This window comes from Pectobacterium sp. S5, from assembly GCF_051707265.1.
GTDB classification, from domain to species: Bacteria; Pseudomonadota; Gammaproteobacteria; order Enterobacterales; family Enterobacteriaceae; genus Pectobacterium; species Pectobacterium polare.
Window position 1 is genome coordinate 402,850 of record NZ_JAULSZ010000002.1, and the last position, 115,343, is coordinate 518,192.

The window sequence follows — 115,343 nt, forward strand, 5'->3', positions numbered from 1 at the left end:
CGGTAAAGATAATATTCACCCAGCTCAGCCCAGAAGACGCTGTTGCCCGGCGTTTTACGAATGTTGTCCTGCAAGGTAGCAAGCTGTTTTTCCTGCTGTTGCGCGTCGCTAAAATCGTGTAGCGGATCGGCAAGCCGCTGGCGTTCCGCCTGAACCAGCGCAGCACGCGGACTCAGCATGTAAAACGTCGCACTACTTAGCAGGATCGCGATGATCGCGACTACAACCGCGATGGCGGGCAGCGGGCGCTGCGCAGAAGAAGGGGATGCGGCTAACGGCAGATCGTGGGACAGTTCTCGGCCCAGCATTTTTGCCTCATGCTCGGACAGATGCTTTCCTGCCTGTTCACACTGGAAATGCCAGATGCGCTCCGCCAAACGCGGTAGCTTGCCATCCCCCTCCGACTGACGCAGGGGCAATAGCGGCCATAACAGCCCGGCAGCCAGAACGACAACCGCGACCGCGACGAACACCATGCTTAATAAGTTCAGGTCTAGCAGGTTCACGCTTAACAGGCTCATGGGCGCGCCCCTTGGTTCTGCCGCCGCATCACTCGCCACGCGATAACCGCAATCGCTAACAGTAGAAGCAGTGGCGTGAGCCAGAGGATGCCGGTTTGCATTTTCATCGGCGGGTTGTACTGAACAAAGTCACCATAGCGCTGGTTCATAAACGCCATAATTTCTGGCTTATCTTTGCCCTGCTCCACCATAGAAAAGACCTCATGGCGCATGCTGACCGCCACGGGCGAATTCGATTCCAGCAGGCTCTGGTTCTGACATTGCGGGCAGCGCAGCTCGCCAGCAATCGCCATCGCAGTCTGACGCTGCATCTGACTGGAAAACGCCCAGGTATCGACCACCTGAGCCTGCACAGAAAAAGCCAGCAGCATGAAAAGGAGCGCAATGTATTTAGTCATAGGCCCTTCTCCCTCTGAACCACCCCAGCAGTGCGCCTGCGACCATCAGCAGGCCGCCGCCCCACACCCAGCGAACGCCGGTTTGCACATAGAAACGCATCGCATAACGGTTTTCGCCGGTTTTCTCTCCCATCACGGCATACCATTCTCTGATCGGCCCCCAGGCAATGCCCGGCTCAACCATCTGCTGTTTACGTGCGTTGTAATAACGGCGTTCCGGCATCACCTGAGCGATTTGTGAATCGCCACGATAAATCGCAATCACAGCCTGCTCTGCGGTGTAGTTCTGTGCCGCGACTAGCTCCAGCTGTAAAAATCGGAAATGGTAGTCGCCCAGCGTGACCTGTTCTCCCTGACCCACATTGGCGCTGATTTCCTGCTTGCTGCCCGCAGAGAACACAATCCCCAAGGCAAATAGCGCCACGCCCGTATGCGCCAGCAGTGCAGGAAGCTGCTGGCGTATCGCCGACAGCGGCTGTAACCACTGCGCAGCCATAGCCCAGCCGATCAAACCCGCAGCCAGTGCGACAGCGTACCCATGCGGCCATAAGATCAGCGCAGTGACGACGCCGACCACCAGCGTCATGCCTAAACGCCGGACAGGCCATCGCGTGCTGCGTTTCCAGTAGCCTCCCGCGGCTACCCCGATGAGCAGCAGCATCAGGCCACCGAAGGGCAAGAGCACGCGGTTAAAATAGGGTGCGCCGACGGAGATTTTCCCCCAGCCCGCCAGCCCGTAGATCATTGGGTAAAGCGTGCCGAGCAGTACCACCAGTGCGACAGCGCTGAATAACAGCAGCACCAGCAGTATCGCCATTTCCCGCGACCAACCGGAGAAACGGGCAGCAGAGCGGACAAGCTGAGCACGCCAGCCATAAACCGCCAGCGCCGCCATACTCAAGCAGGCAAACAGGATAAATAGAGGCACCGCACGGTCGTGTTCGAGCGCGAAGGCATGGACGGAAACCAGTATCCCGGAGCGCACAATCAGCGTGCCCAGCAGGCATAAAATGAACGTCAGCAGCGCCAATATCAGCGACCAATGGCGGAAGATGCCACGCATGCGGGTGACAGACAAACTGTGCAGTAATGCGCTGGCCGTGAGCCACGGGAGCAGTGAGGCGTTCTCTACCGGATCCCAGAACCACCATCCTCCCCAGCCCAGCTCGTTATAGGCCCACCACGACCCCAGAATGATCCCCAGCGTTAGCAGGCTCCAGGCGGGCAGCGTCCAACGCCAGCAAATCCAGGCGGCGGGCGCAGTAAACTCACCATGAATCAGGGCAGCTAGCGCCAGCGCCGCACTCACGGTTAATCCGCCATAGCCCAGATAGAGCAACGGTGGATGAAGGATAAGGCCAATGTGTTGCAGCATGGGGTTGAGATCCCTCCCCGCCACCGCGGGCGGGAAGAGACGCACAAAGGGATCGGAAAAGAACAGAATGAACACCAGCAGCGCGGTCGCGATCGCGGCCAGCATCGCCAGCGTCAGCGGAAACAGATCGCTTGTCGCCTTGCGATAGCGGCAGGCAAACGCGGCGCTCCAGCCGGTTAAACATAACAGCCACAGCAGCAGCGATCCTTCATGCCCGCCCCAGACCGCCGCAATTTTTAGCCCAAGCGGTAAATCACGATGGCTATGCTGGGCGACGTAGTTAACGGAGAAATCATCCTGCACCACGCTCAGCGTCAGCGCGATAAACGCAAACAGCACAAGGCCAAACAGTACCAACGTCCAGCACCGCGCCAGTCGGTAAGTGCCCGACCAGCGCAGGGAGTAGCCTGAAAATGTCAGCAACGCCATCGCCACACCGACGCAAACCGCCAGCGACAGCGCGACATACCCAAATTCTGGCAATAACAACATCAACAGGCCTCTTGCTGGGAATTAGACAACGGTTAACTGCCCCGCATAGAGGATAAAGAAGCGCAGTAACAAGACGCCCACCAGACTCAGGCCACACACCGCCAGCACGCCATAAGGTGAATGCTGTCGGCTGGCCCATGACTTGAGCAGCAAGGGAATGACTAATCCAATCCCTACCACGCCCAGCCAGAACCACACGGCCCAGAATCCTCCGCCCACAGCCGCCACCAGCGCCCGCTGCTTCCCATCGTCCCCTAAAGCAAGGCCGATAAAGAACGCGAACAGTAAGAAGATCTCTAACCACACGACTGGCGTTTCGACACGGTGTACAAAGTGCGCTTCTTCGCTATGCGGATTGCGGCGATAGCGGCAGGCCATGGCGATCAGCGCCACCGCCGCACCGGAGGACACCCCCGAAAACAGGAATAAAGCCGGTAAGATTGGGTTATTCAGCAGCGGATAGGTCTTCAGCGCGGAGAGTAAAAATCCGGTGTAAGCCCCTAGCATCACCGCCAGCAGTAACATCACGATATCTAGCGATTTCTGCATCGGTGCCAACCAGCCGAGCACCTTGGGAAGTATGACCAGCTTCGGCAACCAGCGCTGTTGCAGCACGATAACCTGCTCGCTGAAAATGTTGACCAACCAGATCGCCAGCGCCGCCATATAGACCTGAAACAGCATGACCCCAACCGACATCACCGAGGTAAAGCTGTAATGGAACATCAGCTTCCAGAACGTCCAAGGGCGCGTCAGGTGGAAAACCAGAATCAGCAATCCAAAGATGATGGTGCACGGTGCAAGAATCAGCGTGGTGCGCATGAGCGTACTGTCGGCGGTGGCCTGCTCGGGGTGGTAGCGCCGCAGTAAGGCCGACAGCGTCACCAGCCCCGCAGAAATGCCCACCAAAAACAGGTAAATCGCAATCGGCCAGTCCCAGACTAACGAATCAAAATGGAATGCGCTTGAAGACACGGGCGTCATTGATGAACCTCCCCGTATTTAAACGGTACGCGATAAACCTTAGGACGAGTGCCGAGCGCGATTTTGTAGCGATACGTCGGCTGTTGACGAAGCAGGCGGGAAATCTCGCTGTCAGGATCGTCAAGGTTGCCGAACGTCAGCGCGTTAGTCGGACAAGACAACACACAAGCGGGCAGTTTTCCGGCTTTCAGGTTGGTCTTGCGGCAAAAATCGCACTTATCCGCCGTTTTCGTCTTCGGATGAATAAAGCGCACTTGATAAGGACAGGCAGCAAGACAGTATTGGCACCCTACGCACAGATCGGGATTCACATCCACAATGCCGCTTGCCGCATCGCGATACGACGCTCCGGTAGGACACACGTCAACACAAGGTGCATGATCGCAGTGCTGGCAGGAGTGACGGAAAAAGCGATATTTCACGTCCGGGAAGGTCCCGATCGGCTCGCTGCGAATGATCGTCAGACGCGATACGCCTTCCGGCACCTGATTGACGTCCCGGCAAGCATCCATACACGCCGTACAGCCGATACAGAGCGATTCATCGTGGATCATGCCGTAGCGGACGCCGTTGATATTCAGCGTCTGTGCGACGACCTGCCCCGCCGTGCTGGTGATGGCAATCAGCCCCCCCATACGGGCAAGAAATTGACGACGAGAGCAACTCATGGCTGCCTCTTATTACCCAGATGAACTGAGGCTGGGTTGAAGTCTGGGTTATTACGTTGATCGCTATGGCAATCCACACACAGTTTGATGCGACCCTTGTCGTTCAGTGTCTGCATACTGTCCTGCGTGGGGTGCAGTTGGTGGCAGCTGGCACAGGCCACTTTCGCGACATGCACATCGTGTGGCCAAAACGACTTCTGCAACTGTTCCGGCGTATGGCATGACATACAGACGCTGTTTTGCTCTTCCACCTTATACATCGGGAAGTTAAAGCGCATGACATCTTTAACGCCTTCGCGGTGCAGCAGCGACGGCTTACCGTGACAGTTTGTGCAGGTCAACTGTTGCTGATTATGCGGGTTGACAGCAGAGGCATGCTTGCCCTGCATGCCATCCTCTTCCGGTTTATGGCACTGTAGACAAGCCTCATCGGGATTACGCTGCGGCATGACCTCCCAGCGCTCTCCTTTTTCCGCCTGAGGTGCGGGCTGCGTCAGCCCTGGCAATGCCCAAAGCAGGCCTGATACCAGCACCCCGGCAGTCAATAACGAACGTAATACGCTCATATCCACTCCACTTTATGATCGCCCGCGTCCACGGGCGATGAGGGGTTATTAGTTCAGTCGTCCCGCTTTACGCGCTTGCTCATCCCACTGCGGCACTACCGTATTCAGGAAATCCTGTTTCTCGGCTTTGATTTGCTGCATGTTGAGCCCTATCGCCTGCTGCGCTTTCTCTTTCGTCGAGATATCCGGCAGCTTGATTTCTCCTGTTATCCCTTTCTGGGCCAACAGGCGCACCAGCTTGGTTCTCGCCTCGGCGGATTTACTCAGTGAGGTGCCAAGCATGCGTAAGCCTTCATCCGGCGCATGCATGTGAATACCGTGAGAGGCAACCGCCAGATCCCAGCGCCATTGCGCATGGCGAATATCCATCAGAATCGGCTGCATTTCTGCTTCGGTTGCACCGGCATCCCAGGCCGCTTTCGCCTCAAAGTGCGCGTGAACCAGTTGCTCTTCGGCTTTCAGTTTTAAGTCCTGAATGGCCGTTTTGCGTTCAGCAACCACCGCCTGCATCGCCGCTTTATCCTGCGTGTGGCAATTGGTACAGGTTTCGCCGTAATTGTCGAAAGGGTTGCCAATCTTGTGATCGGTATACAGCTTGCCGTCCGCGTTTTTCACTTTCGGCATATGGCAGTCGATACAGGTCACGTTGTTTTTACCGTGAATACCAATGCTCCAGGTTTCATATTCTGGATGTTGGGCTTTCAGCATCGGTGCGCGGGAAAGGGTGTTGGTCCAGTCGGAGAAGGAAATGGCGTCATAGTATTTTTCCATGTCTTCGACTTTGGTGCCGTTATCCCATGGAAATTTCACCGCTTTGTCTTTACCGGAAAAATAATACTCAACGTGGCACTGCCCACAGACCATAGATTGCTGACCGAATCGACTGGTTTGATCAAACGGTTTGCCAATCGATTCCATTGCGCGCTCGGCGTAAGGACGGGACAGCGTCAGCGCCGGTTTGCCCTGAGCGAAATCTGGGGACGCGGTATCATGGCAGTCCGCACAGCCGAGATCGTTAGTAATCTCCGGCCCGCCTCGTGCCCATTTGCCTTTGAAGTAGCCGTCCTCGCCTTCCTGTTGAATCAAGCGGGCGACATCCGGGCTTTTACAACTCCAGCACGCCATCGGCAGAGGGCCATCTTCTGCCGTCTTGGGTGCACCGGTACGCAGCGTTTCACGCACGTCCGTGATGGCGTAGGCGTGGCCGCGCGGCTTGTTATAGTCTCTGGAGAAGGGATAACCCGCCCAGAGGACCACCATCATGGGGTCTTCTGCCAGCGCATCGTGACGCTCAGACTGTTCACTGGTCGCTTTCCACGAGTTGAACTGATCGGGGTGTTGATTGGTGAAGACGGAGTTTCTTGCTTCTATCGGGGCGGGAGGGGGTGACGCCGGAGCATCAGCGGAATAGGCTGGCATCATTAGAAAGAGACTGGCTACCATGCCCCACAGATAGGAGACTGACATGCTTATCCTGACCATGCGTTTGTGTCCAAATTAAGCCGCCTACTGGCGGTCGTTTTAGTTATCCATTTGACAGAAACCACAACAACTGTCGTGACATTACTCGCACTATGAATAACAAAAAGATGCATTCAAAATATTGTTTTTGATCAAAGGTAAAGAAAAGTAATGAATCGTATCGAAAGTTATATGAGGATTGTCTCAGTCACAGAGGGTGGACATCGCAGGATATGGCGAGGGGATTAAACGCTGAGAGCTTAAAAATTAAGCACTTAAAAAGCGGGCGCTTAAGCATCAAGGTAGGTGGCACAAGTACTGGGATGACGTGTCCATTTCGGCCGTTCATCCCAATGTATTTGCTGATAAAGCGCGGCGTTTTGCCTGATAGAAAGGTTCAAACGCTCAATAAGTGGGGCTTAAGTGAAAAATAGTGCCCCAGAGTATGCCCTTTGGGGATGTTTATTTCCCTTGACCATAGGCCAACGCCAGCTTGGCGTAGAAATCTTCCAGCGTGAAGCGGGCATCAACGGCGTTATACACCCGAATCTGGCGCAAATTTTTCTGAGGCGCATAGGTCAGATCGTCATTTAACTGTGGTGCATTAACCAACGTGTAGTGATATTCGTGGTCATCCAACAGCAGCGAAACCGCAGGGTTATCACCCAAGACCCAGACTTCACTTTTCGGCCACGGAACATCCTTGATGGTTTCGGAAATCGCACGATTAAACTCGATCAGCTGTTGCCACAGGTATTCCCCAACTTTCCCCTGCGGCTTAACGCGCACGGCAAGTTCAGACAGCGAGACGCGTACGGACATATAGACATTATGTGGCACCTGCCACAAAGGCACCTGAGACTTGAATACGCTGTTCGCCGCGACCGGATCGTTAAACATATTGTATTCCCAGCCGCCTTTTGGATAAGGCATGCCGCCAATCCACACTACCGTCATTTTGCTGGCGATCTTTGGTTCAGCCTGCAATGCGGCAGCGATATCCGTAATCGGCCCCATGACTAACACAAACAGCGGGTGCGAATCCTCTTTTAACGCTTCCTTGATCAGCATTTGCGCCCCTTCACTCAACGCAGGCGCGCCACCGTCGGCTTTCAGCGCGTGCGTCGCACCTCGATACACGGGAATGTCCGTTTTTCCCATCACGTTCATCAGGCGCTGGAGCTCATGGTAGCTTTCCATCATGCTGTTTTCGCCATCACGCTTCATCAATGGCGCGGTACGGGAGTAATGGGCAGCAATCAGCCCTTTCACCTGCATCGTCGGCGTCAGCACCGCATGGGCAACGGCAAAATCATCGTCAGCCTCGTTTTTCGCATCGGCGCTGATAATGACGCGAATCTGCTTATGATCGGCCACGTCAAAAGGGGAATTTTGCGCCTGCGCGCTGAACGCACTGAGGAAAGGCAATGCCACGATCAACATGGCAAAACGGGAAAAGTAGCTGCGAATAGACATGATTATCCTTAATGCTAACGGTGCCTGGCCGTCGTTGATATGGCAGCCCAGCGGTTCAGGCTGCCATCAGAGAAGCGGGCATGCGACGACGCTGCCCGCAGCATGAAGACGCTATTTAAAAAGCTTCTGAACAAACTCGCTGTAGGCCGGTCGCCAGACATCCATTTCATGACCAAGATCGGGATAATTGCGGTAATCAAACCGGATATCTTTCTGCTCCAGGATGGTTTTCAGGCCCGCAATATCCTTACCGGTGATGTTGTCAGTTTCACCAATCACCACCGTGAAGTTCTTCAGTTGCTGATTAATTTGCTCCGGCCGCTCAAGCTGTGCCGCAACGGCCGTGTTTGGCACCGTTTCAGTCGTCACACCGCTGAATGTCGCCAGCCAGCCGAAATGATCCAAGTGGCTCATGCCGGATACCAGAGCCTGATAGCCGCCCTGAGACAGTCCGGCCAGTGCCCTGCCGTTTGCATCCTGACGGACGTTAAAGCGTTTGCCGATCTCGGGGATGATGTCATGAATGAGTTCACTGTCCGCCGCTAACGCATTGCGCGGATAGAACACCTTGCGGCGCTCCTGCGGGGGATATTCTTCCGGGATAATGCCGGGAACGTCCGTTTCCGTATCAGGAATAACGACCAGCATCGGCTCAATCTTTTTCTCTGCCAGCAGGTTATCCATCATCTGCGGTATCCGCCCCTGCACCACGGCCGATGCGCCCGTGTCGCCAAAGCCATGATAGAAATAGAGTACCGGCAGCGGTTTTGACGATTCGCTATAGCCCGGCGGCGTCCAGACATAGACCTGGCGCTCTGATTTCAAGGCTTTCGAATGGTAGGTCAGCGTTCTCAGCTCACCGTGTGGCACCTGACGCACGTCCAGAATGCTCCCCAGCACCAGAATCAGACTGGTATTCACCTGACGCTGTGGCTTGGTAAACGCTGTGCCGGTATCGATGGTGCGAAAACCGTCCACGCTGAAAAAATATTCATACAGGTTCGGTGCCAGCGCTGACGTTTTGAACGACCATACGCCAGATTCATCTTTCGTCATCGCATGGGACACGATGCTATCGGGCGTCGAACCGGTAAAAACACTGACCTGCTTCGCCGTTGGCGCAAACAGGCGGAAAGTAATACTGCTATCGGCATTCACCGCCGTGACGTACTGGCTCACAGGGACTGTGGCCGCGGGCATTACCGGAAAATCGGCAGGTAATGCGAATGCATGCATGGAGGCACAGGCAAACAGACTGGTTGCCAGTATCGATACCGTTCGATGCTTTAAATTTATCAGCATATTGTTGCTCCATTTTGTAAGGATGGCAGGCGTTTCAGCCTGCCCTATTTGCGGCAATTCGTCGTTACCACCACACCTCAGCCTGAACACCGACAATGAACTGAGATTTATTCTTATCATCTGAGAATTTGTAACCCGAAATCTCATTATCCAGAATATTTAAGTACGTACCGTAGAGGCGAATTTCTGGTCTGGAATTCAGGATGCTGGTATCCACTTTCAGTGCATGATAAAGCGTGGTTTTATAACCAGACTCGCGGAAGTTTACACCAGCTTGATTGGTATTTTTCTGCGTAAACCAACCTAGCTCCACACCAGTTTGGTTATAGGTATCCCAAATATAGGCGGGACGAATAACGGTACGGATACTTTCGAAATCGCTGTGCGCCCCCGTTTCATAGCTATAAATATCTTTACCCCAGGAGTACACCAACGCATTAGCCATGATGATGTTGTCATGCAAATACATTTCACCTTGTGATATTACGCGAAACGCATTACCACCAGTGTGATCGCCATAATAATTTTCACCCTGTCCAATTGACGGATTACCGTCATTGTATCGGGCAAACCCACTGGCGATAGAATTATTCGCTGACTGCAACGTAAATTCGTTAAATCCACCACGCGCATCCAGTTTCTGCTTGACGATTGCCGTCGCCAGATAGCTGTCCTTCATTTTGAAGTATTCATTATTGCTTTCGTTATGTTTCTGGCTATCGTTCTTATTTGCCATCACATACTTACCAATCAGCGTTAGCGCACCGTCGTCCCACAATGGCAGATTTTTATACCGAATCTCCATCGTGTTGGTATTCATTTTGGTTTTATCCGCGTTTCTACCAATATTCGGGTTTTCGTATTCTCGGGCATAAACGTTAACGTCTTCACGCGTCAAGGCGAGATCTAATTTACCCGGCCCCGCGTTCATATTCTCTATACCGACCCCAGCACCGGCATAAACACGATCGCTTTTCCAGTCCAGCATTTGAATTTCATACACGGGGAGAACATGTTTACCGACCCAAAAATCTGCTTCTGGCGCAAAAGGCAGGAATCCGTTGGTTGTCAGGTACAAATCGGAGAACTGAAGGACGTTCTCATTGCCCGTATTATCACCAAACCAGCCCGCGCTGTATTGCTGTCCAACGTTTCCGTCGAGTTTAACCACGGCGTGTGCCGTCTTGCCATCTTTGTTATAAACGCGCTGGGTGAGAAGAAGATCGAACCAACCAGAATGTTCATTACCAAAACGACCTAAAGAACCAATGGCATAGGACTCCGGTGAACCATTCGTCCCAGTTGCCCAACCGGAACGTAAATAGCCGGTATAGGAGAAACCAATGTCATCTTTAACGTATTTGCTAATTTCATCCAACGTGAGCGGTTTTTGCTGTGTATTTGCAGCCGTGGCAACATCAACCGAGCTTGTCGCAGAGGCCGCTACCGTATGGTTAGCCGGAGAACTGTTAACGGATACAACAGCCCGTGTTTTATCTTTCGCCGTTGAATTTGCGGCGACTTGGGTTTTGTTCTCTGCGATCGTCTTATATTCGCGCAGCTCTTTTTTCGTTGACTGCAATTCGGCTTTATTTGCCGCCAGTTCTTTCTCCAATAGTTCCAGTCTTTCTTCTACGGTCAATTTCGCGGCCATAGCACCATTAGACAAAAACACTGACGACATCAGTAATACCATCATCTTTACAGGGAATTTTTTACGCATATTTATTATCCGAGTAGGGTATATTTTAAAATATTAAACATCGATTTTAAATTGAAACAGCCCCCTCACGACGCTAGCCGTAAGTCCGCCTGTTTGTACACGTTGTGTAAATCCTAAATAACCGTTTATATGATTTAATGGCTAGTCCATTCCCTCCCGCTTCATCTTATTTCCTCGCCATCTTTCCCATGGGTAGTAAAAAATAGAGTTCGCATTCATCCCAGAACTTATTTTTCTGAGAATGAATGCGTAAATGACTCATCGATGCGATGGTTTATTTCAACGTTTCACCATTAGAGGAAATGACCTCTTTATACCAGTAGAAACTTTTCTTACGCCGACGTTCTAATGTGCCGTTCCCTTCATCATCACGATCGACATAAATGAAGCCGTAGCGTTTCGACATTTCGGCTTTTGACGCGCTGACCAGATCGATAGGCCCCCAGCAGGTGTAACCCATCACCTCAACGCCATCTTCCAGCGCTTCGCCCACTTGATACAGGTGATCGTTCAGGTATTGGATGCGATAGTCATCGTTAATGCTGCCATCGCTTTCAAGTTTGTCTTTGGCACCTAAACCGTTTTCCACAATGAACAGCGGTTTCTGGTAACGGTCATACAGATAGTTCAGTAAATAACGCAGCCCTTCCGGGTCGATCTGCCAGCCCCACTCGGAGCTTTCCAGATGCGGATTCGGCACCATATTCAAAATATTGCCACGGGCTTTCAGGTTCACTTCTTCATCGGTGGTCACGCAGCCCGTCATGTAATAGCTGAAAGAAATGAAATCGATGGTTTCTTTCAGCGACTGGCGATCGTCTTCCGTTACCGTCAGCGTAATACCGTGCTGTGCAAAGAAACGCTTCATGTACGCCGGGTAGTATCCTCGGGCTTGGACATCACCGAAGAACAGCCAGTCGCGGTTCTGCTGCATCGTTTCCATGACATCCGCAGGCTTGCAGGTTAATGGATAGAACATGGAACCCAACATCATATTGCCGATTTTGGCATCAGGGATGATGTCATGACACGCCTTCACCGCTTTAGCACTAGCCACGAGCTGGTGATGAATTGCCTGATAAATATCCTGCTTACTACTCTCGGTAGGTAAACCAATTCCTGTAAACGGCGCGTGTAATGCGCAGTTAATTTCGTTGAACGTCAGCCAGTATTTCACTTTGTCTTTATAGCGCTGGAATACTGTGCGGGCGTAACGCTCGAAGAACGTAATCGTTTCACGGCTTCCCCAGCCACCGTAATTCTTCACCAGACCGTACGGCATTTCATAGTGGGACAGCGTTACCAGCGGCTGAATGCCATACTTTTCCATTTCATCAAACAGACGATCGTAAAATGCCAGCCCTGCCTCATTCGGCTGGGTTTCATCGCCCTGCGGGAAAATGCGCGTCCAGGCAATCGAGATTCTCAGGCATTTGAAGCCCATTTCGGCAAAGAGCGCGATATCTTCGGGATAGCGGTGATAAAAATCGATCGCGGTGTCTTTGATTCCGCTATCGCCCGGTGTACGCGTGACGATCTCGCCAAAAATACCCTGTGGCTGTAAATCGGACGTTGATAGCCCTTTACCGGCCGTTAAATACGCACCTTCAACCTGATTGGCTGCGATCGCGCCGCCCCACAAGAATGCTTTCGGAAACTGATGGCTCATCTTTTCTCCTCCCAATTGGGTCGTAAATTTCAATGTCAGCGGATTAACGTCAGCAAAGCGCCCTGTTCCTGCACGGCATTTCCGGCGGTAGGCAGAACATCAACGTAATCTTCGCTATTGGTGATAATGACGGGCGTTGTCGTGTCATAACCGGCTTTCTCAATCGCCTGATAATCAAACTCCACCAGAAGATCGCCCTGTTTCACGACATCGCCAGTCTTAATGTGTGCAGTGAAATACTGACCATCCAATTTCACCGTATCGATACCGACGTGAATGAGCACCTCGGCCCCTTCTTCCGATTCGAGCCCAATGGCATGGTTGGTCTTAAACAGCGAGGCAACCGTACCGTTCACCGGGGAAACTACGCGCCCGGCCAGCGGTTTAATCGCAATCCCTTTTCCCATCAAGCCACTGGCAAACGTTTCATCGCCGACTTGTTCAAGTGGCAGAACCGTACCTTCGATCGGGCTGTTGATCTCTTGCTTGCGCGTTGCATCACTCTGACGCTGTGTGGCTTGTGGTGCCGCCTCAGGCGCATTTGCTTCTGTTGCTTTTTCTTGCGCGGGAATCCCGAACGCCCAGGTCGTCACAGCCGCGAAGGTAAAGGCAATCGCCGTACCAATGATGGCAGCCCAGACTGTATTATCGACACCGGTCGGCGGGATAACCTGAGTAAAGGTGAAGATGCTCGGGAAGCCGAAGGAGTAAATAGTGGTGTTGAAATATCCCAGAACACCCGCGCCGATGGCACCGCCTAAACAGCCAAAGATGAAAGGACGCTTCAGCGGCAGCGTGACGCCATACACCGCAGGTTCGGTAATACCGAAGATTGCCGCCGAGAACGCCGAACCAGAAATTCCTTTCAGCTTCATATCACGAGTACGCAGCAACACACCCAGCACCGCCCCTGCCTGCCCTAACACCGCAGGCGTCAGCAGCGGCAGCAGTGTGTCGTGCCCTAACACGCTGAGGTTGTTGATCATCAGCGGCGTTAAACCCCAGTGCAGACCAAAAATCACGAACACCTGCCACAGCGCCCCCATCAGTGCGCCCGCAATTGTGGAGTTCAGCCCGTAGATCAGCTGGTAACCACCGGCCAGCATATGCCCAAGCCAGGTTGCCGCCGGCCCAATCAGCAGGAACGTAACGGGGACAGTGATACAGAGGCACAATAACGGCGTGAAGAAATTGCGGATGTTGATATGCAATAGTGCATTCAGTGGCTTTTCCAGACGTGAGGAGAGCCAGGCCGAGAAAATAATGGGAATAACGGAAGAGGCATAATTAATAAATGTAATCGGAATGCCAAGGAAATAAAGTTGCTGATAATTCGCATTCTGCATAGCGCCAAATTCAGCAATCATGGAAGGATGCACCAGCGTGGCACCAATCACCATGGTAACGAATGGATTTCCACCAAATTTTTTCCCTGCGGTATAACCTAACACCACGGGGAAGAAAAAGAATAATGCATCGCTTGCTGCAAACAGAACTTTATAGGTTCCGCTGGTTTCAACCATCCACCCACACACTAAACTCAGGGCTAAGAATCCCTTTAAAATACCGGAAGCAACCATAACACCGATTAGTGGTGTAAATATGCCAGAAATAATATCGATGAAGCGGGAAAGAAGATTCCCTTTTTTCTCATCGCCTTCCTCATTATTTGAGGAATCAGCCTGATCGGTCAATCCAGCAATATTCTGTAAACTACGATAGACGTCACTGACATGATTGCCGACGACGACCTGAAATTGTCCGCCACTTTCAACGACCATAATCACGCCTGAATTACTTTTCAGCGCAGCGGCATCCGCTTTTTTATCGTCTTTTAATTTAAAACGTAATCGAGTTGCGCAGTGCATCACGCTAATGATGTTGCCGCGTCCGCCGACACCATCGAGTATCTCTGTTGCTAATGCTTTGTATTCCATCGTCTATCCTTAATACTAAACAGACCTAAATATCAATGATTTAAGGTTGTCAGCTCTGTTTGAGACAAAAAAAAACCTAAATCGCTTTTCCCAATAAGCATTGAGAAAACGATTTAGGTTTTGCCTGCCCGCCTAGATTAGCCTGACAGTAACAATCCTGATTGTTTACCCGTCATACTTCAAGTTTCATGTGCGTTGGCTGCGTTCACTCACCCGAATCACTTACCTGTGTAAGCTCATCGGGATTCATTCCCTTGCCGCCTTCCTGAAACTCGAATTATTTAGGGTATGTGCCAGCGCGACTTATGCGCCAACAATAAAACCAACTTCATCTGATAATTTACTTTCCACATACTCTATGCTTTCACGTTCACCGTATGCAAGGACATTTATCTTGTCATATTTTTATTTTGTGACGAAAAGCAAATTAACAGAACTTATTCCCCATCGCCTGGTTCTATTTTATCCTGACCTTCTGTCCGCACACGTTCAATATGAATGGTTAAGAACATCAACTCTTCTTTCGTTAACGTGTACTGATACTTTTGAACAATATGAACCTGTATTTTTTCCGCACAGCGATAAGATAATTGATATCTTTCCTTTACGACATCATGTAATGATTCGTCATCACTAAATACCGTACTCTTTCCTATTAGCCGCTGCGCGAAAAATTTCAAATGCGTAACAAAACGATGATAGCTTAACGCCTGTTCGTTATAATCCAGACTCAGCTGATATTTTACAATATTCAGTATTTCCTGCATGATTTTGGTAATCTGCAAGACTTCCGGCATTTCGCTGTCAAGCTGCGCATTCACCAAATGCAGCGCAATAAATCCCGCCTCGTCTTCCGGTAACCGCACGGCAAGACGCTGCTCAATAATATCCAGCGCCTCCAGACCAACAGCGAATTCCTTTGGATACAGCCGTTTTATTTCCCATAACAGCACATTGCGGATGTCCACCCCTTGTTTGTGGCGCTCTATCGCAAAATGGCAGTGATCCGTTAAGGAGATATAGACGCTGTTTTGCAGTTTCCCGGGCAAACGGTCTTTTGCCAGCAGAATGATCTTGTCTGCCGTCGTGATGACATCCATCGGAATCTCTGACAACAACTCCTGTAGACGCGATGTCAGCTCGCCGGATTTCATCACAAACACACGTTCAATCAGCGTTTCGTCCAGCAGATCGCCAGAGTGCTTTTTGAAGCCCAGCCCGCGTCCCATCACAACCGACTCATTATTGTTTTCGTCGATCACGGTGACGACATTATTGTTGAGTATTTTGGCAATCTTCATTTTTCAAACCCTGGAAACAAAAAAACCAGACACCCGTAGCAAGAACGAGCATCTGGTTTTGCCTGCTTACGCAGTAACAATCCGCAATGGCAGGTAAACTACCATTTGCATTCATCTTCTCAAGAAGCATGACACAAAAACGTGATACGGATCGACAGAAAAACATGCCGCTTACACGTGTTTTCTTTATTTATTGTCGACTGTTACAAGAATCAACCACTTGCCGTCGTTCGCCGTAATACCGTATTTATACCGTGGGTTTCTTAGGCAGTTGCGCAACAAAGTTAGGTAAAAACACCAAATCGCTCAGTTTTTTGCGTAAACACGACAAAATATTCAATTTCACCCCTTTTACCACCTTGTTTCTCGTCGCTTAATAACTATAATACGAAACGTCGTTTCAATTGAATGGTTTCAGCTAAACAACGTGCCACTATCAATAACATTATTATCAACGGCATCGCCAACGCGAATCCCGCTCTCATGCGACGAGCGGCTGTGCACTTCATCACCCATTCACGACGACCATCTATACTTACCTCCTATACTGTTCCCTCACGCATTCTTTCCAGCGGCCTGTCTCGCCTCGCCACTGGTTCACTCGTTTTTTTATCCATCACAACTTGTAGAAACTATCTTATGAAAAAGACAAAAATTGTTTGTACCATCGGGCCGAAAACTGAGTCGGAAGAAATGCTTGGCAACCTGCTGTCTGCCGGCATGAATGTTATGCGCCTGAATTTCTCTCACGGGGATTACGCAGAACACGGTCAACGCATCAAGAACCTGCGTGCCGTCATGGAAAAAACCGGTAAACAAGCCGCTATCCTCCTTGACACCAAAGGCCCAGAAATTCGTACCATGAAACTGGAAAACGGCGCTGACGTCACGCTGACCGCAGGTCAAACGTTCACGTTCACCACAGATCAAAGCATCGTGGGTAACAAAGATCGCGTTGCAGTAACCTACGCTGGATTTACTGAAGACCTGAGCGTCGGTAACACCGTTCTGGTTGATGACGGCTTGATCGGTATGCAGGTTACCGCAGTCAACGGTAACGACGTCGTTTGTAAAGTGCTGAACAATGGCGATCTGGGCGAGAATAAAGGCGTTAACCTGCCTGGCGTTTCCATCCAACTGCCTGCGCTGGCCGAAAAAGACAAACGCGACCTGATTTTCGGTTGCGAACAAGGCGTCGATTTCGTTGCGGCATCCTTTATCCGTAAACGTTCTGACGTTGAAGAGATCCGCGCTCACCTGAAAGCACACGGTGGCGAGCACATTCAGATCATCTCCAAGATTGAAAACCAGGAAGGCCTGAACAATTTTGACGAAATCCTGGAAGCATCCGACGGCATCATGGTTGCTCGTGGCGATCTGGGCGTTGAAATCCCAGTTGAAGAAGTCATCTTCGCGCAGAAGATGATGATTGAAAAATGTAACCTGGCACGCAAAGTGGTGATCACCGCAACGCAAATGCTGGATTCCATGATCAAAAACCCACGCCCTACCCGTGCTGAAGCTGGCGACGTGGCGAACGCCATCATCGACGGCACCGATGCCGTTATGCTGTCTGGCGAAAGTGCGAAAGGTAAATACCCGCTGGAATCCGTTACCATCATGGCGACGATCTGTCAGCGTACCGATTCCGTGATGAAAAGCCGTCTGGATACCATCAAGACTCCGCCAGTTCTGCGTATCACCGAGGCTGTCTGCCGTGGTGCGGTAGAAACTGCAGAGAAACTGGATGCGCCACTGATTGTAGTTGCGACCAGCGGCGGTAAGTCTGCCAAATCTATCCGTAAATACTTCCCGAATGCCCGCATTCTGGCGCTGACGACTAACGAAGTCACTGCGCGTCAGCTTCTGCTGAGCAAAGGCATTGATACGCTGCTGGTGAAGGAAATTGCCTCTACTGATGATTTCTACCGCATCGGTAAAGAAGCCGCACTGAACACCGGTCATGCGCAAGCTGGCGATGTTGTGGTTATGGTGTCTGGTGCACTGGTTTCCAGCGGCACAACCAACACCGCTTCCGTACACCGTCTCTAATCCCAACGATCAGATCGGTAAAAAGCGCCTTAATGGCGCTTTTTTTATATTCTGAAACGACTTTCTACAGTGCGATAACCTAATTAATGCGTCTGTGTAACACGTCATTTAATAGCCGAAAGCCTCAGAGTTATCCGATAAAAATAGCACTGTTTTCCTTACTTTTTTAATGAATATGTAAAACTCGCTGTTTCTTTGAGCGAACGATCAAAATTAAGCATGTTCTCATCAAAAATTTATTCTCATTAGAAAAAAGTTTGTGTAATACTTGTAACGCTACATGGAGATTAACTCAATCTAGAGGGTATTAATAATGAATCGTACTAAACTGGTACTGGGCGCGGTAATCCTGGGTTCTACTCTGCTTGCTGGTTGTTCAAGCAACGCTAAAATTGATCAGCTGTCTTCTGACGTTCAGACTCTGAACGCTAAAGTTGACCAACTGAGCAACGACGTGAACGCAATCCGCTCTGACGTACAAGCTGCTAAAGATGACGCAGCTCGTGCTAACCAGCGTCTGGACAACCAAGTTCGTACTTACAAAAAGTAATCGAACTGGTTAAGTAGTGAAAATGGCGCACACTGTGCGCCATTTTTTTTGCCTGCGTTTTACCTTTTCAGCGTTCTCTTTCAATCCTTTTTTCGCTTTGTCAGGCATCTTCATCCTTCTGCCCTATCCCTGTGCCAGCACAGATGCGCCTAAACGCATCTGGCCGATTTATTTCATTATTACCGAGCGGTGGTACTGATCGCCGTGATCGGCGCAACCTGATGCGTTTCAGGCGCTTCTGGAGCCGATTCTACAGGTGGCTGGTAGGTATTGATGTCTTGTCCTACGCTCACCACGATTGGCATGCCTGAACGGCGCACAATGGCATCAGCAACGGCTTTACTGTCCGTCTCCGCATCCTTAACAAACTTCTGCGTCTTCGCTGTCAGCGCAATCGGCATAGTTTGTGGATCGTCCTTATCGGTTTTCGACAGAGGCTGATGCACTTCAACGTAGCGTTTGCCGTCGGGTTCAACAGACGTTTTAATCGCATCGTTAACAATCTGCACTCGCGTACCGACTGGCACGTTGTCGAATAACGCTTTGATGTCATCCGGGCGCAGACGGATACAGCCGGAACTTACGCGCATACCGATACCGAAGTCCGCGTTCGTACCGTGCAGCAGATAAACGCCACCGTGTGCTGACAGGCGCAGCGCATGTAACCCCATCGGGTTATCTGGGCCAGCCGGAACGACGGCAGGCAGTTTAATGCCCTGCTCTTCAAGGTAATGCTTACGGATGTTCGCCGTTGGCGTCCAGGTCGGATTTTCACGCTTCTCGCTTACGCTGGTCGTCATCAGTGGCGTATTACGCCCCAGCTGACCAATGCCGATCGGGTAAACGATGACGGTATTCTTCCCTTTCGGGTAGTAGTAAAGGCGCAGTTCCGCCAAATTGACCACAATGCCTTCGCGCGGGGTATCCGGCAGCAGCATTTGCGTCGGGATCGTGAGCGTGGAACCTGCTGTCGGCAAGTAAGGATCGACGCCTGAATTCGCTTCCATCATGCCCAACAGGCCAATTTTGAAATCCGCCGCGATAGCTTCCAGCGGACGACCATCATTGGGGACCGTATAAGCGATATTCTCACCGATAAGGCGGCTATTGGGTGGTGGTAGCGGGTATTCCGTCGCGGTAGCGGCGGTGCTGGTCAGGTATGCCGCGAAGGCCATACCAAGTAAAGTTAACGCGCGTTTCATATTAGGTTCCCTACATCACAACTAACATAAGTAATTTATCAACGACATCCGGTTCTGTACCCAGAATGCGGTATCCGGTTGGCTATACCCTGTTTACCCCGTCATACCTCAAGCTGCCTGTGCATTCGCGTTTTTGCAACCTGAATGGTTCGGGGATATCTGGTGTCATGCGGCTATTGTTGCCCCTATCCACCGAGCGTGGGTATATATTAGCATTGTTGTAACAAAAGAATATTTTATTTAAAAATCAAAGCATTGATATTCAATTCTTTACAAAGCAGAGTCAGCATAAAATTTAATGAGAAATAAATATACGGGACGAATTCTGAAATATCAGCGAGTTAATAAATCTACCAAAAAACAATAACGTGCCGTTGGTAAAAATCAGTAAATGAAAAAACAAAAAAGCGCTGGACGTTTTTTTCCGTCACAGCGCTTTTTTATACTTCAGGAAAGCAGAAAACAGGGAAGAAAATTAAAGCAGTGCGGCGGCGTGCGCACGAATCGCGCGCAGCATCGCCTCAAGCCCCTGAGAACGGGATGGCGTCAGGTGTTGATTCAACGCCAGCGATTCAAAGAATGGCCGCACGTCCAGCTCAACAATCTCCTGCGCTGTCAGCCCCTGATACAGGCTGAACACCACCGCAATCAGCCCCTTCACAATCGCGGCATCGCTGTCGCCGTGCAGGGTGATAACGCCCTGTTCATCGGGCTGTGTCACAATCCAAACTTGACTTTGGCACCCTGAAATCAGGTTGTCTGGATTACGCCACTCGTCGGGCAGAGGGTCAAGACGCTCCCCTAACTCGATGACATAAAGATATTTTTCTTCCCAGTCATTACAGCGCGCAAAGTTGCGCGCCAGTTTCTGCGGTTCTGGCAGACTCGCCATGTTTTTCTCCCCGAACAGATCCGCGCGCGGCGCTTAACTGCCCAGCAATCGATGGATACGTTGCAATCCGGCAACCAGCCGGTCAATTTCTTCGCGTGTAGTATAAACGGCCAGCGAGGCGCGGCACATACTAGGAACACCGTAGTGTTCCATTAGCGGCATCGCGCAATGGTGGCCGGTGCGAATCGCAATACCGTACCGATCGAGGAAACTTCCGACATCATAGGCGTGGTGCTGCCCAAGGTTAAATGCAATAACGCCGTGGCGTTCAGCAGGCCCGTACAATGTCAGATCGGGCACCTGCGTGAGCGCTTCCAGCGCATACTGCATCAGCGAGGATTCATAACGTTGAATCTCTTCACGCCCCAGCGCCGTCACATAATCCAGTGCGGCACCTAAGCCCATAATACCGCCCGTATTGGGCGAACCGGCTTCAAAGCGCCACGGCGAATCGGCATAGGTGGTGCCCGTACGCAGGCTAACCTGACGAATCATCGCCCCGCCGCCTTCCCACGGCGGCATGGCCTGAAGCAGGTCACGTTTGCCGTATAACACGCCAATACCCGAAGGGCCGTAGATTTTATGTCCTGAAAAGACAAAGAAATCACAGTCCAGATCCTGCACATCGACCGTCTGATGCATAATCGACTGCGCACCATCGACCAACGTAACCGCACCAGCGGCTTTTGCCTGCGCGATCATGGCCTTCACCGGGTTGAGCGCACCGAGCACGTTAGAGATCTGCGTCACCGCCAGCAGGCGAGTACGTTCGTCCAGCAATGCAGGAAGCTGTGCGACATCCAGAGAGCCATCTTCGGCCAGCGGCAATACGCGAACCTCAACGCCACGCGCTTCCGCCAGCATCTGCCAGGGAACGATATTCGCATGGTGTTCCATCTCGGTGATGATCAGGTTGTCGCCCGGCTGAATGAAAGCGCGACCATAACTGTTAGCCACCAGATTGATGGCCTCCGTCGTCCCGCGGACGAAAACAATCTCTTCCACTGAGGCCGCATTGATAAAGGCGGCGACCTTCTCGCGCACGGCTTCCATCGCGCTGGTCGCCTGTGCGCTCAGCGTGTGAATACCGCGATGCACAGCAGCATATTCATGGCGATAGAATTCGGCTTCGCGATCGATAACCGCGTGCGGTTTTTGCGCACTCGCGGCGCTATCAAGATAGGCTAACGGCTGGCCGTTAACCTCGCTTGCCAGCAACGGGAAATCGGCACGAACCCGTTCAATAGGATAACTCATCATACCGCCTTGCCGGCATTCGCCAGCGCGTTTGGCAAACGCTGCGCGATACGTTCCAGAACCACATCTCGCAGAGACTCGTTTTCAATCGCTTCTGTGACTTCCGCCGCAAAGGCGAAGATGATCATCTGTTGCGCATCCTGCTGCGTAATACCACGAGAACGCAGATAGAACAGCTGCTCTTCGTCCATACGGCCAATAGTGGCACCGTGACTGCATTTCACGTCGTCTGCGTAGATTTCTAACTGCGGCTTGGTATCAACCTCAGCCAGTCGCCCCAGCAGCAGGTTGTTGTTAGTCATCTGTCCGTCAGTTTTCAGCGCATGCGGCGCAACTTTGATCATGCCGTTAAACACCGCTCTGGCGCGATCGTTGACGATGACTTTATGCAACTGGCGGCTTTCGCCATAGCCCTGATTGTGTTCCAGATACGTTCGCGTATCACACACTTCGCTGCCAACCGGCAGGATCAGGCTGTTCATGGACAGATTGGTACCTTCGCCGTTCAACTGGGCGCTGGTGTGGTGACGCGTCAGCCCCGCCCCCAGCAGGAAACTGTGGCTACGAACCCGAGCATCACGCGCCAGCACCAGATCGTTATGCGCGAAGTGGTAGCCCGCCGCCGCTTCAAACGCCAGCTTATAGTGGCTAACCTGGCTATTTTCCGCCGCATTCACCGTCAGGCGTGCGCCAGTAAAGTGCGCATGCTCATCCAGACTGACGTAGTGCTCGATAATTTCCGCGCTCGCGCCACGTTCGACGTTCAAATGATGACGATGGTGAACCGTGTTCAACGCGGCTTCCTGGCTACTGCTGATGTGCAACAGGTAAAGCGGTTTTTCCGCCTGCTGGCCGGCAGCCAGACGAATCAGCGTACTGGTGCTAGCCAGACTTTCGGTCAGGTGCAGGAACACTTCAGACTGGATGGCCGCAGGCAGCACGCCATGCGCATGCGCCGCCTGTACGTCAACTTGATAAGGGCCCCAGGCGCTGTCGCTGAGTTCGGCGTTGAATACGCCATCGACAAACACCAGACGCCAGCTATCCACCGCTAAGGCCAAGGCGTCTACCGCCGCACGATCGAGAGACGGTGCCTGTGGTGCGACAAATTCGTTGCTCAGCAAGCCATCCAGCGGCGTGTATTTCCAGTGCTCATGCTTACGGTTCGGTAAGCCAAGGCGCACCACATCCTGCCAGTGCTGGTTCGCCCCTTCAGAACGGCGCGACACATCACGTTCAAACAGACCATGCCATTGCTGCAGCGCCTGCTCTTGTTTCTGTGCGATGCTGGTTTTACCCGTCGCGTTATCGCTCGTCTTATTGCTCGTCGGTAAGCCAGCCATAGCCTTGCTCCTCCAACTGTTTCACCAGCGAGAAATCACCAGATTTCACAATACGACCCTGATACAGAACGTGGACGTGATCCGGTTTGATGTAATCAAGAATACGCTGGTAGTGCGTGACGATGATGAACGAACGTTTGCCATCGCGCAGGGAGTTCACGCCGTTAGAGACGATTTTCAGTGCATCGATGTCCAGACCTGAGTCGGTTTCATCCAGAATGCACAGATCCGGCTCCAGCGCCGCCATCTGCAGAATGTCGTTACGCTTCTTCTCGCCGCCGGAGAAGCCTACGTTGACCGAACGGGTCAGCAAATCTTCTGGCATATTCAACAGCGCGATCTTTTCTTCGATAAAGTCGGCGAAGTCAAAGCGATCCAGCGGTTCCTGCTCGCGGTATTTGCGCACCGCGTTAACGGAGGTTTGCAGGAAGAACTGGTTGCTGACGCCGGGGATCTCGACAGGGTACTGAAACGCCATAAAGACGCCTTCGCCCGCACGATCTTCTGGGGACAATTCCAGCAGATCTTTCCCTTTGAAGCTGACCGAACCGTCGGTCACTTCATATTCTTCGCGTCCAGCCAGCGTCGCGGAGAGCGTACTTTTTCCTGAGCCATTCGGGCCCATAATTGCGTGAACTTCACCTGGCTTAATGGTGAGATTAAGCCCTTTGATGATCTCTTTGCCTTCTACGCTGACTTTTAAATTTTCGATGCTTAACATGCTTATTCCTTCCAACGCCCAATGTGGCGGGCGCTTAATGAATTCCGGGACCGATGATTCTCATTATTCTCTGTGAAAATCCCGGTAACCGCCGAATTAACCCACGCTGTGTTCCAGGCTAATCGCCAGTAACTTTTGTGCTTCTACCGCGAATTCCAGCGGCAATTCAGAGAAGACGTCCTTACAGAATCCGTTCACGATCATCGAGATGGCGTCATCTTCGCTGATACCGCGTTGCAGACAGTAGAACAGCTGGTCTTCACCGATTTTCGAGGTCGTCGCTTCGTGCTCCAACTGCGCAGTATTGTTGCGCACTTCCACATACGGGAAGGTGTGCGCGCCGCACTCGCTGCCGATCAGCATGGAGTCACACTGGGTGAAGTTACGGGCGTTGGTTGCGCTCGGCATGATCTTCACCAGACCACGGTAGGTGTTCTCACTGCGCCCGGCGGAAATCCCTTTAGAGATAATGGTCGAACGGGTGTTTTTACCGATGTGAATCATCTTGGTGCCGGTATCGGCCTGCTGACGACCGTTGGTCAACGCGACAGAGAAGAATTCGCCCACGGAGTAGTCACCGCGCAGAATAACGCTCGGGTATTTCCAGGTGATCGCTGAGCCAGTTTCTGACTGCGTCCATGACATTTTTGAATGCTCGCCTGCACACAGCGCTCGCTTGGTCACGAAGTTCAGAATCCCGCCTTCTGCGTCATCTTTACCGGAGAACCAGTTCTGCACCGTGGAGTATTTCACTTCGGCATTCTTGTTGATGATGACTTCCACCACGGCGGCGTGCAGCTGGTAGGTGTCACGAACCGGCGCGGAACAGCCTTCGATGTAGCTGACGTAGCTGTCGTCATCGGCGATCAGGATCGTACGCTCGAACTGACCGGTTTTCGCCGCGTTGATGCGGAAATACGTCGACAGTTCCATCGGGCAGCGCACGCCTTTCGGGATGTACACAAACGTGCCGTCGGAGGCAACCGCCGAGTTCAGCGCCGCAAAGAAGTTGTCGTTCGCTGGGACGACTGTACCGAGATACTGACGCACCAGATCGGGATGTTCCTGAATCGCTTCGCTGAATGAGCAGAAAATAATGCCTTTTTCAGCCAGCTCATGCCGATACGTGGTCGCAACAGAGACGGAGTCGAAAATCGCGTCGACCGCGACTTTCTTGCCTTCACGGACAGGAACACCCAGCTGATTAAACGCATTCTCTACTTCGCTGGTCAGGTAATTATTCACGTCCGTAATCCCGGATTGCTGCTTGGCACCGGGCTCAGAGCCGCAGCTGTCATCGCAGTTACCGCAGGAAGGCGCGGAATAATAGCTATAGTCCTGATAGTCCAGTTTCTCGTAATGGGCTTTCAGCCAATGCGGTTCTTCCATCTCCAGCCACGCTTTGAAGGCATTGAGACGGAATTCCAGCATCCACTCAGGTTCGTTACGCTTCGCCGAGATCGCCCGTACGACATCTTCGTTGATGCCGTGCGCCAGCTCATCGGTTTCCAACTGCGTGAAGAAACCTTCTTTATAGCGTCCATCACCCATCCAGATCTGGACATCATCAGGTACATCTACCGTGCTACGTGCCATAATTTTTCATCACTTAAATGCCAAAGCTTTCGCCACATCCACAAGCATGCTGCGCTCTGGGATTATTAAACTTGAATATCTGATTCAGCCCTTCACGGACGAAATCAAGTTCTGTGCCGTCAATGAAAGGCATCGCCTTCAATGGGACATACAGTTTTGCGCCATCACGTTCGAATACCAGATCGTCGGTCTCGAACTCCTGTACCAGATCCAGCACATAGCCAAATCCTGCACAGCCTGATTGTTTAACGCCGAGCCGTAGTCCTTGCACGGCGTCATCCTGCTTCATCAGATTCTTAATCTGCTTCACGGCGCTGTCGGTCAGCGTCAATCCTTGCCAGACATTTTCATCCAGTGAAAACGTCCCTACATTTTCCGCTTGCATATGGAATACCTCATTGCGTGTGGTACCAGTTTTAGGCTGGTTTCCCCTAATGTTAGTGATAATGAAACTAGCTTCAACCTCTTGTTTCGCAGGGCTATTCGTAACATTTCGGTTTTTAACGAGCCAATAGCGCTATTTTACACGTCTCTGACGCGTCAAACAATGCGGCAAAAAATCAACTAACCAATTGATAATAAATGAATTAAATTCATCACCCCTGTCCCTTTCGGGAAGGTAAAAATTATCATCTCGTTATCATTATTATAACATTTATCGACAATACCTATTTGTAAAAGAGGGAAGGTATATGAAGATTTATGTGATTTCCGATCGGACTTTTAACGCTAAAGCACATTTTACCCATTGATCATGGCCTTTTTTATTAATATGATAATGATTATCATTTAATATTCAGGGTCGATAACCATGCTTTCCATGAATGCCTGGCTGCACCACCAAATTGACGAATATAAATTTCAGATTCGCGATGCCACCGTTGATTTCTATATGGCGGAAGCTCGCCTGAACCGTCCGGGAAGCAATATTGACCATTTACGTCGCTATCATAACGCCTGCATGGACATGGTTGAACTCTGTTTGAGAAATGGCGATGACGACAGCTATCTGCATGCGCTGGTCAAACTGCATAATCGGTTGATTAAAGAGATTAATAATGAAGGGCGTTGCCACCTCTTTCGAGTGCAAAGTTACTACTTTGCCCGTAACACGCTGAAGTCGATTTGCCATCAGTTAAGCATGCAAGGCTCGTGGGATAAAGCAACCGCGTTTCAGACCGACTTCGTTAAGCGCGTGCCGTTTCTCCCCTGAAGAGCAATGTTTTCCCAGAACCACGAAACCAGACCGGCCAGCAATCTGGTTTCGTGCTTGATGTTTACGGCGTAATGACCGACGTCGTCAGACGCGAAATGCAGCACAGGCGATTCTGATTATCAAAAATCTCAATCTGCCACACCTGACTACGGCGGCCAACGTGAAGCGCACGACACACGCCACGCACTTCCCCTTCGCGCACGGCTCGCAGATGATTAGCATTAATTTCAAGCCCCACCACCTGCTGATCGCCTTCAGAACACAGATAGCCCGCGACGGAACCCAGCGATTCCGCCAGCACGACAGATGCACCGCCGTGCAATAAGCCAAATGGCTGACGCGTGCGAGAATCCACTGGCATCACCGCTTCCAGAGAATCCTCCGCGATATGGGTATAACGAATACCGACATGACCCACCATACACGTTTGGCTCGGTTCGTTAAGCTGCTCAAGCGTAACCTGTCGTTTCCATAGCATCAGATAATCTCCAGCAAGGCCTGTAGCGGATGGCGCAATGCGCTGCCTTCCATGCGTTTCACCTGACTGCGGCATGAATAGCCCGTAGTCAGGCAGCGTTTCTGCGGCAACTTCTGCAACACCTGCTGCCAGGACAGCGCATAGATTCCCTGCGAGTTAGCGAGGTTCTTGGTTTCATGCCCGTAGGTTCCCGCCATGCCGCAGCAGCCAACGCTGACATTCTCCAGTTTGGCACCAAAGCGCGAGAAGATATCGGACCACTGTTTCGTACTGATCGGCAGCGCCGTGGTTTCCGTACAGTGCCCCAGCAGATACCAGGATTCACCCGTGGCAGGCTGCGGCGTGCTGTCTGCCAATGCCGTCACTAGCCATTCATGCACCAGTTGCACCTGAAAATCGCCACGCTTCTCGCCCAAAATTTCGCGGTATTCGTCGCGATAGCACAGCACCAGCGCCGGATCGACGCCTACCATCGGCATTCCCAGTTTGGCGACGCGGTTCAGGAAATCTGCCGTCTTCGACGCCGTTTTGGCAAAACGTTGCAGGAAGCCTTTAATATGTTGCGCCTTCCCGTTCGGCGAGAACGGCAACAGGACGGGCTTCAGCTTCAGTTTTTCGATCAGATGGACGAAATCTGCCACCACTTGCGCATCGTAATAGCTGGTAAACGGATCCTGCACGATTAACACGTACTGCTGGCGTTCCGCTTCCGGCAACTGTTCCAACTGCTCAAGCGTGGTGTTGACGCCACTGTGTCCTGCAAATTGCTGGCGCAGCGATGGCGATGACAGCAGGGGCAGATCAACCATGCCGATCTGGCTGCGGCTCAGGTTATTCAGCAGCGGCATTTTCAGGAAGAAGTTAAACGTCTTCGGGCTGCGCGCCATCAGTGGAGCATAGCTTTCGACACCGGCAACCAGATAGTCACGCACCGGACGCAAATAGCGCGTGTGGTAAAGTTGCAGGAAGCGAGAACGGAAACCGGGCACGTCAATTTTGATAGGGCACTGCGTTGAGCAGGCTTTACACGCCAGACAGCCCGACATCGCGTCTTTGACTTCGTGCGAGAAATCGTAATCCCCTTGCTTCGCCTGCCAGGTATTGCGGGTCTTCTGGATAAAGGCGCGCAGGCTCAGTTTCTGCTGCGGCAACGCTTTTTCCAGCGCTACGGGATCGACGCCCTGCTCTGCCAGCAGGCGTAACCATTCACGCACCAGCGTCGCACGACCTTTCGGGGAATGAATCCGGTTACCGCTGATTTTCATCGACGGGCACATTGGGCTACGGGCATCAAAGTTAAAGCACAGACCATTGCCGTTACATTCCATCGCGCCACGGAACGCCGTGCGCACCGTCAGCGGGATCGTGCGATCGAACGTGCCGCGCTTGACTGCATCGACTTTCATCATCGGCGCATCCACGTCTAGCGGCGCACAAATCTTACCGGGATTAAGTCGGTTATCAGGGTCGAACGCGGCCTTGATACGGCGCAGTTCGGCATACAGTTCCGGCCCAAAGAATTCAGGGCTGTACTCGGCGCGGAAGCCTTTACCGTGCTCACCCCACAGCAGACCGCCATATTTGGCCGTCAACGCAACAATCTGGTCAGAAAGCTGTTTCATCAGCATTTCTTGTTGCGGGTCGCACATATCCAGCGCCGGACGAACGTGCAGCACCCCTGCATCCACATGACCGAACATGCCGTACGTCAGGTTATGGCTGTCCAACAGCGCGCGGAACTCTTCGATGTAATCCGCCAGATGCTGTGGCGGCACGCAAGTATCTTCCGCAAACGGAATCGGCTTCGCCAATCCTTTGCTGTTGCCCAGCAGCCCGACGGCTTTTTTCCGCATGGCATAAATACGCTCGATTCCGGCCAGATCGTTACAGGTTTGGTAACCAATCACCCCGCCTTCTCCGCTTGCCAGCAGCGTATCCAGCCGTTGACAGAGCGAGTCGACCTGCCCGTTAATCAGTGCTTCATCATCACCTGCGAATTCAACGATATTCAGGCCGAGCATTTCCTGATTAGGCACATCGGTAATCAGTTCGCTGACGGAATGCCAGACGATATCTTCGCGGGCAAGGTTTAAGACTTTGGAATCCACGGTTTCAACGGATAACGCCTTCGCTTCCACCATGAACGGCGCATTGCGCAACGCGGAGTTGAAGGAGTCGTATTTGATATTGACCAGACGACGGCTCTTCGGCAGCGGCGTGATATCGAGCTTCGCTTCGGTGATAAACGCCAGCGTGCCTTCCGCCCCGGTCAGAATACGCGTCAGGTCAAAGGTGCGGAGATCGTCGCTGAACACATGACGCAGGTCATAACCCGTCAGAAAACGATTCAGCTTAGGGAATTTGTCGATAATCAACGCACGCTGTTCGCGACAGCGGTGCAGCACCGTATGGTAAATACGGCCGATGGCGGAATCTTCTAACGCCAGCTTCTCTGCCAGTTCTATCGGCATCGCCTGCGTATCCAGCATTTCGCCGCCCAGTAGCACCGCACGCAGCCCCAGCACATGGTCTGAAGTTTTACCGTACACCAGCGAACCTTGCCCTGAGGCATCGGTATTGATCATGCCGCCCAGCGTCGCCCGGTTACTGGTCGACAGCTCGGGGGCGAAGAAATAACCATAAGGCTTCAGGTATTGATTAAGCTGATCTTTAATGACGCCCGCTTCGACGCGCACCCAGCCTTTCTCAGGATTGATCTCCAGAATGCGATTCATATAACGCGACATATCGACCACGATGCCGCGATTCAGCGCCTGCCCGTTCGTTCCTGTCCCGCCACCGCGTGGAGTAAAGGTCAGCCCTGAAAAACGCGTATCGCCCGCCAGCCGTGAGAGGATCGCGACATCAGCGGTTGAACGGGGGAAAACCACCGCATCCGGCAAAAGTTGATAGATGCTGTTATCCGTTGCCATCGTCAGACGATCGGCATAATTGGTCGCCGTATCGCCTGTGAATCCGTTTTTCTTCAATGCTTCCAGAAAATTAAGCACCGGCTGGACCAGCCCGGGAGATTGCGTGATCTGTGGGATCATTATTTTTTGACCCTGTCCGTACATGATGTGTTTGCCAATATGTCGTGATATGCCTGTGAAGAGCCCGATATAGCCGCTCTGTCATCGGGGACATCACGTTTTATCACATTTCGCAATCGTGTGCGCTCTCGGATCGGCAAAAACATACAGCGTGTTGGCTAATGGCCGTTTCACCAACAAAATGTTCAACACGCTGTCAAAACCCTCGGAAATATCTCATGATGGCTCGTGACTACATGGCTTCACCCAAGCAACCTCGCCTAAGCCCTTTCTTTTGCTATTGAGGAACGATTCATTGAGCAAATATTCCCAGCCACCACGATTTGATCTGGCCAGAATCCTGTTCAGTCTGGTGTTTATTACCATCATGATTATTGCCTGTTTTTGGGTGGTACAGCCTTTTATTCTGGGATTCGCCTGGGCGTGTATGGTGGTTATTGCCACCTGGCCGATGCTGATTAAATTTCAGGCACTATTATGGGGGAGACGTTCTCTCGCCGTGCTCGTTATGACGCTGCTGCTCATCCTGCTATTTATTGTCCCGATTGCCGTTCTTGTGAGTAGCGTGGTGGAGAACAGTTCGGCGCTAATGAGCTGGGGAGCCAGACAGGAAAACTTTTCGCCGCCAGCGCTGGAGTGGCTGACGTCCATTCCTTTAGTCGGTGAGAAATTATTCAACAGCTGGCAGACGCTGTTGCAAAGCGGCGGCAGCGGTCTTTTCGCCAAGGTGCAGCCCTATTTTGGTAAAACCGCAACCTGGTTGGTTGCACAGGCGGCGCATGTCGGGCGCTTTCTGATGCACTGTTCCCTGATGCTGATCTTCAGCGCTCTGCTGTATTACAAAGGTGAAGCCGTTGCGAAGGCCGTGCGACATTTCGCTATCCGGCTGGGACAGGAGCGCGGCGATGCCGCTGTGATTCTGGCAGCGCAATCAATTCGCGCCGTCGCACTGGGCGTGGTGGTAACGGCCATCGTGCAATCGGTGTTAGGCGGAATTGGTCTGGGGCTGTCTGGAATTCCTTACACCACGCTATTAACCGTGCTGATGTTTCTGTGTTGTCTGGCACAGTTAGGGCCGCTTCCGGTATTGATTCCTGCCATTATCTGGCTGTATTGGACGGGCGATAACACCTGGGGCACCATCCTGCTGGTCTGGAGCTGCGTCGTTGGCACCATCGATAACGTTATCCGCCCAGTATTAATCAAAATGGGCGCCGATCTTCCTATGTTGTTGATTCTTTCCGGCGTGATTGGCGGATTGCTGGCATTTGGCATGATAGGGATATTTATTGGCCCGGTCGTCCTTGCCGTTTCCTATCGTCTGCTGTTTGCCTGGATGCGTGAAATCCCCGAGCCACAAAACATCCTTTCCGTTAATACGTCTAACACGCCAGATAAAGAGTAAGACCGGTAATCACCGTTTTCTCTTCCCGTGGGCGGTACGCCGCCCACGCATTCCCTCTCTTCGCACCGCTTCTCCGCCATTATCTTTCGTGCACGGTTTTGACACTATTTTTCGGCGCTATCATTCCCTTACTTTTTCAATAGGTAAAAATAGCTAATGATTAACCCTCTATTCCTAGGGATTAGTCCTAAAAATTTTGATATCATTTCTCTAATGCATCAATATTATTGACAATGTAAAAACTCCGAGAAGCCAATTCTTAAAAGATAATTAACTATTAGGATGATTCTTAATGACTGAATAGGGCATAATCCATAGGATAAATACCGGAGCTAGTATTAACCTACTGTTTGTCAATGAGGTTTCCTCCTCGTCAGAGTTAGTAACGAATTGCTGTGTGTAGTCTTTGCCCATCCCCTGAGATGGGCCTTTTTTTTCCTTTCATTTGTCTTCCATTCAATTACGCTTCATCCCTTTTTTGTTACTCTCCTGTCTGCCTACCCTTAGTTCAGTTTTTCAGGAGTTTTTCATGATGCCTCTTGCCGCGAAGAGAGTGCTACTCTGTGGCTTATTCAGCCTTCTGACAGCCTGCGATAACCCAACGCCTACGACACAGCGGCCTTTGTTGACCATTGAAGGCAAAACCATGGGGACGTTTTACAGCGTAAAAATTAGCGGCGACGTCACCGAAGACAAAACGCAGCTGCAACGGGAAATCGATGTCCTGCTGGAGCAGGCCAATGACGATATTTCTACCTACCGTGACGATTCAGTCCTGTCGCGTTTTAACCAGTACCGAGGAACGGATCCCCAGCCCATCAGCAATGGCATGGCAGATATCATTCTGGCCGCGCTGCGTATCGGTAAAGCCACGCACGGTGCGATGGATATCACCGTCGGCCCGTTGGTTAATCTTTGGGGATTCGGCCCGCATAAGCAGCCGACACGGATCCCCAGCCAACAGCAGATCGATGTAGCGCGGCAAAATGTCGGGCTGCGTCACCTGAAACTGATCGGTGACGAAAAGGGAGAATGGATTCAGAAAGATCTCCCAGGTTTGTATGTCGATCTCTCCACACTGGGCGAAGGATACGGCGCCGACGTTCTCGCGCAGCTAATGACACGTAAAGGGATCACCAATTATCTGGTTTCCGTCGGTGGCGCGGTTTCCAGCCGTGGGGTGAACGCCGAGGGTACGCCGTGGCGTGTGGCGATTCAGAAACCCACGGATCAGGAAAATGCGGCACAGGCGGCGGTGAATTTGCAGGGTTATGCAATCAGCACATCCGGCAGCTATCGGAATTATTTTGAAGAGGACAGCAAGCGCTATTCGCACGTTATCGATCCCGAGACGGGTAGACCGATTACTCATCAGCTGGTTTCTGCAACCGTGATTGCACCAACCGCGCTGGAAGCGGATGGCTGGGATACCGGTTTGATGGTGTTGGGAACAGAGAAGGCGTTGAAACTGGCAGAACAGCAGGGGCTAGCGGTTTATCTGATTACCAAAACGGATAAGGGCTTTAGCGCGGTGATGACACCACAGTTTAAATCCTTCCTGATTGCGGCACCGTGATTTTCAGCACGGCTTGCGATCGGCGGCGGCCGAGCGGTGGTAATGGATAGATCGTAAAGACGCTGTGAATACGTCCCTGTACGCTCGGGTTGCGCCATCCATGGCGCAAACGCTTTACTCTTCTATTCCATTACCACCGTTCTCATTCCGTAAATACGGTTTCAACAGTCTGAATGCCTGATGGCTACACACATCAGGCATTCACAGTACTGATTACTTGTGCTCAGCCAGATTCAGCCAGGTTTGCACCACGGTGTCCGGGTTAAGCGACAGGCTATCGATGCCCTGCTCCATCAGCCAGATCGCGAAATCTTCGTGATCTGACGGACCTTGACCGCAGATACCGACGTATTTGCCCTGTTTCTTGGCGGCCTTGATCGCCATCGACAGCAGCGCCTTCACCGCATCGTTACGTTCATCAAACAGCGACGATACCACGCCGGAATCACGATCCAGACCTAGCGCAAGCTGTGTCATGTCGTTTGAGCCGATAGAGAAGCCATCAAAGTGTTGCAGGAATTCATCGGCCAACAGCGCGTTGGACGGAATTTCGCACATCATGATGATTTTCAGACCGTCTTCGCCACGGCGCAAACCTTGATTCGCCAGTTCAGCCACCACCGCTTCCGCTTGTGCCACGGTACGAACGAACGGGATCATGATCTCGACGTTCTTCAAGCCCATCACGTTACGCACGCGTTTGACGGCTTCGCATTCCAGCGCAAAACAGGCTTTGAAGTCCGGCGACACGTAGCGACCCGCACCGCGGAAGCCCAGCATCGGGTTCTCTTCTTCTGGCTCATAGCGCTCGCCACCGACCAGATTGGCGTACTCGTTGGATTTAAAATCGGACAGGCGGACGATGACACGCTTTGGTGAGAATGCGGCTGCCAGCGTCGCGATTCCTTCCGTCAGGCGACCGACGTAGAACTCCACCGGGTCGTCGAAGCCCTGCATCAGCGTTTTGATTTCACGTTGCACTTCAGGGGCTTGCTGATCGAATTCCAGCAGCGCACGCGGGTGCACGCCAATCATGCGGTTGATGATGAATTCCAGACGTGCCAGACCGACGCCATCGTTTGGCAGGCAGGCAAAATCAAATGCGCGGTCAGGGTTACCCACGTTCATCATGATTTTCAGCGGCAGTGCTGGCATTTCATCAATCTGTGAACTCTTCACGGAGAAGTCCAGCAGATCCTGATACACGTAGCCCGTGTCGCCTTCCGCACAGGAAACGGTCACTTTCTGCCCTTTGCGCAAACGCTCGGTTGCATCGCCGCAGCCCACGACGGCCGGAATGCCCAACTCGCGTGCGATAATCGCCGCGTGACAGGTACGTCCACCGCGATTGGTGACAATCGCCGCCGCTTTCTTCATGATCGGTTCCCAGTCTGGGTCGGTCATGTCGGTTACCAGCACATCGCCTGCGTTGATCAGGTGCATCTCGCTGATGTCCTGAATCACTTTCACTTCACCCGCACCGATGCGGTGGCCGATCGCACGGCCTTCCACCAGCACCGTGCCGCTAGCTGGCAGGTGGTAACGTTCCATCACCTGACCGTTAGAACGAACCGTTTCTGGGCGCGCCTGCACAATATAAAGCTTGCCGGTATGACCATCTTTCGCCCACTCGATGTCCATCGGACGGCCGTAGTGTTTTTCAATCAGCAGTGCCTGACGCGCCAGCGCCTGCACTTCATCATCCGTCAGGCTGAAACGCGTCGTTTGTTCTGTTGGCACATCTTCAATCCGTACCTGCTTGCCATGTTCCTGGCTCGCGGCATACACCATACGGACTTTTTTCGATCCCATATTACGGCGCACAATTGCAGGTTTGTTGTTCTGCAACGTCGGTTTGTGAACATAGAACTCGTCTGGGTTCACCGCGCCTTGCACCACCATTTCACCCAAGCCGTAAGCCGACGTAATGAACACTACCTGATCAAAACCGGATTCGGTATCAATGGTAAACATCACGCCCGCAGAGGCCAGATCGGACCGCACCATGCGCTGCACACCCGCCGACAGCGCCACGCCACGGTGGTCATACCCCTGATGTACACGATAGGAGATCGCACGATCGTTAAACAGCGATGCAAATACGTGCTTCACGGCCACCATCACCGCATCAATGCCCTGCACGTTCAGGAAGGTTTCCTGTTGACCGGCAAAGGACGCATCCGGCATATCTTCTGCCGTGGCGGAAGAACGCACGGCAAACGAGGCGTCTTTCTCACCGTCAGCCAGTTGCTGGTAGGCGTCACTGATTGCCTGCTCCAGCTCTGGCTGGAAAGGCGTATCAATAATCCACTGGCGGATCTGCGTACCAGCGCTCGACAGCTGGCTCAGATCGTCAATGTCGGTGCGATCGAGCAGCTCATAAATGCGCTGGTTAATCCCGCTTTGATTAAGAAAATCATTAAACGCCTGCGCCGTTGTCGCAAAGCCGTTGGGAACGGCTACGCCCAATCCTGAAAGGTTGGTGATCATTTCACCCAGAGAGGCATTTTTACCTCCCACCCTTTCAACGTCGTGCATACCGAGCTGGTTATACCAAAGGACATTACGCAAATCAGGGCCGTTATTGGACATCGAAAATAATCCTTTCTGCATACAATTAGGGTATGAAAGAGTTCGGTTGAGAATCGCCTCAACGCAATCAGGTTAGCATAGCGTTTTGATGAACATGGACAGGTGAATCGATCAACCTATGAAAAAAAACTGATTTCACGGCGAATGATTGCTTAACGCGGTAAAAATCCAATATCGTAGAAGATTAGCATTCTTTATCATGAAGATAATGAAATGGCGTTTTAATAAAAGTATTCTTGAAACGCAATTTTTGACGAGGTTAACGTGTTCGGGTTGTCTAAAATATCAACAGGGGGTTATGTGGAAAGAAGCGTATTTTATGTCTCGGACGGTACGGCCATTACGGCAGAAGTACTGGGCCATGCGGTGCTGTCCCAGTTCCCTGTGAACACGGTTAGCTATACCTTACCTTTCGTGGAAAGTGAAGCGCGCGCCAAAGCCGTGTGTGAGCAAATCAATACGCTGTATCAGCAAACCGGTGTGCGACCGCTGGTGTTTTATTCCATCGTCACGCCGACCGTGCGTAACATTATTACCAGCAGCGAAGGGTTTTGCCAGGATATCGTACAGGCGCTGGTTGCTCCCTTGCAGGAAGAATTGAACACGCCACCGACACCGATTGCCAACCGCACCCACGGTTTAACGGCCAATAACCTGAGCAAATACGACGCTCGTATTGCCGCCATCGACTATACGCTGGCGCACGATGACGGCATCTCGCTGCGCAATCTCGATCAGGCACAGGTTATTCTGCTGGGCGTGTCGCGCTGCGGCAAGACGCCGACCAGCCTGTATCTGGCGATGCAATTTGGCATTCGCGCCGCCAACTATCCTTTTGTTGCTGATGATATGGATAACCTGCGCCTGCCCGACGCGTTGAAACCTTTCCAGCACAAGCTATTCGGGCTCACCATTGATGCCGAACGGCTGGCGGCCATTCGGGAAGAGCGCCGGGGCAACAGTCGCTATGCTTCGTTGCGCCAGTGCCGCATGGAACTTAGTGAAGTTGAAGCGCTATTTCGCAAACACCAGATTAAATATCTCAATACCACCAATTATTCCGTTGAGGAAATTTCCGCCAAAATCATCGACATTCTCGGCATGAGTCGAAGAATGTACTAGTACATGAGATATTTTTTATCCTGATGCGGTTGTAATGTGCGCCAGTTCGTTTATTGTGTGCTCCATCACTTCCCGGCATTTCGCCGCTGCGAAGCAACCTTTTAGTCGGAAACATAGCCTGAAAACGCTGTCTGAAAACACCGTCATGTTCATTCATTGCGGTGGCGGCAGGTTTTCGGCTTGACCGCATTCAGAGATAAAACATGCTGCAAACAGATGAACTGCGGAGCGCGCGCATCGAGAGTCTGGTTACGCCTCAAACGTTACTCGCCAGACTCCCGATTACCCCTGCCGTTGCCGAAAATGTCACCTCGTCACGCAAAAACATTGAAGCCATTCTAACCGGTCAAGATCCCCGCCTGCTCGTCGTGATTGGCCCCTGTTCGATCCATGACACCGACAGCGCGTTAGATTATGCACGCCGTCTGGCCGCGCTGCGCACGCAGTATCAGGATCGACTAGAAATCGTCATGCGCACCTATTTTGAAAAACCGCGCACGGTGGTGGGCTGGAAGGGACTTATTTCCGATCCGGCACTCAATGGAACGTTTCAGGTGAATGAAGGGCTGGAAATTGCGCGCCGCCTGCTGCTGGACGTCAATCAGCTTGGATTGCCGACCGCGACGGAATTCCTCGATATGGTCACCGGCCAGTATATCGCCGACCTCATTAGCTGGGGTGCGATTGGCGCGAGAACCACCGAAAGCCAGATCCACCGCGAAATGGCTTCTGCGCTGTCCTGCCCTGTCGGCTTCAAGAACGGGACGGACGGTAATACACGTATCGCCGTTGATGCCATTCGTGCCGCTCGCGCCCAGCATATGTTTCTCTCGCCGGATAAGCAGGGCTTCATGTCGGTCTACAAAACGCAGGGCAATCCGTTCGGCCACATTATTATGCGTGGCGGGAAAAAGCCGAATTACCACGCGGAAGATATCGCCGCGGCCTGCGCTCACCTGCGTGAATTCTCGTTGCCCGAGCATCTGGTGATCGATTTCAGTCATGCCAACTGTCAGAAACAGCATCGCCGTCAGCTCGACGTAGCCGATGATATCTGCCAGCAAATTCGTGCCGGTTCACGCGCTATCGTGGGCATCATGGCGGAGAGTTTCTTAATTGAAGGCAATCAGCCAGCGATCAATCCTCTGGCATTGACGTATGGGCAATCCATTACCGATCCTTGCCTGAGCTGGCAGGACACCGAAACGCTGCTGGCACGTCTGGCGGACGCCGTCGACAGCCGTTTTTAATCCGATATACGCTGGCACACTCACCTTCCCCCGGTAGTGTGCCAGCTGTTTTCCTGCTTTCCCGCTGCTTATCCCGCTATCTCGTCGTATGTAACTGCAGTACGTAAATACCTCTTACGATTCCTCTTATTCCACTTATTAAGAAAACTTCACTTGAGGTTGCGTTTTTGTTACATGAAAATGATTCTCATTCATTGCTATAATTAATACGACAACGATTAAGGGAACGAACGAGATGCAGACGTCCATTTACCAACAATACCTCCAGGCGAAAGTTGAACATCCGCGTAAATACGCACGCGATTTGGCTGCGCAACTCGGCATCAGCGAAGCGGAACTGACCCACGCCCGTGTCGGACACGATGCGCAGCGCCTACAGGGTGATGCCAAAGTTTGGTTAAGCGCGCTGGAGCAGGTTGGTAATACCAAGTCGATCACACGTAACGAATACGCCGTGCATGAGCATACTGGTTACTATCAGAACCAGACGCTTGATGGGCATGCCGGCCTTATCCTCAACCCACGCGAGCTGGATCTGCGTTTGTTCCTTTCTCAATGGGCTTCCGCTTTTGCGATGCGTGAAAACACCGCACGCGGTGAGCGTCAGAGCATTCAATTTTTCGATCATCAGGGTGATGCCATCCTGAAGGTCTACACAACTGACACCACGGACATGGCCGCCTGGCAGTTATTTGTTGAGAAGTTTACCAGCAGCGAAAATCCAGCCTTGGCGCTTCGTCCAGCAAACAGCGCAGCAGCCGAGCAGGTTGTTGCCCATAATCCTCAGCTTGAAGCGGAATGGCGTGCGATGACGGACGTGCATGATTTCTTCATTCTGCTCAAGCGCCATAACCTGACGCGCCAGCAGGCGTTTAACTCGGTTGCTGACGATTTGGCCTACCGTGTAGATAACGATGCGCTGTCGCAGATTCTGTTTGCCGCGCGTGAAGATCAGAACGAGATCATGGTATTTGTCGGTAACCGTGGCTGTGTGCAAATCTTCACCGGTACGCTTGAGCGTGTAGAGCGTATGGAACAACATGCAGAGTGGATTAACATCTTTAATAAAGATTTCACCCTGCATCTGATCGAAGGCGCGATCGCAGAAAGCTGGATCACGCGTAAACCGACGGCCGACGGCATTGTGACCAGCCTCGAACTCTATGCCGCAGACGGCTCTCAAATTGCACAACTCTTTGGGCAACGTACTGAAGGCACGCCGGAACAACAGCAGTGGCGCGACCAGGTTGATGCTCTGAAACCATACAAGGATCTCGCCGCATGAAAAACTGGCTATTCCCCCTGCTATTGACACTCCCGCTGGGGGTGTCTGCTGCCGAGCGTATCGTTTCTATCGGCGGCGACGTCACGGAAATTATCTATGCGCTGGGCGCGGAGAAAGATCTGGTGGCACGCGACAGCACCAGCCTGCACCCGGAAGCCGTGAAGAAACTGCCTGACGTGGGCTACATGCGCCAACTCAATACCGAAGGCATTCTGGCGATGAAACCATCTCTGGTGGTCGCCAGCGATTTGTCCCAACCTTCGCTCATCTTGCAGCAGGTGGCGGACAGCGGTACCAAAGTGATTCACGTTCCTGCTCAGCCTTCGCTGGATGTGGTGCCGCAGAAAATCGGCGTCATTGCACAAGCGCTGGGTAAAGACACTGAAGGTAAAAAGCTGACAGAAACCTATCAGCAGCAGTTAGCAGCCGTCAAAACGTCACCGCTGCCGGTGAACGTGCTGTTCGTTCTCAGCCACGGCGGCATGACCGCAATGGCAGCAGGCAAAAACACCCCGGCGGACACCATTATCCGCCACGCCGGGTTGAAGAATGCCATGCAGAACGTTGAACGTTACCAGCCGTTGTCGCAGGAAGGCGTGATTGCCAGCTCACCGGACCTGATTCTGATCTCCAGCCAGGGGCTGAAAACGCTGGGCGGTGAAGCACAAGTCTGGAAATTACCCGGTCTGGAACTGACGCCTGCTGGCAAGAACAAGCGTCTGTTAGTGGTCGATGATATGGCGATGCTGGGTTTTACGCTCGACACCCCGACGCTTATGGCGACGCTGCGTCAGACAGCTGAAGCGATAAAATGACGTCACGGTTTCACCCACGCACGTGGTTGATCGCGCTGTTGTTATTGATGGTGGCACTGATGGTGGGTGCCGCCAACATGGGCGCACTGACCCTATCGCTCAAGATGTTATGGCAAACGCCGCTTGACGATCCGATCTGGCATATCTGGTTGAACATCCGCGTTCCTCGTGTGCTGCTGGCGATCCTCGTCGGCGGTGCGCTGGCCTGTTCCGGCGCGATTATGCAGGGATTATTTCGCAATCCGCTCGCCGATCCCGGTCTGCTTGGGATCAGCAGCGGTGCCGCACTCTGCGTCGCGATAACTATCGTGCTGCCACTCGGCCTTCCCCCTCTGCTAGCGCTTTATGGCCCGATGTTCGCCGCTTTCGCGGGGAGTCTGGCTATTACCGCGATCATTTTCATCCTCAGCCGTTCCGAACAAGGTGGGTTAACCCGGCTGCTGCTGGCAGGCATCGCGCTCAATGCGCTGTGTATCGCGCTAATCGGCGTCCTGACCTACATCAGCACCGACCAACAGCTGCGCCAGTTTTCGCTCTGGGGCATGGGCAGTCTCGGGCAGGCACAGTGGCCAATGCTGCTGGTTGCCAGCACGCTGACCATCCCTGCGATGATCGCGACGCTGTACTATGCACGTCGTCTGAACCTGTTGCAGTTAGGGGATGAAGAAGCGCATTACCTTGGCGTCAACGTGAAGCGCACCAAGCACATTCTGTTGTTGCTCAGTTCGCTGCTGGTAGGTGTCGCGGTGGCGGTGAGCGGCGTGATCGGGTTCGTCGGGCTTATTATCCCGCACCTGATACGCTTGCATCTAGGAGCTGACCATCGCTGGCTCATTCCCGGTTCTATCCTCGGCGGTGCCTGTCTGCTGTTGTTTGCCGACACGCTGGCACGCACGCTGCTTGCTCCGGCGGAAATGCCCGTGGGGCTGTTAAGTAGCCTGATTGGCGGGCCGTATTTCTTATGGCTGATCGTTCAGCATAAAGGACGGGGCAATGACTGACTCAGCGCTCGACCGGACGTTAGTCGCACGCCATCTACGCTTTCAGGCCAACGGCCGTTATCTGACGGATGACGTTTCTCTGGAATTGCACAGCGGGGAAATCGTCGCGATTATCGGCCCTAACGGCGCGGGGAAATCGACCCTGCTCCGTTTACTGACCGGTTATTTAACGCCAGATGAAGGCGAGTGCCTGTTGGCCGGACAGCCTTTCTCACACTGGCAGCCCGGCGCGCTGGCAAAAACACGTGCGGTGATGCGTCAACATAGCGGTATGGCGTTTGCGTTTAGCGTACGGGATGTCGTTGCGATGGGGCGTTCCCCTCATGGTCGCTACCCGAAAAATGATGATGTGATTCAGCAGGTCATGGCGCAAACGGGCTGTCTGGAACTGGCTACGCGCGACTATCGCCAGCTTTCCGGCGGGGAACAGCAGCGCGTGCAACTGGCTCGCGTGCTGGCGCAGCTGTGGCATCCAGAACCGACGCCGGGTTGGTTGTTCCTCGATGAACCGACCTCGGCGCTGGATCTGTACCATCAGCAGCACCTCTTGCGGCTGCTCAAGCAGCTTACGCGCGGACAGCCGTTATCTGTGTGCTGCGTCCTGCACGACCTGAATCTGGCGGCGCTGTATGCCGACCGTATTCTGCTGTTGCACGAAGGAAAGCTGGTCGCACAAGGCACACCCGCACAGGTATTACAGGCAGACACGCTGACTCACTGGTATCGCGCCGATCTCAGCGTCGGTTCACACCCTGACTACACCATTCCGCAGGTTTATCTGCGGCAATAGCCAAGTCCCCCCTGCTCCGGCTCAGCTGGAGCAGGAAATTTCCAGATGCTTGCCCCACTCTGGCGGTAACGCCGCTAAATCGTTCTTCTCCGGCTGTTCATCAAACGGTTGGCACAGCGTCTGATGCAAACGCGTCAGCACGCTAATGTCGTCGCTTTCCGCCCGTTCAATCGCCATTTGCGCCAGATAATTACGCAGAATATATTTCGGATTCGTTGCATTCATCAACTGGCGACGTTCTTCGTCGCTCTGATCTTCCTGCATCAGCCTCTGGCGGTAGGTCGCAAACCAGCTATCGAACGCGGTCCTGTCGATGAACTCATCACGGAGCGGCGAGTGCGATGCCTGCTTTTCGCTGTCTGCCAGCAGGCGGAACGTACGGGTGTAATCGCTGCCTTCCTGCTGCATCAGACGCAACAACCCAACCAGCACGTCATTATCTTCCGTACTCGCGGTAAAGAGACCCAGTTTGGCGCGCATCAGCGTGCCATAGTGCTGCATCAGCGCCGGTTCATAGCGGGCAAGCGCGCGCTCCAGCGTTTCCGTGTCCATCAGCCCCGACAGCGCCTGCGCCAGACGATGCAGATTCCACAGCCCCACGGCGGGCTGATTGTCAAACGCGTAGCGCCCGCGATGGTCGGAGTGATTGCAAATGAAATCGGGCTGATAGGCATCTAAAAAGCCATAAGGGCCATAGTCGATGGTTAGCCCCAGAATCGACATGTTGTCCGTATTCATTACGCCATGCGCAAACCCGACGGCCTGCCAGTGTGTAATCAGCCGGGCGGTACGTTCTACCACATCGCCGAACCACAGTTCATAGCGACGCTCGTCGTTTTCCCACTGTGGCCAGTGACGGGCAATCACATACTCCGCCAATTGACGTACTTTTTCCGGTTCACGGCGATAGTAGAAGTGCTCAAAATGACCAAAACGCACATGGCTTTCCGCCACGCGCAACAGCATCGCGCCCTTTTCTTCCTGCTCACGCTGGACCGGATGTGTACTGGTGACAATCGTCAGCGCCCGCGTGGTGGGAATGCCCAAATGGTGCATCGCTTCCGAAGCCAGAAATTCGCGTATCGCCGAGCGCAGTACCGCGCGACCGTCTCCCATGCGCGAATACGGCGTCAGCCCCGCACCTTTGAGATGCCAGTCCATACTGCGGCCATCCGCCAGCTGTTGTTCTCCCAGCAGGATGCCGCGTCCGTCACCCAGTTGACCAGCCCACATGCCAAACTGATGGCCGCTATAAACCTGCGCCAGCGGTTCCATTCCCGGCAGCAAACGCTCGCCACTCCAGACGGCATCCTGTTCTGGCGTAAACCAGTCGGAAGACAGCCCAAGCTCCGCGGCCAATCCCTCGCTGTGATAAAGCAGGCGAGCGCCATGTAGCGGCGTAGGCTGTAGCGCGGTATAAAACCCCGGCAACTGGTGAAAATAGTGATTATTGAATAACGGTGTTTGTTGCATCCTGTCTCCCTAATACCACTCTGTTCAAGTGAAGAGAGCCACGCGCTCACCACACAACGACTGATGGGTAAACAGAAAGTGTAGAGGGATGGCAATCGAATTAACACGGAGGAAACGCAGGGGTATTATTCACGCCCTGATTCAGGAAGCATCTTCACTCCCGAGTTAGGTACTAAATTATTGATTTCTCATTTAATCACCTTATTAGTTAGCTTTTTTATATATAATGCTGTCGATTTTAAACAACTTAAGGAATCAATGATGAAAGGATTTTTATTTATATGTTCGATGTTGCTCTCTATGTCATCTTATGCCCAATGCTGGATCGTAAATGGTGACTTTAAAGGTTACACCGCCTCGCATGGATCAAAATATCAATTTATAGAAAATAGCAGAGCCAGCAAAGGAAACGTTTACATTGATATAACTGGGGATAAGGTCAAGATTAAACAGGATAATTCATCCGCTTTTGATATGACTATAGCGTATGAAGTTATTGCTAAAAATGCATTTGTGGGAAACAGCACTGCATTAGGAATGACGACTTTGGAGCAATGGCTAATTACTAAGGATAATAAATTGCTACTCACAGAAACCCTTGAATATCATGACACCCCGGAAATGAATACCGTAACGGTTTGGGTTGCTGATGTCACAGGTAAATGTTAATTAGGAAATTAATATTCTGTAAATAATTCTGTGTCATTACCTCTCTATTAAACGTGACCGCTCTGGCGGTCACCGAACTCGATAATAAAACGAATCATTCTGATCGTTTTAACCTTCACCCTTCCAGATCGGTACTGGTGCGTAGCTTATATAGCTCAATGGCTTTATCGCGTGTCACACGTAACTTAGCATCTGACATGACAATCCCCCAAATTGTACCGTCTTGCTGCATATAGAAGCTCCGCATGGCTTCAAGGTATGAATCGCGGTACTTGATCCAGGCAACCTGTGACTTCTTCAAATTGGCTTTGAATTCTTCTGATTGGTCAGCTAAGAGTAACTTGTATTGCTTGTTTAACTCGGTATCCCATGCCTTCAGGCCGATGTTGAAGCAGTCATTTGTCGCTAACGTGTTTTCAGCCTTGTTAGTACAAGCCGTCAGTTGGTCATCTAAGCCCTTGATGAAACCATCATTGGCGTAGGTTGCCGTCGTGATTGTTAATAGCAGCGCGGTCAGTAGTGTCTTCTTCAACGCATATCCCCTGATTCTAATAGTTGTGCTATTTATTCCTAAAAATACCGTTCTGCCGTATTAGCGCAAACTCTGCTCCAGCCAATCGGCCAGTTCCTGCAATTCGTTTTGCTGTTCGGGGAAAGCGGTAATCAGTGTCTGACAAGCGGCCGCCATGTTTTCCGGGCGGTATGCCGTTCCCTGCAATGCGGAGGCGAGTGCTTCTAACGGTGCCGGATTCAGGCTATCGGTATAAATCTGCGCACGAACAATCACGCCGCGTTCCACATCGAAATGTAATTCAACGCCGCCCCAGGTAAAGCGATTATCGAGTAAATGCGAGAAGTCCGGTGCCTGACCGAAGTTCCACTCCCAGCTACTTTGACGCGCAAACTGTTCGCTGAATCCCGGTAAATCCGGGTAGGCAGAAGGCGAAATTATTTCCGGTTCGCACTGTTCGCCGAAATAGTCAAAGAAGGCCTGCGTCACCGCCTGACTAATAACCTGATGATCGACAGAAGGCAGCAATTCCATCAGATTGGCGACGCGGGAACGCACGGACGTAATTCCTTTTGCCTGTAGCTTCTTAACATCCGGGTTCAAATAATCGGCTAAGCGGCTGAGATCGGCGTTCAGCAGCAGCGTGCCGTGATGAAAACCGCGATCTTTAGTTTCACGGTAGGCAGAACCGGACACCTTGCGCACGCCGTCCGCGGTTTCCACCACCAGATCGTTACGCCCCGAGGCGCTAGCCTTTAACCCCAGCGAACTGAGTGCATCCAGAACAATCTGCGTTGAGACGCTTTTGTCGTATTCCGGCTTGCCCGCCATGAAGGTAAAGCAGGTATTGCCGAGATCGTGGAAGACCGCCCCACCACCGCTGCTGCGTCGTGCCAGCTTGATGCCATCCTCTTCCATCCGCCGCGTATTGCACTCTTTCCACGGGTTCTGGGCACGGCCAATGACTACAGTTTCCGCATTGCGCCATAAAAACAGTACCCGCTGCGTGGTAGGCATCTGGCGAAAGATGCACTCCTCAACGGCCAGATTAAACCAGGGATCGTAAGAGCCAGAGATCAATAAACGCAGAGAGGACATGAGCAGCTCCGTGCTGTAAGCATAATAAAAAGGGGGGGGGGATTAGATGCGGCGGGCCTGCCAGTACGCCCGTTTCCAGTACACGTTATCCAGCGATGAGCGGATTACGCCCTGACTGGTGGAGGCATGAATAAACTGGTCGTCTTTGTCATAAATGCCGACGTGCAGGCCACTGCTGCCGCTGCCCGTTTTGAAAAAGACTAAATCGCCCGGCAACAGGTTATCGCGGTCAACGCGCTCGCCCAGTTCGGTTTGTGCTTCCGTAGTACGCGGCAACTGCATGCCAAACCTATCGCGAAACGTCAGGTAGACGAAGCCGGAACAATCAACGCCGTTACGATCCAGCCCACCATAGCGATAAGGCGTTCTATACCATTGCCCCAGTTGGTCGTTTAGCTGCACCATGACCATAATCGAATCGCTCAGACGCGCGTTCGGCGGCGGATTATTATGCCGACTACTGCTACAGCCGACCAAAATCAGGCTGGCGAGGAGCAAACCATATCGTAGGGGCAAAGCTGATCGTAAACGTATCATGCGCGATTACCATAAAACCGCCGAGGCCATCGTCCTCTAGCGTTTGAAAATGCTAGGTATTGGATTAATTTAGCGTTTAATCGGGGTAACTGGCAAGTAAAGGCGATTTTTCCTATTTTCTAACGACGCCATTTTCTGGCGGCACTAGGCGCTGCGCGTGATGATCCAGTTTCTGCCATCGACCACGTGCCGCTGAAACGCGACACCAAATACAGGAGACAGTATCTCCGGCAGCATGACTTCCGCCGTCTCGCCCTGCGCCACCAACGCCCCAGCCGACAGCAGCCACACGCGATCCGCATGATGGGCGCTGTGGTTCAGATCGTGTGCGCAAACCACGACCACGATGCCCAAACCACAGAGCTCACTCAGTAACGAATCCAGTGCTACCTGCTGAGCCACATCCAGGCTATTGGTCGGTTCGTCCAGCAGCAACAAACGCGCGTGCGGATTGATCGTCGGCCAAATCTGCAACAGCGCCGCCACTAGCCGAACGCGCTGCCATTCGCCTCCCGACAGTTGCGTGAGCGGGCGCGCCAGCTTGTCGGTTAACATCAGACGTTCCGCCAGAAAATGCACCACCTTTTCAACCGCATCTTCCTGAGCCAGCGGCGGCTGATGCCGTTGCCAATACTGAAATACCGGCATCAGCGCCAGCGGTGGTTGCTGCTGTGCCAGATAGGCGCGCCGCACGGCCAGATCCGCTGCCGTATACTGCGACAGCGGCGTGCCGGCCAGACAGACTTCTCCTTCCCCCGCCAGCAAGCCAGCCGCTCTTGCCAGCAGAGTACTCTTGCCTGCGCCGTTCGGGCCGATGATGTGCAACAGTTCACCACGATAGCACTCCGCACTCGTCGGCGACAAACGCGGCAAGACGCTGGCCTGCAACAGCTGTAATATGGGGGAAGTCTGCTGCGTCACTTATTTTGCCAGCGCCTCTTCGATCGCTTTCACGATGGTGTCATGGTCAGGTGCCATATCCGGCGCAAAACGATCAATCACGCGCCCTTCGCGATCCACCAGGAATTTTTCGAAATTCCACAGAATGTCTTCCGGGTTCTTAGGCTTACGGCCTTTATTGACCAAACGGGCAAAAAAGTCACTTTTCCAGGTCCCGTTAGCTTCCGGCTGCTCGCGAATCAACACTTGGTACAGCGGGTGACGATTCTCGCCATTGACTTCAATCTTGCTGAACATCGGGAACTGAACGCCAAACGTCCCACGGCAGAATTCCTGAATCTCTTCTTCCGAGCCCGGTTCCTGTCCTGCAAATTCATTGGAGGGGAATCCCAGCACGACCAGACCTTTGTCGCGATAGGTTTCGTAGAGCTTTTCCAACGCGTCGTATTGTTTAGTCAGGCCGCATTGAGAGGCGACGTTAACGACTAAAGCCACCTGCCCTTTAAACGTTTCAAACGTTGTTGCTTTCCCATCAATGGTGGTCAGCGGAATAGCATAGATTTCAGTGCTCATCGTTTTGCTCCCTTCAGTGATAAAACAGAGTTGATAAACAAAAGTGGATAGAACAAGACATATCGCTACAGTCGATTGCGCAATAGTAGCCAGATAAACCATGGCGATCCCAGCGTAGCGGTAACCACGCCTATCGGCAACTCGGCTGAACTCAGCGCAATGCGCGCGACCGTATCCGCCAGCAGCAGAACGCCGCCGCCGGCCAGCGCACATCCAGTCAGTAAATAGCGTTGATCGGTCAGCCCGCACAGCCGCAACATGTGTGGGATCACCAAGCCAATAAACGCGATGATGCCGGCCAGCGCCACGCTCAGCCCGACCTGTACGCCCATAACCAGCACGAGAATCGTACGCCAGCGATAGACCGGAATGCCTAGTTGACGCGCCTGAATCTCGCCCAGCGTCAACCCGTTCAGTACCGCGCCCTGCCGGCTTAGCCACAGCAACAGCGGCAAGAGCGTCAACATCAACCAGCCGTGCCGCCAGTCAATGCCGCTAAAGCCGCCCATCATCCAGTACATCAGTTGGCGTAAATCGAGGCTGGTACTGAAATAGACGGCCCAGGTCATCACCGCGCTACAGATAATCCCGAGCGCAATGCCGATGAGCAATAAACGGGTATTGGAAATATGACGACGGGCAAAATGGAGTAACAGAAAGGTAATCAGCAGCGCGCCAGCAATGGCGCTCAGGCTTAACATCCAGACAGGCAGCAATCCCTGTCCCAGCAGTACCGTCAACACTAAGGCCACGCCTGCACCATTGGCGACGCCCAGCAGCCCGGGTTCCGCCAGCGGATTATCAAAAACGGCCTGCATCACGGTGCCTGACATCGCCAGACTCGCCCCCACCAGCATCACAGCCAGCGTTCTGGGCAAACGCAACTGCCAGACAAAGAGCTGCTGAGCGTCATCCAGCCAGGCCGTCGGCCAAATCCAACGTTCCCCCGCGCACAGGCTGACGATCAACGTAAGTGCGAGAAACGCCAACAGCAGTGCCAGACTCCGACGATCGCGTCTGCACTGCTGTTGCTTTAGCTGGCTGTAATGAGGTAACTGCGTCGCGTGCTTTAGCGGGATATCACCCGGCGATAATGGCTGCATTGTTCACCGTAACAAGGAATCCAGCGCAATAAAAAAGCGCAGTTAAGATAACGTATTGTCACGTATGTTAAACGATTTCGCCTGCCTTACACGCTTTTTCCTTGTTACCGCGACGCAATCAAAATGAATGCGGCCACTACTTGGTACTGCATACCGCAATATAGTTAAGCTGGTTTCGATTGCGGCGGAAGGTATGAAACATGTTGAAGAACATGTCGCGATTCTCTTTCTTCAGCGCGTTTTTTACGATGCGCGCCGCACCCGCTACGCCTTCATCATAAATCAGCCCTTGTGGCGTCAGCAGCGTCATGGCACCGTTATCGTAGCTGACTTTGCTAAAACCACACTCCTGAAACAGCGTCACCCAGCGCTCACGCAGCATTGGCTGAGCATGCACATTGATCGCTTTGTGCATCTGTTCCACCGCCTGCAAGGCCCCGGTATCCTTCTCGGAAAGCAGCATGATGTCGTGCGTAATCAAGCGACCACCCGGTTTCAGCACGCGATAATATTCGGCAATAATGCGGCTCTTGGCTTTGTCGGCATACATCGTCAACATGGCTTCATTAATCACCACGTCGAAGTGATTATCGGGAAACGGCAGCTCCAGCGCATTTGCCTGCATAATCGTGACCTGTGATGCCAAGCCGTTCGCCGCGACATTCTCCTGCGCTTTCTGTAGCGCCACTTTATCCATATCCGCGCCGATGACCTGACAGCCAAAACGGCGTGCAATCTCCATCGCCGTGGTGCCCATATTACAGGCGACTTCAAGCACAACGCTGTCCTGCTGGAACCCAGCCTGACTGAGCAGCCATTCAGTTGCCTTTCTGCCGCCGGGGCGCAGACGTTTTTTCCCCAATCGGGCTAAAAATTTATGTCCTGCTTCATGATCGCTCATACTGTCACTCCTTAATTCGGTGTTATCGCGGTAGCCGTTTAGCGTCTACTGTGGTGGCGCTTAGTTGGTTTTTAGCGTCTTCAACATCGTCAGCAACATACGTGACGACTGCTGCGCATCGACAGCATGCGGAACATTGGCTGGCATACGCACCAGCGTGCCGGGCTGCGCGACAACGGGCTCACCACCAATCGTCAGCAATAATTCACCTTCAAGTACCATAACCAGTGCATCATAAGGGGCACTATGTTCGCTCAGCCCCTGCCCCTGATCGAAGGCAAACAGCGTGACATTACCGCCGTCGGTACGGGCCAACACGCGACTGGCAATACCGTGTTCGGTTGGGGTAATCAATTCATGGAGAACCAGCGCCTGTGCCGCTGGAAGGGTATTTTCTTTCATGGAAACTCTCCGCTATTCTCGATTCAGCGCGCCGTGATTTTGCTTGCTGAATTCATGCAAGTGATTATTATTTTCATTTACTAGCTTGATGGTAATACCAGCCTCTGGGAGGGCAAATGACATTTGTCAAAAAAGCGCTATCGCCCGATGAATACGGCGAGGTGCTGTTTCAGCATGACTGGATGCGCGGTGAACCCAACGATGTGGTGTGTGAGCTATTGGCAAAAAGCGAGCGTCTGTTTTTCCGTCAGGATGATGTTCTGTTTCGCGAAGGCGACAAAATGCAGCACTGTTTGCTGGTTGAAGCAGGAAAATTACAGGCTTTTCGCCATACCTATGGCGGCGATGAGAAGATTTTCGGGCAGTTTGAGCGCGGTGAATTTGTTGCCATCGCTGCGGTGTTTATGGATCACGGCCGCTTCCCGATGAATATCCGCGCGCAGAGCGAGGGTCACACGCTGATGATCCCACGGCAGGATATCCATCAGTTTTGTTTGCAGCGCCCGGAGCTGGCGCTGCGTTTGCTTAATTATCTGGGCAAAAAGCTCTACTCGACGATCAACCAAATCGACTGGCTAACGTCCAGCTCAGCACCGCAGCGTCTGGCAGATTACCTGCTGCGCCAGCACCACATTCAGCAAACTCAGCAACTGACATTACCGGTGAGTCGGGGCCAGCTCGCGACGTCATTAGGGATGCGAAGTGAAACATTGAGTCGATTGATGTCCGACTGGAAGCGGCAAGGCCACATTACCTACCGGGGTCATCAGGTGGAATTGTGCGATTTGAATTATCTGAAAGCGCTGGCGGCAGAGGCCCGACGGACATTCTGATCGATCTAAGCCTTTGTTGATTCAAGCACAACGGGGGATAGAACAATTTTGGATATACTTTTTGACAATTGTCATTCCCGCATCATCACATTATCAACTAGGCTTAGCTTACATTGATGAGAATAGCTCTCATTAACATAATTATCTCATTCATATCGTGGTGAGATACTGTGAGGGTAACGCTATGCTAGGCTTTTTCCGACGAACCTTATCGCTTCATGGAACACGGTCACATCATGGAACATCGTCACGCCATGACAGCCAACAGCCGCCAGTGGACTCGCCGACAGAAACCGCTGCACATGCTCGCTGTAGCGAGAGTGAATATTGTTTCTTTAACCACGCTGCGATGTTGCCGTTCGATCAGCTTGATGAATGTTGCTGCGGCAACGATCGGCAAGAGAAAACGCCATCCTCATACGATTCATGACGCTTTCTCTTTTTGCGGGCGCTTAAAATTTAATGCTTTGACCGCGCGTCAACCAGGCAGCGACAAACTCGGGCACCACGGCGCTGGCGGGTCCGTACATTTTTTCATCAAACTGGCTTTCTACCTGACTCGGCTCCAGATTCAGTTCCAGCGTGTAGGCACCGTGCGAATGAGCCTCATGGACAAAACCGGCAGCAGGATAGACATGCCCAGACGTGCCAATCGCAATGAAGTAATCGGCCTGCGACAGCGCATGGTAAATCTTATCCATGTGCAGCGGCATTTCACCAAACCACACCACATGCGGGCGTAACGGTGCGGGAAATTGGCAGCAGTGGCAACGTTCGCCGGCGGCGAGATCGTCCGTCCATTCAAAGATCTGTCCACTTTGGCTACAACGTACTTTCAGTAGCTCACCGTGCATATGAATGATGCGCTTGCTGCCAGCACGTTCATGCAGGTTGTCGATGTTTTGCGTAATCAGCAGGAAGTTGTCTTCCAGCATCGCTTCCAGATTCGCTAATGCCAGATGCGCAGCATTGGGTACAATTTCCGGCTGCTGTAGCTGACGACGACGGGCGTTATAAAATTCCTGCACCAGCTCGGGGTTACGCTGAAAGCCTTCGGGCGTCGCAACATCCTCAACGCGGTGCTCTTCCCACAGGCCATCGGCCGCACGAAAGGTACGGATGCCCGACTCTGCTGAAATACCTGCGCCCGTCAGTATCACCACGCGCGGTTTTTTCACTTCGCTTGCTGCCAGATAATCACGATGGAAAATACGCGCACGAAGACGCTGTTGCCGCATACGCTTTCCCTTATGAAACCGCCCTAATCGTTGACGCGTATACATACTTTCTCCAGCTAGTTATCCATTAAGTGTAGCAACGCCGCACCACGTACGCCGCCCGCATCGCCATGACGCGCTTTCTCTATACGTGGCAGTTTCGCAATCGGTAAAAGTCGTGAAGGAAGGCGCGTCGGCAGAATTTGATAAATTTCATCAAAATTCGACAGTCCACCGCCCAACACCAGCAGGTGCGGATCGAACAGGGTCAGCAGATTACCCAGACAGGCCGCCAACAAATCCATAAAGCGATCGACAAACGCTTGCGCTTTTTCTTCTCCACCACGATAGTGCCGGATGATGGTCACAGCAGGCAGCGCTTCACCATACAGATGCTCGTACAGCCATTCAAAACCGCGCCCGGAAATATAATTCTCGATACAGCCTGATTGACCACAGCCGCACTTCACGCGGGGAATATCCACACCGATGATATCCAGCGCGTCGGACGGCAGGCGAAGATGACCGAACTCACCCGCGATGCCGTTGCGCCCGTCAACTGGACGCCCGTTAATCACCAGACCACCGCCTAACCCCGTGCCTAAAATCATGCCCAGCACGATAGGATAGGAACGAAATTCCGCATCCCAAGCTTCCGATAGCACAAAGCAATTAGCGTCGTTACTGATGCGGATATCTCGCTGCAAACGCTGCGACAAATCCGTACGCAGCGGTTTTCTCATCGTCGCAGGCAGGTTAGCGGTGAATAGTGCACCGTCGTTGCCTGTCTCCATGCCCGGTACGCCGAGACCGACCTTCCCCTGCATACCAACCTGAGCATCGGCTTCATGCACCAGATTGACCAGCGTCGAGAGTAGATCATCATAATTATTGCGCGGCGTCGGCACCCGCTTTTGCCACACCTTATTCAACTCTGCGTCGAACACGCCCAGCTCAATTTTCGTGCCGCCCATGTCAAAACCGTAGTACATGACTGCTCCTTAGGGTGTGATCGCTTTCCCACACGATAGGGAATATCCCCGTCATATCTCAAGCCGCATGTGCGTTGGCTTGGCTTACTGTCCGCTCAACACGCGAGCAGGATCAATCCGGCTGGCGCGCCGCGCCGGATACCAGCTGGCAATCAAACTCAGCACCAGCGATGTACCTAATACGATAAAGACGTCCATCAGATGCAATTCCGATGGCAGGAAATCGATAAAATAGATGTCGCCGGACAGCAGTTTATGGCCGATGAGTGCCTCAATACCGCGAATAATCGGCGTCAGTTGCAAGGTCACAATCACACCAATCACCGCGCCTATCACGCTACCCAGCAGCCCAGCCAATAGCCCGTACCAAATAAAGATAGCCCGAATCAGCCCGTCAGGGGCGCCCAGCGTACGCAAGACCGCAATGTCGCTACTTTTGTCTTTCACCGCCATCACCAGCGTTGAAACAATATTAAAACAGGCCACGCCAATCACCAGGATCATCGCCAGATACATGATGGTTCTCACCATCTGAATGTCCCGATACATATAACCATAGGTGCCAATCCAGCTGCGAATAGAAACATAGGCATTCGTGACTTCGCCCGCATCGCGCACCAGCTTATTGGCAGAGAACACGTCATTGGCTTTGATGGCGATCCCCGTTACGCTCTGCCCCATGTCCAGATATTGCTGGGCATCCGCCAACGGAATCAGCGCTAAGCCGTGATCGAGCTGGCCGCTCAGTTGTAAAATACCGCTGACGTGCAACCGGATGCGTTTCGGTTGCATCAGCTTCATTTCTGGGTCACTGTTCGGGATCATCACCGTGACCCAGTCGCCTTCCACCACATTCAGCGCCTTTGCCACGCCCTGACCAATAATGACCTGCTGTTCACCCGCGCGGAACCGCTGCCAGGCATCATTCAGCACATAGTTGGGCAGCGCGCTAAGACGTTTCTCCTGCTGTGGATCGACACCTTTTACCTGAACCGCCTGAAGTTTGGCACCGTTCTCCAGCAGCCCGGTGAAATTGATATAAGGTGCCGCGGCCGCAACGCCGGGCACCTGTTCTATTTTCGGAAGAATGTCCTGCCAGCCGTCGAAAGGCTGATTGACCGGTGCGATCTCACCATGCGGAACCACGGCGAGGATGCGGTTATTCAGTTCGCGCTCAAAGCCATTCATCGCGCTCAGGCCAAGAATCAACACCGCTACGCCGAGGGCAATCCCGAGCGTCGAAATGACCGAAATCAGCGAAACCATGCCGCCACGCCGACGGCCGCGGCTAAAGCGCAGGCCAATCAGCAACGAGAGCGGAGGAAATCTCATTGCCGCGCTCCCATCAGGGTCAGTTCCTGCTGCAACTGACCGTCGCGCATTTCCAGTTGGCGGTTCAGTCGGCTAGCCAGTTGCAGGTCATGCGTCACCACCAGAAAGGCAGTGCCCTGCCGGACGTTCAGCTCACCCAGCAGTTCAAAAATAGTGTCTGTCGTACGCTGATCGAGGTTACCGGTTGGCTCATCCGCCAGCACCAGCGACGGGCTATTCACCAACGCTCTGGCAATGGCGACACGCTGCCGTTCACCGCCGGACAGTTCTGATGAACGGTGGTGACTGCGTGCTTCCAGCCCGACAGCCGCCAGCATTTCGCGGGCTTTATCCTGCGCCTGCGACGTCGGTACTTTGCCAATCAGCAACGGCATTGCTACGTTTTCCAACGCGGTAAAATCCGGCAGCAGATGGTGGAACTGATAAATAAAGCCCAGCTCGCGGTTGCGTAAATCCGATTTTGCCGCCGCTGAGAGCGTATTCAGCGGCTGGCCTTTAAAGATAACCTCACCTGACGTCGGCGTATCTAACCCGCCCAGCACATGCAGCAACGTACTTTTCCCCGAGCCGGAGCTCCCGACGATTGCCATCATCTCGCCGCTGCTCATTTCGAATGAGACATCACGTAACACGTCGGTAGACAGCTTGCCGTCCTGATAGCGCTTCGACAGGTTAGTACACTGCAATAACGGTAAATCACTCATAACGTAAAGCCTCAGCGGGTTGAACGGCGGCAGCGCGCCATGACGGGTAAAGTGTCGATAAGAGGGCAATGACCATCGCAGAAATGGCGATGGTCACGACCTGCATGGGATCAATATCTACAGGCAACGCGGCACCATCCAGCAATACGCCCAATATCGGCATCAGCGTATTCAGTTGGCTGGCCAATAACGTCCCCAGCAATGCCCCTAACAACGCGCCAATCACGCCAGCGCTCCCCCCTTGCACCATAAACACCGCCATAATCTGACGTTGAGTCAGCCCCTGCGTTTGCAGAATGGCGACTTCTCCCTGTTTTTCCATCACCAGTAAACCCAGCGAGGTAATAATATTGAATGCGGCCACGGCGACGATCAGGCTGAGCAACAGCCCCATCATATTTTTCTCCATGCGTACGGCTTGGAACAGCTCACCTTTACGCTCACGCCAGTCTTTCCAGACCGTACCTTCCGGCAGCGTTTGCGTGCTCAGCGTATCGACCGACAGCGGCTTTTCCAGCCACAAACGCCAGCCGGTAATCTGGTTCGCGGGGTAGCGCATCAGCCGTGAAGCATCCTGCTGGTTCACTAAGAGTTGGTAGCTATCCACTTCGCTGTTCGCGGCAAAGGTGCCGGCAACGGTGAAAATACGCTGGCTGGGGATACGGCCCATCGGCGTCAGTTGGCTGGCGCTGGTTACCATCATGCGAATTTGATCTCCAGCTTTAACACCCAGCTGTGCGGCCAGTTTATCGCCCAAAATGGCCTGATACTGACCGGATTGCAGTTGCTGCTGTTTGACGTTAACCAGATAGCGTGACAGCGGTTCCTGTTCGTCAGGATCAATGCCTAACATCACGCCCACCGCAACGCTGCGGGCGCTTTGCAGCACCACATCGCCCGTTGTCAGCGGTGCAACGCGCGTTACGCCTTCCAGCGAGTCTAAGGAGGAAGCAGGAATCAACGCCGGGTTCAGCGAACCTTGCGGCGTAGAGATAACTGCCTGAGGCATCATGCCCAGAATATTGCCTTCCAGTTCGCGCTCGAAGCCATTCATCACGGAAAGCACGGTGACCAGCGCCATCACGCCCAGCGTGATGCCAATGGCGGATAACCAAGAGACAAACCGGCCGAAGCGGTCTGATGCACGCCCACGCATGTAACGCAGGCCAATAAATAAAGCGACAGGTTGATACATGAAATCCGTCTGGATAAGGTTGCCAAAGCAAAGTGATCAAGGATAATAAAGGGTAGTACTGCTTTATGGAACCCTAACACCCTCACTCTACGGCTTTTTCTTATTCCTGGCCGGATGCAGGGAGGCGAGACCCGATAATCAGATGATGCCTGAAAATTACCGTTATTCGCTGCCGCCCAAAGCGGGTGAGCAGCGCCTGCTGGGCCAGTTAACCGGCGCTGCCTGCGCCGTTGAATGTGCAGAAATCATTGAACGCCACGCCGGGCTAGTGGTGCTTATCGCGCCGGATATGCAAAACGCTCTGCGATTGCGTGATGAAATTCAGCAATTTACCGACCAGCACGTCACCACCCTGCCTGACTGGGAAACGCTGCCCTACGATAGTTTCTCTCCGCATCAGGAAATTATTTCGACCCGCCTTTCCACGCTCTATCAATTGCCCAATATGACGCGCGGCGTCCTGATTCTGCCAGTCAACACGCTGATGCAGCGCGTTTGTCCGCACAGTTTCCTGCACGGCCATGCGCTGGTGTTGAAAAAAGGCCAGCGCCTCTCGCGTGATAAACTGCGTTCGCAGTTAGAGCAGGCGGGCTACCGCAGCGTCGATCAGGTCATGGAACACGGTGAATATGCCACGCGCGGCGCGCTGCTGGACCTATTCCCCATGGGGAGCGAAGAGCCCTACCGTATCGATTTCTTTGACGACGAGATCGACAGCCTACGTCTGTTTGATGTGGATACGCAGCGCACGCTGAATGAAGTACCGCACATTAATCTGCTGCCCGCCCATGAGTTCCCGACCGATAAAACCGCCATCGAACTTTTCCGCAGCCAGTGGCGCGAGCAGTTTGAGGTGCGACGCGATGCCGAGCACATTTATCAGCAGGTCAGCAAAGGCGTCTGGCCCGCTGGGATCGAATACTGGCAGCCGTTATTCTTCAGTGAACCGCTGCCGTCGTTGTTCAGCTATTTCCCGAACAACACGCTGATCGTCAACACAGGCAATATCGAACAGAACGCCGAACGTTTCTGGCAGGATATTCAGCAGCGTTTTGAAAGCCGTCGTGTTGATCCTATGCGACCGCTGTTACCGTCAGATTCACTCTGGCTGCGTGTAGACGGTCTGTTCACGGAGCTGAAAGCGTGGCCGCGCGTGCAGTTGAGAACCGATACGCTGCCGGAAAAAGCCGCCAACGTGAATCTGGCCTATCTGCCGCTGCCAGAATTGGCGATTCAGCATCAGCAGAAATCCCCGCTGGATGCGCTGCGCCGTTTTATCGAACAGTTCGAAGGCCAGATTATTTTCTCCGTCGAGAGCGAAGGCCGACGCGAAACGCTGCAAGAGCTGCTGGCGCGTATCAAACTGAATCCGACACTCATCAACACGCTGGAGCAGGCTCAGGAGCGCGGCATTTACCTGATCATCGGTGCCAGCGAACACGGTTTTATCGACACGCTGCGTCAGCGTGCGTTGATCTGCGAAAGCGATCTGCTGGGTGAGCGCGTCAGTCGCCGCCGTCAGGATAGCCGCCGCACGATCAATACCGATACGCTGATCCGCAATCTGGCGGAACTGCGGCCGGGGCAGCCCGTCGTCCACCTCGAACACGGCGTTGGCCGTTATGCCGGGCTGACCACGCTAGAAGCAGGCGGCATCAAAGCCGAATACCTGATTTTGACCTATGCGGGTGAAGACAAGCTGTACGTTCCTGTTTCCTCGCTGCATTTGATCAGCCGCTATGCAGGCGGTGCCGATGAGAATGCGCCGCTGCATAAACTGGGTGGCGATGCCTGGTCACGCGCTCGGCAAAAAGCGGCAGAAAGAGTGCGTGATGTCGCCGCCGAGCTGCTGGATATTTATGCCCAGCGTGCGGCGAAAAGCGGCTTTGCGTTTAAGCATGATAAAACGCAGTATCAGCTTTTCTGCGAAAGTTTCCCTTTCGAGACCACGCCCGATCAAGCTCAGGCCATCAACGCGGTGCTGAGCGACATGTGCCAGCCGCTGGCGATGGATCGTCTGGTGTGTGGCGATGTCGGCTTTGGTAAAACCGAAGTGGCGATGCGCGCCGCATTTTTGGCGGTTGAAAACCATAAACAGGTTGCCGTTCTGGTGCCAACAACGCTGTTGGCGCAGCAGCACTTTGACAACTTCCGCGATCGCTTTGCCAACTGGCCGGTGAAGATTGAAATGATCTCCCGCTTCCGCAGCGCGCGTGAACAAACTCAGGTGCTGAAGGAAACGCAGGAAGGCAAAGTCGATATTCTGATTGGCACCCATAAACTGTTACAGAGCGACGTACACTGGCGTGATTTAGGGCTGCTAATTGTGGACGAAGAGCATCGCTTCGGCGTGCGCCATAAAGAGCGCATCAAAGCGATGCGGGCGGATGTCGATATCCTGACGCTGACCGCTACGCCGATTCCGCGTACGCTCAACATGGCCATGAGTGGAATGCGCGATCTGTCGATCATCGCCACGCCGCCCGCCCGTCGTTTAGCGGTGAAAACCTTCGTCCGCGAATATGACAATCTGGTGGTTCGTGAAGCGATTCTGCGTGAAACTCTGCGCGGTGGGCAGGTGTATTACCTCTATAACGACGTCGAAAATATCGAGAAAGCCACCCAGCGACTGGCAGAGTTGGTGCCGGAAGCACGCATCGCGATCGGCCACGGTCAGATGCGCGAACGTGAGCTGGAACGGGTCATGAACGACTTCCACCACCAGCGTTTTAACGTTCTGGTATGTACTACGATCATCGAAACGGGGATCGATATTCCGAGCGCTAACACTATTATCATCGAGCGTGCCGATCACTTCGGTTTGGCACAGCTGCACCAGCTGCGCGGTCGCGTCGGGCGTTCCCACCATCAGGCTTACGCCTACCTGCTGACACCGAATCCTAAAGCGATGAGCACCGATGCGCAGAAGCGTCTGGAAGCGATTGCCTCATTGGAAGACCTCGGCGCTGGTTTTGCGTTGGCAACGCACGATCTGGAAATCCGTGGCGCAGGCGAACTGCTCGGGGACGATCAGAGCGGACAAATGACCAGCGTCGGTTTCTCGCTTTATATGGAATTGCTGGAAAGCGCCGTCGAGGCTCTGAAAGCGGGCCGGGAGCCGTCGCTGGAAGATCTGATCAACAGCCAGACCGACGTCGAACTGCGCTTGCCTGCCCTGCTGCCCGATGATTTCATCCCCGACGTCAATACGCGCCTGTCGTTATACAAACGTATCGCCAGCGCGAAAACCACTGCCGAGCTGGATGAGTTGAAGGTCGAACTGATCGATCGCTTCGGTCTCCTTCCCGATGCAAGCCGCTATCTGTTGCAGATTGCCGCCTTGCGTCAGCAGGCACAGGCGCTGGGTATTCGCCGTATAGAAGGCAATGAGAAAGGTGGATTTATCGAATTCAGCGAGCAAAACCGCGTCGATCCGTCCCATCTTATCGGCCTGTTACAGCGCGATCCGGGCACCTACCGCCTTGATGGCCCAACCCGCCTGAAATTCATGAAGGATTTGAGCGACCGTCCGCAGCGCATCGAGTTTATCGGTTCACTGCTGGGGAACATGGCGCAGCATACGCTGGCGGCGTAACTCGCTTTCAACATAAACGGGAACCTGCGGGTTCCCGCAAAAATCCCTCCCCCGTTGCATCCACCGCCGTAACGCAGTAAAGTCGCCACCCTTTTTATGGTCCGCCATCCTTGGCGGTCTCCTTTCCGGGCCGTCGCGGGTGCGACGTTAAAAATGTCTCCCGGAAACTTTCTATGGCATGGGCCTCACTATGTTTATCGGTTTTGACTACGGTACAGCCAACTGTTCAGTGGCGGTTATGGATGCAGGTACGCCACGGCTCCTGTCGCTGGAAAATGGCTCGCCTTATCTTTCTTCCCTGCTGTGCGCGCCCGTGCGCGAAGCGGTTAGCGAGTGGTTATGGCGACACCATCAGGTCAATGCTGAGGGTGAGAACGCGTTACTGCTGAAGCGCGCCATCAGCTACAACCGCGAAGAGGATATTCGCGTGCAGCCTGATAGCGTGAAATTCGGGCGCGATGCGTTACGCCACTATATGGATGACCCGGAAGAGACGTGGTTCGTTAAATCACCGAAGTCCTTCCTCGGTGCCGTCGGGTTAAAAGCCCAGCAGATTGCGCTGTTTGAGGATCTGGTCTGCTCCATGATGCTGCACATCCGCACGCAGGCAGAAAGCCAGCTTGATCAGCCTATTCGTCAGGCCGTCATCGGTCGCCCGATTAACTTTCAAAGCATCGGCGGCGAAGAAGCCAACCAGCAGGCGCAAGGCATTTTAGATCGTGCGGCACACCGTGCCGGGTTTGAAGACGTCGTCTTCCAGTTTGAACCCGTGGCCGCTGGGCTGGATTTCGAATCCACGCTGACGAAAGAAACGCGCGTGCTGGTCGTGGATATCGGCGGCGGAACCACCGACTGCTCCATGCTGCTGATGGGCCCAGAGTGGCATAAGCAGCATGAACGCTCACAAAGCCTGTTAGGGCACAGCGGCTGCCGCGTTGGCGGTAACGATCTGGACATCATGCTCGCGTTCAAACAGCTGATGCCACTGCTTGGCATGAATAGTGAGTCGGAAAAAGGCATCGCTCTGCCACTCATGACCTGGTGGAATGCGGTTGCGATTAACGATATTCCGGCGCAAAAAGAGTTTCATAGCACCGCCAGCCGCGCCTTAATCAACGAAATGATCCGCGATGCCCGCCAGCCAGAACTGGTAAAAAGATTACTGACCGTTTGGCAACAGCGCCTAAGCTACCGTCTGATTCAACTGGCGGAAGAAAGCAAGATTGCGCTGTCCAATCAGTCGGAAACGGCAGCCGATTTGCACTTTATCGAATCGGGTCTGGCAACGCACATTCATGCTGATGAACTCAATGCCGCCATCGAGAATCCGCTCACGCGTATTCAGCAACAGGTGACGCTGGCGTTAGAAACCAGTCAAACCCGACCGGAAGTGATCTACCTGACCGGCGGTAGCGCCCGTTCTCCGCTGCTGCGTCAGGCTATTCAGCAGTTGCTTCCTGATATTCCTATCGCCAGCGGCAACGATTTTGGTTCCGTTACCGCCGGACTAGCGCGCTGGGCAGAGATTATTTTCCGTCGTTAAGCCAAAGACGGGACGCCAACCACGTGTCTCGTCAGGCTGTTCTTTTGATCGCTACCGTGGCTTGACTAATAACCCACGCAACAGCAATTCCAGCGCGGCTACACCTTGTGCCAGCCGTGCATTTCCATCCTCTCCGTCCGCTATCCAGAACGCCGCTTCGGCCAGACTGCCGTAGATTAACGATGCCAGCGCCTGGGGATCGGCATCAGCCACCACGCCCTGTCGGATAAGGTTGTCTATCAGCCGCTGCATCGACTCAACGCAATGGCGCTGTGAATCTGGTGACGCGCCCCCCAGCACCGCTCGGGCATCACGCAGCACAATGCGCTGAATCTCCGGCTCCAGCGCCATTTCCAGATAAGCGCGGCAGCGACGACGAAAGCCTTCCCAGCCATCCTCGGCGGTGTCGGAGATGACTTGCAGTCGTTCATCCATCTCAGCATCGATCTGTTCCACCACCGCCGCCAACAGTCCTTTTTTGTCACCGAAGTGGTGATAAAGCGCCCCACGGGTCAGGCTCGCCTGCGCGGTGAGATCGTCCATTGAGGTGTCAGCATAGCCGCGTTCGCTAAAGACCTTACGGGCGGTCGCCAGCAGCGTAGCGCGGGTTTCTTCCATTTCAGCACGGGTACGACGAACCATCGACACATCCTTACATACACACCGTATGATTATTTACATTCATCCCGTATGAATATATGCTTTTATTCATACGCTCTGTATGTATTGTCGCTGTGCCGCCACTTGGTGGCAAGTGGATTCACTTTGGAGAATGAGATGGTTAATCCTTATCGAGAACTTTTCGCTGCGCCCGGCACCAAGGGCTTTGCGCTGGCTGGCCTGTTGGCGCGGATTCCGCTGCCCATGACGGGCATTGGCATTATCACCATGCTATCGCAACTGCGCGGCAGCTATGCGCTAGCGGGTGCCGTCTCTGCCACCTTCGTACTGACCTACGCGCTGCTGTCACCGCAGATCTCTCGTCTGGTCGATCGCCACGGGCAAGGCCGCGTGCTGCCGATTTCAACCGCTATCAGCGTGATTGGCATGCTGCTTCTGCTCGCCAGCACCTGGTGGCAAGCGCCCGACTGGAGCTTATTCATCGGTGCCTTGCTGGCCGGTTTCATGCCCAGCATGTCCGCAATGGTAAGAGCGCGCTGGACGGCCATCTATCGCGGCCAGCCTCGCTTGCAGACGGCTTATTCGCTGGAGACGGTGCTCGATGAAGTCACCTTTATCGCCGGGCCACCGCTGGCTGTCGGGCTGTCCGTCGCGGTATTTCCTCAGGCTGGTCCGCTGGCAGCGGCGTTCTTGCTGATTGTCGGCGTGTTTGCTCTGGTGACACAGCACAGCACCGAGCCGCCAGTAGAAGCGCAGGATGTCCGCACGGATCGTTCGGGGTCGGTGATCAAACAGGCGAACGTGCGTTTACTGGCGCTGTTGATGGTCGCGATGGGCGTCATCGTCGGCACCGTGGATATCGTCAGCGTGGCCTTCGCCGAACAGTATGGTCAGCCGGCGGCGGCCAGTTTGGTGTTGTCAGCTTATGCGGTCGGTTCATGCTTGGCCGGGCTGGTGTTTGGTGCTCTCAAGCTGCGAACCGCATTGCATCAGTTGTTATTGCTGGGCGGCTTAGCAACGGCAGCAACCACGTTGCCTCTACTGCTGGTTGGCAACATTCCCGCACTGGCTATGGCCGTGCTGATCGCCGGGCTGTTCTTCGCCCCCACCATGATCGTGGCAATGTCGCTGGTCGAACGTCTGGTTCCCGAGCAGCGTCTTACCGAGGGCATGACCTGGCTGCTGGCGGGGCTGAATGTCGGCGTGGCGCTAGGCGCAGCGCTATCAGGCTACGTTGTTGACGACAGCGGTGCCCGAGCCGGATTCGCCGTTGCGCTATGCGCTGGCGCATTAGTGCTGCTAGTTGCGCTGTGGGGATACCAACGCCTGCGGACGATTCCTCCTCTTCCCCACGCCGTTTGACGGTATATCGCCGCTTCCCCTATTAAGGACTGAACCATGAACTCACCTTCTTCTATCCCTCTAGGTGCTGCTGCACAGCATTCCTGGCTGGCCGTCGTCGCTGTCGGCCTTGCGACCTTCTCTGTCGTCACGACGGAAATGCTTCCGGTCGGCTTGCTAACACCGATTGCCGATACGCTACAGACTTCTACCGGAACCGCAGGCCTGATGATTTCACTCCCCGCGCTGCTGGCTGCGCTATTCGCCCCGCTGGTGGTGATCGCATCCGGCGGCATGGATAGACGCAGGATCCTATGCGGACTGTTGACGCTGCTGGTTATCGCCAACATTGCTTCGGCACTGGCACCGGACATCGGCTGGATGCTGGCTGCGCGCGTGCTGGTCGGTTTCTGTATGGGCGGTATCTGGGCGATTGCTGGTGGTCTGGCAGCACGACTCGTTCCCGAGCACGCCATCGGTCTGGCGACATCCATCATCTTTGGCGGTGTCGCTGCGGCATCCGTGCTGGGAGTGCCGTTCGGCGCACTGATCGGCGATCTCGCCGGGTGGCGCTGGGCCTTTGGCTGCATGGCCATCTTTAGCGGGCTGGTGCTAGTGCTTCACCTCGCGGTTATTCCTGCCTTGCCCGTTGCCCATTCAGTCACACTACGCCAGTTCGGCGAGCAGTTGATCAATCGTAAGCTGCAAGTTGGGCTAACCCTGACGCTACTGCTGGTAGCCGGACACTTCATGGCCTTTACCTTCGTACGGCCGCTGCTGCTATCGGTGTCGGGATTCGATGCGCGATGGATCGGCGCACTGCTGTTCGCCTATGGCATGGCAGGCATCATCGGCAATTTTCTGGCAGGTATCATCGCGGCGCAGCGCACAGCGTTAACCTTGATGGCAATCGCGTTGGGGCTGTTGTTGACTCCGATTCTGTTCCTGATCATCGGGGGCTCGCATTTTGGCGGTGGTGTGACGCTGCTCGTCTGGGGATTGGCCTACGGCGGCGTGTCCGTCGGTTTGATGACATGGATGATGAAGGCGGCACCGCGCGCCGTGGAGATTGCCTCCGCACTGTATGTTGGTATTTTCAATGTTGGCATTGCGCTCGGATCGTGGGTCGGTGGTCAAGTCGTGGATAGCTCAGGCCCGATCGCGACACTTTGGCTGGCGGGGGGATTCGCGGCGGCCGCCTTGCTGCTATCCCTTAGCATGAAGCTAACCGAAAGCAGGAAGAGCCTATAAGCAGAAAGAACGTAGAACGAAAAAACCGCGAGCACCTTCTTCAGGTATCTCGCGGTTTTTAGAGATGGTGTCAGCGCAAACCGTAGACGTTGGGGTCAGTTAACTCTGTTGATTCAGAATTAATTGTCCGTTTCGATCTACTGGAATTTGTGTACCAGGATCGCGATCCATGCGGATTTTACCCTGCTGGTCGCCGATTTTATAGGTGACATCATAACCCAGAACTTTTTGTGATTTGTCGTACACCGTCTGACAGCGCTGTTGCTGCGTCGTGTACGTATCATTTTCCTGCATGCCGCTTTGTACACGGTTGCCCGCATAGCCGCCTGCCAGTGCACCCGCTACCGTTGCGACATCCTTACCGCGTCCGCCACCGAACTGATGCCCCAGAACCCCACCCGCTACGGCACCCAGTACCGAGCCAGCAATCTGGTTTTCATCCTGTACCGGACGACGGTGAGTCACATTGACATTACGGCACTCTTGACGAGGCGTTTTGACCGTTTCTTTAATCGGTGTTGCTGTTAGCACCTGTGCAAACTGAGGTTTAGAGGAAAAAACTTCCATACTCGCCACCGCTGCCACACCCAATGCCGCAGCCACACCAATACCTACACCCGCTAACATGGATTTGTTCACAGGATACCTCCCGAATCTATTCTCACGCATTCCCCACCTGCAATCCTGCCGTAAATCTTGTTTTACGCCAGCTCGCGTTTAACGCGATGAATCCGATGGTTCCTTCTGAATATCAACATTCAGAATTTTCGACGTGCGTGCTACGCCATCTGTAAACAGTGGAAAGTCTGCACAATGTTTCACACTCTCGCAATAAGACTAATTAACCAAAAGTGTCAGATTCGTAACATAAATCCGTCATTTGAGAATTATCTTAACTGGAATTGCTAATAGGACGATATTTTATACTGCCATATCAGCAAAGTAGCTAATAGCGCTACGACTCAGAAACAGGATCTTATGAGTGGATTGGCGAAAAGGGAGGGTTATTGAGTAAAAATAAGATGGCCGCTGGCACAAAAGAATACGGGCATGAAATTGCGTTCATGCCCGTATCAGAAGGATGTCAGCAGTGATGGATTAATGCAGCTTCAGACGCGGGCGAATCACCCGGTTGATCCCACCAACCAGCATCATCAGGCCTGTTTTGACATAGCCATGCAGAGCAACCTGGTGCATGCGATATAGAGAGATATACACGAAACGTGCAATCCGCCCTTCTACCATCACGGAGCCCCGCATCAGGTTCCCCATCAGGCTGCCAACCGTACTGAATTTAGACAGCGAAACCAGCGAACCGTGATCTTTATAGACGTAAGGTTTCAGCGTTTGTCCGTTCAGCAACGCGATGATATTGCTGTGGCAGCGTGATGCCATCTGGTGAGCTGCCTGCGCACGCGGTGGCACAAAACCGCCGCCTTCCTGCGGGCAGGAGGCACAGTCGCCAATGGCGAAAATGTTGGGATCGCGCGTCGTCTGCAACGTCGGCTCAACCACCAGTTGGTTAATCCGGTTCGTTTCCAGACCTGCAATCTCTTTCATCGCATCCGGTGCCTTAATGCCCGCCGCCCAAACCATCAGGTCGGCTTCGATAAATTCACCGTCCTTGGTATTCAGACCGCCGCTTTCTGCGCTGGTCACCATGGTTTTCGTCAGCACACGGACGCCAATGTTGTTCAACTCTTGATGCGCAGCCGCTGAAATGCGCGGCGGCAGCGCAGGCAGAATACGTTCGCCCGCTTCCACCAGCGTCACGTTCAGCGTTTGATTATCCAGCCCGTCAAAGCCGTAGCTGTGCAGCTGTTTCACCGCGTTATGTAACTCAGCAGACAGTTCGACCCCTGTCGCACCGCCGCCCACAATCGCGATATTCACGCGCTCTTTTTCATCCTGATTTGCTGTGAATTTCAGGAACAAATTCAGCATTTCATTATGGAAACGGCGGGCTTGTTTCGGATTATCCAGGAAAATACAGTGATCTTTCACGCCCGGTGTGCCGAAGTCATTGGAGGCACTGCCTAATGCCACCACCAAAATGTCATACGGGATACGGCGTGCCGCAACCAGTACGTCGCCTTGTTCATCACACACTTCGGCCAGTTGAATCTGCTGCTGTTCACGATCGATATCCGTCAGCATGCCCAGTTGAAACTGGAAATTGTGATTGCGAGCGTGCGCCAGGTAGCTCAGCGCATCCATATCGTCGTCCAGCGAGCCGGTCGCTACTTCGTGCAGCAGTGGTTTCCACAGGTGGCTATGGTTACGATCCACCAGCGTAATCTCCGCTTTTTTCTTGCGTCCTAACTTGTGGCCCAAACTCGTTGCGAGTTCAAGTCCGCCAGCTCCCCCGCCGACAATGACAATTTTTTTGGTTGGTGATGTCAAAATGACCCCCTAAAATGTGAACCAATCGTTAATAAAGAGTAAAAAATAATATCCTTATATAACATAGGGTTCGCGTAAGTTAAGCCTGATATCTGCTGCAAGAATAGCACGCTAGGTTATTTGGTCATACCAAAATTGATATATATCAATTTATTTTGCTGCGCAGGTTTTTAGCTCGAAAATTCCATCTTTATTTCAGTGAATTAGCGAAAATCGGTGGGAAGAGAAAATGCTGAATCGTGCGCAAATGCGCCGCTGGATGAACTAAGAAAAGTAAATAAATTGCGTCATGCCTCCTGATCCCCTATCAAACAAAGGTATCAGAAGGAACGACAGCATCCATTAACAGGTCATCGCTAACGCAGGGTTAACCGAGCGTTTTGAAGGCTTTTATCCGCTGCAAATGGGGAGAGATGCTTTTGAATTTATGCGTCTGAATATCGTCCCAGACGATCTCGTAATACGTTCCCAACGTCTGCGCACTACGCTGGCTGTCGAGCATTTCATCCTGACGAGAAAGCATCACCATGCAGCGATCACGGTTCTTTTCACGAAAGTTCGCCACGCACTTGGTGGCGATATCCAGATACTCTTCCGGGCGATCGATTTTCCCGCTCATGTTTTCCTGCGGGAAAAGGTTAGGATTAACGATGACTTGTCGTATATCACACAGGAAACCGACGCGTTCGGCCCAGAAGCCCCCCAATCCTACGCCACAGATCAGCGGACGATCGTCATCAGACTGCTGAATCGTCTTATCCACCTGCTTTAGCAGATGTTGCATATCATGACGCGGATGCAGCGTGCTGTAGCTAATCAGCCGTACATCTTCATCAATAAACTGAAGCTGTAGGACCTTTTCATGGTTGCCGGGGCTGGTCGAGTCAAAACCGTGTAAATAGATAATCATCTTTCATCCTCACCGCAGACTAAGTTGCCTATTTCTCGCCATTTTTATGCGCCTGCCAGCGCTCGCTGAGCAATGTGAGCGCCTGATTCGCCTGCTTCCAGCGTGGCGAATCCAGCAGTTCCCGACGAGAAAACGAACCCTGATGATATAAGCGCGTCAGTTGCTCCGCTTTGACCGGGGACAGGTTATCCAACACGCTGACCGCCCCTTCACGATGATTACAAACCAGAATCATGTCACATCCTGCCTGCAACGCCGCCTGCGCCCGCTCGGGATAACTGCCCATCACAGCAGCGCCTTCCATCGAGAGATCGTCGGAGAAAATGATGCCATCAAAACCCAGCTCTTCACGCAGCACCGTTTTGAGCCAATAGGGCGAACCACTGGCGGGGTGCGGATCGGCCTCCGTATAAATCACGTGGGCAGGCATGATCGCATCCAACTGCTGGCGCTGGATCAGTTCTTTAAAAATCGACATGTCGTGGGCACGAATTTCTGCAAGCGGACGCGGATCGCGCGGGGTTTCTTTATGTGAATCGGCGCTGACCGCACCGTGGCCGGGAAAGTGCTTACCCGTGACCTTCATGCCCGCGCTGTGCATGCCGCGAATAAAACTCTGCGCGACGGTCAGCGCCGTCTCTGGATTGGCATGGAATGAACGCTCGCCAATCGCCGCGCTCTGGTGGCCGATATCCAACACTGGCGCAAAGCTAATATCGATATCCATGGCGATCATTTCTGCCGCCATCAGCCAGCCGCCCTCTTCCGCCAAACGCAGGGCTTCTGATTCGCTGTTTAATGCCGCAAACGCCTGCGCAGCAGGCAGACGAGTAAATCCGTCACGGAAACGCTGAACGCGCCCGCCTTCCTGATCCACGGACACTACAAGCCGCTCGCGCGACGCCGCGCGGATTTGACGCACCAGTTCACGTAACTGCGCCGCATCATGAAAATTACGGGTAAACAGAATCACGCCGCCAACCAGCGGATGTTCCAGCACTTCACGATCTTCTGCATCCAGCTCATAGCTGGCGACGTCTAACATTACCGGACCCACAAAAACCTCATTCTTTAGAGTGTACTGCTTAGTGAAATGATCTTTACCACAAAAGCCACACCGTCAGCCTAGCGGTAGGTGATGGCCTGGCTTATAGCCAATGATATTGTTGTAACCGATGGTATAGCGCGGGAATTCCCGCTAGAAATTCGGGGTTCTTCGTTTGCTGCCAGCGAACCTCAAACCACATCAATACCAGATAATCGACCCAGGGGAACCACTGCATCATCTGTTGCTGGAGGCGGCTCACGGAAAACCCTCGCCGATGTCGCTGGTAGCTCTGTAGAAAATGCGTTTGCGCCAGGCTTTCCATCTGACTGGCTCGCACAATGAACGCCAGCTCAAAGGCAATATCGCCATCTGAGGCATATTCCCAGTCAATCAGCATCGTTCCTTGTGGAGTAATCAGCAGGTTTTCAGCATGCACATCGAGATGGAGAGGCACCAGCGCCAAAGGCGTGGGTAGCGCCGCGCCCTGAAAATAATGATGGGCACGCAACAACGCGGGCGAACGGCGGCGCGGATCCATCAACTGCCAGTGCTGCGCGAATAGCACTTTGAGATCGAGAGGATGGCCGCTACGCGGCTGGCGATGGAGCTGAGACAATATTCGTGCCACTTCACCATTAGCCAGCATCATCAGAAACTCATCCGATGTGGCAATGCGCCCCGGCACCCACTCGACAATTAACCAGCCATCACGCCACAGCAGCGGTCGTGGCGCGAGACCTATCGCCGACATTTGCCGCAGCAGAGCGAACTCGCGCTGGCGATCGACACCCATCTTCCGCTCGGTTGGCGACTGCCGACGCGCAAGCCATTCGATGTCCGGCCCACGGATACGCCAGCTTTTACTACTCAGCCCGCCAACCAGCTCTAAGCGAATATCCGCCATATCCACGGCCGGGAAATGTTTCTGGATCGTCGCAGTCAGCTGCTGCTGGATGCCTGCTGTCTTAATGCTGAACGGCGCCATTGCCTGACCACACAATTTCACCGGTCTGCACCAGCATCAGTTGCATGTCGAGCTGCGGCGATTTCACATCGCCACTGACGTCGCTGTACAGCACATACTGCGCGCTGACATAACGCGCCAGACCAATCGCCTTGCTGCGCGATCCTAAGCTGTCATCAACCGACAGACCCAGCGTTTGTTTCGCGGCAGCCAGTTGCTCGCGCGGCACCAGCGTAAACGCCTTGCCAGAAGATAATGCGCTGTACAATGCCCCTGTCGCTTTCGCTATCGGCAGTGAACCGTTGGTGTTGTTTTTCACGCTATCCACCAGCAGGATGCTGCCCGGCGTGACGCCATCGGCTTTCAGCATCTGTGCTACCAGCGGATTAATGCTGGCTTCCCAGTTCAATGTCTGGATTTTTGGTGGTTGCGGTACAGATTCACCCGGCGGCGGCGTTGGCGTAGTCGGCACTTGCGGCTCAACGGGCTCAATCGTCGCAGGCGGTTCGGTCGGTTCTGGCGGACGGCTGGGGCACCCTGTCAGTACCAATACCGCCACCATCACCCCTAGATACTTTTTCATATATTCTCTCTCTGCACACCATTACAAAAACAGATGAAGGCGGACCTGACGCGCATTGGGACTGCTGCGCGTGGAAAAAACCGTCATTTCCGTCTGTGGCGGGATTTCAATGGACTGCACCTCTTCAAAAGGCAGCACATCCAGCCCGTTTTCGTCATACCAATAGAAACGGTAATGCACGGTCACCGCCTGTGAGGCGTCGTTGCTGACAACGGAAGACGCACGTAGCCGGCCATTTTCTGAATCCAGCGACGGGTTCCCCGCGGTAATACCGGCCGACAGCACAGGTGCATCTAATACCAGCGTCTGCCGCTCATTGATGGTCAGCACCTTTGGCGTGCTACAACTCGCCAGTAGCCCAGCCATCAAACACGCGGACAGAAAAAGCATCGGGTTACGCATGATGTTCTCGCATGATGGTTTTCTCGCACGACAGTCTACCCATGACTATCGAACCTGGTTCATAAGATCTAGTTCTATAGGATCTAGTTCGCCAGCAAAGGTCCTAATGCCTGGCCACCCAGCAGATGCATGTGGATATGATAAACCTCCTGCCCGCCGTGTCGGTTGCAGTTAATGATCAGGCGATAGCCGTCTTCTGCAATCCCTTCCTGCTGCGCAATTTTACCCGCAACCGTCACCATACGTCCCAGCGCAGCTTCATGCTCGGGAGCCGTGTCGTTAACGGTAGGGATCAAAACATTCGGGATGATCAGAATATGGGTTGGCGTGCGGGGTGCGATGTCACGGAAGGCGGTGACCAGTTCATCCTGATACACGATATCGGCAGGAATTTCCCGGCGGATAATTTTACTAAAGATGGTTTCTTCAGCCATGATTGATTTCCTTGTTAAAGCTGGCGTTGAACGACGTCATGTAGGCAGTATGAGTGACATATTCCATTTCTTTCAACCTTCTTCGTCTATTTCTGGTGCGGGTGGTCAAAATACGACTCCCAGTAAAAACCAGAAATACGCCAGCTTTCTCCTGAAAACAGCGACGCTATCACCGCTGCGGTAAGGCTTTCGTACCGTCCATCGAAAATTTGTGTGTGCGCCTTCCCATCAGCTAAGAGACCGCTGCGTTCTTACTAACATCAGCAACAGGATGCAGACCAACAGGGCAGCGACCAGGTTGTAGAGCATTCCCGCCACAAAGGCTGAAACGTATTGGCCCGCTTGTGCAACCGCACCATCGCCTGTCGCCAGTGCAGTACCAAACAGGATGCCCACCACGGCCACACCTAGCGCCGCCCCAACCTGCTGAACCGTCGAGATCACGCCCGATGCCATCCCCGCCTGAACCTCATCGACAAAGCCCAGCACCAGATTCAACAGCGGCGTCATGATGAGGCCTTGACCTGCTCCGACCACCACCAACACAGGGATCAGCTGTACAGCCACCAGATCGGCTCCCGCTATCTGCACCTGCACAATCAACAGGCCGATCGAGACAGCGTAAACCAGCGCTCCCGCAACGATAGCAGCTGTGCCCCAGCGGGCAACCAATCGTGGTGCCGCCAGCGATGCCAGAACGAAACCCACGCTGCACGGCGCAAAAATGCTGCCCGCGAGAAACGGATCAAGCCCCAGCCCCGTTTGCACCAGTAAGGCAAAACACAGGAAAAATGAGCTGGATGTGGAATACACCAGCAGCACCAATAACACACCCAGCAGGAAACGGCGCTGTGCGAGCAGGCGCATATCCACCAGCGGAAGGTGTCCCGTCCGCTGTCGTCGTTCCTGCTGGCGATGAAAAACCGTCAACAAGAGAGTCGAGGTGGCCAACATCCACAGGCTCCATGCTGGCCAGCCTTGCCCCGGCCCTTCGATCAGCGGCACCAGCAGCAGCGTCAACCCAACGCTGACCAACGCCACGCCCGTCCAATCTAGCGAAGGGCGCTGCGGCGCTCGGGACTCAGGAATAAATCGTGCAGCCGCAATAGCCAGCAGGCCAATGGGTATATTGATAAGAAAGATACTGCGCCAGCCCAGCCCGAACAGATTGGCATGCACCAGCCATCCCCCCAGTATCTGACCCGCGATAGCAGCGAGCCCCAGCGTCATGCCCAACAGACCGAAGGCACGGCGGCTATCGTCACCGTCGAAATTGACGCGGATAGAGGCATAAACCTGTGGAAACAGCAAAGCGGCTGCAAGTCCCTGTAAGATGCGAGCACCAATCAGAAACCCCGCACTGGGCGCTAAACCACACAGCGCAGAGGCGAGCGTAAATCCGGCCATACCCACTACAAACAGGCGGCGTCGACCAAAGACATCCCCCAGCCGCCCGCCCGTAATCAGCAGTACGCCGAAAGCCAGTTCATAACCCGCTACGATGAAACCGATTTGCGCGAAGCTAGCGCCCAGATCGGCCTGCATACTGGGAATCGCGACATTGACCACGAACAGGTCGAAGATCGTGACAAAACCCGCCATCAGTAGCACTGACAGGCCAAGCCACGGCGGACTGTTGACGGCTGGCGTAGGCAATGCCGACGCGCGATAATTTGAGTTCATTTTGTCTATCCTTGCCTATCGAGAAGTTGCGTATCGAAAATGATGACGCCGCCATTTTCAAATCCTTTTTAAACAATTACAATTTAACCACTTATGCTATTACTAAAAACAATGCGGTAAACGATGCGAACATTGGAAAGAACTCGCCATGATCTGGCCGCTTTTTTGCGCGCGCGCCGTGAACGGGTATCACCCGCCGACGTAGGCTTGCCTAGCGGAGGAAGACGACGCACGCCGGGCCTGAGACGCGAAGAAGTGGCGGCATTGGCTGGCGTTGGCCTGACGTGGTACACCTGGCTCGAACAGGGACGTGATATCGGCGTGTCGGCGGCATTTCTGGACAGTCTGGCACGGGTGCTAAAACTCGATGCAGCCGAACGTCGTCATTTGTTCCTGTTGGCGCATGAGCGACCGCCTGCCGAGCCGGGTAAGACGTGGTGCGTCGTGCCGCCGCTGGTACGGCGTCTGATGCACGATCTGGCTCCGCATCCGGCCTATATCCTCAACCTGCGCTGGGACGTGCTAACCTTCAATGAACCGGCGAATCAGCTTTTCAACTTTGACGCCCATCCTTCCGAAAGGCGTAATCTGCTCTGGCTCTTGTTCACCGACCCGTTGCTGCATGAGCGATTCATCGACTGGGAGCAACAGGCTCCACAGATGCTGTCGAGTTTTCGCCGCGATTTCGCACGTGCGACGCAGGAAGCGGATATTCATGAACTGGTGGACGAACTGGAGCAGGTATCGCCAGATTTCAAAACGTGGTGGCGGCAGCATGAGGTACACGCCCCGTGCAGCGGCGTGCGGCAACTGATGATCGACGACAAGGCTGAAGCTTTCGAACATACCTCGCTGACCATCGATGAAGATCGCCATCTGCAGCTGGTGGTTTACGCGCGGCAGTCTCAGGAAGAGAAATAAGGCGGTTTTGACCATAAAAAAAGGGGCTTTCGCCCCTTTTTATCACTCCCCAACAACACATCAGTGGTTACGGATGTAGTCGTCCATATCGGTTTTCAGGTTATCGGATTTGGTACCGAAAATGGCCTGAACACCGGAACCTGCCACAACCACACCTGCTGCGCCCAGTTTTTTCAGGCCAGCCTGATCAACTTTAGCCACATCGCCTACGCTGACGCGCAGACGGGTGATGCACGCATCCAGGTTAGTGATGTTTTCTTTACCACCAAACGCGCTAACCAGTGCGGCAGCCATTTCAGTGCTGTCCTGTGAGGTTTGCTCAGATGCGCTATCTTCACGACCCGGCGTTTTCAGATTCAGTTTAGTGATCAGAACGCGGAAGATGGTGTAGTAAATCAGCGCATAGCACAGACCCACAATCGGGAACAGCCACAGGTTGCTACCGTTGCCGCTCAGTACCACGAAGTCGATCAGACCGTGAGAGAAGCTTGTACCATCACGCATACCCAACAGGATACAGATTGGGAACGCCAGACCTGCCAGAATCGCATGGATCACATACAGGATCGGCGCGACAAACATGAAGGAGAACTCAATTGGCTCAGTGATGCCCGTCAGGAACGAGGTCAGCGCCGCAGAGATCATGATGCCGCCCACTTTCGCGCGGTTTTCTGGCTTCGCTGAATGCCAGATAGCAATAGCTGCTGCTGGCAAGCCGTACATTTTAAACAGGAAACCACCGGACAGTTTACCCGCAGTCGGGTCACCTGCAATGTAACGAGGGATATCTCCGTGGAAAACCTGACCCGCCGCATTGGTGAACTCACCAACCTGCATTTGGAAAGGTACGTTCCAGATATGGTGCAGACCAAACGGTACCAGAGAACGTTCAACGACCCCATAGATACCGAATGCCAGCATTGGGTTCTCATTCGCTGCCCAGTGAGAGAATACCTGGATCGCACTACCAACCGGTGGCCAGATGAACGACAACAGCGTACCGACAATGATTGCCGTCAGGCCGGAAATAATCGGCACAAAGCGTTTACCGGCAAAGAAGCCCAGATACTCAGGCAGCTGAATGCGGTAGAAACGGTTAAACATATACGCGGCAATCGCACCGGCAATGATCCCGCCCAGAACACCGGTATCTGCCAGATGCTTCGCCGTGATCTCGGCAGCCGGTAGATTAAGAACCAGCGGCGCAATCGCAGCCATGGTTTTGACCATGATGCCATAAGCCACCACTGCCGCCAGTGCGGAAACACCGTCGTTATTAGTGAAGCCCAGGGCAACACCAATAGCAAAAATCAACGGCATGTTGGCAAACACCGAGTCACCGGCCTGTGCCATGACGCTGGAGACAATTTCAGGCAACCAGCTAAAATTGGCCGAACCGACACCCAGCAGGATACCTGCGATAGGGAGTACGGATACGGGCAGCATTAGCGACTTACCTACTTTTTGCAGGTTTGCGAATGCATTCTTGAACATAATTGAGTGTGCTCCTGAGTAATAGTGCTTTTACTTCTGATACTTCATCTAAGCAAAGACGGGGAGGATGGCCTTTGCGAGTTGGGGTGTCTTAGCCCCCTTTAATTTTTACGCAGAGTAAAATAAATAGCGTTCACAATGTTTGATTGCTATCACGTTTCCACAAGCCAACAGGCTGAGATCGAATAGATATTGCACTTTTATGTGATATATCGCTAAAAAACACGTCCCCCTGAAGAGGAAAAACCTAATCAAGGGGATTATGAAGCGCTATTAATTACACGGATAAAAAAAACTCGGCTATTCTCAGCCACTATTGCGCAGCGGTCAACCGAGCCGGATCGATGTGAAACAGGCGGGAGAAGTTTTCTGTCGTGGCGGCAGCGAGGGTTTCCAACGATGTGCCTTTCAGTACAGCGAGATATTCTGCTACATCGCGTACATACGCAGGCTGGTTTTCCTGACCCCGGAATGGAACCGGCGCGAGCCAAGGGGAATCCGTCTCAATCAGCATCCGATCCAGCGGCACGTAACGCGCGACGTCACGCAACTCTTCTGCATTACGGAACGTGACAATCCCAGAGAACGAGATATAGAACCCCATGTCCAGCAGCGCTTTTGCCGTGATCAAATCTTCCGTAAAGCAGTGCAGCACGCCGCTGCATTTCTCCGCCTGCTCGTCACGTAGAATGGCCAGCGTATCTTCACGGGCAGCACGCGTATGCACGATGACCGGCTTGTTCAGGTCATTGCCAATACGGATGTGTTCACGAAACGATTCTTGCTGCTGGGCTTTCGTCTCTTGCTGATAGAAATAGTCCAGGCCCGTTTCCCCCATCGCCACCACACGGCTGGCGCTGGCTAGCTCACGCAGCTCGGCATAATCATAAGAGGCTTCCTGATTGAGCGGATGAACGCCGCAGGAAAAGGCCACGTTATCGCGCTCGCCGATTAACTCCACCATCGCACGATAGCCGGGCAGCGTTGTCGCCACCGCCAGAAGGAAGCCGACATCGCGACTTTTCGCTTTATCCAGCACATCGGAGACATCTTTATGCAATGACTCATAATCCAAACCGTCAAGATGACAGTGGGAATCCACTAACAACATGATATTTACTCGATAGTAATTAAACAGAAAAAGGGTGGCTGTCGCGCTTAACCGATGAAGCAAACGTGCGCTCTCCATCAAGCAGGCGTTCCGTCAGCAGCAGTTCACGGTTAACACCCGTGACGGTCAGCAATTTTTGCCGACAAGCCAGCCACTGTTGCAGCTCATACTGCAAATGTGCGGAAGGTTCGTGCGCCAGACGCTCAACCAATTCAATCTGATCCTGATTCACCCAATGCTCGCTTGCCCCCTGCTGCCATTTCATGGCATCCAGCAGTAGCGCAGCCAACCAGTGAATACGAACATCAGCATCGTCATGATTCAGCTGTGATATCAATGAGAGCTGATCTCGCGAAGTCAGCGCGGCAGAGAACGCCTGACACAGCGCGCTACGCTGTTTCCAACGCTCTGGCTGCAATAACGCCTCGGCAGCTAGCGGCGCGCCCGATTGCAATCTCAATGCCGTGCGCAATGCCTTGCTGTCATGGCGATGGCGAGCATTCAGCCACAGCACGCTCTGCGTCTCACTCGGGACATCCAGATAGTGATACAGGCAACGGCTGCGCAACGTAGCCAATAGCCGGGCTGGTTCACGGCAGCCAAATAAAAAGAAGGTATTCTGCGGCGGCTCTTCCAGCGTTTTCAGCAGTGCATTGGCGGCAGCCTCTGTCAGCAGCTCAGCAGCAGACAGCCAGATCACTTTTGCTCCGCCTTGTCGGGAGTGTTGATACACTTTTTCCACGACGTCACGCACGGGATCGACGCCCAGGCTTTGCTTGCCTTTCTCCGGGCTCAGCACATGCCAGTCTGGATGCGTTCCTGCGGTCATCAGGTTACAAGAGTGGCACTGACCGCAGCTTTTTATTCCATCAGGCCGCTGGCAGATCAGCCAGCGGCTCAGCGCATAAATCAGCGATTCATCGCCCATTCCCGGCAATGCATGCAGCAACAGCGCATGATGCCCCCTGCCCGCCTGATATTGGCCGATAAGCTGCCGATAAGATGCATTCAGCCACGGATACCAATCCATCAGCCCTGCCTCTGTGCAACAGGCTGCAACCCTTGTTGCTGCAACCACTGCTGTAACGTCGCCTGAATATCCGCACTCACGGCATCAATAGACTGTGAGGCATCGATCGTCAGGATGCTGTCATCCTCCGCCGCCAGTTCCTGATAGCGGGAGCGGGTGCGATCAAAGAAAGCCAGCGACTCCTGCTCAATCCGATCCAGCTCGCCGCGCTGACGCGCGCGTTGCAAGCCGATGGCTGGAGGAAGATCAAGATAGAGCGTCAGGTCAGGGCGAAAATCACCTAGCACAGTATCGCGCAGTGAGCGCAACAGTTGTTGATCGATCCCACGTCCACCGCCCTGATAAGCCTGTGAAGAGAGATCGTGACGATCGCCGATGACCCAGTTTCCATTCTCCAACGCCGGTTTGATGACGTTATCCACCAGCTGAACTCTGGCCGCGTATAACATCAGGACTTCTGCTTTGTCGGTGACCTTCTCATCGGCTATGCCTTGCTTGATAAGCTCACGCAGCTTCTCCGCCAGCGGCGTACCACCTGGCTCTCGCGTGAACACCACGTCTTTCACGCCATGTGAGCGCAGCGTTTCCACCACGATATTGCGTGCAGTGGTCTTCCCTGCACCTTCCAATCCTTCAATGACGATAAATTTACTGTTCATCCCGTTCCTTTAACGCTGAGCGGTATACCCTCACAGCACGATTATGGTCTGCAAGGTTAGTGGTAAAACTGTGTCCGCCTTTTCCATCCGCCACAAAATACAGGTATGACGTTTTGGCTGGGTGCGCAGCCGCATCCAATGAGGCTTTCCCCGGCATCGCGATTGGCGTCGGCGGCAGGCCGGAAATGACATACGTATTGTAAGGCGTCGGCGTGTCTAATGCTTTACGGGTTATCACGCCTTTATAGTCATCACCCATGCCATAAATCACTGTAGGGTCAGTCTGCAAGCGCATACCAAGACGTAAGCGATTGACAAAAACGGAGGCGACCTGAGTGCGTTCTTCATTGATCGCTGTTTCTTTTTCAATGATTGACGCCATCGTCAGCAATTCGTCCGGTGTCTTATACGGTAATCCTTCTTCACGCCCTTTCCATACCTCATCCACCGTTTTTTTCATGCGCTGATGCGCACGCTGCAACAGGGCGCTATCGCTCGTACCGGCCGTGTATGAGTAGGTATCAGGATAAAACCAGCCTTCTGGGTTCGTCTTATCTTTGATTTCCAACTGGGTGGCGACGTCCTGTTCGGTTTTATCGGCCAGTGAATGCTTGATGTAAGGTGCTTGTTGCAGCGTGGCAAGCCACTCTTTCAAACGTGAGCCTTCGACAAAACGGATGGAGAATTGCGCTTCCTTTCCGCTGGACAGCAGCGCCAGCATCTCGCGCACGGTCATGCCCGCAGTAAAGCGATACGTACCCGCTTTGAATTTTGCCAATTCAGGTTCAAAACGGAGCAGCCACGGAAAAAATGTGTCATCAGTAATGATTTTCTGATCGAGAAGCAGCGTTTCCAGCCCTTCCCTTCCCGTACCGGCAGGAAGCGTAAAGATAGCTTCCTTTTCGGTAGCCAATGGAGAATCAGCAAAACGCTGCATTTTCTGCCACGCGACCAGTAATATCAGCACAACAGCAGCGATAATCAGCAAACCAATTTTCTTTTTCTTCATAAATCAACCATCTACTAGCAGTCAGGACTTAGGAATTGATAAAGCTCTCGGGAGTGATAACGCCAGATGTGCGCCTGATTTACAGGGACGATCGGCATTAATGCATTACAAACCAGCACTTCGTCCGCATCGGACAGTGCGGTCAGGGGTTCGCTGACGATCTGTAGCTCGAAATCAGAATCTGCCAGCAAGGCAATAATATGCTGTCGGGCAACGCCATCCACACCTGACTCGGATAAATTCGGCGTATAAACCCGATGTCCTTTACGCCAGAATAAATTCGCGGCACAGCATTCCACTAGCGCACCAGAGGTGTCAAGCACGAGGGTCTCATCGGCTGAGGTCTGGTCAAGATGCGCGCGAATCAGCACTTGTTCGAGCCGATTCAGATGCTTTATCCCCGCCAACAGCGGACTTTTAGCGAGCGCCACCGGGCTGAGATTCAGGCTAATACCCTGCTCACGCCAACTGGCATAGTGCGCAGGATAGCTTACCTGCATAACGACTCGGGTTGGCTGCGCACAGCCTTGAGCACTATAACCTCGCCCGCCGACACCCCGCGTTAGCATCACTTTCACTACGCCATCCGTCCGCCCCAGCGCTACCTGTTTCATTTCAGCGATTAGGCTTTCCCAATCAAGCGTCGGAAATAACAAGCGCGTAGCGGCCTGTTGCAGACGCGCGACGTGCCGATCAAGCCAGACAATCTCGCCATCGCATACTCTGGCTGTCGTAAAACAGCCGTCACCATACTGTGTACCCCGATCGAGTACCGAAAGTTGTTCCTGTAACTGACCATTAATCCACAGCATATAAGCTCCGCATCATTCATCGTCGTCAGCTTGCCAGCAAAGCGGCGTTGCAGACAAGCAGGTGTGTCTGATTTTATGCAGGCAAAAAAAAACCCGGAAACCGGGTTTTTTTAAAACGCTATCGCAATCAAACTTTACGGAAGATCAGAGAACCGTTGGTTCCACCGAAGCCGAAAGAGTTGCAGAGTACGTATTCCAGGTTGCTGATCTGACGCGCCTCATGAGGCACGAAATCCAGATCGCAGCCTTCATCTGGATTGTCCAGATTGAGCGTTGGCGGAACAGACTGATCGCGCAGAGCAAGAATACTGAAAATAGACTCTACCGCACCTGCCGCACCGAGCAAGTGACCCGTCATGGATTTTGTCGAGCTCACCAGCACACTGCTGGCGTCTGCGCCAAATACGGATTTCACTGCCTGCGTTTCAGCTTTATCACCCGCAGGCGTAGAGGTGCCATGCGCGTTGATATAACCGATCTGGCTCGTTGCCAGACCCGCGTCACGCAGCGCATTTTCCATCGCCAGCGCAGCACCAGAACCGTTCTCCGGTGGAGACGTCATATGATACGCGTCGCTGCTCATGCCAAATCCAACAATTTCTGCATAGATTTTCGCACCGCGTTTTTTCGCGTGTTCATACTCTTCCAGCACCATGAGGCCAGCACCGTCACCCAGTACAAAACCATCACGGTCTTTATCCCACGGACGGCTTGCCGCCTGAGGATTGTCATTGCGCGTAGACAACGCACGAGCGGCACCGAATCCACCGACGCCCAATGGGGTACTGGCTTTTTCTGCACCACCGGCCAACATCACATCCGCATCGTTGTAAGCAATAATGCGAGCGGCTTGACCAATATTGTGTACGCCAGACGTACAGGCCGTAGCGATAGAGATGCTCGGGCCACGCATTCCGTACATGATAGTAAGATGCCCAGCCACCATATTGACGATGGTTGATGGCACGAAGAACGGGCTGATTTTACGCGGGCCGCCATTCACCAGCGCAGTGTGGTTCTCTTCAATAAGACCCAGACCGCCGATGCCGGAACCAATCGCCGCACCGATACGCGGAGCGTTTTCTTCCGTGATTTCCAAACCGGAATCCTGCATAGCTTGAACGCCAGCAGCAACACCGTATTGAATAAAGGCATCCATTTTGCGTGCTTCTTTACGCGAAATGAATTCCTCAGAATTAAAATTCTTTACTAAGCCAGCAAAACGCGTTGCGTAGGCACTAGTATCGAAATGGTCGATCAGGCTGATACCACTCTGACCGGCAAGAAGAGCACTCCAGGTAGACTCAACTGTATTGCCGACAGGAGATAACATGCCCAGTCCGGTCACAACTACTCGACGCTTAGACACGCTTATCCTCCAGGGAGGGAAAAAAAGACACTGCGGGACAAAAAAACTTAGGCGGTCGAATGACCGCCTAGATATGTTCGCTTACTGCTGGTTAGCCTGAATGAAATCAATGGCTGCTTGAACAGTCGTGATTTTTTCAGCTTCTTCGTCTGGAATCTCAGTATCAAATTCTTCTTCCAGAGCCATTACCAGCTCAACAGTGTCAAGAGAATCAGCGCCGAGGTCGTCAACGAAAGAAGCATTGTTTACGACTTCTTCCTGCTTAACACCAAGCTGTTCAACGATGATTTTCTTAACGCGTTCTTCGATAGTGCTCATACTCTTAAATTTCCTATCAAAACTCGCTTTCGCGATGGTTTTCGTAGTGTATAAAATGTTTGAAAAGATGCAACAAAATCTCGGCTGGTTGAACCACGATTTTGTGCTATTTTGCGGTTATCACCGCAAATAATGCAAATAGTTTTCGAGCTTTTTAGATCATATACATGCCGCCATTGACATGCAATGTTTCGCCAGTAATGTAAGCAGCTTCATCAGAGGCTAAAAATACAACAGCACTGGCGATTTCTTTAGCATCACCGAGTCGGTTAGCTGGAACCGACGTCAAAATGCCTGCTCGCTGTTCTTCTGTCAATGCCTGAGTCATATCTGTTTCGATAAAACCAGGCGCGACTACGTTGACCGTAATACCACGAGAAGCCACTTCACGCGCGAGGGATTTACTGAAACCAATCAGTCCCGCCTTCGCTGCCGCGTAGTTAGCTTGTCCTGCATTGCCCATCGTTCCCACAACGGAACCGATGGTAATGATCCGGCCAAAACGTTTCTTCATCATGGCACGCATCACTGCTTTAGACATGCGGAATACCGACGTTAAATTGGTATCCAGAATATCGTGCCATTCATCATCTTTCATACGCATCAGCAGGTTATCACGGGTGATACCCGCGTTATTGATAAGAATATCAATTTCCCCGAATTCTGCGCGAATTTCTGCTAATACGCTTTCTACTGATGCTGCATCGGCAACATTCAGCATATAACCTTTACCGTTCTCACCCAGCCAGCCACTAATGGCTTCAGCACCTTTTTCGCTGGTTGCGGTACCAATGACTTTTGCCCCGCGGGCAACCAACGTCTCGGCGATGGCACGCCCAATACCACGGCTTGCACCGGTAACCAGTGCAATTTTCCCCTCAAAACTCATTGTCTTCTCCGTTCTTATTTCTCAATCGCCGCTGATAGAGAAGCAGGATCGTTCACCGCTGCTGCTGTCAGGGTATCGACGATTCGTTTGGTTAAGCCAGTCAATACTTTACCCGGCCCGACTTCTAGCAGCGACTCAATGCCCTGAGAAGCCATAAATTCAACACAGTCAGTCCAGCGCACTGGGCAATGAAGCTGGCGCACCAGCGCATCGCGAATGGCTTCCGGCGTGGTTTCGATGCGAGCATCAACATTGTTCACAACGGGGATGACCGGAGAATTAAACGTCACGGATTCCAGCGCGACAGCGAGTTTCTTCGCTGCTGGCTCCATCAGCGCACAGTGTGACGGTACGCTGACAGGCAGCGGCAGCGCACGCTTCGCACCCGCTGCTTTACACGCAGCACCAGCACGCTCAACGGCGTCTTTATTGCCCGCGATCACCACCTGACCCGGTGAGTTGAAGTTTACCGGAGACACCACCTGCCCCTGCGCGGATTCTTCACACGCTTTAGCAATGGCATCGTTATCAAGCCCGATAATGGCATACATTGCACCCGTGCCTTCCGGCACCGCTTCCTGCATCAGTTTGCCACGCAGTTCAACCAGGCGGACGGCCTGTTGGAAATCCAGAACACCCGCACAAACCAGTGCTGAATACTCACCAAGGCTATGACCAGACATCAGGGCAGGTGTTTTGCCGCCCTGCTGCTGCCAGGCACGCCAGATAGCGACAGAAGCGGTCAGTAATGCAGGCTGCGTCTGCCAGGTTTTATTCAACTCTTCAGCCGGCCCTTGCTGGGTCAACTGCCACAAATCATAACCTAACGCTTCAGAAGCCTGAGCAAACGTTTCAGTGACGATCGGGTATTCTGCAGCAAGTTCAGCCAACATCCCTACCGTCTGCGATCCCTGACCTGGGAACACCATTGCAAATTGCGTCATATCACAATCCTGTTTAATTAAAAACGAACCAGCGCGGAACCCCAGGTAAAACCACCACCGAAGGCTTCAAGCAGCACCAGTTGCCCTGGTTTAATACGCCCATCGCGCACCGCTTCATCAAGTGCTGAAGGCACAGAGGCTGCGGAGGTATTACCATGACGATCCAGCGTCACAACCACCTTGTCCATCCCCATACCCAGCTTTTTCGCCGTGGCGCTGATGATGCGCAGGTTAGCCTGATGAGGCACCAACCAGTCTAATTCACTTTTATCCAGTTGAGCCGCTTGCAGCGTTTCTTCAACGATATGTGCCAGTTCAGTCACTGCCACTTTAAAGACTTCATTACCCGCCATCGTCAGGTAAGCAGGCGTATCCGTATGATTACGATCCTGATGTGGCAACGTCAGTAGTTCGCCATAACGGCCATCGGCATGCAGATGGGTAGAAAGAATACCCGGTTGCTCTGACGTCGTTAACAGGACAGCACCCGCACCATCACCGAACAGAATCAGCGTGCCGCGATCTTCAGGATCCAATGTACGAGACAACGTATCAGAACCGATCACCAGTGCGTATTTCACCGCACCACTTTTAACGTATTGATCGGCAACGCTCAGCGCGTAGGTAAAACCTGCACACGCAGCGGCCAGATCGAAGGCGATCGTGTCTTTGATCCCTAGCAGTTGCTGAACCTGACAGGCTGAGCTAGGGAAAGCATGGCTTGATGATGTTGTCGCAACAATCAGAAGACCGACTTCAGAAGGATCGACATTCGCCATTTCCAGCGCTTTTTGCGCGGCACGGTATCCCATGGTCGCCACGTTTTCATCCGGCGCAGCAATACGGCGCTCACGGATTCCAGTACGTGTGACGATCCAGTCGTCCGTCGTTTCCACCATCTTTTCTAAATCAGCGTTCGTCCTGATTTCTTCAGGCAGGTAGCTGCCCGTTCCGATTATTTTTGTATACATGTACGCTTAATCACTCTTGGGTAATACCGCTTCTAGACGAGCGGCAATCCGCTCGGGAAGCTGCCGCCGTACCGTCTGCATTGCCTGCTCAATAGCAACCGCAAACGCTCTCTGGTTTGCTGCACCATGGCTTTTGATTACAGTTCCCCGTAACCCTAGCAGGCATGCGCCATTATATTGATCGGGATTCAAATGACCGAAACGCTTTGATAAGCGTTTTTGTAACAAACGCCCTAGCCATTTCAACCACCAGGATCGCTTTTGTTTTTGCCCAGGGCCTGAAGCTGGAGATTTCAGCAGTGACAGGAACATCCTTACCACGCCTTCCACCGTTTTCAGGGTGACATTGCCCACAAAGCCGTCACAGACCATCACATCCGTTTTCCCAGTCAGCAGATCGTTGCCTTCCAGATAACCGATATAATTTATTGATGGTGCCTCTTTTAGCTGTGCCGCTGCTTCACGGATAGTGCTCAGCCCTTTGCTTTCTTCTTCACCGATATTCAACAACGCGACCCGAGGATTCGTCAGTTCCAGCACTTCTTCAGCCATCACTGAGCCCATCACGGCAAACTGAACCAGCATCGTGCTGTCACAGTCAACATTTGCCCCCAAATCCAACACGACTGTTTTTCCGTGTTGCTGGTGAGGTAATACTGACACCAACGCGGGTCGCTCAATTCCGTCCAGTGGCTTAATCAGGAGCTTTGCCAGCCCCATAAGCGCACCGGTGTTGCCTGCACTTACACAGGCCTGTGCCCTGCCGTCTTTAATCAACTCAAGCGCTATGCGCATTGAGGTACCACGGCTCGCACGAATAGCCTGCGACGGCCTCGCATCACTAGCAATAACCGACTCCGCCGGTATAACTTCTAAGCGGGAAAGTAAATCAGAATCGACTTTGGCAAGTAATGGAGTAATCGCAGCAGGATCGCCGACTAATAACAAATTGAGAGCTGGATTAGAAGCCAGTGCCTGCAATGCAGCAGGCACTGTTACGCAGGGACCAAAGTCCCCGCCCATCGCATCTAACGCCAGAGTTAGGCGTGTCAAGGTATTGCCTTACAAATAATTCGCAAGAATTACTTAGCAATGACCTTGCGACCGCGGTAGTAACCATCCGCAGTGATGTGGTGACGCAGGTGAGTTTCGCCAGAAACTTTATCTACGGATACAGAAGCGGTAGTCAGCGCATCATGTGAACGACGCATACCACGTTTGGAACGGCTAGGTTTGTTTTGTTGTACGGCCATGGACCTTACTCCTTATTGCTTATGCTTTAAACTGGCTAATACGGCAAATGGATTTGGTTTTTCCGCCTCTGCAGGCAGTTGACCAAATACCATATCCGCTTCGGACACTTCACAGTGTTCAGAATCATGCACCGGGGCGATAGGCAACATCAGAATAATTTCATCTTCAATCATTGCCAGCAGATCAACTTCGCCAAAACCATCGACGCCGATCGGCTCATACGCTTCCGGTAACGCTTCGGCCTGCTCATCATTGACGACCGGGCTGAAACAGAATGTCGCATGGACTTGATGTTCAAACGGCTTTCCGCAACGCTGACACATCAGAGTGACAGTAACGTCAGCGTTACCGTCAATCACCGCCAGACGCTGATTATCGATATTGAAAGATAAAGAGGCCTGAACATCACTATCCACACTCACCACTGATTCGGCAACACGCTCTACTTGTTCAGCTGAATAGATACCAACGTAATCTAAACGCTTCTGAGCAGTGCGGACCGCATCAAGGGTTAAGGGTAATTTTACCTTTTGCATAGGGCGCGCATATTAACGTCGTAACGACATAGAGTCAAAGAAAAAGGCAGTGATGCACCACCTTTCACCAATATTCGCTTCCAGAGCGGCGCACAGTTTAAAATGCCTTTCATCATTACGCTACGGTTTATCAAAAAATTATGCAGCAGATTGTTCTCGCCTCAACGTCACCTTACCGCCGAGCCTTGTTGGAAAAGCTGGCGATCCCCTTTGTTTGCGCATCGCCAGACATTGATGAAACCCCTCACCCCGGAGAAAACGCCGTCGATCTCGTGATCCGCCTTGCTGAAAACAAAGCGCGAGTGCTGGCCACTCACTACCCCAATCACCTGATTATCGGTTCCGATCAGGTTTGCGTCCTTGGGAACGCGATAACAGGAAAACCACATAATAAGGGTAACGCAACACGCCAGTTACAGCAGGCCAGCGGAAAGTGTGTTTCCTTCTTTACGGGCTTAGCGCTCTTCAATAGCGCGACCCAAGAAATACAGAGCCTAGCAGAGCCATTTGACGTGCATTTTCGTACGCTAACGGAAGCGGAAATTGACGGTTATCTGGAGAAAGAGCAGCCGTGGAACTGCGCGGGCAGTTTTAAAAGCGAAGGATTGGGCATTACCCTCTTTGAGCGGTTATCCGGGCGCGATCCTAATACGCTCATTGGGTTGCCACTGATCGCGCTAACACAGATGCTACAAAAGGAAGGCGTGAATCCACTGACGATGTGAAATGAATCGGGATAGCACGATGAAGCGCTATCCCGACAAATTAAGGCATGTAGGTATGCGAGGTTATGCTTTTGTCTTGCGCAACGCTTGCAGACAGCGACGCAATCCACTATCCAATGGCGCTTCGACTCTCAGCGTCTCACCCGTGTTCGGGTGCTCAAAACGCAGCGCCTGTGCATGCAGGAATAGACGTTTTAGGCCTGTGCCTACCAGTTGCTGATCGAATTCACGATCGCCGTAGCGGTCATCGAATGCTATCGGATGCCCGGCATACTGCGCGTGTACACGAATTTGGTGCGTACGCCCAGTAACAGGGCTAGCCCGCACCAGCGTCGCGTGTTCAAAACGCTCTTCTATTTTAAAGCGTGTTTCTGACGGTTTACCGTCGCTGTTTACCCGTACGATGCGTTCACCGCTTTGCAGGATATTTTTTAACAGTGGAGCCTGAACGACCTTACAGTGAGACTGCCACTGGCCGCGAACCAGCGCCAGATAGTCTTTTTGCATGCCTTTCAGCCGCAGCTGTTCGTGCAGAGAACGTAAGGCCGAACGTTTTTTGGCGACCAGCAAAACGCCCGAGGTATCGCGATCGAGACGGTGAACTAACTCCAGAAAACGCGCTTCAGGGCGTAAAGCCCGTAACCCTTCAATCACGCCAAAACTTAAGCCACTGCCGCCATGCACGGCTGTACCCGAGGGCTTATTTAGCACCAGCAGGTAATCATCTTCATAAATAATGCACTCGGCCAACGCCGCCACTTTACCAAGACTGGCAGAAACAGGGGTTTCATCGCGTTCTGCCTGTCGAACAGGCGGAATACGGATGACATCACCATCGAGCAATTTATACTCAGGTTTGACCCGTTTCTTATTTATCCTTACCTCACCTTTTCGCAAGATACGGTAAACCATGCTTTTAGGCACACCCTTTAAGTGGGTATGTAAAAAATTATCGATGCGCTGCCCCGCTTCATCTGCGGAGATCGTCACAAATTGTACTGAAGGATTATCTGTTTTCATGATGCGCGATTCTAAATAGAGCAACCCGATAGCGCCACTTCTTTTTCTGTGCTTAACTGTGTGTCTGACTTATGAAGATATTGTTGCACTGTCGAGTAAGCGGGCGGGTGAGTTGGGCTATAGCATCAAACCCTGTCCGTTTTGGTGATAACAACAGAACTATCTTTATACAGACAGGCAAAGTCACCTTGCTATAACGGTATCAGCAGTGGAATAATGCTTTTGCGTTTCCCACGCGGATTTCCGATAGAACAAGGGGAAATTGCGAAATTATTAAGTTTGCCTGATGACACACACACGCAGCAATGGCGTAAGACGTAATGTGATATCAAGCAGTTAGCGGGCTGCGGATTGCAGCTTGGCCGGCAAATGGAATCAGATCTGGCGACATAATTCAGAAGCTGTTCCCTCAGTAAATGCGCTGTTTTCCATCAGGAAACACAGGCTACCGAAACATGCGTCTCTATGCAGGCGACAACCGGGAGGTTGACGTCCCTGCGATAAGCCACGAGACCATCGGTTCACTCCGGTCATGCGGTTCTTTTGTCCGCAGCTCTATCAATAATGCAAGTAAAAATAACGAGTAAGTTGAAGATGAAAAGAATGTTAATTAACGCAACTCAGCAGGAAGAGTTGCGTGTTGCCTTGGTTGATGGTCAACGGCTGTATGATTTGGATATCGAAAGTCCAGGCCATGAGCAGAAGAAAGCAAATATCTACAAAGGTAAAATCACTCGTATCGAACCTAGTCTTGAAGCCGCTTTTGTTGATTACGGCGCTGAAAGACACGGTTTCCTCCCTCTTAAAGAAATCGCCCGCGAATACTTCCCTAGCAACTATTCTTCCCATGGTCGTCCTAACATCAAAGACGTGTTACGTGAAGGTCAGGAAGTCATTGTTCAGGTAGATAAAGAAGAGCGTGGCAACAAAGGCGCGGCACTGACCACCTTTATCAGTCTGGCAGGCAGCTATCTGGTCTTAATGCCGAATAACCCTCGTGCAGGCGGTATCTCACGCCGTATCGAAGGTGACGATCGTACCGAGCTCAAAGAAGCGTTGGGATCGTTGCAACTGCCCGATGGCATGGGGCTTATTGTTCGTACCGCTGGCGTGGGCAAATCCGCTGAAGCGCTGCAGTGGGATCTGGCTTTCCGTCTGAAACACTGGGACGCGATCAAAAAAGCCGCCGAAGGCCGCTCTGCACCATTCCTGATCCATCAGGAAAGTAATGTAATCGTCCGTGCTTTCCGTGACTATCTGCGCCCGGACATTGGTGAAATCCTGATCGACAACCCAAAAATTCTCGATCTGGCGAAAGAACATATTTCTGCGCTGGGTCGTCCCGATTTCAGCAGCAAAATCAAATTGTACAGTGGCGAAATTCCGCTTTTCAGCCACTATCAAATCGAATCGCAGATCGAATCGGCTTTCCAGCGTGAAGTTCGCCTGCCGTCTGGTGGCTCTATCGTTATCGATACGACCGAAGCGCTGACAGCAATCGATATCAACTCCGCCCGTGCAACGCGCGGTGGTGATATTGAAGAAACTGCGTTCAATACCAACCTTGAAGCCGCAGACGAAATTGCCCGCCAGTTGCGCTTGCGTGACCTCGGTGGCCTGATCGTTATCGACTTCATCGATATGACACCAGTTCGTCACCAGCGTGAAGTTGAAAACCGCCTGCGCGACTCTGTACGTCAGGATCGTGCGCGTATTCAGATCGGCCGGATTTCCCGCTTTGGTTTGCTGGAAATGTCGCGTCAGCGCCTAAGCCCTTCGCTGGGTGAATCCAGCCACCACGTCTGCCCACGCTGTAGCGGCACAGGCACGATTCGTGACAATGAATCACTTTCACTGTCTATTCTTCGTCTGATCGAAGAAGAAGCGCTGAAAGAAAATACCAAAGAAGTCCACGCGATTGTTCCAGTTCAGATTGCGTCTTATCTGCTGAACGAGAAGCGTGATGCCGTTAACGCCATTGAGAAACGTCAAGGCGGCGTGCGCGCGATCATCGTGCCACATGATGGTATGCAGACTCCGCACTACTCCGTTGTTCGCGTCCGTAAAGGCGAAGAAAAACCGACGCTCAGCTATTTGCTGCCTCAGCGTTTGGAAACGGAAACGCAGCAGTTGCAAGACGAACAAACAATCGAGCGTAAACAGCCTGAGCAACCGGCTTTAGCAACGTTTAGCATGGCTGAAATGCCAGAAGAAACCACGCCTCCAGTTGCCAAAGAGGCTCCTGCTGTAGCGAAAGCCACAGAGGATGCTCAACCGGGCCTCATTAGCCGTTTCCTCAGTGCCTTGAAAGGCGTATTCACTTCTGAACCTGTTGAAAAAACAGTGGATGCTGCAGACGATAAGAAAGCAGAAGAAGAGAAATCTACTGAGGGTCAGCGTTCTGAACGTCGGAACTCACGCCGTCAGGGTAATAATCGCCGCGATCGTGGCTCACGTGACAATCGTGACAATCGTGACAATCGTGACAATCGTGACAATCGTGACAATCGTGACAATCGTGACAATCGTGAACAGCGTGATGATCAGCGCCGTAATAAGCGACAAAACGAGGAAGCCGTTACTGACACCCGCGCTGTGGAAAATGCGGAGAAATCCAGTTCGGAAGAACAGCCGCGTCGTGAACCACGTGCTGAGCGTCAGCGTCGTCGTCAGGATGAGCGCCGACAGGCTCCGGCTGAGGCAAAAGCACAGCCAGTCATTGATGATTCTGATGACAATGTGGCCGAGCAGGATACACCGACTCAGGTTATGCCACGCCGTCAACGCCGTCAGTTGACGCAGAAAGTACGTGTCCAGTCTGAAACTCAGCAGGATACCCTCTCTGATAACACTGCGCCTGTTGCTGATGTATCCCAGCAGACTCAAGCTTACGTCAAGCCAAACGATACTGCGGTAGACAATAACGAGGTCGATAACGAGCAGAACGATGCAAATCGTGCCAATGCCGAGAATGGCGGTATGCCGCGTCGTTCACGTCGTTCGCCGCGTCACCTGCGCGTCAGCGGCCAGCGCCGTCGCCGCTATCGTGATGAGCGTTACCCGTCTCAGTCGCCAATGCAGTTGGAATTTGCTGCCGCATCACCGGAAATGGCATCAGGAAAAGTGTGGGTTAGCTATCCTCTTACACAGCCGCAGCAGGCTGAAAGCCAGCATCAGCAGGACGAGAACGTTGCAGCAATTGAAACACCGCTGTTACCAGCCGTAGTCGAAACCGCCGTGACAGCACAAGCAGACACAGTGGAATCCAACGCAGTTGAAAACGTTGCGATTACTGAAGCAGTGGTTCAGGAAGACGTCGCGGTAACCGCAACAGCACAGTCTGCCGACGTTATCCAGGATAGTAATGTAGCGGATGTCGAGCTGAGTACCGCTGGCGAAGAAACCGCCATCGAGCCAGTTACCGAGAACACCGCTATCGATGATGCTATCGCTGCAGTTGCCGTGAATGCCGTTGAGGAAGCACCAGCTGCTGATACTGTCGCTACTCAGGTCGCTGAAGATGTACAAGCCGTTGACGCTAATGCAACCGAGAAAGCCGATCTGGCAGAGCCAGTTTCTACCCCTGCGGTTTCCGCAGTACAGGAAGTCAGCCCGCCGCAAAGCGTTCAGGATGAGCCTGTAACGACGACCAGCGAACAGCAGATTGTGGAAGAGCCGGTATTGAGCGAAACAAAAGCAGTTGCTGATGTTGATCAACCTCGCTATAAGCTCCATGCGACAGCGCCAATGACTAAAGCGCCAGCGCCGGCATACCATGCTGAGCCAGCTCGACACAGTGATTGGGTACGTCCAGACTATCCGTTCTCAGGAAAAGGTTCGGCAGGCGGTCATGCTGCAGTTAACCAATCAACTGCGCCAGCAACCAAGCCTACACCAGTCAGCGAGTAATCCTGGCTTCTATAGACAAAAGCCCGCCAATTGGCGGGCTTTTTTATAAATAAATTTTTAGCCTAGAAAATTCAATAGCTTGATATCTACACTGTCCGTTTTGCCGTCCAGCTCCGCCAGCAGATTTTTGAAGTGATCGCTCTGCTCATGTGATGCCAACGCATCGCGATCTTTCCAGCGTTCGAAAAACACAAACGAGCCGGATTTATCCACAACTTCGTGCAGATCATACTGCACATTACCCGCTTCCTGTCGGCTAGGTGCCACCACGCGTTTCAGCGTTGCGGTAACGTCTGCAATGAACTCTGCTTTTGCCTGAATAGTAGCGACAATACGAATTTCCATATACATCCCTTATTTATCAATGAAAAGATAATGCTATCAAATGCCAATCCACAGTTAATTTCAAGCATTCATCAACAAACGGATGCATTCAAATGGCTTTGCGCTTATCCTTATCCCCCGCCGTATCAGTCCCAAAACCAACCGAAAGATGCTGTTTTTCTACTGACCGCCGGAGCGCAATTCCATGACCGCACAGCCCACTATTCTTAAAATCCGTCGCCCTGACGATTGGCACATTCACCTGCGTGACGATCGGATGCTGGAAACCGTTCTCCCCTATACCAGTCGTTTCTTCGGCCGTGCAATTGTTATGCCTAACCTGACGCCGCCGATTACCAGCGTAGCCAGCGCTATCGCGTATCGTCAGCGTATTTTGGCCGCGGTCCCGCAGGGTGATGATTTTCATCCGCTGATGACGTGCTACCTGACCGATGCGCTTGATGCCAACGAAGTCGTGAGTGGTTTTGAACAAGGCGTCTTTACCGCCGCAAAACTCTATCCGGCCAATGCCACAACGAACTCCAGCCATGGGGTGACCAGCATCGCCAATATCTCCGGTATTCTGGAACAAATGCAGAGAATTGGCATGCCGTTACTCATCCACGGTGAAGTGACCGATTCCGCCGTGGATATTTTCGATCGGGAAGCGCGCTTCATCGAAACCGTGCTGGAACCATTACGCCAACAGTTCCCTGAACTGAAGGTCGTCCTTGAGCACATTACGACGAAAGAAGCCGCGCAGTATGTTGTTGGCGGTAATGGTTACCTCGCCGCAACCATTACGCCGCAGCACCTGATGTTTAATCGCAATCATATGCTGGTTGGTGGCGTTCGCCCTCACCTGTATTGCCTGCCTATCTTAAAACGCAATACACATCAGCAGGCGCTACGTGAAGCGGTCGCCAGCGGCTGTGACCGGCTTTTCCTTGGCACGGACTCCGCGCCGCATGCCAAACACAGAAAAGAGTCCAGCTGCGGCTGTGCCGGTGTGTTCAATGCTCAGGCGGCATTAAGTACATACGCCACCGTTTTTGAAGAAATGAACGCGTTGGATAAACTCGAAGCATTCTGCTCCCTAAACGGCCCGCGTTTTTATGGCCTGCCGGTGAACGACAGCTGGATTGAGCTTCACCGTGAAACCGTCACATTCCCAGAAGAAATCGCGCTCGGCGACGAGTCGCTAATCCCCTTCCTCGCTGGACAAAGCCTCAACTGGTCAGTCCGTTAATCGACAAGCCCATCCGCATTATGCCGATGGGCTAAATTTTATTGCGCGTCTTGTTCTCCACCTGCAATAACTGTATAAATAAACAGTTTAAAATTTGGAGGTCAGCATGCGCGTAGAAATCACTCTTGCAAAGACAACGCCTTTACCCGCCGGTGCCATCGAAGCACTCAGGCATGAGCTGGAAAAACGTATTCATAAAATTTATCCCGATACCCCCATTCAGGTTCGTTATACATCCGCAAACAGCCTGACGGTAATGGGAGCTGGCAAAGAGGACAAAGATCGTATCTCTGAAATCTTGCAGGAAACGTGGGAAAGTGCCGATGACTGGTTTACGGCAGAGTAATCTAAAGCTTGAAAGATAATGAAGATATAGGCTGTAATGGCAGTTTAAAGCGGCATTTCGCCATGTGCTATGACCGAGGGTATCTGTTATGACGGTAGAAAAACCAGAAGAGGCAATGACATTCGGGGAACTGCTGGAGCTGATTGGCGAGCAACAACGCAAGATCGATGCTCTGGAACTCGCCTTTTCGTCCCTGGCATTCTGCCTTGATGAGAAAGCAAACAAGCTGATGATTCACAATCTGACACTGGAATCTCAAAATGAAAATCGGGATCCCGCAATGAAGAAATACCTTGCCCGACTTGCTGCCGCATTAGAGAAAAATTCAGGGCCTGCTGTAGAATAATGTTCGCCTGCCCTGTAACAACACCTTCGGGATGAAAGCCTATTCGTCCCGATATTTTATCTGATGCATCGCTTATCCCTTCGTCATACCTGCCTGTCTAATGTTTTTTACGAAAAATTGAAAATATTTCCCATAAATTAAATAAGCCACAGTATACTGATAATGCTTGTTTAAAAATAATGATCCACCTGAAACCTCGTTAGTCACTCATGTTAGTAACTAGTCAATAAGGGGTATTTATGGATAGAAAAAATGAAGTTATTCAGACACATCCTCTTGTAGGTTGGGACATCAGCACCGTTGACAGTTATGACGCCATGATGATCCGTTTGCACTACTTATCCACCTCGGACCAAGCACCAGATGAAGCACAGGTAGACCGGACGCTTTGGCTAACGACAGATGTTGCAAGGCAGTTGATACACATACTCGAAGCCGGTATTGCAAAAATCGAATCAACAGACTGTGACGCCAGTGATTATCGAAAACATTAGTAATTGATAACGTTATTAATATTATATTCAATACCCAATGATTTACGTTAATGACAATTGCTTTAATAACAACACCGCCTTATTGGCGGTGTTGTTATTTTAGGCTTGTTCTCATTTCTTTTTATAGCATCAATAGACTATGTCACACTCGCCTGATTTTATACTCGTTGCTTTTATACCAATAATCACCCGCTACATAATTATTCAACTAATCGAGTGTCTTTCTGGCACAATTAATTTAATTAGCCGCCATCTTTATTCATCTTTCACCTGAAAACAGGTATCAGAAATATCTATTTCTAGTAGAGAGTTTCCATAACCAAACTGAATAAATTATGAATTTAAATTCAAAAAAATTGTTCATGTTTATGATAATGTTACAATTTGAAAGTTTATATTGATTTTATGTTTCTTCCTGTTAAATTTCGCCGAATTGACTGCGTTACCGATCTGATAAGGAGTTATCACCATGCTTTGGCGTAATACCTCTTCTCGTTATGGCCATATCAGCATTCTGTTGCACTGGATTGCAGCGTTAACCGTTTATGGCATGTTCGCTTTAGGGCTGTGGATGGTCACATTAGGGTACTACAATATTTGGTATCACCGTGCCCCAGAGATTCACAAAGCGATTGGCGTGCTGTTCTTTGCCATCTTAATCTTTCGCGTGGTGTGGCGTTTTATCTCCCCACCGCCTCCGCCGTTGAAAAGCTACTCCACATTAACCCGCGTCAGCGCGACGCTGGCTCATATTGCGCTTTATGTCATTCTTTTCGCCATTCTCATTAGTGGATATCTCATTTCCACTGCCGAAGGGCATTCCATCTCAGTTTTTGGCTGGTTTTCTATTCCGGCCATTGTCAGCGGCTTGACGGATCAGGCCGATATAGCAGGCGACGTGCATCTTTATCTTGCATGGGCGGTGGTTGCCTTATCAGTGCTGCACGGTTTAGCCGCATTAAAACACCACTTTATCGATGGTGATAACACGTTGAAACGGATGTTGGGTCGCAACGTTCCTTAACTTTCTGGATTTATGGAGAAATACCAATGCTGAAGAAAACACTACTGAGCCTGACTGCAGTATCCATGCTTGCCTCTGCCGGTTCTGCACTGGCGGCAGAGTACAAGTTCGATAAAGAAGGCCAGCACGCGTTTATCGAATTCCGCATTAAACACCTCGGTTACAGCTGGCTTTACGGTAGCTTTAACGATTTCGATGGCGCTTTTACCTTTGATGAGAAAAACCCATCAGCGGATAAAGTGAATGTCACTATCAACACCAACAGCGTTGACACTAACCACGCTGAACGTGACAAGCACCTTCGCAGTGCAGAATTTTTAAACGTTACCAAGCATCCACAGGCAACGTTTACGTCCACGGAAGTGAAGAAAGACGGTGAAGATTACGATATTACCGGCAACCTGACCTTAAATGGCGTCACCAAGCCCGTTAAGCTGGATGCCAAACTCATCGGTCAGGGTGATGATCCGTGGGGTAACTATCGTGCAGGATTCCAAGCCGAAGGTACTATCAAGCTGAAAGACTTCAACATTACGACCGATTTGGGTCCAGCTTCACAGGATGTAGAATTGATTATTGCCGTTGAAGGCGTTCGCCAGAAATAAGGCGGCACTACGCATCAACAGTACACAGCCCTTTCCGTTGGAAAGGGCTTTTATATTGCACGATAAGCCGTTGTCTATTTAGCCTTATCTTTCGCTGCAGGGGCAGGAATATGCAACGTTGACTGCAATAATCCTTTGGATTTATTGAAGATTTTCATCCCATTTTCACGCCCACTGCGTATCGCCCTTTGTTCTTCCAGCGGCAGCTTCATCTCTTCCTGACACGGCGTGCTACAGCAACCTTCGTATTTTTCAGCACAGCTCGGACATTGGATAAACAGCAGATGGCATCCTTCATTACGGCAGTTAGTGTGACTGTCACACGATACTCCGCACTGATGGCAATGCGCGATAATGTCATCAGAGATACGCTCTCCCATTCGCTCATCAAACACGAAATTCTTGCCGATAAACTTCAGCGGTAGCCCCTGAGCTTTAGCCTGGCGAGCATATTCAATGATACCGCCCTCTACGTGATACACGTTTTTAAAACCGTGATGCAGCATATAGGCGCTGGCTTTTTCGCAGCGGATACCGCCCGTGCAGTACATGACAATATTTTTATCACGCGCCTCATCCAGCATATCCACAGCCATCGGTAACTGCTCACGAAAAGTATCCGACGGCACTTCCAGCGCATTCTCGAAATGCCCGACTTCGTATTCATAGTGGTTACGCATATCGACGAATACGGTATCAGGATCGTCGGCCATCGCATTAACCTGATCGGCCTTCAGGTATTGCCCGACATTCGCCGGGTTAAAGGTAGGATCGTCAATGCCATCGGCGACAATCCGTTCACGTACTTTCATACGCAATACCCAGAACGATTTCCCGTCATCTTCCAAAGCGATATTTAAGCGAATCTGATCGAGTGCCGGATGTGCACTGAACAATGCGGCTTTAAAGGCATCGAACTGATTATTGGGCACGCTGATTTGGGCATTAATCCCTTCAGTGGCAATATAAATGCGCCCGAAGACCTTATATTGCTCAAGCTGAATATACAGACGATCGCGAAAGGCTTTTGGATCGTCAATCGCAAAATATTTATAGAAGGAAACTGTGGTACGCGGCTCGGTTTCCGCAAGCATACGCGCCTTCAGTTCCTCATTAGAAATTCGGTTATGTAACACTGGCATGGTGTACGTTCCTATCTTCATTGAGGTTAGCGTGTGGCGTTCATCATCAAGCTATAGCTCGACATACTGAATCGCCCGGCATCATACCTGATAGCGCTGAAGCTGTCAGGGCATGAAATGAATAGCGTAACGAGAAAGAGTGATCTACCGTAAACCCACGACCTCTGGGATTCATTTTCGCTTTCATGAAGTATCATCATCGAAGGATCGGTCATTATGAGTCAGCTTTTCTCCCCGGTATCGCTGGGTAAACTCGAATTGCCCAACCGAATCATCATTGCCCCCATGTGTCAGTATTCAGCAGAGGATGGCAAGGCGACAGCCTGGCATACCATGCATTTAGGTAACCTGTCACATTCTGGCGCTGGGCTACTTATTATTGAGGCGACCGCAGTCTCACCAGAAGGGCGAATTTCCCCTCACGACCTTGGTTTGTGGGATGACGCGACGGAGCAGGCTCTTGCTGGTGCGGTTCACGCAGTCAAAACCTATTCAGCCATGCCTCTCGGCATACAGCTGGGGCACGCGGGTCGCAAAGCATCAACAGGCGTACCGTGGAGCGGGCGAGCATTTCTGCGCCCGGAACAGGGCGGTTGGCAAACTATTGCACCATCGGCTGTTCCTTATAATGACAGTGATGCGCCACCGCAGGCCATGTCAGAACCGCAAATCCGTGCGCTAATTGACTCGTTCGTTGACTCCGCTAAACGTGCGGATCGTCTGGGCTTTGATCTGATAGAGATTCACGCTGCCCACGGCTATTTACTGCACCAGTTCCTCTCACCGCTGACAAACCAGCGCACGGACGGCTATGGCGGCTCGCTTCAAAATCGGATGCGTCTGGTCATTGAAATTTACCGTGCGATACGCGACGTTTTCCCTGAACATAAAGCCGTCGGCGTACGTATTTCTGCAACAGATGGTCTGGAAGGCGGTTGGGATCTGGAACAGTCCGTACAGCTCAGTAAAGCGCTGCACGAATTGGGTTGTGATTTCATCCATGTCTCCAGCGGCGGGCTATCACCGTTACAGCAGATTCATCCTGCGCCGAATTATCAGGTGCCCTATGCGCAGCGGATTAAGCAAGAGGTGGGCATTACGACCATCGCCGTTGGATTGATAACCGAACCGGAACAGGCAGAAGCGATCGTTGCAACCGGTGAGGCAGACGCTATCGGGCTGGCTCGTGCGATACTCTTCGATCCTCGCTGGCCGTGGCATGCAGCCGCCAGACTGGGCGCACAGGTCTCAGCCCCTGCACAATACTGGCGTAGTGAACCACGCTACGCCAGAGGTATTTTCAAGCAGTAACGATGAATACGATGTGTCAGGCGATCCTATCGGGGTCGCCGCTTCCCCCTCTCACCACGCGGTATGCCAACAAAGGTTAAAACTCATTCTCTGAAGATGGTACGATCAAATCCGCTTTTTTGCATAAAAATCAGTCAATAACACAGCGGTAATTTGTTTTATTGGCAAAGCACCGCAATAATCTATCTTGCAGTTGACCATTAACTCGTTTTTTAACGGTTCGCGTGCTGACCAGCACCAAAACATTGATACTGAGGCCATGACACAAATCCCTTCTTTTAATCGTTCATTGCTACATCCGCGCTATTGGCTCACCTGGTTGGGCATCGGCATCCTGTACCTTATCGTTTTGCTTCCCTACCCCGTTATTTATCGTATCGGTACCGCACTCGGCTATCTGGCTATGCGTCTGCTGCCAAAGCGCGTCAAGATCGCCGCTCGCAACCTTGAACTGTGTTTCCCTGACATGCCACAGGCGGAGCGTGATGTGTTAGTCAGGAAGAATTTCAAATCTGTCGGCATGGGCGTAGTTGAAACAGGCATGGCCTGGTTTTGGCCGAATTGGCGTATCGAGCGCTGGTTTACGGTGACAGGCGTTGAACACATCCTTCCTGAGAACGAACGGAAGCAAGGGGTACTGCTCATCGGGCTGCATTTTTTAACATTGGAACTCGGTGCGCGAGTTTTTGGCATGTACAATCCGGGGATCGGCGTCTATCGTCCGAATGATAACAAGCTGATTGACTGGTTACAGACGTGGGGAAGAATGCGGTCTAATAAATCCATGCTGGACAGAAAAGATCTGAAGGGCATGATTCGCGCTCTCAAGCAGGGCGACATTATCTGGTATGCCCCAGATCATGATTATGGCCCACGCAGCAGCGTATTCGCTCCTCTGTTTGCCGTAGATAAAGCAGCGACAACCCGCGGTAGCTACATGCTGATAAAAACGGCACGCCCGGCAGTCATCCCTTTCGTGCCTCGCCGACTGCCTGACGGCAAAGGCTATGAACTACTGATCCAGCCAGCGGAACAGGATGCACCTGTAGATAATGAAACTACGACTGCCGCTTGGATGAACAACGTGGTTGAACGGAACATTCTGCTCGCACTGGATCAATACATGTGGCTGCACCGCCGTTTTAAAACGCGCCCGGAAGGCGAACCGTCCCTTTATTAACGAATGCACTCCTGTAGTTTCGGAGCTGCGACACCTTATGACAGACGAAAAAAAGCAACGGCATTGATTGCCGTTGCTTTATCTTTCACACCACTAACTTTCTACACCACAAGCAGTTAGCTTTTGATATGAGGTGCGGGAAGTTTCTGGTAAGACTCAACCCACGCAGCATACGTTTCCGGCTTTTGCCACACATGGTAGTGCAGGCGCGAGATCGTTACAGGATCGCTAAGCAACGCCAAGCGCTGATTATTGCTCACTTCTTCCGGCTTGCGATTCAAGGCATCACGCACATTCTGCTCACGTACGTCTTCAATCGCTCGGCTGAAGCGATGGCGCGCCGTCGCCATTGCACTGGCAAGGGCGTTAATTGACGGATCAAAGACAGCCTGCATAAACCCGTTATCGAGTCTACGCTGGTGGTTCAACCGGCAATATTCATCCGTAGCGACCAGTTCACGCGGCGGATTAAACTCTTCCGGTATCATCAACAGCTTGGCACGCTTACAACCCAGCCCCAATGACGCGCGGCTCGAATAAACCGAAACGAACGGCGACAAAATCAGCGAGAAGACAATCGGAGCCAGCCACCACAGGAAGCGCAGATCCAGCCATGCCATGCCAATCGCCCAGACCAGACCCAGAATCAACTGAGAACCGTGGCGCACAAACGCCTCACTCCACGGGGTCGCATCGTCGTCACGCTGTGGAGAATTCCACTGTACCGACCAGCCGAGAAACGCACTGACAACAAATACCGTGTGGAACAGCATTCGAACCGGTGCCAGCAGAACCGAGAACAGCATTTCCAGCAGCAGAGAAAGGAATACCCGGACAGCGCCGCCGTACTCTTTTGCCCCTTTCGCCCACACCAGAATCACACTCAACAGTTTTGGCAAGAACAGCAAGACCAATGTCGTCGAGAAGAGCGCGATAGCCAGTTCCGGCCGCCACTGTGGCCAGACGGGGAACAGCTGCCGGGGCTGCAAAAAGTACTGTGGTTCCATCAGCGTATGCACAACCTGTAAGGCTGTAGAGAGCACCAGGAACATAAACCACAGCGGTGCAGACAGATAAGACATCACACCAGTAAGGAAAACGGCACGGTGAACCGGATGCATACCTTTAACCAGGAACAACCGGAAATTCATCAGGTTACCATGGCACCAGCGGCGGTCACGTTTCAGTTCATCCAACAGGTTAGGCGGCAGCTCTTCATAGCTTCCCGGTAGGTCGTATGCAATCCATACGCCCCATCCAGCACGGCGCATCAGCGCAGCTTCAACGAAGTCGTGAGACAGAATCGCACCAGCGAATGACCCCTCACCCGGCAGCGGTGCCAAAGCACAGTGCTCGATGAACGGTTTAACGCGGATAATGGCGTTATGTCCCCAGTAGTGCGACTCACCCAGTTGCCAAAAATGCAGGCCCGCGGTGAACAGCGGCCCATAGACACGCGTTGCAAACTGCTGGCAGCGTGCATATAGCGTATCCATGCCCGATGCTTTCGGCGAGGACTGGATGATACCGGCGTTCGGATTTGCTTCCATCAGTCTGACCAGAGACGTCAGACATTCACCGCTCATCACGCTATCGGCATCCAGAATCACCATGTAGCTGTACTGGTTACCCCAACGGCGGCAGAAATCATCGATATTACCGCTCTTACGTTTGACGCGACGGCGACGGCGACGATAGAAGATACGCCCTGCTCCGCCAACATCACGGCACAGCTCCATCCAGGCTTTTTGCTCTGCTACGCAGATATCAGGATCGTTACTGTCACTCAGGACGTAAATATCAAAATGCTCAAGGTTGCCCGTCGCTTCAACCGATTCATACGTCGCACGTAATCCTGCAAACACGCGTTCTACGTCTTCGTTACAAATCGGCATGATTAACGCCGTGCGATGCTCGGGATTCAGCGCCTCGTTACCCACTGTCGTGGAAGAGATACTGTATTTATCTCGACCAATCAGCAGTTGCAGGAACCCCATCAGCGCGGTCCAAAATCCGGCCGACACCCAACAGAACAGCACCGCGAACAGAACGAGTATGCCGCTTTGCAGCACATAAGGCAGCAGTTGCATCACCGAGCGCGTCCACGGCTGACCCGCCATTTCAAACGGATCGATCAGCGCCCACCCCTGATAAGGAAGGATGGTTTTCATGTACCAGGTTGCGATCGCCGTCTGGAACAGCGTCAATGCCAGCAGAATATAGCGACGGATCGTCCCCACCAGACGCCAGCGGTTTTCGGAAATTTTCTCTTCCGGGCTGTAATGAGGGCGAGGCGGCACGGTACGGCCCAGCAGACTTTCCCACCAGCGGATCAGTGGGTTCGTTCGCCAGACATCAGGGAACATCGAGGCGCGGGTAATAACAGGCATCGCTTTTAATGCCGTCCGCCCTTCCCTGTCTGTGCCGAGTTGCTTACCGTTGTCCAGACCATCAGCCCAGGCCATTTCAAGACGAGCCTGCACGGAATGCAGCGCAACATCGTCTTCTGCCTGAACATTGACCTGACGACCTTCAGACTGGCTGCCTTCAGACAACGCCTGATGCAAAACGGCCTGATCGTTCCAGGCCGCTTGCGGTAATTTTTCGCGAAGAACCTCTGCCTGCGGAGCAGGCAGAGGTAGTTTCTCAATATAATCGAGAGAAGAAGTTGACTTATTCATTAGCAGGCAGCTGATTGCTCCAGGTTTCAGTCAATGTCGTCTCGCCATTAACCAACGCAGCTCTCATTTCGGTCGGCTGTTTCGCATCCTTCACACGCAAACGCAGCGTCAGACGCCAGCCATGAGTTACCGGGTTATAGCGAACATTATTTTCTACAATCTCGCCGTTGTCGCCAATGCTGACCTGAGAGGCTACCGGAGCGTTCTCATCCAACTCTTTTAAATTCGGTCCAACAAAATCCACAATGTAAGCGATCGTGCCGTCAGGCTGGCGGATCAGGTTAGATTGTTTAACATCACCGGCAGAACGGCGAGTTTGTTGAACATAGGCAATGTTCGGGGAGTGCAGTTGATCTTCGTCGCGCGTAAAGTGCAGACGATATTTAATATCCAGCGGTTTGCCCGTTTCAGGCAACACATCCGGCGTCCAGAAAGCAACGATGTTGTCATTGGTTTCATCCGCGGTAGGGATTTCAACCAGTTCAACTTTCCCTTTGCCCCATTCGCCTTTCGGCTCAATCCAGCCGCTTGGACGCAGATCGTAACGGTCGTCAAGATCTTCGTAGGCAGCAAAATCACGGCCACGCTGTAGCAGACCAAACCCTTTCGGATTTTCTACCGCATACGTGCTCACGGACAGATGCTTAGGATTATTCAGCGGACGCCAAATCCATTCGCCATTACCGGCATGGATTGACAGACCGTTAGAGTCGTTCAGCGCTGGACGATAGTTCAGCGTTGGTGACGGCTGATTCGGCCCAAACAGATACATACTGGTCAGCGGAGCGATACCCAGCTTGCCCACTTTATCACGCAGGAAGACTTTAGCCTGAACATCTACGACGCTGTCACGACCTGGATAAACGGTAAAACGGTAAGCCCCTGCGGCACGCGGCGAATCCAACAGCGCATAAATCACCAGGTGTTTATCATTTTGTTTTGGACGTTCAATCCAGAACTCACGGAAGCGCGGGAACTCTTCACCAGAAGGCAAAGCCGTATCGATAGCCAGACCACGGGCGGACAAGCCATAAATCTGGCCTTTACCTACCACACGGAAATAACTGGCACCCAGCATGCTGACGATTTCATCGTTCTTATCTGCTTTATTGATCGGATAGAGAACTTTAAAACCGGCAAAACCGAGATTTTTAACCGTTTCAGGATCGTGATTAACGGAACCAAAATCAAAATACTCAGGAGAGTATTTAATCTCATCAACCGTTGTCGCCGTCACTTCATTAATTTTTACCGGCGTATCGAAATACATGCCCTGATGGTAAAACTGGAGCTTGAAAGGCGTCTGTACATTATTCCAGTATGATTTATCGTTATTGAAACGAATCTGCTGATAGTCCGCAAATTTCATATCACGGAATTGCGCAGGCAGATTACTTTTCGGCGCTTCAAAACCCTTTTGCGCCAGCTTTTCAGCCTGCTGTGCCACATCATCAATAGAAAATGCCCAAGCAGGCACTGCGCTTACAGACAGCATAACGGCGGCGGACAGCCAGCGAAGGCTAGCAACCCGCTGTTTAAACCCAAATTTATTATCCAGCACAGCTCCCCCTGTTGGTGTGCTTCAATCAACTAAAATCCATATTAATGGATAAGTTAGCTTTCCGACAACTTGATAAAGATATTGTTCATCATAATAGGTCAGCGTTTAAACAACGAGAACGATAAAGCATGATAAACCGGGTTGTAAAAATGGAAAACAGCCACGGACTATAGCGAATATCGACCTGCGCGTGCGTAGGATTATTCCGTTTACGCCCGCGCCATTTCCTTTGCCCCACCGATAAAAACAGTAACGGATAGCGACGACAGTTCACATGGCGTGTGAGGTAGGGTGGATATAAACATTTGTGTAACAATGCCAGGGCAAGTAAAGTACACTCCTTGGCTGAACCCGGTATTATTGAATTAAGACTGCTATGCTTTTGTCCGCGCTACGACGGCGAAGTTTCCCAGCCTGGGTCGGCATCTTCGCTATTTTGACCATCTTCATTGCCCCAGTGATTTCACAAACACTGGTGCTTCATGGGGCCCATGCTCATGAAAATGGTGCAAACCCGCATAGCTCGACTACACATAGCACTGCTGCACATAGTACTGCTGTAGATACGACCAGCGCGCATGATACAACAGCGTCCACCAGCCACAGCGGCAGTATAGCTGAACCGCATCATAATCATACCGGACATGAGATGTCCGGGCATCACGCGACGCAATCACACCATTCGCCTTCATCACCATCCATGATGATGGATCATGCCGCTTGCGGTTATTGCGTACTCTTTTCGTATACGCCGGCGCTGTTCGCAACAGGATCTCTCAATCCCATACTGACCGCGTCTTTATCAGAAGCGCTGGTTATTCACTTTATCTCCCGCATTGTCCTTCCTGAACGTTATGCTTCTCCTGTAGTCCGTGCCCCGCCTTTCTGAATCACGCATCATCATGCTTATGTGCATTTATAACGCATCGCGCTATACCCTTTCAGGTGTGGCGTTTGATCTTTTTTGCTAAGTGATTTCAGAGGGTTCTATGTCACACCCTAATCAGGCATCAGCCACTGCTGCCGCCTCTGGCGCGCGCCCAGCCGGAGAAACTGCGTCGGATAAACGCGCAATGGATAACGTATCACCACGTGCCGCAATCGTTGCCCTGTTCATCCGGCTTCATTTTTATATCGGTATTTTTGTCGGTCCTTTTATTTTTGTCGCCGCACTGACAGGGACGCTGTATGTCCTGACGCCGCAGATTGAAAATCAGCTGTATTCACACCAGCTTTTCACCGAAAGTCAGGGGACGACGCACTCTCTGGCTGAGCAAATCCATGCTGCACAGGCGGGGCTCGCTCACCATCAGGATGCAAAATTACTTGCGATACGTCCTGCACCTGCCGCCGGAGAAACCACCCGCGTCATGTTTGCCTTGCCGGAATTGGGGCCATCAGAAAACCGCGCCGTTTTCATCGATCCCGTTTCGCTGGAAAATCGCGGCAGTGAGATTGTTTACGGCACCAGCGGCATTCTGCCCTTCCGTACCTGGCTTGATTACCTGCACCGCGGGCTGCTGTTAGGCGATGTCGGGCGTAATTACAGCGAGCTGGCAGCATCCTGGCTGTGGGTTGCGGCACTGGGCGGCATTGTTATCTGGTGGTCAACCCGACATCTGTCGTCAGCGACCAAACGGCGGAAATTAAAAAATAGCCAGACGACGACAGCAAAGACGCAGCGTCTGCGCCACTGGCACGCCACAATGGGGCTGACCCTTGTGCTGGGTTTGCTCTTTTTCTCCGTAACGGGGTTAACCTGGTCGCAATGGGCGGGAAGCAACATTTCTGTCGCGCGTACCGCGCTAGGGTGGCAGACGCCATCAGTGAACACACAGTTGCCCGCACCGATGTCTCATCACGATATGATGCACGGTCACGATATGGCGATGGCTACGGATGAACATGCTGAACACCATGCGTCAATGCCAATGGGGGATGCTGAAGCCTATTCACCGGCGTTATTTGATGAAGTGCTGGCCGCCGCACGCGATGCTGGGATTGATGCCAATAAAATCGAAATCCGCCCTGCCACCAAGCAGCACCGTGCCTGGACCGTCAGTGAGATCGATCGTTCCTGGCCAACGCAGGTTGATGCCGTGTCGGTTAATCCAGATACGCTAGAGATTGTAGACAAAACCGATTTCAACACCTTTCCGCTTGCCGCCAAGCTCACCCGCTGGGGAGTGGATGCACACATGGGCGTGTTATTCGGTTTACCCAATCAGCTCATCCTCGCGGCATTTGGTCTTGGGCTCTGTACGATGATTGTATGGGGTTATCGGATGTGGTGGATACGTCGTCCAAAATCTCGCCATGACGCTAATCCGGTCAACACACTGACTGCAACATTATTACTGGTCCCAGTCTTTCACCGCGTGCTGACTGCGCTTATTACGCTACTACTGGCCGTAAGCTTGCCCGTTATGGGGATCAGCCTGCTCATCTTCCTGCTCATTGATGTTGTTCGGTGGTATATGAATAACCCTAAGCAGGCCATCGCTAAACACTGATTTTCGTACTGCCATCATTGCCCGACACGGCAATAAAAAACCGCCATTGTGCTACACAATTTGTGCACACAATGGCGGTCAATCAGCAATACCAGTTAACGACAAGACGTTAGAACGTGGTCCAGTCCGCTAACTCACCTTTGGCTGCTGTTTTTTCTGCACGGCCATGTTTAGGGGCAGCCAGCGCAGGCGTTTCTGTTTTTCTATTTAACGCCGCACTTTTATACGATGCACCCAGATTGAATACGCTAACCGTACGCGCAAGGCTATTCGCCTGATCCTGTAAAGAGAGCGCAGCGGCGGCAGATTCTTCAACCAATGCCGCATTTTGCTGGGTCGTTGTATCAATCTGTCCAACGGCTAGGTTGATTTGATTGATCCCATCACTTTGCTCACGGCTGGCCTGCGCAATTTCGCTGATAATTCCCGTTACGCCCTGCACATTCGTCACCAACGAGTTCATCGTGACGCCAGTTTTTTCTACCAACCCCATGCCGTCCTGCACTTTCTTGAACGAGTCATCGATAAGTTCTTTGATTTCTTTTGCCGCCGTAGCGCTTCGCTGAGCCAGCGCGCGTACCTCACTGGCGACAACGGCAAACCCTCTGCCCTGCTCACCAGCACGTGCCGCTTCAACGGCCGCGTTCAGCGCCAAAATGTTAGTTTGGAATGCAATGCCATCAATCACGCCGATAATTTCCGCCATACGCTGTGACGAATCACGGATACCGCGCATTTCCTGCGTGACTGTTTCCATCATGATACCGCTTTTTTTCACGGTTTCAGACGCGCTAGCCGCAAGGTCTGTCGCCTGCGTCGTGTTATCTGCGGTATTTCTTATCGTCGACGTCAATTGTTCCATCGATGACGCCGTTTCTTCCAGCGAGCTGGCCTGTTCTTCCGTGCGGGCAGATAAATCCTGGTTCCCCGCAGCAATTTGCGATGCAGCGCTGGAGATCGTTTCTGCACCATCGCGCACCTGGCTGACAATCTGCCTTAAGCTGCTGTTCATATTATTCAAGGCGGATAACAGCTGACCGGTTTCATCTTGACGATCGGTGTAAATTTCAGAAGTCAGATCGCCTTTCGCGACATTTTCGGCAACACCCAGCGCTTCCTTTATCGGCTGAGTGACGCTGCGGGTAATCAACGAAGCAATGATCAATCCAGCCAGCGCACTGATGATAATGATCGTGGCGAGAACCATCAGTGCATTTTTATAACTGTCACCCACCTCTCGCGCTGAGGATGACATTTTGTCATCCTGTACGTCGATGAACTCATGAACTTTGCTGGTGTATTTCGCCTGAGTAACACGCGTTACGTTGAAGTATTCTTCCGCAGCGGCGTCGGTGTTTCCTGCCGAAACCAGTGAAGAGAGCTTATTCGCGGAGCCGAGGAAATCACGGCGAATGTCGCCAATATCACGTAGTATCGCAACGGATTTATCGTCGCTTACCGATTGGTTCAAATACTCCATGAGTTCAGATATCGTTCCTGAACGCTCTTTGTTCAGCGCCAACTGTTTGTTAATTTCGCTTTCTGATTTCAGTAGTAGAAGCAGCTGCTGGTTATTGAGGTAATTATTCAGCTCATCAATGAGCTTGTTACTTTTGACGGTGAGTGGGTAATTTTGCGAAACAATCTCATCCATTTTTTCGTGAAAATCACTTAGCTTTGAGATGGCAACACTACCAATTACCAAAAGCATTAATACCAAAAAAGAAAACCCCGCCCCTAATCGATATCCTATACGCCAGTTGGACAAATTCATTAACATCTCCTTAATTAATTTTCTCTATCTGTATAAAAACATATAATTAAAAAATTAATATTTATTCAATAAATACAGATAGCTCCAATACCCTTTTTCATAACAAAAAATACACATATCTGGACAGACTATTTATATGCCCTGGTGAGAAACATAAAAAATATGTAGTCAGGCATGCTCATCAAACCACATCCATCGCGATGCAGCCGAATGGGTCTAGCCAGATACCGCGCTTGATGCCAGATATCTGCACATACTGGCAGTGGAAAAAATGTCATCCTTTACACCTCATCTTTCACCGCACGTTCCCGTACCATGAGTGGCTTCTTACATCCCCATGTCCCATAAAACTCAGGAACATTATCGCTACTGAAATTAGGGTTAAATAGCAGCAATAAGGGTGAATAAAAACCAGAACAATTTTTCCTTACGCCGAAGGGGGGTATCGGCCTTTTGTAGATAATCTTTATATTTTCTAACTTATGGATTTAATATCTATTAAATCGATCATTTTTTTATAATCTATCTATTTATAAGATATATGTTTTTTCAGAGAAGATAAATATTGCATTTAGGATGTAACAATAAACTCAAAAATAAAAGGTAACAATTCGTTATAAAATTAAATAAACACTGTCTACGTTTATATTATGTCGCGCATGGGAAATGGGAATAGATGGGATTAAACAAATAAGGTGCGATCGCATACTTTCTAGTAATTTTTGCTTTCTATACAAGCAACATGACAAGCAGAATGCTTTAAACAAAAATACGCACCCAGATGTCTTTTATCGAGACGTCTGGGTGCGTATTTTGCTATTTACTTTTTGAATCGATCAGAGATTCAAAGTCACATTCCAACATTACTTTTTCTTGGAAGTCGCTTTAGATTTACCTTTCAGCAATTCTCGGACTTTCTTTAGCTCTTTCTGCGTCAGCGGCACTTCTGCACCGACTTCTTCTGTCCCCTGGCTGTCCACCGACTCAGAAGACAGTTCAGAAGCCTGATGGCTTTCATCAAAGCTCCTCAGTAACCGGGCACTGACTTCTGCACTGATAGATACTTCGTTTTCCAAGGCAGCCGCTTTGATTTTTTCTTTCAGCTCTGGGGAAATCTTCAGGGACAGGCTAGATATCTCACTCATTTTATTACCTTTCTCATGGGGTAAAATAGTAAGCTATGACAGCCAGCCTACAATGTCCATACTGAAATAAAAATTTAATATTTCTGTCACAGAAATAGTTTAATTGATCTCTTAGCAAAGAGATTATTATTTCGCTATTTTTATTTCCCTGTCGAATGTTATGTATTTCAATTTCTCATTTTCCAGTCATCAATCATTTTCCGGGTCACATCCTCTTTGTAACAAATTGGCGAATAGCCTCCTGCCCGACTCCATGCACTACGCTTACCGCACTTGCTGCCATTACGTGCTGAATTATAAGGGCAAGGACAATTACCAGAATAAGACGAAATAGATTCCTGAATGATCTGTACTTTGATCTGCTCATCAGAAATTCGGACGTTTTTCGCCATACTAGGCGTAGAAACAGAAAGCAGGGCCACAGCACATACCATCGCAACAACCAGCGTTGTTTTCATACCGAGGGTCTCATTTTAACCAGAGGATAATAACTGTAGTACAAAATACGCACCGCAAAGCGATGTCACCCGACGACGCATTATGGGTTAAAAAATTGATCAGAAAATATTAACAACATAAAATGCAGGCGCTTCGAGGATAAAAGGAAACAAACGTGCCACATCACTCCCTCTGGGAACTCATTAAACTTACCTACATGATCGGCTTTGTCGTTTCCCTGATCGTGACGTTCTTGTTAAGTAAAGACAAATCCCTGTTCATCCGATTCTTTGCCTCGTTAATAGTGGGGCTAACCTGGCCGTTGAGTTTTCCCGTTGTCCTGCTGTTTTCCATTTTTTGAAGCGGCGCTTATCTTCCAGACAACGAGCATGATGACTCAATGCAGCCACGCCTATGCTTACCTTTTAGAGGGAATGCCCCACGATGAGTAACATTCTGATCAGCGCCTGTCTGTCTGGTTTTCCCGTTCGCTATAACGGTACTGAAAAGAAATCTGTCGGCGAGTATCTTGCCCAGTGGCGACAACAGGCGAGACTGATTACGTTTTGCCCTGAACTGGCTGCGGGTTTCTCTACGCCTAGACCTTCTGCGGAGATTATTCCCGCCTCGGGTGGTCATTCGGTCATCAAGGCTGGCGCCAACGTTGTTGAAGCCACTGGCGGCGATGTAACCGAGCGTTATATTTTGGGTGCCTGGCTAACGTTGCAAATGGTACAACAGAATAACTGCCGCTTCGCTCTCCTGACGGAAGGGAGTCCATCCTGTGGTACACACATCATATACAGCGGGCGCTTTGATGGTTCGCAAGTAGCAGGCAGCGGCGTCACCGCTGAATTACTGCGTCATCACGGTATCGAAGTATTTTCCGATCGCGAAATCGAGCGGTTGATCGAACGTGTTGAATATTGCGATCGCCATGCTTATGCATAGCATACGCTGCTGCCCCGTAAACAAACCCAAACGCAGCAGCAGCGTTATGCAAAAACTAACGGACAACTAATACCGACATTTTCGCATGGCGAACAATGGCGGCAGCATTTGAGCCAAGCAGATAGGTTTTCACATTCGGTCTCCGTGAGCCAATGACGATTAAATCTGCATTAATCTCCTCCGCCAGCGCTAACACTTCGTCTCTGGCCGATCCGAAGCTGACGCTGCATGACAAACGCGATGCAGGAAGGTCGATCGTTTTCATCAGTGATTTCAGCTTGTCATTCGCTTTCACCACCGCTTCGTTCTCAAACTCTTTTATGCCAAAAGAATAAGCAGATAAAAACGCCGACGCATCTGGGAGGGAATGAAAGAGGTGGATTGCGGCACCCGACATTTTAGCCAACCTGACTGCATGCGTAAGCGCGTGTTTGGTGAGTTCATCTTCTTCTATATCTACTGGCACCAGGATGCTCGTGTACATAATCACCTCTCCCCTACGTGGATAACTGATTACCTGTCAGTATGTAAGAAGCGTAGTCTGCCCCTCGTCAGCAAAATATGATCCCGTTCACTTTTACGCATTTTGCCTGCAACTTTTAGCCCAATCGGCGCATAAAGCGAGCCGTTAGGTCACGGATGAATGCTTTAAAGTGATCGTGAATAGATACGTGACGATTCACCCCAAGGGTGATAGCCCATTCCAGTAAAGTGAAATCCATACCGTTCATAAAAGCCGATCAGCTCGGTGCATAAATGCAGCGCAGAAAAACCAGCACGGCGAGTTTCCTGAGTAAGATGCTCAATCAACTGCCCCGCATAACCCTTGCCACGATGGTTTTCTTCAACATAAAGCGCGCACAGCCAAGGATAAAGATCCATGCGGCTGATGAAATCATTGGTAATTAACCCTGCACCACCAATAATCTGCCCGTCCTTTTCCAGCAGATACCAGTCTGGCAATGGGTTTTCCGCATCAATGCAGTGGCTGATACAGTCTTCGTAAAGCATCAACGTCTCATCTGATGCCCAGTGGCGTTGGAAGTAATGGATCGCCTGCTCTTTGTATTCGGGGCGATTTCTGACAGAAATAATATTCAACATGGAACTAACGACTCATCTTCCATGAAGCAACGATGTGCTCCGTGGTTTCTACCGTAATCGTGTTGCCCGGAATAATAAGATTCCGCCACACGTCGTTGTAATGCGTGACTAGCTGCTCGGCCTTCAATTCACCGCGATTGGCGGTCGTGTGCGCATCAGCTGCAATCGTCAACGCATAGCCTCGACTGGCTGCATTTTTAATGGTTGCATCAACGCAATAATCCGTCGCGCATCCGCAAATCGTCAGGTGGCTAACATTCAACTCAGCCAGCACATCGGCTAACGGCGTCCGGTAAAACGAGTCGCACGCCGTTTTAGTGATCGACAAACTGCCCTCAGGCTGGTGCAACTCAGGCAATAACTGCCACCCATCGCTGCCTGACAACATGCCGTCTTCTTCATGCTGAATAAAAATCGTCCGATCTGCGGCAGCTGAAAGCTGGTTTATCAATGCAACCGTCTGCGCTTGTCGCGCTCTTGGCGTTGCAAACACCGCATTTTGCATATCAATCACTATCAAAACCTGCATCTTTTTTCCTTATTTCGACGCTTAACATCGGCACGCATTATCGTCACAGGGGTAACAGTCTGCCATCATCCCAACTAGGAGCTCTGGCTAGATCATGTCCACTATACCATGAGGATAAAACCTGATTTCCCCTGAGCGCAGTAAATCAATATCAAACCAGCGGGTTACGATCGGAACACCGTTTGTCTCTATACCATGAATGATATCTTGTTGATAAAGCGACTCATCCTGAAAGCGGGCCTCATACACAAAGACAATCTCATGGCCCGGCTTGCCATTGTAGGAGAAAATATTCTCTGAAACGCCCAACAGCGAAAAGTCCTTGGTCGCTGCACTGATTTCCTCCTGAACCTCCCTCTCCGCCGCAGCCTGCGACAGTTCGCCAAAATCGATGCCACCACCGAGCGGCAACACATAGTGCTCATCTTTTATCGGGTCATGCCCTTCTGCTAACAGAATCTTGCCATTATTGCGGAAAAGACAAACTGCTTTTGCTCTGATCTTTTGCATGCCAACGCTCCAGGTAAACTACAGCACTCTTTTGATAAAAAGACATTTTTGATAAAGAGACGCTTTTGGGTAAACGGACAATTTTTTGACAAAAAGACATTTATTGATAAACAGCATGTATCGCAGGAAAATGTCATCTTCTTGTACAGATCAAAATCTTATAGGATGTAATCAAAATGCATTAATAGTCTTTATGTTCAGTTAATGTTTTTCCCTGCCCCTTTTCTTCTCGTTATGTTTAACTTATTGAAGTCATGTATCTCGCATAATTATTTCAGACATAATATTGTCAGGAAACGATCAATTCATATTTATCCGCCTGACCATTGATCGCCGTCATCCTTTCACGTTTGGCAGCATCGTTGAGTAACGCGGTGTTTATTTATCTTATCGACTGGTTTTATGCGTATGATCGACTAAAGTTAAGTAACCATTTCTTCATGTCTGGCGGATAACGCGTTCGTGCTGTCTGACAAGACGTGCATTGACCACGTCAGAAAGCGCTAAAGGGAGGAAAAGCAATGCATTCAGAAGTGCCCCAAAACGAGCTCCTGATATCTGATGTCTTCAGTCTTGACTCTCAGATCAGCGATATGGAAATGCTTGGCAACATTGTGGAAGAGATCATTCAATCTGGCCATTCCGTCAGTAACAAGGCCATCATCGCTAAATTAGTCCACAAGATTGAAACAGAAGCCAATGCCGCTTTTCAGGAAAAATATCGCACATTGCTAGATCTGGTTGTTTATAAAACTCAGGATGACTTCCTGATTTAATCTGTAATCAATACATCAATCTATCGTTTTTCAGTAACGTTTATACTTTCCAATTCGGGCATTTCATTTAATGTGCGCACGGCTGATGATGAATATATGAACGCTAAATAACACCGATATTTATGTTGTTATTATTCTTGAGCAATAACTATCGTTTTATTAATAATGAATAGCACAATGCTTATTTATTTTTACTAATCGTTAGTATTCATTTTTAAATAAATACGCAATGGGAAAAGCATTCGCATCATCTCTTCGGTACATGCCGACGCAGACGACGTCACAGCCAGCAGAAACATCAGCGCCACGAAGGTAAAACGAGTCAGGGATTCGATAACAGAAACGAAAACGGGCTAGCCTAAGCTAACCCGTTGAATTTTTTTGGCGGAGGAGTAGAGATTCGAACTCTAGAACACTTTCGCGTCGCCGGTTTTCAAGACCGGTGCCTTCAACCACTCGGCCACTCCTCCGCAATGACGCGAACTATAAACAGTGTATGAGATCTTGTAAAGCATCACAGCGCTCAATCGCCTGAAAAATAGTCTAACGCAACGTAATTGGACGCAAAATCGTCACGCAACAAATAAAATAGTGCAATTTATCTCCGGTATCACACGACGTGCGGAGCAAAATACGAGCGCTGATCCGAAAGATGAAAACTTTCAGCGTAAAGAAGGGTAAACCGTCTTTAATAACGTCCTGTAACTATTTATTCTTTGACGTTGGATAATAGCACCCTGAAGAGAGAGTCGCTGACTATGGATCGTATTGTTGTTTCCTCTACCCGTGAAAGCTCGCTACTCAGCACCCATAAAGTGCTGCGTAATACTTATTTCCTGCTGTCGCTGACACTGGGCTTTTCCGCCGTTACCGCAACGGCAAGTACCGTATTTAATCTGCCTGCCCCTGGCTTAATTCTGATGCTGGTTGGGTTTTATGGTCTGATGTTCCTGACGCACAAGCTGGCTAACAGCCCTGCGGGTATTCTGGCGGCGTTCGCACTGACCGGATTCATGGGTTATACGCTGGGCCCGATTTTAAGCTCGCTGATTTCCTCCGGCGCAGGCGACATTGTCATGCTG

At 52.0% G+C, this 115,343-nt stretch carries 107 protein-coding genes, 1 tRNA gene and 1 other RNA gene (2 of these 109 only partly in view); 35 read left to right on the plus strand and 74 right to left on the minus strand.

What is annotated here, in order from left to right; genetic code table 11:
• The 13 genes from nrfG to licT form a co-directional block, all read right to left on the minus strand.
• Nucleotides 1-521, minus strand: partial view of a heme lyase NrfEFG subunit NrfG gene (gene nrfG / locus QWJ20_RS11385; protein ID WP_433992573.1) — the 5' portion only. It extends 340 nt beyond the left edge of the window; 521 of the gene's 861 nt are visible here — the first part of the coding sequence; it begins with the start codon at nucleotides 519-521; its stop codon lies off the left edge, out of view.
• Entirely contained in the window at nucleotides 518-919 is a 402-nt protein-coding gene (gene nrfF, locus QWJ20_RS11390) for a heme lyase NrfEFG subunit NrfF (RefSeq protein ID WP_433992574.1), read from the minus strand. Before nrfF ends, nrfG begins: the two co-directional genes overlap by 4 nt.
• Entirely contained in the window at nucleotides 912-2,786 is a 1,875-nt protein-coding gene (locus QWJ20_RS11395; RefSeq protein ID WP_433992575.1) for a heme lyase CcmF/NrfE family subunit, read from the minus strand. The genes nrfF and QWJ20_RS11395 overlap by 8 nt, the downstream gene beginning before the upstream one ends.
• 21 nt (nucleotides 2,787-2,807) lie before the next feature.
• Nucleotides 2,808-3,770, minus strand: coding sequence for a cytochrome c nitrite reductase subunit NrfD (gene nrfD / locus QWJ20_RS11400; RefSeq protein WP_109411241.1), 963 nt, complete (start codon nucleotides 3,768-3,770; stop codon nucleotides 2,808-2,810).
• Nucleotides 3,767-4,438 (minus strand): cytochrome c nitrite reductase Fe-S protein, encoded by a 672-nt coding sequence (gene nrfC / locus QWJ20_RS11405; protein ID WP_095994813.1) that lies wholly within the window; start codon nucleotides 4,436-4,438, stop codon nucleotides 3,767-3,769. The genes nrfD and nrfC overlap by 4 nt, the downstream gene beginning before the upstream one ends.
• Nucleotides 4,435-5,004, minus strand: coding sequence for a cytochrome c nitrite reductase pentaheme subunit (gene nrfB, locus QWJ20_RS11410; protein WP_039481165.1), 570 nt, complete (start codon nucleotides 5,002-5,004; stop codon nucleotides 4,435-4,437). Before nrfB ends, nrfC begins: the two co-directional genes overlap by 4 nt.
• Nucleotides 5,005-5,052: 48 nt before the next feature.
• Entirely contained in the window at nucleotides 5,053-6,471 is a 1,419-nt protein-coding gene (gene nrfA, locus QWJ20_RS11415) for an ammonia-forming nitrite reductase cytochrome c552 subunit (protein WP_370761739.1), read from the minus strand.
• Nucleotides 6,472-6,927: 456 nt separating this feature from the next.
• Nucleotides 6,928-7,941 (minus strand): nucleoside hydrolase, encoded by a 1,014-nt coding sequence (locus QWJ20_RS11420; RefSeq protein WP_433992576.1) that lies wholly within the window; start codon nucleotides 7,939-7,941, stop codon nucleotides 6,928-6,930.
• A 111-nt stretch (nucleotides 7,942-8,052) separates the two neighbouring features.
• Entirely contained in the window at nucleotides 8,053-9,177 is a 1,125-nt protein-coding gene (locus QWJ20_RS11425) for an esterase (protein ID WP_433992665.1), read from the minus strand.
• 130 nt (nucleotides 9,178-9,307) lie between these two features.
• Nucleotides 9,308-10,966 (minus strand): carbohydrate porin, encoded by a 1,659-nt coding sequence (locus QWJ20_RS11430; protein ID WP_433992577.1) that lies wholly within the window; start codon nucleotides 10,964-10,966, stop codon nucleotides 9,308-9,310.
• A 274-nt stretch (nucleotides 10,967-11,240) separates the two neighbouring features.
• Nucleotides 11,241-12,635, minus strand: a complete 1,395-nt coding sequence (locus tag QWJ20_RS11435) for a glycoside hydrolase family 1 protein (RefSeq protein ID WP_433992578.1) — start codon at nucleotides 12,633-12,635, stop codon at nucleotides 11,241-11,243.
• 35 nt (nucleotides 12,636-12,670) lie between these two features.
• Nucleotides 12,671-14,572 (minus strand): PTS beta-glucoside transporter subunit IIABC, encoded by a 1,902-nt coding sequence (bglF, locus tag QWJ20_RS11440; RefSeq protein WP_433992579.1) that lies wholly within the window; start codon nucleotides 14,570-14,572, stop codon nucleotides 12,671-12,673.
• A gap of 437 nt (nucleotides 14,573-15,009) precedes the next feature.
• Nucleotides 15,010-15,873, minus strand: coding sequence for a BglG family transcription antiterminator LicT (licT, locus tag QWJ20_RS11445; protein WP_014915788.1), 864 nt, complete (start codon nucleotides 15,871-15,873; stop codon nucleotides 15,010-15,012).
• Nucleotides 15,874-16,512: 639 nt separating this feature from the next.
• On the opposite strand from licT, the gene pykF reads away from it, so the two are divergent.
• Both pykF and QWJ20_RS11455 read left to right on the plus strand, forming a co-directional pair.
• The gene (gene pykF, locus QWJ20_RS11450) at nucleotides 16,513-17,925 is read left to right on the plus strand and encodes a pyruvate kinase PykF (protein WP_039481178.1); all 1,413 of its coding nucleotides are present in this window, start codon (nucleotides 16,513-16,515) and stop codon (nucleotides 17,923-17,925) included.
• A gap of 313 nt (nucleotides 17,926-18,238) precedes the next feature.
• On the plus strand, nucleotides 18,239-18,475 hold the full coding sequence (locus QWJ20_RS11455) for a major outer membrane lipoprotein (RefSeq protein ID WP_005970385.1): 237 nt from the start codon (nucleotides 18,239-18,241) through the stop codon (nucleotides 18,473-18,475).
• A 179-nt stretch (nucleotides 18,476-18,654) separates the two neighbouring features.
• Here the strand turns inward: QWJ20_RS11455 and QWJ20_RS11460 are convergent, their stop codons facing one another.
• From QWJ20_RS11460 to sufA, 7 genes are all read right to left on the minus strand, one after another.
• The gene (locus QWJ20_RS11460) at nucleotides 18,655-19,677 is read right to left on the minus strand and encodes a L,D-transpeptidase family protein (protein ID WP_095699825.1); all 1,023 of its coding nucleotides are present in this window, start codon (nucleotides 19,675-19,677) and stop codon (nucleotides 18,655-18,657) included.
• A gap of 475 nt (nucleotides 19,678-20,152) precedes the next feature.
• Entirely contained in the window at nucleotides 20,153-20,569 is a 417-nt protein-coding gene (gene sufE / locus QWJ20_RS11465; protein ID WP_039481183.1) for a cysteine desulfuration protein SufE, read from the minus strand.
• Nucleotides 20,570-20,602: 33 nt separating this feature from the next.
• Nucleotides 20,603-21,826, minus strand: coding sequence for a cysteine desulfurase SufS (gene sufS / locus QWJ20_RS11470; RefSeq protein ID WP_233967417.1), 1,224 nt, complete (start codon nucleotides 21,824-21,826; stop codon nucleotides 20,603-20,605).
• The gene (sufD, locus tag QWJ20_RS11475) at nucleotides 21,826-23,169 is read right to left on the minus strand and encodes a Fe-S cluster assembly protein SufD (protein ID WP_433992580.1); all 1,344 of its coding nucleotides are present in this window, start codon (nucleotides 23,167-23,169) and stop codon (nucleotides 21,826-21,828) included. Before sufD ends, sufS begins: the two co-directional genes overlap by 1 nt.
• Nucleotides 23,144-23,890 (minus strand): Fe-S cluster assembly ATPase SufC, encoded by a 747-nt coding sequence (sufC, locus tag QWJ20_RS11480; RefSeq protein WP_039481193.1) that lies wholly within the window; start codon nucleotides 23,888-23,890, stop codon nucleotides 23,144-23,146. Before sufC ends, sufD begins: the two co-directional genes overlap by 26 nt.
• A 96-nt stretch (nucleotides 23,891-23,986) precedes the next feature.
• The gene (sufB, locus tag QWJ20_RS11485; RefSeq protein ID WP_039481195.1) at nucleotides 23,987-25,486 is read right to left on the minus strand and encodes a Fe-S cluster assembly protein SufB; all 1,500 of its coding nucleotides are present in this window, start codon (nucleotides 25,484-25,486) and stop codon (nucleotides 23,987-23,989) included.
• 13 nt (nucleotides 25,487-25,499) lie between these two features.
• Entirely contained in the window at nucleotides 25,500-25,871 is a 372-nt protein-coding gene (gene sufA, locus QWJ20_RS11490) for a Fe-S cluster assembly scaffold SufA (RefSeq protein WP_039481198.1), read from the minus strand.
• 426 nt (nucleotides 25,872-26,297) lie between these two features.
• On the opposite strand from sufA, the gene QWJ20_RS11495 reads away from it, so the two are divergent.
• On the plus strand, nucleotides 26,298-26,699 hold the full coding sequence (locus QWJ20_RS11495; protein ID WP_095699828.1) for a hypothetical protein: 402 nt from the start codon (nucleotides 26,298-26,300) through the stop codon (nucleotides 26,697-26,699).
• A 64-nt stretch (nucleotides 26,700-26,763) separates the two neighbouring features.
• On the opposite strand, the gene menI is transcribed toward QWJ20_RS11495, so the two are convergent.
• Nucleotides 26,764-27,180: a 1,4-dihydroxy-2-naphthoyl-CoA hydrolase gene (gene menI / locus QWJ20_RS11500; RefSeq protein WP_095699829.1), complete on the minus strand. Its 417-nt coding sequence runs from the start codon at nucleotides 27,178-27,180 to the stop codon at nucleotides 26,764-26,766.
• Nucleotides 27,180-30,233: a D-2-hydroxyglutarate dehydrogenase YdiJ gene (ydiJ, locus tag QWJ20_RS11505; protein ID WP_433992581.1), complete on the minus strand. Its 3,054-nt coding sequence runs from the start codon at nucleotides 30,231-30,233 to the stop codon at nucleotides 27,180-27,182. The genes menI and ydiJ overlap by 1 nt, the downstream gene beginning before the upstream one ends.
• A gap of 295 nt (nucleotides 30,234-30,528) precedes the next feature.
• On the opposite strand from ydiJ, the gene ydiK reads away from it, so the two are divergent.
• The 3 genes from ydiK to apbE all read left to right on the plus strand — a co-directional run bounded on the left by ydiK (nucleotide 30,529) and on the right by apbE (nucleotide 33,214).
• Nucleotides 30,529-31,638, plus strand: coding sequence for an AI-2E family transporter YdiK (gene ydiK / locus QWJ20_RS11510; RefSeq protein ID WP_433992582.1), 1,110 nt, complete (start codon nucleotides 30,529-30,531; stop codon nucleotides 31,636-31,638).
• A 326-nt stretch (nucleotides 31,639-31,964) separates the two neighbouring features.
• An RNA gene (gene rprA, locus QWJ20_RS11515) (antisense sRNA RprA) lies at nucleotides 31,965-32,076 on the plus strand.
• 91 nt (nucleotides 32,077-32,167) lie between these two features.
• Nucleotides 32,168-33,214, plus strand: a complete 1,047-nt coding sequence (gene apbE, locus QWJ20_RS11520) for an FAD:protein FMN transferase ApbE (RefSeq protein ID WP_174865373.1) — start codon at nucleotides 32,168-32,170, stop codon at nucleotides 33,212-33,214.
• Between the two features lie 213 nt (nucleotides 33,215-33,427).
• Here the strand turns inward: apbE and ppsA are convergent, their stop codons facing one another.
• Nucleotides 33,428-35,806, minus strand: coding sequence for a phosphoenolpyruvate synthase (gene ppsA / locus QWJ20_RS11525; RefSeq protein WP_275209411.1), 2,379 nt, complete (start codon nucleotides 35,804-35,806; stop codon nucleotides 33,428-33,430).
• 300 nt (nucleotides 35,807-36,106) lie between these two features.
• Here ppsA and ppsR point away from each other — a divergent pair, with 300 nt between their 5' ends.
• The 6 genes from ppsR (at nucleotide 36,107) to QWJ20_RS11555 (ending at nucleotide 42,069) form a co-directional block, all read left to right on the plus strand.
• Nucleotides 36,107-36,928 carry a posphoenolpyruvate synthetase regulatory kinase/phosphorylase PpsR gene (gene ppsR, locus QWJ20_RS11530; protein WP_095699834.1) on the plus strand — a complete coding sequence of 274 codons (822 nt, stop codon included), beginning with the start codon at nucleotides 36,107-36,109 and terminating at the stop codon, nucleotides 36,926-36,928.
• Nucleotides 36,929-37,131: 203 nt separating this feature from the next.
• Nucleotides 37,132-38,178, plus strand: coding sequence for a 3-deoxy-7-phosphoheptulonate synthase (locus tag QWJ20_RS11535; RefSeq protein ID WP_433992583.1), 1,047 nt, complete (start codon nucleotides 37,132-37,134; stop codon nucleotides 38,176-38,178).
• 235 nt (nucleotides 38,179-38,413) lie between these two features.
• The gene (locus tag QWJ20_RS11540) at nucleotides 38,414-39,463 is read left to right on the plus strand and encodes a hemin-degrading factor (RefSeq protein WP_111778494.1); all 1,050 of its coding nucleotides are present in this window, start codon (nucleotides 38,414-38,416) and stop codon (nucleotides 39,461-39,463) included.
• Nucleotides 39,460-40,278, plus strand: a complete 819-nt coding sequence (locus tag QWJ20_RS11545; protein WP_433992584.1) for a heme/hemin ABC transporter substrate-binding protein — start codon at nucleotides 39,460-39,462, stop codon at nucleotides 40,276-40,278. Before QWJ20_RS11540 ends, QWJ20_RS11545 begins: the two co-directional genes overlap by 4 nt.
• Entirely contained in the window at nucleotides 40,275-41,279 is a 1,005-nt protein-coding gene (locus tag QWJ20_RS11550; RefSeq protein ID WP_095699838.1) for a FecCD family ABC transporter permease, read from the plus strand. Before QWJ20_RS11545 ends, QWJ20_RS11550 begins: the two co-directional genes overlap by 4 nt.
• Nucleotides 41,272-42,069 carry a heme ABC transporter ATP-binding protein gene (locus QWJ20_RS11555; RefSeq protein ID WP_433992585.1) on the plus strand — a complete coding sequence of 266 codons (798 nt, stop codon included), beginning with the start codon at nucleotides 41,272-41,274 and terminating at the stop codon, nucleotides 42,067-42,069. Before QWJ20_RS11550 ends, QWJ20_RS11555 begins: the two co-directional genes overlap by 8 nt.
• A gap of 21 nt (nucleotides 42,070-42,090) precedes the next feature.
• Here the strand turns inward: QWJ20_RS11555 and QWJ20_RS11560 are convergent, their stop codons facing one another.
• Entirely contained in the window at nucleotides 42,091-43,542 is a 1,452-nt protein-coding gene (locus QWJ20_RS11560) for a protein adenylyltransferase SelO (RefSeq protein WP_262251987.1), read from the minus strand.
• Between the two features lie 258 nt (nucleotides 43,543-43,800).
• On the opposite strand from QWJ20_RS11560, the gene QWJ20_RS11565 reads away from it, so the two are divergent.
• Complete coding sequence (locus QWJ20_RS11565; RefSeq protein ID WP_233967125.1) at nucleotides 43,801-44,211, plus strand: hypothetical protein; 411 nt, start codon at nucleotides 43,801-43,803, stop codon at nucleotides 44,209-44,211.
• 115 nt (nucleotides 44,212-44,326) lie between these two features.
• Here the strand turns inward: QWJ20_RS11565 and QWJ20_RS11570 are convergent, their stop codons facing one another.
• From QWJ20_RS11570 to QWJ20_RS11605, 8 genes are all read right to left on the minus strand, one after another.
• Entirely contained in the window at nucleotides 44,327-44,743 is a 417-nt protein-coding gene (locus tag QWJ20_RS11570) for a lysozyme inhibitor LprI family protein (protein WP_181374413.1), read from the minus strand.
• A 60-nt stretch (nucleotides 44,744-44,803) separates the two neighbouring features.
• Nucleotides 44,804-45,820: a lipoate--protein ligase A gene (locus QWJ20_RS11575; RefSeq protein ID WP_433992586.1), complete on the minus strand. Its 1,017-nt coding sequence runs from the start codon at nucleotides 45,818-45,820 to the stop codon at nucleotides 44,804-44,806.
• 42 nt (nucleotides 45,821-45,862) lie between these two features.
• Nucleotides 45,863-46,357: a C40 family peptidase gene (locus tag QWJ20_RS11580; RefSeq protein WP_095699842.1), complete on the minus strand. Its 495-nt coding sequence runs from the start codon at nucleotides 46,355-46,357 to the stop codon at nucleotides 45,863-45,865.
• Nucleotides 46,358-46,501: 144 nt separating this feature from the next.
• A complete protein-coding gene (gene btuD, locus QWJ20_RS11585; protein ID WP_433992587.1) occupies nucleotides 46,502-47,278 on the minus strand; it encodes a vitamin B12 ABC transporter ATP-binding protein BtuD in 777 nt (258 codons plus the stop codon).
• A complete protein-coding gene (locus QWJ20_RS11590) occupies nucleotides 47,279-47,830 on the minus strand; it encodes a glutathione peroxidase (protein WP_433992588.1) in 552 nt (183 codons plus the stop codon). It abuts the gene before it with no gap.
• Nucleotides 47,831-47,895: 65 nt separating this feature from the next.
• Nucleotides 47,896-48,933 carry a vitamin B12 ABC transporter permease BtuC gene (gene btuC / locus QWJ20_RS11595; protein WP_433992589.1) on the minus strand — a complete coding sequence of 346 codons (1,038 nt, stop codon included), beginning with the start codon at nucleotides 48,931-48,933 and terminating at the stop codon, nucleotides 47,896-47,898.
• Between the two features lie 136 nt (nucleotides 48,934-49,069).
• Nucleotides 49,070-49,834 (minus strand): class I SAM-dependent methyltransferase, encoded by a 765-nt coding sequence (locus tag QWJ20_RS11600; RefSeq protein ID WP_095699846.1) that lies wholly within the window; start codon nucleotides 49,832-49,834, stop codon nucleotides 49,070-49,072.
• A gap of 60 nt (nucleotides 49,835-49,894) precedes the next feature.
• Complete coding sequence (locus tag QWJ20_RS11605) at nucleotides 49,895-50,236, minus strand: cupin domain-containing protein (RefSeq protein ID WP_095699847.1); 342 nt, start codon at nucleotides 50,234-50,236, stop codon at nucleotides 49,895-49,897.
• 116 nt (nucleotides 50,237-50,352) lie between these two features.
• On the opposite strand from QWJ20_RS11605, the gene QWJ20_RS11610 reads away from it, so the two are divergent.
• Complete coding sequence (locus tag QWJ20_RS11610; RefSeq protein WP_174877915.1) at nucleotides 50,353-51,069, plus strand: Crp/Fnr family transcriptional regulator; 717 nt, start codon at nucleotides 50,353-50,355, stop codon at nucleotides 51,067-51,069.
• 452 nt (nucleotides 51,070-51,521) lie between these two features.
• Here the strand turns inward: QWJ20_RS11610 and cobB are convergent, their stop codons facing one another.
• From cobB to lolC, 5 genes are all read right to left on the minus strand, one after another.
• A complete protein-coding gene (cobB, locus tag QWJ20_RS11615; RefSeq protein WP_119888676.1) occupies nucleotides 51,522-52,352 on the minus strand; it encodes a Sir2 family NAD+-dependent deacetylase in 831 nt (276 codons plus the stop codon).
• Nucleotides 52,353-52,363: 11 nt separating this feature from the next.
• Nucleotides 52,364-53,278, minus strand: coding sequence for an N-acetylglucosamine kinase (gene nagK, locus QWJ20_RS11620; protein WP_095699851.1), 915 nt, complete (start codon nucleotides 53,276-53,278; stop codon nucleotides 52,364-52,366).
• A gap of 84 nt (nucleotides 53,279-53,362) precedes the next feature.
• Nucleotides 53,363-54,610: a lipoprotein-releasing ABC transporter permease subunit LolE gene (gene lolE, locus QWJ20_RS11625; protein WP_095994835.1), complete on the minus strand. Its 1,248-nt coding sequence runs from the start codon at nucleotides 54,608-54,610 to the stop codon at nucleotides 53,363-53,365.
• On the minus strand, nucleotides 54,607-55,314 hold the full coding sequence (lolD, locus tag QWJ20_RS11630; protein WP_039480363.1) for a lipoprotein-releasing ABC transporter ATP-binding protein LolD: 708 nt from the start codon (nucleotides 55,312-55,314) through the stop codon (nucleotides 54,607-54,609). Before lolD ends, lolE begins: the two co-directional genes overlap by 4 nt.
• On the minus strand, nucleotides 55,307-56,509 hold the full coding sequence (gene lolC / locus QWJ20_RS11635) for a lipoprotein-releasing ABC transporter permease subunit LolC (RefSeq protein WP_433992590.1): 1,203 nt from the start codon (nucleotides 56,507-56,509) through the stop codon (nucleotides 55,307-55,309). The genes lolD and lolC overlap by 8 nt, the downstream gene beginning before the upstream one ends.
• Nucleotides 56,510-56,651: 142 nt before the next feature.
• Between lolC and mfd the strand changes: the two genes are divergently transcribed.
• A complete protein-coding gene (mfd, locus tag QWJ20_RS11640; RefSeq protein ID WP_433992591.1) occupies nucleotides 56,652-60,104 on the plus strand; it encodes a transcription-repair coupling factor in 3,453 nt (1,150 codons plus the stop codon).
• Nucleotides 60,105-60,294: 190 nt separating this feature from the next.
• Nucleotides 60,295-61,647, plus strand: coding sequence for a molecular chaperone (gene yegD, locus QWJ20_RS11645; RefSeq protein ID WP_039480357.1), 1,353 nt, complete (start codon nucleotides 60,295-60,297; stop codon nucleotides 61,645-61,647).
• 51 nt (nucleotides 61,648-61,698) lie between these two features.
• On the opposite strand, the gene QWJ20_RS11650 is transcribed toward yegD, so the two are convergent.
• Entirely contained in the window at nucleotides 61,699-62,289 is a 591-nt protein-coding gene (locus QWJ20_RS11650; protein ID WP_095699854.1) for a TetR/AcrR family transcriptional regulator, read from the minus strand.
• A gap of 135 nt (nucleotides 62,290-62,424) precedes the next feature.
• Between QWJ20_RS11650 and QWJ20_RS11655 the strand changes: the two genes are divergently transcribed.
• Both QWJ20_RS11655 and QWJ20_RS11660 read left to right on the plus strand, forming a co-directional pair.
• Nucleotides 62,425-63,630, plus strand: a complete 1,206-nt coding sequence (locus tag QWJ20_RS11655) for an MFS transporter (RefSeq protein ID WP_433992592.1) — start codon at nucleotides 62,425-62,427, stop codon at nucleotides 63,628-63,630.
• Nucleotides 63,631-63,666: 36 nt separating this feature from the next.
• On the plus strand, nucleotides 63,667-64,860 hold the full coding sequence (locus QWJ20_RS11660; protein ID WP_433992593.1) for an MFS transporter: 1,194 nt from the start codon (nucleotides 63,667-63,669) through the stop codon (nucleotides 64,858-64,860).
• Nucleotides 64,861-64,959: 99 nt separating this feature from the next.
• Here QWJ20_RS11660 and QWJ20_RS11665 read toward each other — a convergent pair whose 3' ends face one another.
• The 9 genes from QWJ20_RS11665 to QWJ20_RS11705 all read right to left on the minus strand — a co-directional run bounded on the left by QWJ20_RS11665 (nucleotide 64,960) and on the right by QWJ20_RS11705 (nucleotide 73,287).
• Complete coding sequence (locus tag QWJ20_RS11665; RefSeq protein ID WP_095699857.1) at nucleotides 64,960-65,499, minus strand: glycine zipper 2TM domain-containing protein; 540 nt, start codon at nucleotides 65,497-65,499, stop codon at nucleotides 64,960-64,962.
• A 459-nt stretch (nucleotides 65,500-65,958) separates the two neighbouring features.
• On the minus strand, nucleotides 65,959-67,263 hold the full coding sequence (locus tag QWJ20_RS11670; protein WP_039512626.1) for an NAD(P)/FAD-dependent oxidoreductase: 1,305 nt from the start codon (nucleotides 67,261-67,263) through the stop codon (nucleotides 65,959-65,961).
• 367 nt (nucleotides 67,264-67,630) lie between these two features.
• Nucleotides 67,631-68,173: an alpha/beta hydrolase YcfP gene (gene ycfP / locus QWJ20_RS11675; RefSeq protein WP_010297273.1), complete on the minus strand. Its 543-nt coding sequence runs from the start codon at nucleotides 68,171-68,173 to the stop codon at nucleotides 67,631-67,633.
• A gap of 28 nt (nucleotides 68,174-68,201) precedes the next feature.
• Entirely contained in the window at nucleotides 68,202-69,230 is a 1,029-nt protein-coding gene (nagZ, locus tag QWJ20_RS11680; RefSeq protein WP_433992594.1) for a beta-N-acetylhexosaminidase, read from the minus strand.
• A gap of 91 nt (nucleotides 69,231-69,321) precedes the next feature.
• A complete protein-coding gene (thiK, locus tag QWJ20_RS11685; protein WP_433992666.1) occupies nucleotides 69,322-70,206 on the minus strand; it encodes a thiamine kinase in 885 nt (294 codons plus the stop codon).
• The gene (lpoB, locus tag QWJ20_RS11690) at nucleotides 70,187-70,768 is read right to left on the minus strand and encodes a penicillin-binding protein activator LpoB (RefSeq protein WP_039480336.1); all 582 of its coding nucleotides are present in this window, start codon (nucleotides 70,766-70,768) and stop codon (nucleotides 70,187-70,189) included. The genes thiK and lpoB overlap by 20 nt, the downstream gene beginning before the upstream one ends.
• A gap of 21 nt (nucleotides 70,769-70,789) precedes the next feature.
• A complete protein-coding gene (locus tag QWJ20_RS11695) occupies nucleotides 70,790-71,170 on the minus strand; it encodes a YcfL family protein (protein ID WP_174869785.1) in 381 nt (126 codons plus the stop codon).
• Between the two features lie 83 nt (nucleotides 71,171-71,253).
• Entirely contained in the window at nucleotides 71,254-71,604 is a 351-nt protein-coding gene (gene hinT / locus QWJ20_RS11700) for a purine nucleoside phosphoramidase (protein ID WP_095699860.1), read from the minus strand.
• 228 nt (nucleotides 71,605-71,832) lie between these two features.
• Nucleotides 71,833-73,287, minus strand: a complete 1,455-nt coding sequence (locus QWJ20_RS11705) for an MFS transporter (protein ID WP_433992595.1) — start codon at nucleotides 73,285-73,287, stop codon at nucleotides 71,833-71,835.
• A gap of 123 nt (nucleotides 73,288-73,410) precedes the next feature.
• On the opposite strand from QWJ20_RS11705, the gene QWJ20_RS11710 reads away from it, so the two are divergent.
• The gene (locus QWJ20_RS11710) at nucleotides 73,411-74,208 is read left to right on the plus strand and encodes a helix-turn-helix transcriptional regulator (protein WP_433992596.1); all 798 of its coding nucleotides are present in this window, start codon (nucleotides 73,411-73,413) and stop codon (nucleotides 74,206-74,208) included.
• 60 nt (nucleotides 74,209-74,268) lie between these two features.
• Here QWJ20_RS11710 and ptsG read toward each other — a convergent pair whose 3' ends face one another.
• The 14 genes from ptsG to yceD all read right to left on the minus strand — a co-directional run bounded on the left by ptsG (nucleotide 74,269) and on the right by yceD (nucleotide 86,604).
• Nucleotides 74,269-75,702, minus strand: a complete 1,434-nt coding sequence (gene ptsG, locus QWJ20_RS11715; RefSeq protein WP_039480322.1) for a PTS glucose transporter subunit IIBC — start codon at nucleotides 75,700-75,702, stop codon at nucleotides 74,269-74,271.
• Between the two features lie 313 nt (nucleotides 75,703-76,015).
• Nucleotides 76,016-76,813 (minus strand): metal-dependent hydrolase, encoded by a 798-nt coding sequence (locus QWJ20_RS11720; protein ID WP_433992597.1) that lies wholly within the window; start codon nucleotides 76,811-76,813, stop codon nucleotides 76,016-76,018.
• 19 nt (nucleotides 76,814-76,832) lie between these two features.
• Entirely contained in the window at nucleotides 76,833-77,843 is a 1,011-nt protein-coding gene (holB, locus tag QWJ20_RS11725) for a DNA polymerase III subunit delta' (RefSeq protein ID WP_433992598.1), read from the minus strand.
• The gene (tmk, locus tag QWJ20_RS11730; protein WP_433992599.1) at nucleotides 77,843-78,502 is read right to left on the minus strand and encodes a dTMP kinase; all 660 of its coding nucleotides are present in this window, start codon (nucleotides 78,500-78,502) and stop codon (nucleotides 77,843-77,845) included. Before tmk ends, holB begins: the two co-directional genes overlap by 1 nt.
• Nucleotides 78,492-79,511 (minus strand): endolytic transglycosylase MltG, encoded by a 1,020-nt coding sequence (gene mltG / locus QWJ20_RS11735; protein WP_433992600.1) that lies wholly within the window; start codon nucleotides 79,509-79,511, stop codon nucleotides 78,492-78,494. Before mltG ends, tmk begins: the two co-directional genes overlap by 11 nt.
• Before the next feature lie 14 nt (nucleotides 79,512-79,525).
• Nucleotides 79,526-80,323, minus strand: coding sequence for an aminodeoxychorismate lyase (gene pabC / locus QWJ20_RS11740; RefSeq protein ID WP_433992601.1), 798 nt, complete (start codon nucleotides 80,321-80,323; stop codon nucleotides 79,526-79,528).
• Between the two features lie 127 nt (nucleotides 80,324-80,450).
• Nucleotides 80,451-81,692, minus strand: coding sequence for a beta-ketoacyl-ACP synthase II (gene fabF / locus QWJ20_RS11745; RefSeq protein WP_433992602.1), 1,242 nt, complete (start codon nucleotides 81,690-81,692; stop codon nucleotides 80,451-80,453).
• A gap of 81 nt (nucleotides 81,693-81,773) precedes the next feature.
• Nucleotides 81,774-82,010, minus strand: coding sequence for an acyl carrier protein (gene acpP / locus QWJ20_RS11750; protein WP_005970506.1), 237 nt, complete (start codon nucleotides 82,008-82,010; stop codon nucleotides 81,774-81,776).
• Between the two features lie 154 nt (nucleotides 82,011-82,164).
• The gene (gene fabG / locus QWJ20_RS11755) at nucleotides 82,165-82,899 is read right to left on the minus strand and encodes a 3-oxoacyl-ACP reductase FabG (protein WP_010276180.1); all 735 of its coding nucleotides are present in this window, start codon (nucleotides 82,897-82,899) and stop codon (nucleotides 82,165-82,167) included.
• Nucleotides 82,900-82,913: 14 nt separating this feature from the next.
• A complete protein-coding gene (gene fabD, locus QWJ20_RS11760; protein ID WP_039480306.1) occupies nucleotides 82,914-83,843 on the minus strand; it encodes an ACP S-malonyltransferase in 930 nt (309 codons plus the stop codon).
• A 17-nt stretch (nucleotides 83,844-83,860) separates the two neighbouring features.
• Nucleotides 83,861-84,814 carry a beta-ketoacyl-ACP synthase III gene (locus QWJ20_RS11765; protein ID WP_039480303.1) on the minus strand — a complete coding sequence of 318 codons (954 nt, stop codon included), beginning with the start codon at nucleotides 84,812-84,814 and terminating at the stop codon, nucleotides 83,861-83,863.
• 6 nt (nucleotides 84,815-84,820) lie between these two features.
• Entirely contained in the window at nucleotides 84,821-85,867 is a 1,047-nt protein-coding gene (gene plsX, locus QWJ20_RS11770) for a phosphate acyltransferase PlsX (RefSeq protein ID WP_095699870.1), read from the minus strand.
• Nucleotides 85,868-85,896: 29 nt separating this feature from the next.
• A complete protein-coding gene (gene rpmF, locus QWJ20_RS11775; protein WP_005970518.1) occupies nucleotides 85,897-86,067 on the minus strand; it encodes a 50S ribosomal protein L32 in 171 nt (56 codons plus the stop codon).
• Nucleotides 86,068-86,079: 12 nt separating this feature from the next.
• Entirely contained in the window at nucleotides 86,080-86,604 is a 525-nt protein-coding gene (gene yceD / locus QWJ20_RS11780) for a 23S rRNA accumulation protein YceD (RefSeq protein ID WP_095699871.1), read from the minus strand.
• A 140-nt stretch (nucleotides 86,605-86,744) separates the two neighbouring features.
• Here yceD and QWJ20_RS11785 point away from each other — a divergent pair, with 140 nt between their 5' ends.
• Entirely contained in the window at nucleotides 86,745-87,329 is a 585-nt protein-coding gene (locus tag QWJ20_RS11785; RefSeq protein ID WP_433992603.1) for a Maf family protein, read from the plus strand.
• A 63-nt stretch (nucleotides 87,330-87,392) separates the two neighbouring features.
• Here QWJ20_RS11785 and rluC read toward each other — a convergent pair whose 3' ends face one another.
• Nucleotides 87,393-88,349: a 23S rRNA pseudouridine(955/2504/2580) synthase RluC gene (rluC, locus tag QWJ20_RS11790; RefSeq protein ID WP_039480293.1), complete on the minus strand. Its 957-nt coding sequence runs from the start codon at nucleotides 88,347-88,349 to the stop codon at nucleotides 87,393-87,395.
• Between the two features lie 594 nt (nucleotides 88,350-88,943).
• On the opposite strand from rluC, the gene rne reads away from it, so the two are divergent.
• Nucleotides 88,944-92,258: a ribonuclease E gene (gene rne, locus QWJ20_RS11795; RefSeq protein WP_433992604.1), complete on the plus strand. Its 3,315-nt coding sequence runs from the start codon at nucleotides 88,944-88,946 to the stop codon at nucleotides 92,256-92,258.
• Between the two features lie 57 nt (nucleotides 92,259-92,315).
• Here the strand turns inward: rne and QWJ20_RS11800 are convergent, their stop codons facing one another.
• A complete protein-coding gene (locus tag QWJ20_RS11800) occupies nucleotides 92,316-92,603 on the minus strand; it encodes a putative quinol monooxygenase (protein WP_119888691.1) in 288 nt (95 codons plus the stop codon).
• A 184-nt stretch (nucleotides 92,604-92,787) separates the two neighbouring features.
• Between QWJ20_RS11800 and pyrC the strand changes: the two genes are divergently transcribed.
• The 6 genes from pyrC (at nucleotide 92,788) to QWJ20_RS11830 (ending at nucleotide 96,646) form a co-directional block, all read left to right on the plus strand.
• Nucleotides 92,788-93,831 (plus strand): dihydroorotase, encoded by a 1,044-nt coding sequence (gene pyrC / locus QWJ20_RS11805; RefSeq protein ID WP_433992605.1) that lies wholly within the window; start codon nucleotides 92,788-92,790, stop codon nucleotides 93,829-93,831.
• 106 nt (nucleotides 93,832-93,937) lie between these two features.
• Nucleotides 93,938-94,177, plus strand: a complete 240-nt coding sequence (gene dinI, locus QWJ20_RS11810; RefSeq protein ID WP_095699876.1) for a DNA damage-inducible protein I — start codon at nucleotides 93,938-93,940, stop codon at nucleotides 94,175-94,177.
• 88 nt (nucleotides 94,178-94,265) lie between these two features.
• Nucleotides 94,266-94,523: a hypothetical protein gene (locus QWJ20_RS11815; protein WP_095699877.1), complete on the plus strand. Its 258-nt coding sequence runs from the start codon at nucleotides 94,266-94,268 to the stop codon at nucleotides 94,521-94,523.
• A gap of 239 nt (nucleotides 94,524-94,762) precedes the next feature.
• Complete coding sequence (bssS, locus tag QWJ20_RS11820) at nucleotides 94,763-95,017, plus strand: biofilm formation regulator BssS (RefSeq protein ID WP_095994862.1); 255 nt, start codon at nucleotides 94,763-94,765, stop codon at nucleotides 95,015-95,017.
• 469 nt (nucleotides 95,018-95,486) lie between these two features.
• Nucleotides 95,487-96,041 carry a cytochrome b gene (locus tag QWJ20_RS11825; protein WP_095994863.1) on the plus strand — a complete coding sequence of 185 codons (555 nt, stop codon included), beginning with the start codon at nucleotides 95,487-95,489 and terminating at the stop codon, nucleotides 96,039-96,041.
• 29 nt (nucleotides 96,042-96,070) lie between these two features.
• Nucleotides 96,071-96,646, plus strand: coding sequence for a YceI family protein (locus QWJ20_RS11830; protein WP_161503050.1), 576 nt, complete (start codon nucleotides 96,071-96,073; stop codon nucleotides 96,644-96,646).
• Nucleotides 96,647-96,720: 74 nt separating this feature from the next.
• Here the strand turns inward: QWJ20_RS11830 and trhO are convergent, their stop codons facing one another.
• Nucleotides 96,721-97,788, minus strand: a complete 1,068-nt coding sequence (trhO, locus tag QWJ20_RS11835; RefSeq protein ID WP_433992606.1) for an oxygen-dependent tRNA uridine(34) hydroxylase TrhO — start codon at nucleotides 97,786-97,788, stop codon at nucleotides 96,721-96,723.
• A 216-nt stretch (nucleotides 97,789-98,004) separates the two neighbouring features.
• Here trhO and QWJ20_RS11840 point away from each other — a divergent pair, with 216 nt between their 5' ends.
• Together QWJ20_RS11840 and QWJ20_RS11845 are read left to right on the plus strand one after the other, a co-directional pair.
• Complete coding sequence (locus QWJ20_RS11840; RefSeq protein ID WP_433992607.1) at nucleotides 98,005-99,099, plus strand: NADH:flavin oxidoreductase/NADH oxidase; 1,095 nt, start codon at nucleotides 98,005-98,007, stop codon at nucleotides 99,097-99,099.
• A 259-nt stretch (nucleotides 99,100-99,358) separates the two neighbouring features.
• The gene (locus tag QWJ20_RS11845) at nucleotides 99,359-100,279 is read left to right on the plus strand and encodes a Kdo(2)-lipid IV(A) acyltransferase (protein WP_433992608.1); all 921 of its coding nucleotides are present in this window, start codon (nucleotides 99,359-99,361) and stop codon (nucleotides 100,277-100,279) included.
• A 116-nt stretch (nucleotides 100,280-100,395) separates the two neighbouring features.
• Here QWJ20_RS11845 and mdoH read toward each other — a convergent pair whose 3' ends face one another.
• Together mdoH and QWJ20_RS11855 are read right to left on the minus strand one after the other, a co-directional pair.
• On the minus strand, nucleotides 100,396-102,960 hold the full coding sequence (gene mdoH / locus QWJ20_RS11850; protein WP_104213180.1) for a glucans biosynthesis glucosyltransferase MdoH: 2,565 nt from the start codon (nucleotides 102,958-102,960) through the stop codon (nucleotides 100,396-100,398).
• Nucleotides 102,953-104,455: a glucan biosynthesis protein G gene (locus QWJ20_RS11855; RefSeq protein WP_095995398.1), complete on the minus strand. Its 1,503-nt coding sequence runs from the start codon at nucleotides 104,453-104,455 to the stop codon at nucleotides 102,953-102,955. The genes mdoH and QWJ20_RS11855 overlap by 8 nt, the downstream gene beginning before the upstream one ends.
• Before the next feature lie 442 nt (nucleotides 104,456-104,897).
• On the opposite strand from QWJ20_RS11855, the gene QWJ20_RS11860 reads away from it, so the two are divergent.
• A complete protein-coding gene (locus QWJ20_RS11860) occupies nucleotides 104,898-105,410 on the plus strand; it encodes a DUF2946 domain-containing protein (RefSeq protein WP_433992609.1) in 513 nt (170 codons plus the stop codon).
• Nucleotides 105,411-105,510: 100 nt separating this feature from the next.
• The gene (locus tag QWJ20_RS11865) at nucleotides 105,511-107,034 is read left to right on the plus strand and encodes a PepSY-associated TM helix domain-containing protein (protein WP_433992610.1); all 1,524 of its coding nucleotides are present in this window, start codon (nucleotides 105,511-105,513) and stop codon (nucleotides 107,032-107,034) included.
• 109 nt (nucleotides 107,035-107,143) lie between these two features.
• Here QWJ20_RS11865 and QWJ20_RS11870 read toward each other — a convergent pair whose 3' ends face one another.
• The 3 genes from QWJ20_RS11870 to QWJ20_RS11880 form a co-directional block, all read right to left on the minus strand.
• Nucleotides 107,144-108,808, minus strand: coding sequence for a methyl-accepting chemotaxis protein (locus QWJ20_RS11870; protein ID WP_433992611.1), 1,665 nt, complete (start codon nucleotides 108,806-108,808; stop codon nucleotides 107,144-107,146).
• 863 nt (nucleotides 108,809-109,671) lie between these two features.
• On the minus strand, nucleotides 109,672-109,953 hold the full coding sequence (locus tag QWJ20_RS11875; RefSeq protein WP_039480258.1) for a hypothetical protein: 282 nt from the start codon (nucleotides 109,951-109,953) through the stop codon (nucleotides 109,672-109,674).
• Nucleotides 109,954-110,120: 167 nt separating this feature from the next.
• Complete coding sequence (locus tag QWJ20_RS11880; RefSeq protein ID WP_433992612.1) at nucleotides 110,121-110,411, minus strand: hypothetical protein; 291 nt, start codon at nucleotides 110,409-110,411, stop codon at nucleotides 110,121-110,123.
• Nucleotides 110,412-110,566: 155 nt separating this feature from the next.
• On the opposite strand from QWJ20_RS11880, the gene QWJ20_RS11885 reads away from it, so the two are divergent.
• Both QWJ20_RS11885 and QWJ20_RS11890 read left to right on the plus strand, forming a co-directional pair.
• Complete coding sequence (locus QWJ20_RS11885) at nucleotides 110,567-110,752, plus strand: GhoT/OrtT family toxin (protein ID WP_005970574.1); 186 nt, start codon at nucleotides 110,567-110,569, stop codon at nucleotides 110,750-110,752.
• Between the two features lie 83 nt (nucleotides 110,753-110,835).
• On the plus strand, nucleotides 110,836-111,342 hold the full coding sequence (locus QWJ20_RS11890) for a DUF523 domain-containing protein (RefSeq protein WP_433992613.1): 507 nt from the start codon (nucleotides 110,836-110,838) through the stop codon (nucleotides 111,340-111,342).
• Nucleotides 111,343-111,397: 55 nt separating this feature from the next.
• Here the strand turns inward: QWJ20_RS11890 and QWJ20_RS11895 are convergent, their stop codons facing one another.
• From QWJ20_RS11895 to QWJ20_RS11910, 4 genes are all read right to left on the minus strand, one after another.
• On the minus strand, nucleotides 111,398-111,826 hold the full coding sequence (locus QWJ20_RS11895; RefSeq protein WP_039480252.1) for a universal stress protein: 429 nt from the start codon (nucleotides 111,824-111,826) through the stop codon (nucleotides 111,398-111,400).
• 164 nt (nucleotides 111,827-111,990) lie between these two features.
• A complete protein-coding gene (locus QWJ20_RS11900; RefSeq protein WP_039480249.1) occupies nucleotides 111,991-112,446 on the minus strand; it encodes a GNAT family N-acetyltransferase in 456 nt (151 codons plus the stop codon).
• A gap of 4 nt (nucleotides 112,447-112,450) precedes the next feature.
• A complete protein-coding gene (locus QWJ20_RS11905) occupies nucleotides 112,451-112,975 on the minus strand; it encodes an isochorismatase family protein (protein ID WP_249686255.1) in 525 nt (174 codons plus the stop codon).
• An 87-nt stretch (nucleotides 112,976-113,062) separates the two neighbouring features.
• A complete protein-coding gene (locus tag QWJ20_RS11910) occupies nucleotides 113,063-113,485 on the minus strand; it encodes an NUDIX hydrolase (protein WP_103939964.1) in 423 nt (140 codons plus the stop codon).
• Nucleotides 113,486-114,006: 521 nt separating this feature from the next.
• On the opposite strand from QWJ20_RS11910, the gene QWJ20_RS11915 reads away from it, so the two are divergent.
• The gene (locus QWJ20_RS11915; RefSeq protein ID WP_095994875.1) at nucleotides 114,007-114,261 is read left to right on the plus strand and encodes a biofilm/acid-resistance regulator YmgB/AriR; all 255 of its coding nucleotides are present in this window, start codon (nucleotides 114,007-114,009) and stop codon (nucleotides 114,259-114,261) included.
• 382 nt (nucleotides 114,262-114,643) lie between these two features.
• On the opposite strand, the gene QWJ20_RS11920 is transcribed toward QWJ20_RS11915, so the two are convergent.
• Nucleotides 114,644-114,731: transfer RNA gene (locus tag QWJ20_RS11920), tRNA-Ser, on the minus strand.
• 288 nt (nucleotides 114,732-115,019) lie between these two features.
• On the opposite strand from QWJ20_RS11920, the gene yccA reads away from it, so the two are divergent.
• Nucleotides 115,020-115,343: the beginning of an FtsH protease modulator YccA gene (yccA, locus tag QWJ20_RS11925; RefSeq protein WP_095994876.1), read on the plus strand. The gene runs 336 nt beyond the window's last position; 324 of the gene's 660 nt are visible here — the first part of the coding sequence; its start codon is at nucleotides 115,020-115,022; its stop codon lies off the right edge, out of view.

Coding starts and splice junctions, on each gene's coding strand:
- rpmF (WP_005970518.1), bottom strand. CDS start 86,067: ATGGCCGTACAACAAAACAAACCTAGCCGTTCCAAACGTGGTATGCGT.
- QWJ20_RS11580 (WP_095699842.1), bottom strand. CDS start 46,357: ATGATACGTTTACGATCAGCTTTGCCCCTACGATATGGTTTGCTCCTC.
- thiK (WP_433992666.1), bottom strand. CDS start 70,206: ATGGCGCCGTTCAGCATTAAGACAGCAGGCATCCAGCAGCAGCTGACT.
- nrfD (WP_109411241.1), bottom strand. CDS start 3,770: ATGACGCCCGTGTCTTCAAGCGCATTCCATTTTGATTCGTTAGTCTGG.
- ppsA (WP_275209411.1), bottom strand. CDS start 35,806: ATGTCCAATAACGGCCCTGATTTGCGTAATGTCCTTTGGTATAACCAG.
- lolE (WP_095994835.1), bottom strand. CDS start 54,610: ATGAGATTTCCTCCGCTCTCGTTGCTGATTGGCCTGCGCTTTAGCCGC.
- QWJ20_RS11785 (WP_433992603.1), top strand. CDS start 86,745: ATGCAGCAGATTGTTCTCGCCTCAACGTCACCTTACCGCCGAGCCTTG.
- sufE (WP_039481183.1), bottom strand. CDS start 20,569: ATGGCGAGTCTGCCAGAACCGCAGAAACTGGCGCGCAACTTTGCGCGC.
- acpP (WP_005970506.1), bottom strand. CDS start 82,010: ATGAGCACTATCGAAGAACGCGTTAAGAAAATCATCGTTGAACAGCTT.
- QWJ20_RS11460 (WP_095699825.1), bottom strand. CDS start 19,677: ATGAAACGCGCGTTAACTTTACTTGGTATGGCCTTCGCGGCATACCTG.
- QWJ20_RS11915 (WP_095994875.1), top strand. CDS start 114,007: ATGCATTCAGAAGTGCCCCAAAACGAGCTCCTGATATCTGATGTCTTC.
- ydiJ (WP_433992581.1), bottom strand. CDS start 30,233: ATGATCCCACAGATCACGCAATCTCCCGGGCTGGTCCAGCCGGTGCTT.
- nrfB (WP_039481165.1), bottom strand. CDS start 5,004: ATGAGCGTATTACGTTCGTTATTGACTGCCGGGGTGCTGGTATCAGGC.
- QWJ20_RS11905 (WP_249686255.1), bottom strand. CDS start 112,975: ATGCAGGTTTTGATAGTGATTGATATGCAAAATGCGGTGTTTGCAACG.
- sufS (WP_233967417.1), bottom strand. CDS start 21,826: ATGAGTTATCCTATTGAACGGGTTCGTGCCGATTTCCCGTTGCTGGCA.
- QWJ20_RS11535 (WP_433992583.1), top strand. CDS start 37,132: ATGCTGCAAACAGATGAACTGCGGAGCGCGCGCATCGAGAGTCTGGTT.
- QWJ20_RS11655 (WP_433992592.1), top strand. CDS start 62,425: ATGGTTAATCCTTATCGAGAACTTTTCGCTGCGCCCGGCACCAAGGGC.
- QWJ20_RS11650 (WP_095699854.1), bottom strand. CDS start 62,289: ATGGTTCGTCGTACCCGTGCTGAAATGGAAGAAACCCGCGCTACGCTG.
- rne (WP_433992604.1), top strand. CDS start 88,944: ATGAAAAGAATGTTAATTAACGCAACTCAGCAGGAAGAGTTGCGTGTT.
- pykF (WP_039481178.1), top strand. CDS start 16,513: ATGAAAAAGACAAAAATTGTTTGTACCATCGGGCCGAAAACTGAGTCG.
- QWJ20_RS11555 (WP_433992585.1), top strand. CDS start 41,272: ATGACTGACTCAGCGCTCGACCGGACGTTAGTCGCACGCCATCTACGC.
- fabG (WP_010276180.1), bottom strand. CDS start 82,899: ATGAGTTTTGAGGGGAAAATTGCACTGGTTACCGGTGCAAGCCGTGGT.
- QWJ20_RS11860 (WP_433992609.1), top strand. CDS start 104,898: ATGCTTTTGTCCGCGCTACGACGGCGAAGTTTCCCAGCCTGGGTCGGC.
- QWJ20_RS11540 (WP_111778494.1), top strand. CDS start 38,414: ATGCAGACGTCCATTTACCAACAATACCTCCAGGCGAAAGTTGAACAT.
- sufC (WP_039481193.1), bottom strand. CDS start 23,890: ATGTTAAGCATCGAAAATTTAAAAGTCAGCGTAGAAGGCAAAGAGATC.
- QWJ20_RS11660 (WP_433992593.1), top strand. CDS start 63,667: ATGAACTCACCTTCTTCTATCCCTCTAGGTGCTGCTGCACAGCATTCC.
- QWJ20_RS11605 (WP_095699847.1), bottom strand. CDS start 50,236: ATGAAAGAAAATACCCTTCCAGCGGCACAGGCGCTGGTTCTCCATGAA.
- QWJ20_RS11710 (WP_433992596.1), top strand. CDS start 73,411: ATGCGAACATTGGAAAGAACTCGCCATGATCTGGCCGCTTTTTTGCGC.
- licT (WP_014915788.1), bottom strand. CDS start 15,873: ATGAAGATTGCCAAAATACTCAACAATAATGTCGTCACCGTGATCGAC.
- QWJ20_RS11610 (WP_174877915.1), top strand. CDS start 50,353: ATGACATTTGTCAAAAAAGCGCTATCGCCCGATGAATACGGCGAGGTG.
- QWJ20_RS11720 (WP_433992597.1), bottom strand. CDS start 76,813: ATGTTGTTAGTGGATTCCCACTGTCATCTTGACGGTTTGGATTATGAG.
- pabC (WP_433992601.1), bottom strand. CDS start 80,323: ATGCTGTGGATTAATGGTCAGTTACAGGAACAACTTTCGGTACTCGAT.
- QWJ20_RS11815 (WP_095699877.1), top strand. CDS start 94,266: ATGACGGTAGAAAAACCAGAAGAGGCAATGACATTCGGGGAACTGCTG.
- QWJ20_RS11395 (WP_433992575.1), bottom strand. CDS start 2,786: ATGTTGTTATTGCCAGAATTTGGGTATGTCGCGCTGTCGCTGGCGGTT.
- cobB (WP_119888676.1), bottom strand. CDS start 52,352: ATGTATACGCGTCAACGATTAGGGCGGTTTCATAAGGGAAAGCGTATG.
- QWJ20_RS11910 (WP_103939964.1), bottom strand. CDS start 113,485: ATGCAAAAGATCAGAGCAAAAGCAGTTTGTCTTTTCCGCAATAATGGC.
- holB (WP_433992598.1), bottom strand. CDS start 77,843: ATGGATTGGTATCCGTGGCTGAATGCATCTTATCGGCAGCTTATCGGC.
- QWJ20_RS11560 (WP_262251987.1), bottom strand. CDS start 43,542: ATGCAACAAACACCGTTATTCAATAATCACTATTTTCACCAGTTGCCG.
- QWJ20_RS11825 (WP_095994863.1), top strand. CDS start 95,487: ATGCTTTGGCGTAATACCTCTTCTCGTTATGGCCATATCAGCATTCTG.
- lpoB (WP_039480336.1), bottom strand. CDS start 70,768: ATGAAAAAGTATCTAGGGGTGATGGTGGCGGTATTGGTACTGACAGGG.
- QWJ20_RS11425 (WP_433992665.1), bottom strand. CDS start 9,177: ATGCATGCATTCGCATTACCTGCCGATTTTCCGGTAATGCCCGCGGCC.
- QWJ20_RS11800 (WP_119888691.1), bottom strand. CDS start 92,603: ATGGAAATTCGTATTGTCGCTACTATTCAGGCAAAAGCAGAGTTCATT.
- QWJ20_RS11455 (WP_005970385.1), top strand. CDS start 18,239: ATGAATCGTACTAAACTGGTACTGGGCGCGGTAATCCTGGGTTCTACT.
- QWJ20_RS11855 (WP_095995398.1), bottom strand. CDS start 104,455: ATGCTGTCTGTAAGCGCAGTGCCTGCTTGGGCATTTTCTATTGATGAT.
- QWJ20_RS11870 (WP_433992611.1), bottom strand. CDS start 108,808: ATGAATTTGTCCAACTGGCGTATAGGATATCGATTAGGGGCGGGGTTT.
- lolC (WP_433992590.1), bottom strand. CDS start 56,509: ATGTATCAACCTGTCGCTTTATTTATTGGCCTGCGTTACATGCGTGGG.
- mltG (WP_433992600.1), bottom strand. CDS start 79,511: ATGAAGAAAAAGAAAATTGGTTTGCTGATTATCGCTGCTGTTGTGCTG.
- QWJ20_RS11895 (WP_039480252.1), bottom strand. CDS start 111,826: ATGTACACGAGCATCCTGGTGCCAGTAGATATAGAAGAAGATGAACTC.
- sufD (WP_433992580.1), bottom strand. CDS start 23,169: ATGGCTGGCTTACCGACGAGCAATAAGACGAGCGATAACGCGACGGGT.
- menI (WP_095699829.1), bottom strand. CDS start 27,180: ATGCTATGGAAACGACAGGTTACGCTTGAGCAGCTTAACGAACCGAGC.
- QWJ20_RS11435 (WP_433992578.1), bottom strand. CDS start 12,635: ATGAGCCATCAGTTTCCGAAAGCATTCTTGTGGGGCGGCGCGATCGCA.
- QWJ20_RS11600 (WP_095699846.1), bottom strand. CDS start 49,834: ATGAGCGATCATGAAGCAGGACATAAATTTTTAGCCCGATTGGGGAAA.
- tmk (WP_433992599.1), bottom strand. CDS start 78,502: ATGAACAGTAAATTTATCGTCATTGAAGGATTGGAAGGTGCAGGGAAG.
- nrfC (WP_095994813.1), bottom strand. CDS start 4,438: ATGAGTTGCTCTCGTCGTCAATTTCTTGCCCGTATGGGGGGGCTGATT.
- fabD (WP_039480306.1), bottom strand. CDS start 83,843: ATGACGCAATTTGCAATGGTGTTCCCAGGTCAGGGATCGCAGACGGTA.
- pyrC (WP_433992605.1), top strand. CDS start 92,788: ATGACCGCACAGCCCACTATTCTTAAAATCCGTCGCCCTGACGATTGG.
- nrfA (WP_370761739.1), bottom strand. CDS start 6,471: ATGTCAGTCTCCTATCTGTGGGGCATGGTAGCCAGTCTCTTTCTAATG.
- sufB (WP_039481195.1), bottom strand. CDS start 25,486: ATGGCACGTAGCACGGTAGATGTACCTGATGATGTCCAGATCTGGATG.
- QWJ20_RS11550 (WP_095699838.1), top strand. CDS start 40,275: ATGACGTCACGGTTTCACCCACGCACGTGGTTGATCGCGCTGTTGTTA.
- yegD (WP_039480357.1), top strand. CDS start 60,295: ATGTTTATCGGTTTTGACTACGGTACAGCCAACTGTTCAGTGGCGGTT.
- hinT (WP_095699860.1), bottom strand. CDS start 71,604: ATGGCTGAAGAAACCATCTTTAGTAAAATTATCCGCCGGGAAATTCCT.
- QWJ20_RS11865 (WP_433992610.1), top strand. CDS start 105,511: ATGTCACACCCTAATCAGGCATCAGCCACTGCTGCCGCCTCTGGCGCG.
- lolD (WP_039480363.1), bottom strand. CDS start 55,314: ATGAGTGATTTACCGTTATTGCAGTGTACTAACCTGTCGAAGCGCTAT.
- QWJ20_RS11705 (WP_433992595.1), bottom strand. CDS start 73,287: ATGAACTCAAATTATCGCGCGTCGGCATTGCCTACGCCAGCCGTCAAC.
- mdoH (WP_104213180.1), bottom strand. CDS start 102,960: ATGAATAAGTCAACTTCTTCTCTCGATTATATTGAGAAACTACCTCTG.
- QWJ20_RS11545 (WP_433992584.1), top strand. CDS start 39,460: ATGAAAAACTGGCTATTCCCCCTGCTATTGACACTCCCGCTGGGGGTG.
- QWJ20_RS11420 (WP_433992576.1), bottom strand. CDS start 7,941: ATGTCTATTCGCAGCTACTTTTCCCGTTTTGCCATGTTGATCGTGGCA.
- QWJ20_RS11880 (WP_433992612.1), bottom strand. CDS start 110,411: ATGAAAACAACGCTGGTTGTTGCGATGGTATGTGCTGTGGCCCTGCTT.
- btuC (WP_433992589.1), bottom strand. CDS start 48,933: ATGCAGCCATTATCGCCGGGTGATATCCCGCTAAAGCACGCGACGCAG.
- QWJ20_RS11495 (WP_095699828.1), top strand. CDS start 26,298: ATGCTTTCCATGAATGCCTGGCTGCACCACCAAATTGACGAATATAAA.
- trhO (WP_433992606.1), bottom strand. CDS start 97,788: ATGCCAGTGTTACATAACCGAATTTCTAATGAGGAACTGAAGGCGCGT.
- dinI (WP_095699876.1), top strand. CDS start 93,938: ATGCGCGTAGAAATCACTCTTGCAAAGACAACGCCTTTACCCGCCGGT.
- rluC (WP_039480293.1), bottom strand. CDS start 88,349: ATGAAAACAGATAATCCTTCAGTACAATTTGTGACGATCTCCGCAGAT.
- QWJ20_RS11565 (WP_233967125.1), top strand. CDS start 43,801: ATGATGAAAGGATTTTTATTTATATGTTCGATGTTGCTCTCTATGTCA.
- ptsG (WP_039480322.1), bottom strand. CDS start 75,702: ATGTTCAAGAATGCATTCGCAAACCTGCAAAAAGTAGGTAAGTCGCTA.
- QWJ20_RS11575 (WP_433992586.1), bottom strand. CDS start 45,820: ATGTCCTCTCTGCGTTTATTGATCTCTGGCTCTTACGATCCCTGGTTT.
- nrfF (WP_433992574.1), bottom strand. CDS start 919: ATGACTAAATACATTGCGCTCCTTTTCATGCTGCTGGCTTTTTCTGTG.
- QWJ20_RS11890 (WP_433992613.1), top strand. CDS start 110,836: ATGAGTAACATTCTGATCAGCGCCTGTCTGTCTGGTTTTCCCGTTCGC.
- nagK (WP_095699851.1), bottom strand. CDS start 53,278: ATGTACTACGGTTTTGACATGGGCGGCACGAAAATTGAGCTGGGCGTG.
- QWJ20_RS11875 (WP_039480258.1), bottom strand. CDS start 109,953: ATGAGTGAGATATCTAGCCTGTCCCTGAAGATTTCCCCAGAGCTGAAA.
- QWJ20_RS11765 (WP_039480303.1), bottom strand. CDS start 84,814: ATGTATACAAAAATAATCGGAACGGGCAGCTACCTGCCTGAAGAAATC.
- QWJ20_RS11845 (WP_433992608.1), top strand. CDS start 99,359: ATGACACAAATCCCTTCTTTTAATCGTTCATTGCTACATCCGCGCTAT.
- QWJ20_RS11430 (WP_433992577.1), bottom strand. CDS start 10,966: ATGCGTAAAAAATTCCCTGTAAAGATGATGGTATTACTGATGTCGTCA.
- bssS (WP_095994862.1), top strand. CDS start 94,763: ATGGATAGAAAAAATGAAGTTATTCAGACACATCCTCTTGTAGGTTGG.
- apbE (WP_174865373.1), top strand. CDS start 32,168: ATGATGCCTCTTGCCGCGAAGAGAGTGCTACTCTGTGGCTTATTCAGC.
- mfd (WP_433992591.1), top strand. CDS start 56,652: ATGATGCCTGAAAATTACCGTTATTCGCTGCCGCCCAAAGCGGGTGAG.
- QWJ20_RS11695 (WP_174869785.1), bottom strand. CDS start 71,170: ATGCGTAACCCGATGCTTTTTCTGTCCGCGTGTTTGATGGCTGGGCTA.
- ycfP (WP_010297273.1), bottom strand. CDS start 68,173: ATGATTATCTATTTACACGGTTTTGACTCGACCAGCCCCGGCAACCAT.
- QWJ20_RS11590 (WP_433992588.1), bottom strand. CDS start 47,830: ATGAGCACTGAAATCTATGCTATTCCGCTGACCACCATTGATGGGAAA.
- QWJ20_RS11840 (WP_433992607.1), top strand. CDS start 98,005: ATGAGTCAGCTTTTCTCCCCGGTATCGCTGGGTAAACTCGAATTGCCC.
- yceD (WP_095699871.1), bottom strand. CDS start 86,604: ATGCAAAAGGTAAAATTACCCTTAACCCTTGATGCGGTCCGCACTGCT.
- QWJ20_RS11900 (WP_039480249.1), bottom strand. CDS start 112,446: ATGTTGAATATTATTTCTGTCAGAAATCGCCCCGAATACAAAGAGCAG.
- sufA (WP_039481198.1), bottom strand. CDS start 25,871: ATGCAAGCGGAAAATGTAGGGACGTTTTCACTGGATGAAAATGTCTGG.
- bglF (WP_433992579.1), bottom strand. CDS start 14,572: ATGGAATACAAAGCATTAGCAACAGAGATACTCGATGGTGTCGGCGGA.